We start from the raw sequence: 115343 nt of genomic DNA on the forward strand, positions 1-115343 counted from the left end.
ACACTGGCGAGGCCACCACCCTGCGAGTGGCCGGTGATCGCCAGGTTGGTGGATTCGCCACCCGGGTTGTCGCCGAACACCTGCGCGAACTCCCTGGCGGTGTTGACCGCGGTGACGCTGAACTTGTCGCCATCACGGGTCTCGTAGCCCAGGCCCTGGCGGAAGTTGTTGTCCCAGTCGTCTGCGCCCTCGGCGGTGCCGCGGTAGGACAGCACGTAGTTGCCCTCGCCGTCGCTGTAGACCTCGGCGCGGAATTCCTGGTCGTTGCCGGGCACGCTGTCGTTGGCGCCGAGGTACTGCAGGCGCCAGGCCTGCACCTGTTCCGGCGAGGCGGGCCGTTCCGGCGTGCCGATGCGCTGGGCGAGGTCGGCATCCGACACCGCGCTCCAGCTTTCCGGCGGATCGCCGCGGGTGCCGTAGACCGCGGTGGCCAGCTGCGACAGGGTGACGTCGAACGGCTGCGCGCGGGTGCCGCTGGCGGTGGCGCCGAGCGTGCTGCCGTTGGGGATGCCGTATTGGCCGCCGGCGGCCGAAGGCGCCTGGGCGGTGTTCGCACCGGGTGCCTGGATCTGCGGGTGGAACGCCGGCTCCGGACGGTAACCGCCCTGTCGCGGCGCCAGGCACTGCGGCGGCTGCGCGGGCGGCGCTGGCGGCTCCTGCCGCAGCAGGGGGCGATGGATGGCACCACTGTCGGAGATGGTCATGACCATCGGTCTGTCCTGTACGCAGAGTCCTGCGCCCGTTATCCCCAGCCCGGCACCGCGTGGCAATCCGGGGCTGACCCTAGGCGCCCGCGCTTCGGCGCCGGCCACCGACGCCGTACCATCGGGGTTCCCGCCGTTGCCCGTGACGCCCATGCCTGCCCACCGCCTGCCCGCGTTCGCCGCACTGCTGTGCTGCCTGCCGCTCACGCTTGCCGCTGCCGACCGCATCACCGGGCAGCCGTTCGCCACCCGCAGCGAGGTGCATGCGCCGCATGCGATGGCCGCCACCTCGCACCCGCTGGCGACCCAGATCGCGCTCGACATCATGAAGGCCGGTGGCTCGGCGGTGGATGCGGCGATCGCCGCCAACGCCGCGCTCGGCCTGATGGAGCCGACCGGCAACGGCATCGGTGGCGACCTGTTCGCGATCGTCTGGGATCCGGCCACCCGCAAGCTGCACGGCTACGACGGCTCCGGGCGCTCGCCGCGCACGCTGACCATGGAGGAGTTCCGCCGCCGCGGGCTCACCGAGATCCCCTCGCACGGCCCGCTGCCGGTGACGGTGCCCGGCACCGTGGATGGCTGGTTCGCCCTGCACGAACGCTTCGGCCGGCTGCCGATGGCCGACAACCTCGCGCCGACCATCCGCTACGCACGCAACGGCCACCCGGTGCACGAGGTGGTCGCGTACTACTGGGACCGCTCGGTGCCGCGGCTGTCGAAGTGGCCGGGCTTCAGCGCGCAGTTCACCATCGACGGCCGCGCCCCGCGCAACGGCGAGACCTGGAAGAATCCCCACCTCGCCGACACCCTGCAGAAGATCGCCGACGGCGGCCGCGACGCGTTCTACAAGGGCGACATCGCCCGCACCATCGGCGACTACTTCGCCGCCAACGATGGATTCCTGGGCTACGACGACCTCGCCGCGCACACCGGCAACTGGGTCGAGCCGGTGTCCACCAACTACCGCGGCGTCGACGTGTGGGAACTGCCGCCAAGCGGGCAGGGCATCGCCGCGCTGCAGATCCTCAACCTGCTCGAGCCCCATGACCTCAAGGCCTACGGCTTCGGCAGCCCCGAGCACGTGCACCTGTTCGTCGAGGCGAAGAAGCTGGCGTTCGCCGACCGCGCGCGCTGGTATGCGGACCCCGAGTTCCATCCGGCACCGGTGGCGCGGCTGATCTCCAAGGACTATGCGCGCGAGCGCGGCCGGCTGATCTCGATGGACACCGCGTTGCGCGAGGTGCAGCCGGGCACGCCGACGCAGCTCGACGAGGGGGACACCATCTACATGACCACCGCCGATGCCAGCGGGATGATGGTCTCGCTGATCCAGTCCAACTACCGCGGCATGGGCAGCGGCATGGCGCCGCCGGGGCTGGGCTTCATCCTGCAGGACCGCGGCGAGCAGTTCGTGCTCAAGGACGGGCATCCCAACAGCTACGCGCCGGGCAAGCGGCCGTTCCACACCATCATCCCCGCGTTCGCGACGAAGGACGGCGAGCCGTGGCTGTCGTTCGGGGTGATGGGTGGCGCGATGCAGCCGCAGGGGCATGCGCAGATCATCATCAACATGGTCGACTTCGGCATGAACCTGCAGGAAGCCGGCGACGCGCCGCGCATCCACCATGACGGTTCCACCGAGCCCGCCGGCCAGAACGTGGCGATGACCGACGGCGGGCGCATCGAACTGGAATCCGGGTTCCCCTACGAAACCGTGCGCGGGCTGATGCGCCGCGGCCACCGCGTGCAGTTCGCCGACGGCCCCTACGGCGGCTACCAGGCGATCATGAAGAACCCGCACGGCGGCTGGACCGGCGCCAGCGAATCGCGCAAGGACGGCCAGGCGGCGGGGTATTGAGACGCCGCCGCGGCGCAGATGCCCCGCCACGGGACACACATCAAGGAACGCATGACATGCAGATGGATCGCACAACCCCTGTGACCCCGAACCCCCGCCGGCGTGCCATGTCACTGCTGGCAGCGGTGTTGCTCACGCTGGCGGCGCCGCTGGCGCATGCGCAGCGCGTCGCGGACACGGAGGCGACGGCGGTGGACCGGGCCGCTGCCGCGGCGCAGCGCGACTACATCGGACGCCTCGCGGAGACGCTGGCGGCCGAAGGGAGCGCGCGCGGGCTGGCCCACGCCGCGTGGCTCAGGGACTGGCAGCAGGGTCTGGACGGCACCGCGGCGACGGCCGCGATAAGTCATCCGCAGGCACAGGCGTGGCGCGAGCTCGCATTGCAGCGTGCCGGCACCGACACCGTGGTACTGGCGATGCTCGCCGGCGCCGATGATCCGTCGTCCGCGCAGGCGGTCACGCGTTGGCGGCAGCTGGCGCCCGGCAACCTAGTGCCGGTGCTGTTCGCCGGACTGGAGCCGGAGGCGCTGCTCGCCGCCGCGGCACGGACCAGCCATGCGCAGGGACACACGATCGAGCAGCTGCGCTGGATCGTGGATGCCGTGCGGCGCTCCCCGCCCGTTCCGGACACGCTCGCGCAGCTCGTCCCCGACGGGGTCGGCATCGACGGTTTCGCGGTGATGCACGGCTGGGCCTACCTCGCCACCTTCGCCACACCGGACTTCGCGACACTGGTCGAGGCCTGTCGCGCCGCCGGGCAGCGCGGCGCCGATGCCGCGGAGGCCTGTGGCAACGCTGCACGCGTGCTGCAGGGCGGCGATACCCGCCTGCTGCAGATGGTCGGCACCGGCCTGGCGGGCGAAGTCGCCACGAATGCCGGCGACCGCCAACGGGCCGACGCGGCGCGCCGCCGCCTTGATTGGCAGATGTACGAACTCGGCCGCCTGAGCAGCAGCCAACCTGACCAGGGCCTTGCCGAACACGCGGCGCTGCTCGCCGATCCCGCACTCGACAGCGAGGCCGCACTCAACGAGGCGCAGCTGCGCCGTGCGGGCATCCCGCTGGATCCGCCGGCGGGCTGGCAACCGCCGCCGTATCGATGACGGGCGTACGCGTCGCGGCAGGCCTGTTCCTGTTGTTGGCGACGGGCTGTGCCACCCAGGTCGGCCGCGTCGATCGCGAGATGGTCCTGCCGCCGGGTGCCGTGCGCCATGTGCTCGACGACCGGCAGCGCTTCCTGATGGCGGTGCCGGTGTCGGATCCGATGCCGGTGTTTCCTGAAGACCTCCGGTTGCGGACACAGGCCGTGGTCTGCGCGAGCTTTGTGGTCGACGCCGACGGCAACACCGTCGATGTCAGCACGGCGGAGGCAGGGCCCGCTTGCGTGGGCTCCGCAGGCATCGATGCCGCACAACACGCACGGCTGCGCGAGGCGGTGGCACACGCTCTGTCGCAGTGGACCTGGTTCGGCGCGGCTGTGTGCACGTTCCCGGGTGATGTCGAGCCAGACGACGCCTGTCGCACCGAACGTGTCGCCATCCAGCCGGTGCCGCTGCGGCTGGACTACCGGTTCGTGTTCGCGCCGGGAGGGCGGGTGAGCGCGGACCGGAGCCCGGGCCGGAATTGATCGCGTAGCTGCGGCGGATGCGCTCAACCGTGTGCGCTTCGCTCGAAAAGCCGGCCAGCGGACACCGTCAATCCGCCGGCACCGTCCGCGTCGCCGCCCATTCGCGCAATCCATCCACCTGCTCGCGCATCACCACCGACAGCGGCCGCGTCTGCCTGAGTTCGGCGCGCAGGCCGAAGTCGGTCAGCGGTGCGTCGGCCGCATGCGCGGCGTACAGCGCGGACACGACCGCCTGCTCGATCTCCGCCCCTGAAAACCCGTCGGACGCCGCCGCCAGCGCGTCGAGATCGAAGCTGCCCGGATCGAACCCGCGCGAGGCGAGATGCAGCACGAACACCTCGCGGCGCACCTCGGCCACCGGCAGGTCGACGAAGAAGATCTCGTCGAAGCGGCCCTTGCGCAGCAGCTCCGCCGGCAGCTCCTGCACCTGGTTGGCGGTGGCGACCAGGAACACCCTGGACCTGCGCTCGGCCATCCACGTCAGCAGGTAGCCGAGCACCCGCCGCGACACGCCACCGTCCTCGCCGCTGGCCGATGCCGCTAGGCCCTTCTCGATCTCGTCGATCCACAGCACGCACGGCGCCAGCTGTTCGGTGGAGGCGAGTGCCGATCGCAGGTTGGCCTCGGTCTCGCCGTGGTACTTGTTGTAGAGGGTGCCGAAATCCAGCCGCACCAGCGGCACGCCGAAGCCGCCGGCGATCGCCTTGGCCAGCATCGACTTGCCGCAACCCTGCACGCCCAGCAGCAGCACGCCCTTGGGCGGATCGAGGCCGGGCGGCGCGTCGCCGTCGACGAACACGCGCCGGCGCTGCTCGATCCAGCGCTTGAGCCGGCGCGCACCGGCCACCTCGTCGAAGCGCGCGGTGTCGTATTCGAAATGCAGATGCCCACTGCGGTTGAGCAGCTCGAAGCGCAGCTTCTGCAGCTTCGGCAGGTCGTCCTCGCACAGCACGCCGTCGTCGAACACCAGATGCCGCGCGATGCGCTGGGCGTCGGGCAGGCTCAGGCCCTGCAGGTTGCGCACGATGCGCTGGACGATCCGCTCATCCATCTCCACCCGCCGCCTGCCGTGCTCAGTGGCATACGCGTTCGCGACTTCGCGCACCACCCGCAGCAGGGCGGCCTGGTCGGGCAGCCGCGGCACGTGGCGCACGGCGATCGCCTCGAGTTCGTCGGGCAATTCCACCCGGTGGCCGACCAGCACGACCACATGCGGCAGGCAATCGCGCCGCTGCAGCAGGTCGCGCAGCTGGCGGCGGGTGCCGGCCACGTCCAGGTAGGGGTGCATGTCGAGCAGCAGGTAGACACCGCGCTGCTCGGCGCTGCGGATCGCGCGCAGCAGCGTGCCGACATCGGCCGAACCCTCGGCCGCGTCCTCGCGGTCGAGATCGATGCGGCGCAGCCCCTCGGTGATCGACCAGCGGTACATCGCCCGCCAGACATGCCGCAGCGTCTGCCGGAACAGCGCCACCGCGCCCGGCTCGTCCTGGGTTTCGACGACGATCAACGGCGTGTCGGCGCGGATCAGCGCCACCAGGTCCTGCAGTTCGCTCATGCGTGCTCCCCCGAAGCCGCGTGAAGATATCAGTTCGGCGGGCGCCATCGGCGCGGTGTACGCTCCGGCTTCCACTCGGCGGAGGGCGCGATGAAGACGATCCTGGTGGCGAGTTCCAAGGGCGGGGTGGGCAAGACCACCATCGCCACCCACCTCGCGGCACGTTCCGCCCTCGACGGCCAGCGCACGGTGCTGGTGGATGCGGATCCGCAGGGGTCGTCGATGCGCTGGGCCGAACGCCGCGCCGGGCTTGAAAGCGCGGTGCTGCCCGTCGACGGCAGCCGGCGCCGCAAGCAGGCCTGGAATTCGATTCCCGGCGATGCCGAGACCGTGGTGATCGACGCCGGTGCCGGTGCGATGCGCGAGGACCTCGATGCCTGGCTCGAACATGCGTCGGCGCTGGTGGTGCCGGTGCTGCCATCGGCGCTCGACATCGATGCGACCGTGGCCTTCCTCAACGGCATCGCCGAGCATCCGCGGGTGCGCGCGCGCGAACTGCGCGTCGGCCTGGTCGGCAACCGCCTGCGGCCGTGGACCAACGCCTCGCAGCAGGCGATGGACCTGCTCGCGCAGTGGCCGTACCCGGTGGTGGCCCAGTTGCGCGACAGCCAGGCCTATGTGGTGATGGTCGCGCTCGGCCGCAGCCTGTTCGACTACAACTCGCAGCAGGTGCGCGAGCACCAGGCCGACTGGCAGCCGCTGCTGAAGTGGGTCCGCCGCAAGCCATGACCCCGTTTCCCGTGCGCCGTGTTGGCGCGATGCCGAGTCCCCGATGCGCGAACTGATCCTGCTCCGCCACGCCCACGCCGAATCGGCGCTGCCCGACCAGCCCGATCTCGACCGGCCGCTGTCCGCCGATGGCCTCGCCGAGGCCGAAGCCGCGGCACGCTGGCTGCTCGAACAACGGCTGATCCCCGACCAGGTGCTGTGCTCGCCGGCGCGGCGCACGCGCGAGACGCTGGAGGCCGCGCTCGCGGTCCTGGGCTATGTCGACCAGCGCCTGGAACCGTCGATCTACGAGGCCACGCCGGGCGCGCTGGCAACGCTGCTCGATCGCTACCGCGACACCGAGCGCGTGCTGCTGGTCGGCCACAACCCCGGGCTCGAACGGCTGGTGGCACTGCTGCACAGCGGCCAGTCCGGCGACTACCGGGGCATGCCGCCGGCCGCCGTGGCGGTGCTGGAGTTCGACGAGGGAGTCCCGGTCGAGCCGGGCGCGGCGCGGCTGTCCGCGTTCTGGTGGCCGTGACGCGCACCATCGCGGAACGCTGGTGCTGTGCCTGGCTGTTGCTGTTACTCGCCTGCCTGCCGCGGCCGTCGGCTGCCGCGGAGGTCACCCGGGTCGATCCACGCACATCGGACGTCGGCTTCGTGCTGCGCACGCGCTGGGGCCAGCGCCTGGAAGGTCGCATCCCGGTGCTGGCCGGCGATGTCCGCCCGGTCGGCGCGGGCCTGCGCCAGGTCCGGTTGCGGCTGTCGGCGCGCGATGTCGAGATCGTCGGCTATCCGCGCTACACCCAGTTGACCCGCGACGAGGCGTTCTTCGATGCCGACCGGCATCCGGAGGTGACCTTCGTGTCCGACCCCTTCGGTCCCGACCTCGTGCGCACCGGCGGCGCGCTGGTGGGCGTGCTGCAGCTGCGCGGGGTGGAGCGGCGCGAGACCTTCCGGGTCGAACCCGCGCCCTGCGACCGGCCGCTGCTCGACTGCGCGGTGGTGGCCGCAGGCGTCGTGAACCGTGGCGACTACGCGATGGACCGCTGGAGCTTCGCACTCGGCGAGCGCGTGCAGTTCCGCCTGTCGCTGCGTGGCGAGGAGGCGGCCGCGCCGTGAACGTCGTGATGCGAGCGGCATTGGCCGCGCTGCTGGCGCTGGCCGCGGGCGGCTGCGCCGGGCTGGGTGCCGTGCAGCGTGCGGAAGCGCAACGCATCGCCGAGGCCGCGCGCGACACCGCGCTGGAATGCGATGACCCGGTCGGGCGCTGCGCGCGCGAGTCGCCGTTGCGTGCGCTCGCCAGCCGCGCCTATGCCGCCAGCACGCCGGATGCGCCGCGGCACTACGCGCTGATGCTCGACTACGGCCAGGACGCGCTGCTGGCGCGGCTGGACATGATCCGCAGCGCGCGCGAATCGATCGACCTGCAGACCTACATCTTCGACGAGGACGATTCCGGTCATCTGATCCTCGACGAGCTGCTGGCCGCGGCGCGGCGCGGCGTGCGCGTGCGCATGCTCGTCGACCAGCTCTCCGCGTTGCGCAATGTCGACACGCTGGCGGCGCTGGTATCGACCCACGCCAACTTCGAACTCAAGGTCTACAACCCGGTGCTGGGCCGCGCACGCATCAGCTACCCGATGTACGTCGCCGCGGCCGCCTGCTGCTGGCGCCAGCTCAACCGCCGCATGCACAACAAGATGCTGCTGGTCGACGGCATCGTCGGGCTGACCGGCGGCCGCAACTACCAGGACAAGTATTTCGACTGGGACTCGAGCTACAACTTCCGCGACCGCGACATCCTCATCGGCGGCCCGGTCACCCGCGAGATGCAGGCCAACTTCAATGCGTTCTGGGTCGCGCCACTGAGCATCCCCGCCGCGCAGCTGGCCGACGTCGGGCGCCGCCTGCTGCGCACCGGCGCACCGGAGATGCCGCACGAGCCGTTCGAGGCACCGGACCGCGTGGCGGCGGTATCGCGCCAGGCCGACGACCCGTTGCTGCTCGGACACCGGCTGGCGGATGCGGTGCTCGCGGTGGGCGAGGTCGAGTTCATCGCCGACACGCCGGCCAAGCACCGTCCGGGCCAGCGTGCGCTGGCGCCCTCGACCGGGCGGCTGCGCGCGCTGATCGAATCGGCCGACGCGGAAGTGCTGCTGCAGACGCCCTACCTGGTGCTGTCGCGGCCGGCGCAGGACATGTTCCGCGCACTGCACGCACGCGAGGACGGCCCGCGCGTGGTGGTGTCGACCAACAGCCTGGCGGCCACCGACTCCTTCATCACCTACGCGCTGTCGTACAAGTACAAGCGCCGCTACCTGCGCGAGTTCGGCTTCAACATCTACGAGTACAAGCCGTTCCCGCAGAACGCGCCGATCGACCTCGACGCCACCCGTGGGCTCGATCCCGGCTGGGACCTGGCGATGGCGGGCGAGGCCGACGCCGGGACGCGCGCACTGGCAGGGATCGACGCCGAGCATCGCGACGACGCCCGCCGCAGCGGTCCGCCACGTGTGGCGACGCGCTCGGGCGACAGCCGCCCGCCGCCGGGCCAGCGCACCCAGCAGCAGCGCCTGCCGCTCGATCGCGAGTATTCCGCGCTGCGCTATGCCGGCGTCGGCGTCAACCGTCCCGTGCCACTGCGTCGCGCCGGCCTGCGCTTCGGCCTGCATTCGAAGTCGCTGGTCATCGACGAACGCGTCGGCGTGGTCGGCACCCACAACTTCGATCCGCGTGGCGACAACCTCAATACCGAAAGCGCGGTGGTGATCGACGATCCCGCATTCGCGCGTGCGCTGGCGGCCAGCATCCGCAACGACATGCTGCCGCAGAACTCGTGGGCGATCGGCCCGCGCGACAAGGCGCCGGTGTTCCCGGGGCTGGACTACTCGCTGGGCAAGGCGTCGGAACGGCTGCCGCTGTTCGACCTGTGGCCGATGCGCTACGCCACCAGTTACGAGTTCGTGCCCGGGCCCGCGTGCCCGCTGCCACCGCCGCCCGACCACCCGGATTTCCGCGCCTGCCATCGCCCGGTCGGTGATTTCCCCGAGGTCAGCATCGGGCTGAAACCACTGCTGACGCGGATCGTGACCGCATTCGGGGCGGGGCTCGCGCCGATCCTCTAGCGCCGGCATCGCGGCAGCGTCGCCGTGAGGCCCACGAAGATGAATAGGCTCGTGGGTCCTGTTCAGAAAACCGCCTGATCCGTGGAAAACCGACCGTTCGTCGGCACGGGTTCAGTTGCCTGTCCCTATAATCGCTTTCAAATCAACAGCTTGGATCGGATCCGCAGACGGCGTGACTTCCGGCACATGGTTTTGCGGCTAGGTGTTGTAGTCTACCAGCACACCGCAGCACTACTTGCCCACAACGGAGTCCCCCATGAACGTCCAGATCCTCACCACCGCCTCCCGTCGCGAGCCCTCGACCCAGGCGTTTTACGCCGCCCGCCAGGCCCCCAGCGCGTCAGCGCATCGCTATCGCGAATTCGGCATCGGCTACGGCAGCAGCAGCGGTTACGGCCGCCCGGTCCGTTACGTCGACCCGAGCCCCGCGCTGCGCTTCCGCCTCGGCTGAGCATCCACCCACCCAACAGGAGTGTCATCGATGAAACATACCGCCCCCCAGTCCGTCCCCGCGCCACGTCCGGCCGACGAGCGTCCCCGCAGCGAACGCAGCACGCGCAGCCACGAGTTCGGCAACTACGCGCGCAGCACCTACCTCAACCATCGCCGCTATGCGTACACCCCGATGACATCGCGCTTCCGCATCGCGTGATCGATGCACCACGCCGCACCTGCAAGGAACGCCTGCATGATCCGGTCGCACCGACGGCCAGCCCGGTAACCCGCGCGCTGGCCGTCCCGACGGCGCCTCGGCTATCGTGCCGCGGATGAACGACTCCGCCACCAGCACCACTGCCCGTCCGTTGTTCCGCGGTAGCCCCGACCTCGACGCGCTCAATGCGATGTCACGCGGGACCGCGATGGAAACCCTGGGCATCGTTTTCACCGAGATCGGCCCCGACTACCTGCGCGCGACCATGCCGGTCGATGCGCGCACCCACCAGCCCTACGGCCTGCTGCATGGCGGCGCGTCGGCGTTGCTGGCCGAAACCGTCGGCAGCAGTGCCGGGATGCTCGCCGTCGACGAAGGCAAGGGCTGCGTCGGCATCGAGATCAACGCCAACCACCTGCGCGCGGTGCGCAGCGGCATCGTGACCGCGACCGCGCGAGCGCTGCATGCCGGCCGCCAGACCCAGGTGTGGGAGATCCGCATCGAGGATGCGCACGCGCGCCTGGTGTGCGTGTCGCGACTGACGCTGGCGGTCATCCCGCTGCCTCCGCCGCACCAGCCGCCTGCAGGCTGAGCCGGCAGGGCCCGTCGCCGGCTGACGCATAATCGACGTCGTTCGCGCGCCCGCGCCGCCTTTCGCACAATGACCACCACCGCACCCATCCCGCCCTCCGGCACGTTCGCCCGCGCGCTGCGCTACCTGCTGCGCACGCCGCTGCTGGTGTGGCATCTCCTCGTGCACCTGACGGTGGTGATGGTCGTGGTGGTGTCGCCGCTGGGCCGCCTGCGCCTGCGCAGCGGCGAATCCCTCGGCCACCGCATCATCCGCGCGTGGCAGGCCGGCCTGATGCGGCTGTTCGGCTTCCGCCTGCGTCGCAGCGGCACGCCGTTGCCGGGCGCGGTGCTGTTCGTGGCCAACCACGTGAGCTGGATCGACATCGTCGCCCTGCACAGCCAGCACATGATGGGCTTCGTGGCGAAGAAGGAAATCGCCGGCTGGCCGGTGGTCGGCTGGCTTGCCGGGCACGGTGAAACGATCTTCCACCAGCGCGGCAGCCAGGAGTCGCTGGGCGGCGTGCTGGTGGAGATGCAGGCACGCCTGCGCGAGGGTCGCGCGGTGGGCGTGTTCCCGGAGGGGCGCACCCGCGAGGGTGGCGAGCTCGGGCCGTTCCATGCACGGATCTTCCTTGCCGCGGTGGAAACCGGGGTGCCGGTGCAACCGGTCGCGCTGCGGTATGGCGCGCAGGGCGAGGCCCAGCGCGTGGTCGCGTTCCGTGGCCGTGAGAGCTTCGTCGCCAACTTCTTTCGCCTGCTGGGGGAGCCGCCGCGCGAGGCCGAAGTCGCCTTCCTCGAGCCGATCCTGCCCGGCGATGCCGATGGCCGCCGGCGCATCGCCGAGGTGTCGCGCGAACGCATCATGGCCGCGCTCGGCCAGGCATCGCGCCGGCGCGAGCGTCGCGACGCCGGCGAGGTCGCCACCGATGCAGGCTAGGCGGACCGACCCCGTCGTCGCCTATGCCCCGCCGTCCTGGTTGCGCAACGCGCATCTGCAGTCGGTGCTGGGCAGCAGCGGGTGGCGACGCCTGCGCGGCGCACGCGCGCTTGCCGCCACCGGGGCGGTGACCACCGCGCACCTGCTCGACGGCGGCGACGGCGTGCGCCTGCTCGGCCTGCACAGCAGCATCGGCGGCCGCGCCCCGCGCGGGCTGGCGCTGCTGCTGCATGGCTGGGAAGGCAGTGCCGAATCCGGCTACATGCGCCTGACCGCCGCGCATTTCCTGCGCCGTGGCTTCGACGTGTTCCGGCTCAATTTCCGCGACCACGGTCCCACCCACCACCTCAACGAGGAACTGTTCCACTCCAATCGCATCGACGAGGTGGTGCACGCCGCACGCGACCTGTGTGCGCGCTTCCCGAGCCGGCCACTGGTGGCGGCGGGGTTCTCGCTGGGCGGCAACTTCGCATTGCGGGTGGCACAGCGCGCACCCGCGGCCGGACTGCCGCTGGCGGCGGTGGCCGCGGTGTGCCCGGTGCTCGATCCCGCGCTGACCCTGCAGCAGATGGAACGCGGCATGCCGCTGTACCTGCGCCATTTCGAGCGCAAGTGGCGCGAATCGCTGCTGCGCAAGCGCGCGCTGTTCCCCCAGCTCAGGACCATGGACGACCGCGTGCTGCGCATGGGCATGCGCGACCTCACCGAGTGGCTGGTGCTGCGGCACACCACGTTCGGCTCGCTCGACGAATACTTCGCCGGCTATTCGATCGCCGGCGAGCGCCTCGCGGGCCTTGCGGTCTCCGCGCATGTGCTGACCAGCGAGGACGATCCGGTGATCCCCGCCGACGGTTTCCGCGCGCTGCCCGACAACCCCTGCCTGCAGGTGGAGATCGCGCGCTGGGGCGGGCACTGCGGGTTCATCGAGAACGCGCGGCTCGACGGCTATGCCGAGCGCTGGGCGGTCGAGCGCCTGCTCGCCGATCCCCGGGTCGCCAGCCACTGACGCCCCGCGGGCGCCTTGGCCACGGCCGCTACAATGGCCGGCCCGGCCGTGTGGCCGAAGTCTGCGGATCCGCGCCCCATGTACGACAGCATTCTCGATGCCCTGCGCCGCGGCGCGCCCGGCGAGGCCCTGGCCGCCGCGCGCGACCTCACCACCACCCGCCCCGACGATGGCCGGGCCTGGGAGCTGATGGCGCAGGCGCAGCGGATGGGTGGCGACGCCGACGGCGCGCTCGCCAGCCTCGACCACGCGATCGCGCTGCAGCCCGACGAAGCCGCGCTGCAGTTCCAGCGCGCCGCCATCCTGCTGGCCCGGCGCGACATCGACGCCGCGACCACCGCGCTGACGCGCACGCTCGAACTCGACCCCAACCGCTACCAGGCCTACATCGTGCAGGCCGAACTCGCGATCGGCCGCGGCGACCTCGACGAGGCCGAGCGGCTGGAGAAGATGGCCGCGCGGCTCGGCGAGGGCGATCCGGGCCTGTCCGCGGTGCGCGGCATGATCGCGCTGCGCCGCGGCGACCGCGACCGCGCGCTGTCGATCCTGTCCAGTGCCGTCGAGCGCCACGCCGACGACCCGCAGCTGCTCAACGCGCTCGCCTTCGCCTACATCGCCAAGGACCACCTCGCCTTCGCCGAGCAGACCCTCCTGCGCCTGGTGCAGCTGGTGCCGGGCAACACCCCGGCGCGTCGCCTGCTGGCCGACGTGGTGCTGCGCCAGGGCCGCCCGGCCGAGGCGGCCACCCATATCGAGCAGGTGCTGGCCGCCGGCCCGGCGTCGACCGAGCACCTGCGCTTTGCCGGCGCGCTCGACCTCCAGCTCGGCCAGCTGCCGCAGGCGGTGGCGCGGCTCAAGCAGGTGCTGGCACGCACGCCCGACGACCGCACCGCGCTCGACCTGCTGATGCGCGCCTGGGAGCTGCAGGACGATCGCGACGACGCCCGCGCCACCCTCGAGGCCGCGCTCGCCACCAGCCCGCGCAACCCGGCGCTGTGGGATGCGCGGCTCGGCGTGGACGGCAGCGATCCCGCCGCCGCCCTGGCGGTGGTCGAGCGCTGGAACGCGGCGATGCCGGATTCGGTACCCGCGGTGCAGGCACGCGTGAGCGTGGCCCAGGCCGCCGGCGACCAGCCCGCAGCGGAAGCCGCCGCGCGCGAGCTCACGCGCCGCCTGCCCGGCGATGCGCGTGCGCAGACGCTGCTGCTGGACCTGCTGACCGAACGCGACCCGCAGGCCGCGGTCGCGCATCTGCAGGAACTCCATGCCGCCGCCGGCGACGATGCCGCGCGCCGCAGCCAGGTCGAAGGCTGGCTGGCGCTGGCCCATGACCAGGCCGGCAACGTGGCCGAGGCCGCGAAGGTGTGGATCGATACCCACGCCAGCTGGGCCGAGCGCCTGATGCCGCTGCCGACGTGGTCGCAGGCGGACGCCGCGCATGCGCCGGCCGCGCAGCCCGATCCGGACGCGGCGCGGCTGGTGTTCATGGCCGGCCTGCCCGGTGCCGGCCACGAGCAGGTCGGCCGGCTGCTCACCGGCGTGGTGTCGGCGTTCCGTGCCGACCGCCTGGGCACCAGTCCGCCGCGCGACGCGCTGCAGAACGTGCACACCGTGGGGCGGCTGGAGCGCGGCGAAACCACGCCCGCCGACGTGCATGCCGAATGGCGCGCGCAGCTGCCGGCGCGCGGCATCGCGCAGGGCGCGCTGATCGACTGGCTGCTGTGGTGGGACAACGCCTACCTCGCCGTCACCCGCGCGCACCTGCCGCACGCCGAACTGCTGATGATCGTGCGCGACCCGCGCGACATGCTGCTCAACTGGCTGGCCTTCGGCTCGCCGGTGCCGTTCCGCATGGGCACGCCGGATGCAGGCGCGGCGTGGCTGGCGCAGGGCCTCGAGCACCTGGTGGTGCTGGCCGAACAGGAGCCGCAACCGCTGCGGCTGCTGCGCACCGACGAAGGCATCAACGATGCCGCGTTGCTGGGGCAGGCACTGGGGCAGGCGCTGGAGGTGGAACTGCCGGCACCGCCGCGCACCCTGTTCCAGGACCAGTTCCGCTTCCCGGGCGGGCACTGGCGCCGCTACACGGGCGTGCTGGCCGCGCCGTTCGCGGCGCTCACCCCGGTCGCGGTACGGTTGGGCTATTCCGAAACCTGATTCCGGAGCCTTCCATGCACATCCGCAGCGACAGTTTCGAACGCGGCCAGGCGATCCCCTCGGAGTTCGCGCTGGGCGCGCCGCAGGGCTTCGGTGGCAACCGCAATCCACACCTGGCCTGGGGCGACGCCCCCGCCGGCACGCGCTCGTTCGTGCTGGTGTGCATCGACGCCGACGCGCCCACCGTGCCGGAGATGGCCGGCCAGGACGGTGTCGAGATTCCGTCCGACCAGCCCCGCGCGGACTTCGTGCACTGGGTGATGGTGGACATCCCGGCGTCGATCACCTCGATCCAGGCCGGCAGCTGCAGCGAGGGCCTCAGCAAGGGCGGCAAGCGCGAGCTGCAGGGGCCGGCCGGTGCCCGCCAGGGCCGCAACGACTACACCGGCTGGTTCGCCGGCGACGCCGACATGGGCGGCACGTACCGCGGCTACGACGGCCCGTATCCGCCGCCCAACGACCTCCGCCTGCACCGCTATTTCTTCCGCGTGTTCGCGCTCGACGTCGACCGCCTCGAGGTCGGCGACGACTTCACCGCCGCCGACGCCTTCGCCGCCATGCACGGCCACGTGCTCGCCGAGGCCTCGATCCACGGCACCTATTCGCTCAACCGCAACGCGGGGGCATAGGGGCGCAGCGCCTCCCTCGCCTCGCCATCTCTAAGCAGGGCCGGGGGGCGTGACGCACTGCGGGTGTCCTGCGTTCGTGATCCCGGCGACGGCGACGGCGGGGCCCGCGCCAACGTGGGCGGCGCGCCCCATTTCGTGCACCCGGCTCGTCATCCCCGCGCAGGTGGGCCGTCGCGACCTGGCCGTGCACCCGGCTCGTCATCCCCGCGCAGGTGGGCCGTCGCGACCCTGGCCGTGCACCCGGTTCGTCATCCCCGCGCAGGCGGGGATCCATGGACGTCGTCCTGACCGCAGCGCGCGGTGGAAGCCGCGCGCGCTACGGGTCTCCGGCTTTCAAAGCAAAGTCCCTGGATCCCCGCCTGCGCGGGGATGACGGCGGGGGTGTCCCATCCGACACGCACGGGTCGGTACCTGCAGCCACGCGATCCGCGCCGCCTCAGCTCCCCGCCGGCATCCACACCAGCAGCGCGATGCCGAGCACGATGCGGTAGATCGCGAAGCCGGTGAAGCGGTGCCGCTTGATGTAGTCCATCAGCCAGCGCACCACCACGAAGCCGGTGGCGGTGGCCGCGGCGAACGCGAGCGCGACGTCGCCCCAGGCTTCGCCGCCCAGGCCCTCGTCGAGCCAGAGTTCCAGGAAGGCATAGCCGCTGGCGGCGAACATGGTGGGGATGCCGACCAGGAAGGCGAATTCGGCCGCCGCCGGGCGCCTGCTCAGGCCCAGCAGCATCGCCACGAAGATCGTCGTCGCCGAACGCGAGGTGCCGGGGAACACGCCGGCCACCACCTGCGCCAGCCCCACCGCGATCGCCACCGTCCAGGTGACGTACGCGCCGTCACCGCCGCGGCGTTCGGCGAAGTATTCCGCCACCAGCATCCAGATGCCGCCCAGCACGAGTGCCCAGGCCACCGGCGCCACCGTTTCCGGCAGTTCCCAGCCGGCAAGCCGCACCGGCAGCCCGACCAGTGCGGTCACGAGGAACGCCGCCGCCAGCTTGAACACGTAGTCGCGGTTGTCGCGATCGCCCAGGTTCGTCGCCAGCCCCCACAGCCGTTGCCGGAACACCAGCGTGATGGCGAGGATCGCGCCGGCCTGGATGACGATGTTGAAGAAGTCCGAGCGCGCGCCCAGCCAGTGCTGGGCGATGAGCAGGTGCCCGGTGCTGGAAACCGGCAGGAATTCGGTCAGGCCTTCGATGATGCCCAGCAGCAGGGCGGAAAACGGATCGGACACGTACGGGGCCGGCAGCGGGGACGTGCGAAAGGATACGGGAGCGCGTGGTATTCCCGCCCCGTCCACCTGCACCGTCATGGTGCGTCGGACGGGATCGACTGCACCATCAACATGCAACGAGACGCCTGCGCGCGCACGGCCTTCAAGCAGATCAATGACTTGGCGTTGGCACGGCACCTGCTATGACTGTGGCATCCCATCCACCACAGGTACCGCATGATGTCGTTCGAACAGGTCGAAAAGCTGGTCAAGGATCACAAGGTCGAGTTCATCGACCTGCGTTTCACCGACATGCGCGGCGTGCAGCACCACGTCACCTATCCGGCCTCGATCCTCGAGCCGGGCCTGTTCGAGGACGGCGTGATGTTCGACGGTTCCTCGATGCCGGGCTGGAAGGGCATCGCCGAGTCCGACATGGTGCTGCTGCCGGATCCGTCCAGCGCCTATATCGACCCGTTCACCGCCGACCCGACCATCATCCTGGTCTGCGACGTGCTCGACCCGGCCACCATGCAGTCCTACACCCGCGACCCCCGCGGCATCGCGCGCCGCGCGGAAGCATTCCTGAAGTCGTCGGGCATCGCCGAACAGGCGTTCTTCGGTCCCGAGCCCGAGTTCTTCATCTTCGACTCGGTGCGCTACGCCAACGAGATGGGCCACACCTTCTTCCATATCGATTCCGAGGAAGCGGCGTGGAACACGGGGCGCGACTATCCCGGCGGCAACCACGGCTACCGCCCCGGGGTGAAGGGCGGCTACTTCCCGGTCGCGCCGCTGGACTCGCTGCACGACCTGCGCGCGGAGATGTGCAAGACGCTCGGCCAGATCGGCATCGAGGTCGAGGTGCACCACCATGAAGTGGCCAACGCCGGCCAGTGCGAGATCGGCACCCGCTTCAACTCGCTGGTGAAGAAGGCCGACGAGCTGCTGGCGATGAAGTACGTGATCAAGAACGTCGCCTTCCGCAACGGCAAGACCGCGACCTTCATGCCGAAGCCGATCGTCGGCGACAACGGCAGCGGCATGCACGTGCACCAGTCGCTGGCCAAGGGCGGCAACAACCTGTTCTCCGGCGACGGCTACGGCGGCCTGAGTCAGATGGCACTGTGGTACATCGGCGGCGTGTTCAAGCACGCGCGCGCGTTGAACGCGTTCACCAACGCCGGCACCAACAGCTACAAGCGCCTGGTGCCGGGCTTCGAGGCGCCGGTGATGCTCGCCTACTCGGCACGCAACCGCTCGGCCAGCTGCCGCATCCCGTACGTGGCGAATCCGAAGGCGCGCCGCATCGAGTTCCGCTTCCCCGATCCGATCCAGTCCGGCTACCTCACCTTCGCCGCGCTCTTGATGGCTGGGCTCGACGGCATCAAGAACCAGATCGATCCGGGCGGCCCCAGCGACAAGGACCTCTACGACCTGCCGCCGGAAGAGGAAAAGAACATCCCCAAGGTCGCGCACTCGCTCGACCAGGCCCTGGAAGCGCTCGACGCCGACCGCGGCTTCCTCACCGCCGGCGGCGTGTTCACCGACGACTTCATCGATGCCTACATCGAGCTGAAGATGAAGGAGGTCACCGCGTTCCGCTCGGCCACCCATCCGCTCGAGTACCAGATGTACTACACGATCTGATCTACGTTGCATGCACCTTCTCCCGCACGCGGGAGAAGGTGATGCGAAGCCCCGCCGTCGAGATGTTCCGGTCGGGACGGATCAGAACCCTTCTCCCGCATGCGGGAGAAGGTGCCCGAAGGGCGGATGAGGGTGCCGCGCCTGGCCCGCGCCAACCACCTGCGCTATACCGGTGCCTCCGCTTCCCGGACTGCGTCGCACCATGATCCGCACGTTTCTGCTGCTTGCCTGCATCTTCGTCCTCGCCGCCTGCACCCACGCGCCGCCGCGCAATCCGATGGCGCAGTGGGTGGAGTCGCCCAACCACGACGCACGCCGGCCGACGCTGATCGTCGTGCACTACACCGAGCAGGACTCCGCCGCGCAGAGCCTGCACACGCTGCGCACCGCCAACGCGCATGGCCCGGTCAGTGCGCACTATCTCGTCGGTGGCGACGGCACGCTGTACCAGCTGGTCGCCGACGAACGCCGTGCCTGGCATGCCGGTGCCGGCAACTGGGGCACCATCAGCGACGTCAACTCGGCATCGATCGGCATCGAGCTCGACAACGACGGCCGCAGCCCGTTCGCCGATGCCCAGGTCGAGACGCTTATCGCCCTGCTGGAAGACCTCACCACGCGCCTGCGTATCCCGCGCACCCATGTGATCGGCCATTCCGACCTCGCTCCCGGGCGCAAGGTCGATCCGGGTCCGCTGTTTCCCTGGCAGCGCCTCGCCGAAGCCGGCTTCGGCGTGTGGCCGGATGCCGACGCACCGCCCGCACCGGTAGGCTTCGACCCCATCACCGCACTGCGGCTGCTCGGTTACCCGCTCGACAACCCGGTCGCGACGATCCGCAGCTACCGCATGCGCTTCCGTGGCGACAGCGCCGACACCCTCGACGCCGAGGACCTGCGCATCCTGCATGCGCTGACGCGGTACGCGCCCGTGCCCGCGCGGTAGCGGCGCGGGTGTAGATGCTGGCTCCGGCGCTGCCCGTTCGGGACATGCTCGATATGGGCCTCGGCCGGAGCCGAAGCCGGGAATTCCGCGCAGCCCGCTGCGGCCACAGGGGGATGCCCAGCCGGATATCTCCGCGTCCTGCTCCCACATCCGGCCGCCGGCCATCCATGGCCGGCTCTGGACATCCCCCTGCGTCCGCAGCGTGCCCCGACCCATCGTCGCGACGGGACGAAGGTCAGAAGCAACAAAGAGCGAGCATGTGGTGATTACAGGCGGTCAGGCCGGGAACCGCTCCTAATCCGTGCCGGGCCTGCGAATGCCGGAGCCCGTCGCGTGCACTGGGGGGTGTGCGGACAGCCGGCCATGGATGGCCGGCGGCCGGCCGTGGTAGCTGGACGCGGACTTCGGCCGGGGGAGCACACCGCCCGGTGCGCGCGACGGGCGGCGCGGACCACAACGGAGCAGCTCACGCACGATCGGACACGAACAACCCGCCATCCCCCGTAATTCCGGAGGCGCATCCTCCTGGATGCCAGCGCTACGGTTGAGCGTCGGTGCTGGGGCGGTGAGCGCGACATGCGACACCGCGGAAGCCATTCATGGCGAAAAAAGCGCCAGCGGCCGCACTCGAACCGCCAGCGCCGGCGTTGCGAGCGCCATGCGCCGCGCTCCAGGCGCCGTTGATGGCGAAAAAAGCACCATCGATGGCGGTGAGGGACGCTCCGCGAACGTCGCGCAGTGCCATGCGTGGCGAAAAAAGCGTCATCCACGCCGCTTCGAGCGCGACGCATGGCGAAATATTCGCCAGGGCCGGCGCTCCGGATGCCGGCGGCAGCGTCGCCGACCGCCATCGATGGTGCTTTTTTCGCCAACGCCGCCGCTCGCCGGCACCCATCGCGGCCACGGCCGTGCCGTACTGGCTCCGACGCTGGCTCCCGCCAGGCCGCGGCAAGATCACTGATCGCACAGCCCGACGGCTGCACTACGATGGTGCAATGTCCGCCGCCGCATCGCCGCCCGTGCCCGAGTTCGACGCCCTGACCACGCCGCTGGCCTGGACCGGCGCGGACGGCTGGGTGGCCGGCTGCAACCAGGCGTTCGCACGTTGGCTGGGGGTGGGGGCGCGGCGCGTGGTGGGCGGCCCGCTGGTGGGGCTCGACACCGAGCAGCCGTCGCGCCTCGCGGAAGCGCTGGCGCGCGGTGGAGGCGACGGTGCGCCGTTGCGCCTGCGGCGGCTCGCGCTGGCATATCCGGGGGCCGCGGTGCGTTTTGCCGATGGCTGGCTGAGCCGCCACGCCGATGGCGGCTGGCTGCTGGAGGCGCATCCGGTCGATGAATTTCCCGGCGAGGATCCGCTGCATGCGCTGCCCGGTGCGCTGTCGGCATCGCTGCGCGGGCTCGCCCACGAACTGCGCAACCCGCTGGCGGGGATCAAGGGGGCCGGCCAGCTGCTGGCGCGGCGCGTGCAGGACGACGACAGCCGCGAACTGGTGGCGCTGGTGCAGGCCGAAGTCGATCGCCTCACGCGGCTGGTGGACGACCTGCTGGCGCCGGTGCCGCCGCAGCCGCACGCGCCGCTCAACATCCACGCCGTGCTCGAGCGGGTGCTGCGGCTGGCCGAGGCCGATGCCGGCTGGGGCGTGCGCCTGGTGCGCGATTACGACCCCAGCCTGCCCGAACTCGAGGGCGACCCTGCACGCCTGACCCAGGCCGTCTGGAACCTGGTGCGCAATGCGATCCAGGCCGGCGCCGACACCGTCACCCTGCGCACGCGCATCGAACATGCCGTGCGCATTGCCGATGCGCCGCACGCCCGCGCGCTGAGGCTGGAGATCGTCGACGACGGCCGCGGCGTGCCGGAAGAACTTGCCGGGCAGGTATTCCTGCCCTTGGTATCCGGCCGCGCCGACGGCACCGGGCTCGGCCTGGCGGTCGCGCAGCAGGTGGCGCGCGAGCATCGCGGTTCGCTCGCCTACCGCTCGCGCGCCGGGCATACGGTGTTCACCCTGCTGCTGCCACTGGACACGCTGCACGACGACGCGCAGGAGCCCGGCGATGGTTGAAACCGGTGCGCAGGTGTGGGTGGTCGACGACGACCGCAGCGTGCGCTTCGTGCTGGCGGCGGCGCTGGCCGAGGCCGGCTACGAGGTGTCGGGTTTCGAGTCATCGGCCGCCGCGCTCGAGGCGCTGGGGCAACGGCCGCCGCCGCAGTTGCTGTTCACCGACGTGCGCATGCCCGGCGAGGATGGCCTGGTGCTGCTCGAGCGGCTGAAGGCCGCGCAGCCGCAGCTGCCGGTGATCGTGATGTCGGCCTATACCGATGTCGCCAGCACCGCCGGGGCATTCCGCGGCGGCGCCCACGAATTCCTGTCCAAGCCGTTCGATCTCGACGATGCGGTGGCGCTGGCCGCGCGCACGCTGCGCCCGTCCGCGGTGCCGGCAGCGGCCACACCCGTCGTCGACAGCGGCGCAGACGCGCTGATCGGCGACACCCCGGCAATGCGCGAGCTGTTCCGCGCAATCGGCCGCCTCGCGCAGGCGCCGCTCAACGTGCTGATCACCGGCGAGACCGGCACCGGCAAGGAACTGGTCGCGCGCGCGCTGCACCGTGAATCACCGCGCGCGCGGCGGCCCTTCATCGCCATGAACACCGCCGCGGTGCCGTCGGAACTGCTGGAAAGCGAGCTGTTCGGCCATGAGGCCGGCGCGTTCACCGGTGCCCACAAGCGCCATGTCGGCCGCTTCGAACAGGCCGATGGCGGCACCCTGTTCCTCGACGAGATCGGCGACATGCCGCTGCCGCTGCAGACGCGCCTGCTGCGGGTGCTGGCCGAAGCCGAGTTCTTCCGCGTCGGCGGGCGCGAGCTGATCCGCGTCGACGTGCGCGTCGTCGCCGCCACCCACCAGGACCTGGATGCGCTGGTCGCGGGGGGGCGTTTCCGCGCCGACCTGCTGCACCGGCTCGACGTGGTGCGCCTGCACCTGCCGCCGCTGCGCGAGCGCCGCGACGACGTGCCGACGCTCGCAGACGCTTTCCTCGCGGCCGCGGCGAAACGCTTCGATGCTCCAGTCAAGCGACTCGACGCCGGCGCCCGCGAACGCCTGCGCACGCACCACTGGCCGGGCAACGTGCGCGAGCTGGAGAACCTGTGCTGGCGGCTGGCCGCGCTCGCGCCCGGCGAGGTGATCGGTGCCGGCGACGTGCGCGCCGCGCTGTCGCCGGGACGCGTTGCGGGAGGCGGCGGCGCTGCGGCCTGGGACGACGCGCTGGCCGCGTGGGCGCGCGAGCGCCTGGCCGCCGGCGAGCCCGACCTGCATGCGCGGGCGCGCGAGCGCCTCGACCAGGTGCTGCTCGATGCCGCACTCGAACACACCGGCGGGCGGCGCAGCGAGGCCGCCGCGCGGCTGGGGCTCGGCCGCAACACCCTGACCCGCAAGCTCGGCCCGCGTGGTGGCTCGCGGTCGCGCCCGGGCACGCGCTGACGGCATAGCGCGCAGACAGCGCAGACACCGCAGCATCCGCGGTCCCAGCGTCGTTTCATTCGCGCTCCGCTCCACGGCGGTATCTTCTCCGGCTCCCCGCACCCCCAGAACCGTCCCCATGAAGATCCGCTCGCTGGCTCCACTCGCGGTATTGCTGCTGTCGGCCTGCGCCAGCGCGCCGCGGACACCGCAGGCGCCGACGCCAGCGGCCACGCCGGCGCCGCCGGTGCATGCGGCGTCGGGCACTGCACAGGAAGCGTTCGTGCCGCTGGCCTCGGCGTCCGGCAGCCTGGTCAGCGGACGCGCGACGCTGGTTGCGGTCGCAGGTGGCGTGCGTGTCAGTGGCGAGGTCGGCGGACTGGTGCGCAATGGCGCGCACGGGCTGCAGGTACACGAGCGTGGCGATTGCAGTGCGGCGGATGCCAGCAGTGCCGGTGCCTATTTCGATCCCGCCGCCGGTGCCGACCAGCGTGGCGTGGTGGCCGGCGCCAGTACCATCCGCATCGTCGCCGATGCCGAAGGCGTGGCGCGCTTCGACCTGCAGGTGCCGGGCGCGGTGCTCGGTGGCGGCGCGGCCAACGACATCGCCGGACGCGCGCTGGTGGTGTCGGGCGCAACGCCGGGATCGTTCAGTGCGCGCGTCGCCTGCGGGGTGATCCGCGTGGTGCGCTGACTGCACGGCAACACCGGTTGCGGTATACCGGGCGCCCAGACCCGAACCGGAGTTCCCCATGCGCAGGATCCTGCTGCTCACCCCGCTGTTCGCCGCCCTGGCGGCCTGCTCGCCCGCCGACCGCGGCGACGGCGAGATGGTCGCCGACCAGCCCTCGGCCTCCCCGCAGACCGCACCGCTGGCCTCCTCGCCCACCGATCCGGCGGCCAATGCGGACGCGCAGATGATGGGCGGCGTCAACGACCTGATGGCCGCCACCGTCGTCCTCGCGCCCACCGCCGGCAACGACGTCAGCGGCAACCTGCGCTTCACCCGCTCGGGTGACGGCATCCGCGTCAGCGGCGACGTGCGCGGCCTGCCCGCCGGTGGCGAGCACGGCTTCCACGTGCACGAGAACGGCGATTGCAGCGCGCCCGATGCCACCAGCGCCGGCGGCCACTTCAACCCGACCTCGCAGCCGCATGGCCGCGTCGGCCAGGGCGACCACCACGCCGGCGACAGCGACAACCTCACCGCCGACGACGGTGGCGTCGCCCGCGTCGACAACGCGCTGGCCGGGGTGACCCTGGGAGATGGCGCGGCTACCGACATCATCGGCAAGGCCGTCATCGTGCATGCCAACCCCGACGACTACGCCACCCAGCCCACCGGCAATGCCGGCGACCGCCTCGCCTGTGGCGTGATCGAGGCCAGCGCGGGGCGTTGATGCCGCACGCGGCCTTCTTCGTTACGGAGAGGGCCGTCGTGGCGGCGTCGTACACGAAGCTCAACTGCAATGTCCATGGATGCCCGCCTGCGCGGGCATGACGGGGCTGGAGTCGGAAGTGGGCCCCGCGAGGCACCTGAGTGCCCGGGGTCGGGCCGGGAAGTCGCTGGATGCCCGCCTGCGCGGGCATGACGACGTCGGGCGTGGTTGTCGCGAAATCGCTCTTCGCTGGCGTGGAGACGACCGAGGTAACGCGGTGAAGCGATCGCCCGTACGGTGGGACGTCGAAGCGGGACTCAGCCGATGACGCTGCGCGGATCGGCGTCATCCGGGCAGTGGTCGAAACGCACCGGGATGCCGTGCGCGCGCAGCACCGCGTCGAACTGGCGCTGGCGCGCCTCGAAGTGCATCCATCCGTGCTGCAGCCGCGCCTCGTCGGCTTCGCCGGCGGCATAACGCGCGCGCCAGGCGGCGGGCGAGAACAGCGCGATGCGTGCCTCGCCACCGGTGTAGTGCACCAGCGGCTCCGGCGCGGCATCCAGCCAGGCCTCGTCCGTGGGCGACAGCAGCGCGGTCTCCAGCACCGCCCACAACGGCGCGATGCCGGCGTGTTCGTACTGCAGCGCGGTCATCGCCAGCAGGTCGTGCGCGGTGAGGTAGCGCGCGTGCTCGATGACCAGGCCGAACGCCTCCTGCGCATGCAGCGCGGTCTCCGCACCGGCCATGCCGGTTTCCATCAGGTCGCGTTCGAACACATCCGCGACCGCCGCGGTGGTCGCGGCATCGCCGCGCAGCAGCAACGGCACCAGCCGCAACGGTCCGCCTGCGTGTTCGTGCGCGGGCGCCAGCGCGCCCGGCAGGCGGCCTTCGTGCGCGCCGAAGGCGATGACACGGCCCCCCGCTTCGCCGGGCGCGCGCGCGGCGAGCTGGTCGATCTCGCGATGCAGCGGCCAGCCCGGGCGCAGCAGTTCCACCGGGTCGTAATGGGCGCCGACGGTGATCAGGTCGAGCGTGGCGGCTGCGGGTGCGAAGCCGGCCAGGTCGCGCGCGATGCGCTCGCCGAGTGCACCCGCGTCGGCCTGCGCAAGCGCGTCGGGACCGCGCACGCGCACATCGCCGAGTTCGAGCGCGAGCGCTGCACGCACGACGGGGCCGGGGTTCAGCGCGGAGTCTGGCATGGTGATTGGACGTCCCGGGTGGCGGCGGTAAACTCGATTCCATTATGCCCGTCAAGGTCGACAGGCACTTTCCCTTGAGGAGCTCCCGATGCCGTCAGGTCGTCCCGTCGCCGTACTGGGTGGCGTTCGCATTCCCTTTTGCCGGCAGAACAGCGCCTACGCGGACGTCGGCAACCTCGGCATGTCGGTCAGGACCCTCGGCGCGCTGGTGGAGAAGTTCGGCCTGCACGGCCAGCAGCTCGGCGAAGTGGCGATGGGTGCGGTGATCAAGCATTCCAGCGACTGGAACCTGGGCCGCGAGGCGGCGCTGTCGTCCGGGCTTTCGCCGCTGACCCCTGGCATCACCCTGCAGCGTGCCTGCGGCACCTCGCTGGATTCGCTGATCACCATCGGCAACAGGATCGCGGTGGGGCAGATCGAGGCCGGCATCGGCGGCGGTGCCGACACCACCTCCGATGTGCCGATCGTCTATGGCCGCGCGCTGCGCCGGCGCCTGCTTGCCGCCAATGCGGCGAAGACGCCGAAGGACAAGCTGGCCGCATTCCGCGGCTTCCGCCTGCGTGAGCTCAAGCCGGATTTCCCCGGCGTCGCCGAGCCGCGCACCGGCAAGTCGATGGGCGAGCACTGCGAGGACATGGCCAAGCAGTGGAGCATCTCGCGCGATTCGCAGGACGAACTCGCCGCCGCCTCGCACCACAAGCTGGCCGCCGCCTACGACCGCGGGTTCTTCGACGACCTGGTGGTCAGCTTCCGCGGCGTCGCCCGCGACAACATCCTGCGTGCGGATACCTCGATCGAGAAACTCGCCACGCTCAAACCCGCCTTCGACCGTGCCTCCGGGCGCGGCACGCTGACCGCCGGCAACTCGACCCCGCTTACCGACGGCGCCGCCGCCTGCCTGCTCGCCAGCGACGACTGGGCGCGCGCGCATGGCCACGAGCCGCTGTGTTACCTGCGCGACGCGCATGTGGCCGCGGTCGATTTCGTCCATGGCGAAGGCCTGCTGATGGCGCCCACCGTGGCGGTGGCCGAGATGCTCCGTCGCAACGGCCTGACCCTGCAGGATTTCGACGTCTACGAAATCCACGAGGCGTTTGCCGCGCAGGTGCTGTGCACGCTGCGTGCGTGGGAGAGCGAGGACTACTGCCGCGGCCGGCTGGGCCTGGACGCACCGCTGGGCCGCATCGAGCCGGCGAAGATCAATCCGCTGGGTTCGTCGCTGGCCACCGGGCATCCGTTCGCCGCCACTGGCGCGCGCATCGTCGCCACCGCCGCCAAGCACCTCGCCGAACGCGGTGGCGGCCGTTGCCTGGTGTCGATCTGCACCGCCGGCGGCATGGGCGTGGTGGCGATCCTGGAGCGCTAGGAGGTCCGAACAACTGCCGTCATTCCCGCGAAGGCGGGAATCCAGGGAATTGTTGTTCAACGGCTACGTCCATGGATTCCCGCCTTCGCGGGAATGACGAAGCGAGGATGCAGCCTTGGCCCTATCCGGGCACGGGTAGTAGCGCTGCGTGGTCAGCGCAGCGGCGGATCCAGGTCGCGGTCACGCATCGCATCGCCATCCAGCGGCATCACGGTGCCGGTGCCGGCACCGATGTCGCGTGGCGGCAGCGCGGTCACCGGCTGGCCGCGGCCGGCGCGCAACGCATTGGCGTAGGCGTAACGGGCGCGGGCCTCGTCGCCCTGCGCAAACCAGGCGTCGCCCAGCACTTCCCACGCGCCGGTGCCGGCGCCCTGGTCGATCGCGCGGTGCGCATAGTCTTCCGCGCGCGGCCACTGCGACTGTTCGGCCGACAACCTGGCGAGCGCCAGCAGCAGGGCCGGGCTGCGCGGATGCTTGCCCAGCCAGCGCTCGCAGGTGGCGACGCGGTGTTCGGTGCGGCCCAGCGGCAGGGCGCCGTAGCGGATGGCGAGCTTCTCGTCCCAGCGCGTGTCCAGTGCATGCTCGAGGCTGCGCGTGGCAGCTTCCTCCCAGCCCAGCGCCGCCGCCTGCTCGGCATAGGCCGCGGTCACCGGCGGATCGGCACGCAACGACTTGGGCAGTGCTTCCCAACGCGAGGCGAGCAGGTTGCCGTCCTCGGCCTCGCGCAACGATGCGGCCGCCCAGCGGGCTTCGAGGTCATCGAGCCGTTCCTTCGGCAGCGCATGCTGCTGGCGCAGGGCGCCGAGCAGTTCGTAGGCCTGCATCGCCTGGCCGGATGCGGCGAGCGCTTCGGCGCGCAGGGCCAGCCCGCGCGGCGGCAGCGGCTGCGCGGCCGGCGTGTCCAGCGCCACCAGGGCGTCGGTCGGGCGCTCCTCGGCGAGCGCGAGTTCGGCGGCGGCGATCGCGCGCGCGGCGGGGTGGCGTTCGCCGAAACCCTCGAGGCCGCGACGTGCGGCGGCGCTGTCGCCACGCGCCCATGCCGCCTGCACCGCGGCGATGCGTGCGGCGGCTTCGGTGTCGGGGTCCTCGCCGGCTTCGGCGAGCAGCTTCTCGGCGCGGCTGTAGTGGCCCTCGTGCAGGGCGACCATGCCCTCGGGCAGGCGCAGCCGCGCATGGCGGTCGCGGCGCCGGTTCCAGGTGCGGAACGGGAAGCTCAGCAGTGCCCACACCACCCACAGCACCAGCAGCACCAGCAGCGAGATGCCGATCGCCTCGACGAGGTTGGCGGTGTAGTCCATGCCGCCGTAGCGGACCAGGACGTGGCCGGTGTCGCCGGACAGCAGCATGTGGGCGACGAACGCGCCCAGCGCCGCGAGTACCAGCAGGAACAGCACGTTGCGAAGGACAGTCATGGGAACCGCTCCCCGGATCAGGACATTGGCGTGGTCACGCTAGAGCCCCGCCTGTCTGGGTGGCGTGCAGAGAATGAATGCGTGCCGGGACGGCGCGGGGCCGATCAGGAGTCCGCCAGCGCCGCCATCAGCAGCGCCTCGGGCCGCGGGCTGTGCGCCGCCCGGGCCTGGGCGAAGCCGGCGTCGCGCGCGAGTTCGGCCAGCCGCTCGCTGGCCGCCACCACCCGCGCCGTGCGCAGGCGCTGGGCGGCGGCCGCCGGCAGGGCGTCGAGCACGCGTTGCAGGGCTTCGCCGCTGGTCAGCGGCAGCAGCAGGGGGGCATCGCCGGTGGCGAGCAGGCGCGCGACCTGCTCCGCGTCGAGCGGCAGCGGTTCACGCACGTAGACGTCGGCACGCACCACCCGGGCGCCGCGCGTGGCGAGCTCGGCAGCAATCCGGCCGCGTCCACCCGGTGCGGTCACCAGCCCCACGGTGCGACCGCGGACCTCACCCGTCGCCAGCTGCGGCATGGCGAGCAGGCCTTCGCTGTCCTCGCGCTCGGGGGCGACGGCATCGGCGACCCCGGCGGCGCGCAGCGCGGCACAGCTGCCGGCACCCACCGCCAGCCGCAGGCCTGCAGCGGTCAACGGCATCAATGCCGACGCGGCGGCGACCGCCGGCGGGCTGGTGAAGATCGCCAGCGGCGCAGCGAGTGCGGTGGCCAGGGCGGCACGCGTCGCGTCGTCGTCACGGTGGACGATCCGCCACGGCGACAGCGCGATCAGCTCGAGGCCATGCGCGGCCGCGGCACGTGCGAGCGTCGCGTGTTCGCCCGCCGGGCGCAGCGAGATCACGTAGGATGCCGGCCGGTCGGGCACGGCGGGAGTACTGGCATGCGGCATGGCCGCAGCTTGGTCCCTGGGCCCACATGCCGCAACCGCGACGAGGAGTTTTCGATGACGTCACCGATGCAGGCCGACAGCGCCGCATTGCAGCGCCTGCAGGCCCACTTCGACGGCATGCCGCCGGTCGCGGCGATGCGGGTCGGCATCACCGGCTGGGATGGCGCGTGCCTGCGCCTGTCGGCGCCGCTGGCCGCACACGTCAATGACAAGGGCTGCGCCTTCGGTGGCAGCCTGGTATCGCTGGCGACGCTTGCGGCGTGGGGCCTGGTGACCCTGCAGGTGGAGGCGGCCGGGCTCGATGTTGACGTCTTCGTCGCCGCCACCGAGGTGCGCTATCGCGCGCCGCTGTTCGCCGACCTGCATGTCGAGGCAAGGCTGGAGGAGGGCGCGGGCTGGCAGGACTTCATCGACACCCTGCGCGCGCGCGGCCGCGCCAGCACCTGGCTGGTCGCTTCGCTGCCGCTGCCCGAGGGCGGCATCGCCACCGAAGCACGGCTGCGCTACGCCGCGATCCTGCGCACGCCCGTTCCTGCGCCGGGGCAGGCCGACTAACATGCCGGCGGGGACCAACAACGGGATGCAGGCGATGGGCTGGATGCGATGGGGCACGGTAGTGACGCTGGCGCTGGCCACGCTGCTGCTCACGGGCTGCGCGACGGGGGGCAAGAAGACCAGCGAACTCGAGCGCATGCAGTACATGTACTCGGCGGCGATCCGCTGGGGCGATTTCGAGGGCGCCTGGAACCTGGTCGACCCCGAAATCCGCGAAGCGCGGCCGATGAGCGCGCTCGAATTCCAGCGCTACGAGCAGATCCAGGTCTCGGGCTACCGCGAGCTCGCGTCGCAGCCGGGTGAGGCCACCGCCGCGCGCGAGATCCAGATCGGCGTGATCAACCGCCACACCATGGCCGAGCGCACGGTGCGCTACACCGAGCAGTGGCGTTACGACGCCGAGGCCGCCCGCTGGTGGCTGACCGGCGGGCTGCCGGACTTCTGGGCCGGCGAGTAACGGCGCGCCTGCCGACGCGGGCGCGGCGTTTTGCGCCCCGCCGCGCACTGGGCGACAATCGCCGCCCGCCGTCTGCCGTAGCGATCACGTGACTTTCGAAGAACTGCTGGCCTTTGCCGGCCGCAACCACCTGCTGTCGATGGCGCTCGCCGGCATCACGCTGGCCCTGATCTGGACCGAGATCAGCCGCCTCACCCGCGGTTTCAAGGGCCTGCGCCCGGCCGAACTCACCGCGCTGGTCAACCGCGACAATGCGCTGGTGGTCGACCTGCGGCCCAGCGGCGACTTCGAGAAGGGCCACATCCCCGGCTCGAAGAACGTGCAGATGAGCCAGTTCGATCCCGAGAACAAGCAGCTCGCGGCCGCCAGGGCGCTGCCGGTGGTGCTGGTGTGCAAGACCGGCCAGACCGCCAACACGGCCGCCAAGCGACTGAAGAAGGCCGGCTTCGAACACGTCTACGTGCTCGAGGGCGGCATCGGCGCCTGGCAGCAGGCCGACCTGCCGCTCAAGCGCGGCCGCTGACAGACCCGGGGCGCCGCCGGTCGCGGTGCCATAATCGATCCTTTCCGATCCCACTACCCGAATTCCGCTGGAGTCCACCATGTCCGAGCAAGACAACGTCGCCGCCAATGGCGCCGCCGCCCCCGCGCAGCCTGCCGGCGCGCAGTTCACCGTCGAGAAGATCTACGTCAAGGACGTGTCGTTCGAGTCGCCGAAGGCGCCGCAGATCTTCAACGAGCAGGCGCAGCCGCAGCTCAACATGAGCCTCAACCAGAGCGTGCAGCGCGTTGGCGACAACGGCTACGAGGTGGTGCTCAAAATCACCCTGACCTGCTCGCTGGCCGAGGACAACACCGTCTACGTGGCCGAAGTTGCGCAGGCCGGCGTGTTCGGGCTGGCCGGTTTCGAGGCCAACGTGCTCGACGCCATGCTCGGCACCCATTGCCCGAACGTGCTGTACCCGTACGCGCGCCAGCTGCTCGGCGAGCTGATCCAGGCCGGTGGCTTCCCGCCGTTCCTGCTGCAGCCGATCAACTTCGACGCCCTGTACGCCGAAGGGCTGCGCCAGCGTGCCGGCCAGCAGGCCGGTGACGGCACCGAGATCGTCGGCAACGCCTGACCGATGGTGTCGCGACCCCATGTCGCGGTGCTGGGCGCGGGCTCCTGGGGCACCGCGCTCGCCGCCCTGATCGCCCGCCATGACGTCCCCACCGTGCTGTGGGGGCGCGATGCGCAGGCAGTCGAGGCGATCGACCGCGACCACGTCAACGCCCGCTACCTGCCCGGCATCGCGCTGCCGGACTCGCTGCGCGCCACCGCCGACCTCGGCCGCGCCCTCGACGGCGCCGGCCTGGTGCTGGTCGTGGTGCCGTCGCACGCCTTCGCCGAAACGCTGCGTGCGATCGCGCCGCTGCGCCCGGCAACAGCCGGCGTGGCGTGGGCGACCAAGGGCTTCGAGCCCGGCTCCGGACGCTTCCTGCACGAGGTGGCCGCCGACGTGCTCGGCGATGACGTGCCGCTGGCGGTGGTGACCGGCCCGTCGTTCGCCAAGGAAGTCGCGCTGGGGCTGCCGACCGCGCTCACCGTGCATGCGCACGACGAGGCGTTCGCCGAGCAGGTGGCCGAGGTGCTGCACGGCCCGGCGTTCCGCGCCTACACCGGCACCGACATGAGCGGCGCCGAGCTCGGCGGCGCGATGAAGAACGTGCTGGCGGTGGCCACCGGCGTCGCCGACGGCATGGGCCTGGGCCTCAACGCCCGCGCCGGCCTGGTCACCCGCGGCCTCAACGAGATGCTGCGCCTCAACATGGCGATGGGCGGCCGCCCGGAAACCCTGATGGGCCTCGCCGGCCTCGGTGACCTGGTGCTGACCGCCACCGGCGATCTCTCGCGCAACCGCCGCCTCGGCCTCGCGCTCGGCCGCGGGCAGCCGCTGGAAGAAGCGGTGCGCGAAATCGGCCAGGTGGTGGAGTCGGTGCAGACCGCCGATGAAGTCATGCGGCTGGCCGATCGCCATGGCGTCGACCTGCCGATCGCTGCCAACGTGCGTGACGTCCTGCATGGCGACATCACCCCCGCCGAAGGCGTGGCCCGCCTGATGGCCCGCGAGCGCAAGTCCGAGTACCCGGCGAAGCTGTTCGGCTGAGTCAGTGCCGCATTTCCCCGGAGCCCGTGGGCAGGCGCCACGGAGCGGGCTTCTGTCCGCTTGGACGAACGCTGGTTCGCGTCCCCGTTGGCCCACCGCGGCCACAGGGGGATGCCCAGCCGGATATCTCCGCGTCCTGCTCCCACATCCGGCCGCCGGCCATCCATGGCCGACTCTGGACATCCCCCTGCGTCCGCGGCGGGCGCCGACCTGTCGTCGCGTCGGGAAGAAGATCAACGGCGAAGAAGCGTCAGGCCGTCGTGGCAATCGACGACGTCGGCTGAGCCGCTGTTGGTCTGCCGGACCGGACGAACGCCTGAGTGTGGTTGGTTGCAGCGGCTCCTGCGGCAACCGTTCCTGCTCTCCGTGCCGAAGCCGACGAAGGTCCGAGCCCGTCGCGTGCACTGGGGGGTGTGCGGACAGCCGGCCATGGATGGCCGGCGGCCGGCCGTGGTAGCTGGACGCGGACTCCGGCCGGGGGAGCACACCCCCCGGTGTGCGCGGCGGGCAGCGCGGACCACAACGGAGCCGCTCGGGCGCGCTCGAGCAGTCCAGCCGTCTGTCGATCGCCCCGGACGCCGGACCTGGGGACAGGAACAAAAAAAGACCCGGCCGTTGCCGGCCGGGTCGAACGTCGCATATCGGGGGAGAGAGAGATCTTGCGACGTGTCCCGCGGGTCGGGGAGGGAGCTCCCGCGGGGTATTGCTCCTGACGGGGCTTACCAGGTGAAGCGCGGGCCGACGAACCACTGGGTATCGCCGCCGGCGAACTTGACGTCGCCGGACACGCCCCAGTTCGGGGTGAACTTCCACTGCGCACCGAGGCGGCCGTAGAAGTCGTCGCCGTAGAAGTTGCCGAAGTCCTCGTAACCGGCCATCGCATAGCCTTCGAGCTGCGGCGCCAGCGCGCCGCGCAGGCCGACTTCGACGCTGTAGCCGTCCGGCGCGTAATCGTTGCCGAAGATGTCGCGGCCGGCGTCGAACTTCTCGTAGGCCACCCGGGTCACCAGGTCGGCATTGGGCGAAATGGCGTGGTTGTAGCCGATGCCGATGCGCCACTCGTCGAAGTCGACCGGGGTGTTGTCGACGTCCTGCCGCTGGAAGCCGCCGAACACATGGAAGTTCGGGTGGAACGCGACCGAGCCCCGCGCGGCGGCGCCGTCGGCATCGAGGTCCGCATTGGTGGCGATGTAGCCGCCTTCGACGTAGTTGTAGGACAGCGCGGATGCCGACTGCGCCGAGGCGGCGAACGGCAGGGCGGCGGTCAGGCCGAGGGCGAGCAGGGAAGCCTTGGTTCGGGACATTCGGAGCGCCTTCTGGTTTGGGTTGTCGGCTGTATAGGGCCGGCCCGGGAGGGCGGGAGGGAGGGAGCGCGAATCCAGACGAACGAACTTGCGCACCGCCTCCCGGGCCGGTGGACGTCATTTTGCTGACCAGGGGCCAACACACCCTGAATTGTGAACGGGGGAGTACAGGAACTTTTCCCGGATCGTTCAGTCGCGGCCGCGCGTTTACTCACGGACGCCCGACAGCACGAAGGCAAGACTGACGTCCGGGCCGCGATGGTGGCCCATCGGAGCGTCCACCCCCGGAGTTACCCATGCATCGTCTCTGCTGCCCCGCGCTCCTTGCCCTTGCCCTGTCCGCGTGCGGCGGCGGCGACACCGAATCGGCGGTGGACACGCCCGGCGCGCAGGAGTCGCCCAAGACGCGGGTGCTGGAGGCCGGCGCCGCGCTGCTGCAGGACAAGCCACCGATCGATGCGATCAACGCCTACCTCGACGGCTTCCACTTCTACAGTGGCCGCATGCAGGCGCAGATGGAAGCCCATCACTACTGTTCGCACCTCAACGAGGACGTGATCCAGTGCGTGATCTACGACGGCAACGTCGGCGACGCCAAGCTGATGGGCGTGGAGTACATCGTCAGCGAGCGGTTGTTCGCCGGCCTGCCGGAGAGCGAGAAGCCGCTCTGGCACAGCCACTCGTACGAGGTGAAGTCGGGCACCCTGGTCGCGCCGGGCATTCCGGAAATGGCCGAGGACGAGTTGATGGAGAAGCTGGTCGGCACCTACGGCAAGACCTGGCACACCTGGCATACCGACCTCGACAAGGAGCTGCCGTACGGGGTGCCGCAGCTGATGATGGGCTTCACCGCCGACGGCCAGGCCGATCCCGCCATGATCGTCGCGCGGGACGAGCGCATCGGCGTCGACAGCCAAGCCAAGCGCGAGCGCCGCGCCGAGATCGCCGCCCCGCCGGTGCTGCCGGGGGCGAATGCGTGGGAGCAGGGCGAGGTGATCCAGCTCGACGATCCCACCGGGCACGAGCACGGGCGCGGTGACGTGGCCGCGCCTGCCGGGACTGATGCCGCGGAGCGCAATGCGAGTTCGCAGACGGGTGGCGAGGACGCTACGCCTGTGGAGTGATGCGATCCGTTCGCGATGTTTGGCGCGTCACTTCAGTGGCGTTCGCCGCTTCGACGGATGCGGCCGCCACGCCGGCACATGCGGATGACCGGGCACGTGCCAGCGCCAGTGGAAGTCGATGGCCTGGCTGATGCCGATGCGCGGACCCACTGCAGGCGTGTCGGGCGGTGACGTGCCGTCATCGACGATGGCGAGGCCGCGGTCCGGGGCCACCAGATCGGCGCCGTCGAACTCGCCGGTGATGCCCATCGCCTGCGAAAGCTTGCCGGGGCCGTTGGCGAGGTCGCGGTCGCGGCGCGCGCCCGGACGCGCGCTGCGGATCAGGTCGAGGCCCTGGAGAGGCTCGATCGCGCGCAGCAGCACGCCGGCGCCCTGGCCGACGTCGCCGCAGACTGCATTGCTGCCCCAGTGCATGCCATAGGTGAAGTAGACATACAGGTGCCCGGGCTCGCCGAACATGGTGGCGTTGCGGCGCGTCGGGCCGCGGTGCGAATGCGCGGCAGGATCCTCGCTGCCGGCATAGGCCTCGACCTCGACGATGCGACCGGCGCGGCCGTCGTCGCGCACGAGGATCTTGTTGAGCAGCTGCGGTGCCACTTCGGTGGGATGACGGCGGTAGAAGTCGCGTGGCAGCAGTGTCCAGTGCGCGGGCAGCGGGATGGGCATGTCGGTCCTGTACGGGTGTTGCGGGCAGCTTGCGCAGAGGCGGGTGGCTGCGAGGTCAACGTGGCAATGGCGGTAGAGCGGATAGGTGCATTGCGCATGCGGGTAGGACGGCCCGGGTTTGGGGGGATGGGCGATCCGACGTGATCCGGCGCCCGGGGGCTTCGTTGTAATGCGCGCTGCCCGCCTCGTGCACCGGGGGGTGTGCTCCCCCGGCCGGAGTCCGCGTCCAGCTACCACGGCCGGCCGCCGGCCATCCATGGCCGGCTGGGACCACACCCCCCGGTGCACGCGACGGGCTCATGTGTCCGCGGGCTTCGGCACGGGGAGCAGGGGCGATTCGCCGAATTGCGGTAACGGCTACGCCTGGCGTGTTCGTCTGCGTCGGCGTGCAATCAACAGCGGCCGCAGCTGAAGTCGTCGAGGTTCTAACGACTCGAGGTTCTTTGCCGTTGCTCTTCATCCCGACGCGACGACAGCTCGGAGCCCGCCGCGGACGCAGGGGGGTGTCCAGAGCCGGCCATGGATGGCCGGCGGCCGGATGTGGCAGCAGAACGCGGAGATATCCGGCTGGGCATCCCCCTGTGGCCGTGGTGGTCGGCGCGGCTCCCCGAAGGACGTCTGTCCCAACGGGATTCGCCCATGCCATGCGTCGAGCGGATTCGTGCTGCCGGTCGTGTCCGGCGAACCGACGGACACTGCGATGATGGTGTCCGCTGTCCGCTTACAACATCGCCATGCCCGACTTCGAACTGCGACCGATCCTCCATCTGCTGCTGCACGTGCTGGTGCCGCTGGCGGTGGCGCGCATCGTGTGGCCGGCGCATTGGCGGCGCGCGGCGGCGTGGATGCTGGCCGGCTGGCTGATCGACATCGACCATCTGCTGGCGGAGCCGATCTATGCGCCCGGGCGCTGCAGCATCGGCTTCCATCCGTTGCACACCTGGCCTGCGGTGGGTGTCTACACCGCGTTGCTGGTGCCGCGACGCACGCGCTGGTTCGGCACCGGCCTGCTGATCCACATCGCGCTCGACGCGATCGACTGCGTGCTGATGTGACGCTCAGCCGGCGCCGGCGAAGCCGTGCTGGCGCCAGGCTTCGAACACCAGCACCGCCACCGCGTTCGACAGGTTGAGGCTGCGATTGTCCGGTCGCATCGGCAGCCGCAGCCGTTGCGCGTCGGGAAGGCCGGCCAGCACGCCGTCGGGCAGGCCGCGGGTCTCCGGACCGAACAGGAAGGCATCGTCGGCTTCGAAGCGCACCTGGTCGTGGCGCGTGCTGTTGCGGGTGGACAGCGCGAACAGCCGCGGCGGTGCGATCGCCGCGAGCGCGGCGTCGAGCGAATCGTGGACCCTGAGCGTCGCGTACTCGTGGTAATCCAGCCCCGCACGACGCAGCTGGCGGTCGTCGAGGTCGAAGCCCAGCGGGCGGATCAGGTGCAATCGCGCGCCGGTGTTGGCGCACAGGCGGATCACGTTGCCGGTGTTGGGCGGGATCTCGGGCTGGTAGAGCAGGACGTCGAACATGCGTGGGATCGCCGGCGGGGGCGCAAGTGTCGCACCCCGTCGGTGGCCGGAGTCACCAGGGAATCGGCGCGCCCTGCCAGTCGAAGAAGCTGCCGGAGTCGGTCATCGCCAACCGTTCGATCTGCGCCAGCAGGCCGGCAACCGCGTCTGCGGTGGCGACTTCGGCGTCGGCACCGCCCATTTCGGTGCGCACCCAGCCCGGGCTCACCGCGACCACCACGATGTCGTGCGGCGAAAGTGCCTGCGCCAGCAGCACCGTGACCATGTTGAGCGCGGCCTTGCTGATCGCATAGCTGGGAGTGCCGAAGCGCCGGGTCAGTGCGATCGCACCGATGCGCGAGGACATGTTCACCACGCGCGCGCCGTCGGCAAGCTGCGGCGCCAGCGTCTGCGTCAGCAGCAACGGGCCGGCCGCATTGGTGCGGAAGCTGTGTTCGAGGGTGTCGAGCCCGAGCTCGCCGAAACGTTCGCCGGAATGCAGCACGCCGGCGTTGTTGATCAGCAGGTCGATACGCACGTCGTCGCCGACGGCAAGCGGCAGTTCGCGGGCGAGTTCGGCATGCGTGCGCGGCTGGGTGATGTCGAGCGGCAGCACATGCAGGCGGCCCGGGTATTCGCCGGCCAGCGTGTTGAGCGCGGTGGCCTTGCCGGGCTGGCGTGCAGTGGCGACGACGCGGTCGCCGCGCGCGAGCAGCTGGCGGGTGAATTCCAGGCCGATGCCGCGGTTGGCGCCGGTGACGAGACAGATGCGGGTGCGGGTGCTCATGCCGCCAGCATGCACCACGCGCGGCCGCGATGGCTTGCAGCGAGCCGATCCACAACGGCCCCGGGACGTCGTAACAAAAAACGAATCTCCCGTTCAACAGGGCGCCATCTCTGCCGTCCAGGCTGTGCGCGTCCGTCAGGGGTGCGCCATACGCGCCAGGTCAGGCCGTCCAGGGAAGGGAGGCGTGCAGTTCCGTCGCCCCTGGACCCGCCACCACCACGTTCGCCCGACACCCGGCGTTGCCGGCGGCGTGCGTCCCTCCCAGGAAGCCCGATGTACAAGACCACGACTCTCGCCACGGCCCTTGCCCTGGCCATGGCCATGCATGCCCAGGCGCACGCCCGGACCACGTCCACTCCGGCCGTTGCCGTCGCCAGCCTGCAGGGCTCACATGCCGATACCGGTTCGATCAACGGCGTAGTCACGGACGCCGGCCGCGGCGGGTATCTCGCCGGCGCCGAAGTCCGCATCTCCGGCCTTGACGTGGTCGCAGTGACCGGTTCGGATGGCCGCTTCGCCCTGCACCGTGTGCCGGCCGGTCGCCACGAACTGCGGGTGAGCTACGTCGGTCGCCCCGACCGGACCCACGTCGTCGACGTGGTGGCGGGGCAGGCCAGCAACGCGCGGATCGATGTCTCCGCCGCCCGCGACGCCACCGACCTCGATGCGGTCGTGGTGCGCGCCCAGCCGATCGCGGAATCCGAGTACGCGGCGCTGCAGGCGCAGCGTGCGTCGACCTCGCTGGTCAACGTGGTGGCTGCCGACTCGATCGGCCGCTTCCCCGACCAGAACGTCGCCGCCGCGCTCAGCCGCCTGCCGGGCATCGCGGTGGAGCGCGACCAGGGCCAGGAGCGCTACGTCAACCTGCGCGGCGCGCCCGCGCGCTGGACCACCATCGCCTTCGACGGCGTCAACGTGATCAGCCCCGCCGGCCGCACCGCGCGCCTGGACACCATCCCGTCGTCGATCGCCAGCCAGGTCGTCGCCCGCAAGGCGATCACCGCGGCCATGCCCAGTGAGACGCTGGCCGGCAACATCGACATCATCACCCGCAGCCCGTTCGACTACGAAGGCCTGAAGGTCGGCGCCGACGTCGGCATCGGCTACAACGACCTCGGCGGCGGCAGGCAGTACAACTGGGGCGGCTTCCTCTCCAGCAAGTTCGCCGACGACCGCTTCGGCGTGCTGGTCTCGGCCTCGAAGTATTCGCGCGACATGGTCACCGACAACTTCGAGTCGGATCCGGAAGTGGCCGCCGAGGACCAGGAGCCGGGCGGCGACGAACGCGTGTGGTTCGACGCCCACCAGAACAAGCTCTACCGCCTGACCCGCGAGAACGAGTCGGTCAGCGGCCGCCTTGAGTTCCGGCCCAGCGACGATCACCACTTCTTCCTGAGCTCGATCCATACCGAGTTCAGCGACCACGAGCTGCGCAACGCCATCGAGTTCGACTTCGATGCCAACGCCGTGCGCACCTCCGACACGCGCCCGCAGGCCGTGGCCCAGCGCACGGGATATGCGGATGTCCGCACCGGCAACACGCCGTGGCAGGGCACCGTGTACGGCGTGGAGATGGACAGCACGCAGAACATCAACGACAGCGTGCAGAGCATCTTCACCACCACCCTCGGTGGCGACCAGAACCTCGGCGACTGGCGTGCCCGCTGGCGCCTGAACTACACCGAGGCGGAACAGAAGTCCGGCCCGTCTTTCAACTCCACCTGGGTCAGCCCGTCGGAGCGCACCCTGCGCCCGACCGTGGACTACGACTTCAGCAACCGCAGCCTGCACCGGGTCACGCTGTACGACACCATCCGCAATCCGGACGGTTCGTTCTCCAAGGGCAACCTCAAGCGCTCGCTGGATTCGCACGACTACAACTTCGTCAGCGTCGTCACCAACAGCGGCAAGGCGGTCACCGACTCCTACAGCACGCGCCTGGACCTGTTCCGCGAGACCGAGCTGTTCGGCCGCCCCACCGAGCTGCAGTTCGGCGTGCAGTACGACGACCGCACCAAGGAGAACAACCAGACCCGCTACGCGATCACCGCGGCGCAGCTGACGGCGATGGGCATCGCGCATCCGGCGATGGCCGACTTCGCTTCCGACAAGCCCTACCAGGGAGCGCTGCCGCTGGGTTACAGCTTCCGCTACCACGACGAAGACCGCGCGCGTGCGCTGCTCGACGGCCTGCGTTCGCAGGGTGCCGGCGGCTTCGACGACGGCGTGGTGATGGACAACTGGTACAACGTGCAGGAGCGGATCGGCGCGGTCTACGGCATGGCCACCAGCCACTTCGACTGGGGCAACGTCGTCGCCGGCGTGCGTGGCGAGTACACCCGCAACCAGTCGTCCGCCAATGCCGAGGACGACAGCGGCTACCGGCGGATCACCGTCAGGGAAAGCGGCGTCGATTTCTTCCCCAGCGTGCACGTCAACTGGGACCTCAACGACGAAATGAAGCTGCGCTTCTCCGCCAACACCGGTGCCGCGCGCCCCGACTACACCGACCTGCGGCCCAACTTCTCGATCAGCGACGACGAGCAGGAGATCGACGGCGGCAACCCCTACGCGGAGACCGAGAAGTCGATGGGGCTGGATGCCTACTTCGAGTGGTACATGCGGCCACAGGGTTTCTTCTCCGCCGGCGTGTACTACAAGAAGCTGCGCGACGTGCTGTTCGACGTCGAGCTGCCGCGCTTCGGCAACGACGACCTCGACGTGCCCGGCTTCGACCGCTCGCAGTACACCTACTTCACCCTCGCCAACGGTGGCGATGGCCACATCCGCGGCCTGGAGCTGGCGTACTCGCAGGGCTTCTCGCCGCTCGCCGACCGCCTGGACCTGCCGCTGTGGGTCGGCGACTTCGGCGTCACCGCCAACGTGACCTTCAACGACAGCGAGGCGACCACGCCGGACGGCCGCAAGGTGTCCCTGCCGGGCGCTTCCGATCTGATCTACAACACCTCGCTCTACTACGAGGCGCACGGACTGTCGGCACGGCTGAGCTGGCAGTACCGCACCGAGTGGATCGACGGCATCGGCGACGGCGACGTCATGGGCGATGCGTACTGGGATGATGTCGGCCGCCTCGACTTCTCGATGCGCTATGCCTTCAACGACAACGTCGAGATGTACCTCGACGCCAACAACCTGCTCAACGAGCCCGGCATCCGCTACCAGGGCAACCGCCAGCGCACCACCGAGTACGAGCGCTTCGGCAAGCGCTTCATGATCGGCGTGCGGATGAACTTCTGACCGCGGGCAGACCACGAGGCCGGCCTGCAGCGATGCGGGCCGGCCTTCCTGTGTCGGTTATTCCGCGTTCCAGCCCCAGGCGTCGAGCATGACCCGGAACAGGTGCGTGTTCGGGAAGTAACCGCGCACGCGATGGGCGCCGGCGCCGGTGGCCAGCGTCACCACTTCCTCGGCGGTGTGGGTGCGGTTGACCAGCACGTTGGGCAGCCGCACCAGGTCCTCATCGGCACCGGGTTCCGCATCCGCCTGCGCCTGCTTCCATGCATCGAAGCCTTCCAGCAGTGGCTGGCCACGCTCGCCGCCGTCGATCTGCAGGCCGAACGAATGGTCGGCGGTGAACAGCAGCAGGGTGTCGTCGAGATCGACGCGCTGCTCGACCTCGGCAATCAGGCGGTCGAAGTCGACCAGGTTCTGCAGGCCCTTGCGCACGTCGTCGGTGTGCGCGTCCCACTCCACCACCAGCAGGTAGCCTTCGGGTGCGTCCTGCAGGATGTCGAGCGCGGTCAGCGTCGCCTGGCGCACGTCGATGCTGTCGGCGACCACCAGCGGGCGGACGTCGCCGGCCTGCATGGCCTCCGCCAGCGATGCACGCACCGGACGTCCATGCGTCGCGCCGAGCGTGTCGAAACCGGTGCCGACCTCGGCCAGCTGCTCGCCGATCTTCGCGCGCCCGGCACCGATCATCACGTCCACGCCATCACCGTAGCGCGGCGCGAACACCTGGGTGAAGATCTCCGCCCACTTTTTGCGGTCGTTGGAATGCGCATAGGTGGCGGCGGGGGTCGCATCGGCGATCGACTGCGAGCTGACCACGCCGGTGCGCAGGCCGCGCGCCTCGGCATGCTCGAGGATGGTCCGGGTCGGAGTACCGTCGCGCTGGCCGCGCACCGCATCCGGGCCCTGGCTGATGACGCCGTTGCGGGTCTTGACGCCGGTCACCACTGACGACATGCCGTTGGCGGAATCCGACACCCACTTGTCCACCGGCGAGGTTTCGCTGAGGCCGAGGTGCGGCCAGCCCTGGATATGGAGCTTCAGCGGCTCGCCGTAGCCGTGCACGCTGGCGCCATGCAGGGCGGAAACGCCGGCGGCGTCGGCGACGAAGAGGATGACGTTCTTCGCCCGTGGCGCGGAGGCATCGTCGGCCAGCGCGAACTGGGGCATGGCGAGGGCGGCCAGGAGCGCGCCTGCAAGCAGGCTGCGCAGCGGCTTGTTGTTGTGCATCGAGGGATCCTTCTGGGTCGTTGGCATGCGGGGCTGGAGTCACCCGCGAGGTGATCGCCCATGCTCGCGGCAGGCCATGACGTGGCAATGACATCGCCCGGCCGTGCGCGGCGGCTCGGCGGCGCTGCACGACGCAACGAATCGCGCTGCGCCCATACAGCGTCGGCCGGCGGCCGCGGCTTACCATGCGTGCCCGACCCAACAAGGAAGAGTCCATGTCGACGCCCCAGACCCTGCCGCGCCGCGGCGCCATCCTCGCCATCGCGCTTGCCGCCGCACTCGGCGTCGCCGCCCCGCTGGCCTGGGCCGAGTCGCCGCCGCGGGCGCCGCAGGCCGCCGTCGACATCGCCTACGAACAGTTCACCCTGCCCAATGGCCTGCGCGTAGTGGTGCACACCGATCGCAAGGCGCCGATCGTCGCGGTGAACCTCTGGTACCACGTCGGCTCCAAGGACGAGCCGGCCGGGCGCACCGGCTTCGCGCACCTGTTCGAACACCTGATGTTCCAGAAGACCGAACACCACGACGGCGAGTTCTTCGCCCCGTTCGAACTGGTCGGCGCCACCGACATGAACGGCACCACCAACAACGACCGCACCAACTACTTCCAGAACGTGCCGACCACCGCGCTCGACATGGCGCTGTGGATGGAGTCCGACCGCATGGGCCATCTGCTCGGCGCGGTGGACCAGGCCGCGCTCGACGAGCAGCGCGGGGTGGTGCAGAACGAGAAGCGCCAGGGCCAGAACCAGCCCTACGGCCAGGTCTGGGAGGTGCTGGGCAAGTCGCTGTATCCGAAGGGCCACCCGTACCACCACAGCGTGATCGGCTCGATGAACGATCTCGATGCCGCCACGCTCGCGGACGTGCAGCAGTGGTTCCGCGCCTGGTACGGCCCGAACAACGCCGTGCTGGTGCTGGCCGGCGACATCGACGTGGCCACCGCGAAGGACAAGGTGGCGCGCTACTTCGGCCATATCCCGGCCGGGCCGACGATGGCGCAGCCGGCGGTCGACGTCGCACGCCGCACCGCCACCACCCGCGACACGCTCGAGGACAAGGTGCCGCAGACGCGTATCTACCGGGTGTGGAACGTGGCCGAGACCGGATCCGAGGATCTCGAGCGGCTGCAGGTGCTCGCCCATGTGCTGGGCGGTGCGCGTACCTCGCGGCTCGATCGCCGCCTGCTGCACACGGACCGCCTGGTCGACAGCATCAGCGCGATGGCCTGGGGCGGCCAGCTCGGTTCGCGCTTCATGATCATGGCCAACGTGCGCGACGGCGTGGAGGCGGCGCAGGTGGAGGCCGCGATCGACGAGGAGCTCATGCGACTGATCGCCGAGGGCCCCGATGCCGGCGAGGTCGAGCGCGCCAAGACCGCGGTACGCGCCGGCTTCATCCGCGGCATCGAGCGCATCGGCGGCTTCGGCGGCAAGGCCGATGCGCTGGCCGAATGCACCGTGTACGAGCAGGACCCGGGCTGCTTCCGCCGCTCGCTCGACACCATCGCCGCGACCACCCCGGAGCAGGTGGCCGCAGTGGGCCGCACCTGGCTGGCCGCGGGCGACCACGTGCTGACGGTGGTGCCCGGCGAGCGTCGCGAGATTCCCGAAGAGCCGGCGGTGACGCCGGCCCCGTTCGAGCTGCCGGCGGTGGACGCGAAGTTCACGCATGCGCAGCCGCAGGTCGATCGCAGCCAGGGCGTGCCGGTGCCGGAGAGCTTCCCGGAACTCGCGTTCCCGGCACTGGAGCGCGCGCGACTGGGCAACGGCACCCAGGTGATCCTCGCCCGTCGCAGCGACATCCCGGTGGTGCAGATGAGCTACGAGTTCCCGGGCGGCTATGCCGCCGACCAGGGCCGCAAGCTCGGCACCTCCGGTTTCACCATGGGCATGCTCGACGAGGGCGCCGGCGAGCTGCGCGCGCTGGAATTCGCCGAGCGGGCAGAGGCACTGGGCGCGGTGCTGTCGTCGGGGGCGAGCCTGGACGGCGGCAACGCCTACCTGTCGTCGCTGAAGGAGAACCTCGATCCGTCGCTGGCGCTGTATGCGCAGATGATCCGCGCACCGCGCTTCGACCAGTCCGAGATCGACCGCGTCAAGGCGACCTGGATCGCCGGCATCCGCCAGGAGAAGGCACGCCCGAACGGCGCCGCGTTGCGCGTGCTGCCGCCGCTGCTGTACGGCGAAGGCCATCCGTATGCGATCCCGCTCAGTGGCAGCGGCACCGAGGCATCCGTCGCCGCGTTGAGCCGTGACGACCTCGTCGCCTTCCATCGCGACTGGGTACGTCCGGACAATGCGACGCTGGTGGTCGTGGGCGACACCACGCTGGCCGAGATCGTGCCCGCGCTGGAACGTCATTTCGGCGACTGGCGCGGCACCGGCCCGGCGCCGGAGCTGCCGGCGGTCGACGCGGTGGCGCGCCCGGCCAGCCCGCGCGTGTTCCTGATCGACCAGCCCGGTGCGGTGCAGGCCAACATCTTCGTCGGCCAGCTGGTGCCGTCGAGCAAGGACGACGGCGCCACCCGTTTCGGCATCGCCAACTCGGTGCTCGGCGGCACCTTCACCTCGCGGCTCAACATGAACCTGCGCGAGGACAAGCACTGGTCGTACGGCGCGTTCACCACCACCGTCGGCGCGGTCGGCCCGCGGCCGTGGATCGCGCTGGCGCCGGTGCAGATCGACCGCACCGCCGATGCGTTGGCGGAGCTCCGCCGCGAGATCAGCGAATACGCCAGCGGCGAAACCCCGGCCACCGACGACGAGGTCGCCAAGATCCAGGCCACCGAGATCCGCGGCCTGCCGGGTTCCTACGAGACCGCCAGCAGCGTGCTGTCGGAGATCGCCGCGATGGTGCGCTACGGCCGCCCGGACGATTACGTCGAGCAGCGGCGCGCCGAGATCGAGGCGCTGACCCCGGCGCAGGTGCGCGAGTCCGCGGCGACGATCGATCCCGAGCGGCTGACCTGGGTGATCGTCGGCGACCTGTCGAAGATCGAGGCCCCGGTGCGCGCGCTGGAGCTGGGCGAGGTGTCGGTGGTGGATGCCGACGGCAACCCGGTGACGGGCAGATAACCGCTGCCGGCAGACAGCACTCTTCTCCCGCGGCGAGGCTCGGAGGCACGCTTGGCCCGATCACCGTAACCGCCTGAACTGGCACCCTTCTCCCGCCTGCGGGAGAAGGTGGCCCGAAGGGCCGGATGAGGGCAGGCAGGGCATCCGTGCGACCCGGGATGGTCACCGGCAGCGGTCATCGCCGCCCGGCAACGCATCCCCGCGCACCGCCGATGTCAGAATCCCCGCTCATCACGCCTTTTCCGGAGTTGTCCCATGCGCGCCCCGATCCTTGCGGTCCTGTTCCTTGCCACGTCCGGCTGCACCTGGGTGCATATGGCGCCCGGCGCCAGCGCGGTGCGGGTCGCCGCCACCGCGCCGTCGGGCTGCGAAAAGCGCGGCGAGGTCGAGGTCTCGGTGAAGCACAACGTGGCCTTCATCGAGCGCAACCAGCTGCGCGTGCGCGAGGAGCTGGAAACCCTCGCCCGCAACGAGGCCCCCGGCATGGGCGCGGACACCGTGCACCCGCTGGCACCGCCGACGGCCGGCAGCCAGCGCTTCGCCGCCTGGCGCTGCGGCGGCTGAGCCGCCTGCCGCTTCGGAACCCGCCTCCCACCCGCGGGGTGAGCCGGTACGCTTGCGAGACACCGGCTCGGGTGCCGGCGAACGCCCGAGCGGCGACGCGAAGGCGGGGGGCGCGGAGCGAGGGGCCGGGGTGACAGCGGAGACGCGCTGACGCGTGCAATCGCACGGCCGGGATTCAGCTTGAAACCCCATTCAAAATGCGTCGGGGAACGGAAGCCGGTACCCTATGTCACCTTTTTTGTCGCGGTGCCACGTCCATGCTGTTCCAACACGTCGCCATTGCCGGTCTGGCCCATATCGACGCCCCGCGGCGACTGTCGTCGGACGAAATCAACGCACGCCTGAAGCCCACGCTCGACCGCCTCAACATCAAGACCGACGTGCTGCAGGACATCGCCGGCATCCACGCACGGCGGCTGTGGGATGACGACGTGCAGGCCTCCGACGCGGCCACGCTGGCGGCGGTCAAGGCACTGGCGGACGCCGGCATCGACCCCGCCAAGATCGGCCTGCTGGTCAACACCTCGGTCAGCCGCGACTACCTCGAGCCGTCCACCGCGTCGATCGTCAGCGGCAACCTCGGCATGTCCGACACCTGCCAGAACTTCGACCTCGCCAACGCCTGCCTGGCCTTCCTCAATGGCATGGATGTCGCCAGCCGCATGATCGAGCGCGGCGAGATCGACTACGCGCTGGTCGTCGACGGCGAAACCGCCAACCTCGCCTACGAGAAGACCATCGAGCGCCTGCTGCGCCCGGAGGCCACCGAGGAGGACTTCCGCAACGAACTCGCCACGCTGACGCTGGGCTGCGGTGCCGCCGCGATGGTGCTCGCACGCGCCGAGCTCGCCCCGGGCGCACCGCGCTACAAGGGCGGCGTGACCCGCGCGGCCACCGAGTGGAACACCCTGTGCCGCGGCAACCTCGATCGCATGGTCACCGACACCCGGATGCTGCTGATCGAGGGCATCAAGCTGGCGCAGAAGACCTTCATCGCCGCCAAGGCGAAACTGGGCTGGGTGGTCGAGGAGCTCGACGAGTTCGTGATCCACCAGGTCAGCAAGGCCCACACCGCCGCCTTCATCAAGGCCTTCAACATCGACCCGAAGAAGGTCATGACCATCTTCGGCGAGCACGGCAACATCGGCCCGGCGTCGGTGCCGATCGTGCTGTCGAAGCTGCGCGAGGACGGCCGCCTGAAGAAGGGCGACCGGGTCGCGCTTCTCGGCATCGGCTCGGGCCTGAACTGCTCGATGGCCGAGGTGGTCTGGTAACCCCGGCCACCATCGCCGCAACGCACGGGGCCGGCTTGTCCGGCCCCTGTCATATCCGCAGGTGACCGCGCGACCGCGTCACCGGCACCACCACACAGCGGACCCCATGGAATTCGGACTCGACATACTGGCGCTGCTGGCGCTGGCGGCCTTCGTCGCCGGCACCATCGACGCGATGGCCGGCGGCGGTGGCCTGATCACCATCCCCGCGCTGATGGCCGCGGGCGTGCCGCCGGTGCAGGCGCTGGCCACCAACAAGCTGCAGTCGAGCTTCGGCACCAGCAGCGCGGTGTATGCGTTCGCGCGCCGCGGCTGGATCGATTTCCGCCGCATCGCCTGGCCGGCCGGTGGCGCCTTCGTCGGCTCGGTCGGTGGCGCGCTGGCGGTGCAGGCGGTCGACCCGTCGTTCCTGGCCGGGCTGGTGCCGCTGCTGCTGATCGCGATGGCCGGCTACTTCCTGTTCGGGCCCAAGGCCAGCGAGACCGAAACCCATGCGCGGCTGGGCGAAGGCGCGCTGGTGGTGGTGATGGTCGGGCTCGGCTTCTACGACGGCTTCTTCGGGCCGGGTGCCGGCTCGTTCATGACCACCACGCTGGTGGCGCTGTTCGGCATGGGCCTGGTCTCGGCCACCGCGCACACCAAGTGCCTCAACCTCGCCAGCAACATCGCCGCGCTGATCACCCTGATGATCGGCGGCCAGGTGCTGTGGCTGCTCGGCCTGGTGATGGCCGTGGCCAGCATCGCCGGCGCCCGGCTCGGCGCGCACCTGGCGCTGACCGTCGGGAGCCGCCTGATTCGTCCGCTGCTGGTCGCGATGTCGCTGGCACTGACGGTGAAGCTCCTGGCCGACGCGGACAATCCGCTCACCGCGTGGCTGAAAACTTTCCTTGTTTGAACACATCTGGCCAGCTAAGAAAATAAGTGTTATCTAATTTTCCTTGAGCCCATCACGGGCGCGTGCAAGGAAAGCCACATGGCCAAGAGGACCACAGGCCACTACGTCGCCGGATCGCTGGCAGGCAGCCGCTACCAGGCCTTTATTCCCGATCCGCTGCCTCCGGACCCGCCGCTGGACTTCGCGGCAATGGATCTGGTGGCGCGCAAGGAACGCGCCGACCAGGCGCTCGGGCGCCTGGACGGCATCACCCTGATCCTGCCGGACCCGGAATTGTTCCTGTACCAGTACGTGCGCAAGGAAGCGTTGCTGTCCTCGCAGATCGAGGGCACCCAGTCGTCGCTGTCCGACCTGCTGCTGTTCGAGGCCGACGCTGCACCGGGAGTGCCCATCGACGACGTGGAGGAAGTCTCCAACTACGTGGCCGCGCTCAAGCACGGCCTGCGCCGCCTCCGCGAGGACGACTTCCCGCTCTCGCTCCGTCTGATCCGCGAGATGCATGCCCTGCTGCTGCGCGGCGGCCGTGGTGCGACCAAGCACCCGGGCGAGTTCCGCAAGGGGCAGGTGTGGGTCGGTGGCCCCTCGCCGGCACTGGCCCACTTCGTACCGCCGCCGCCGGAAGCGCTGCCGGATGCGCTGGCCGCCCTCGAGCGCTTCCTGCACGAGCCGCCGGGCCGCGTGCCGCCGCTGGTGAAGGCCGCGCTGGCGCACGTGCAGTTCGAAACCATCCATCCCTTCGGTGATGGCAACGGCCGCCTTGGCCGACTGCTCATCGCGCTGATCCTTTGCAATGAAGGCGTGCTGCGTGATCCCAGCCTGTACCTCAGCCTGTACTTCAAGCACCACCGCGCCGACTACTACCACCGGCTCAATGGCGTGCGCGTGCACGGCGATTGGGAAGGCTGGCTGGGCTTCTTCCTCGACGGCGTGGCCGAAACCGCGCAGCAGGCGGTCGATACCGCGCAGCGCCTGCTCGCGCTGCTGGCAAGCGATCGCGCCCGCATCGCAGCGCTGGGAAAGCGTGCCGGCAACATCGGCCTGGTGTTCGACCAGTTCGCCCGCCGCGTGGTGCTGACCGTGCCCCGCGTGGCCCCGGAACTCCCGCTCAGCCCGCCCACCATCCGCGCAGCGGTGCGTGCGCTGCAGGAACTCGACATCGTCAACGAAGTGACCGGCCAACAGCGCCATCGCGTGTTCGCCTACAGCCGGTACCTCGACATCCTCAGCGAAGGAGCGCAGCCGCTGTGAGCACACGATCACCGAACACGAGAGCCGACCGGAGGAGTCGCTTCGAATGCCGCTGAGCCTCAACGAAATCCGTGACCGCGCGCGCGCCTTTGCCCGTGAGTGGCAGGGCGAAACCTCCGAGCGCGCCGAGGCGCAGAGCTTCTGGAACGACTTCTTCCACGTGTTCGGCAAGAAGCGCCGCAGCGTGGCCGTGTACGAGCAGAAGGCGAAGCGCTTCACCGGCACCGCCACCGGGCGCATCGACCTGTTCTGGCCCGGCGTGATGCTGGCCGAGCACAAGAGCGCGGGCGTCGACCTGGACGCCGCCTTCGACCAGGCCACCGACTACTTCGCCGGCCTGAAGGAATCCGAGAAGCCGCAGTACATCCTGGTCAGCGACTTCCAGCGCTTTCGCCTGTACGACCTCGACGGCCACGCGCCGCACGTGGAATTCCCGCTGGCCGACCTGCACCGCGAGATCGGCCGCTTCGGCTTCATCAGCGGCTACCAGACCCGCACCTACAAGGAGGAAGACCCCGTCAACGTGCAGGCCGCCGAGCGTATGGGGCGGCTGTACGACACGCTCAAGGCCGCCGGCTACGGCGGCCACGCGCTGGAAGTGCTGCTGGTGCGGCTGCTGTTCTGCCTGTTCGCCGACGACACCGGCATCTTCCCGCGCCATGCCTTCCATGACCTGGTTGACCAGCGCACCAGCGAGGACGGCGGCGACCTCGGCGGCTGGCTGGCGCGGCTGTTCCAGGTGCTCAACACGCCCGAAGACCGGCGCCAGACCACGCTCGACGAGCAGCTGGCCGAGCTGCCCTACGTCAACGGCCGCCTGTTCGAGGAAATGCTGCCGCTGGCCGATTTCAACGCCGCCATGCGCCAGCAGCTGCTGGATGCCAGCGCGCTGGACTGGAGCCGCATCAGCCCCGCGATCTTTGGCTCGATGTTCCAGTCAGTGATGGATGCCAGGGCCCGCCGCAACCTGGGCGCGCACTACACCAGCGAGAAGAACATCCTCAAGCTGATCGGCCCGCTGTTCCTGGACGGGCTGAAGGACGAACTCGACCGGGCGCGCAGCGACCAGAAGAAGCTGGCGCAGCTGCACCGCAGGCTGGCCACGCTGAAATTCCTCGACCCGGCCTGCGGCTGCGGCAACTTCCTGGTGATCGCCTACCGCGAACTGCGGCTGCTGGAGCTGGAGATCATCAAGCGCCAGTTCGCCACCCAGCAGTCGGTGCTGGCGCACGTGCAGGACCACGTGCTGGTGGACGTGGACCAGTTCTTCGGCATCGAGATCGAGGAGTTCCCGGCGCAGATCGCCCAGGTGGCGATGTGGCTGATGGACCACCAGATGAACCTGCGCGTGGCCGAGCAGTTCGGCGAGACGTGGTGCGGCTGCCGCTGACGAAGTCGGCGGCGATCGTGCATGGGAATGCGTTGCGGATCGACTGGAACGAGGTGGTCCCAGCCGCGGAACTGGATTACATCCTCGGGAATCCGCCATTCATCGGCTCGAAGATGATGACGGAGCAACAGCGTGCCGATCTACTTGCCGTTGCCGGCTCGCTGAAGGGTGCAGGCATCCTCGACTTCGTTAGCGCGTGGTACCTCAAGGCCGCTGAGTACCTCCAGCTCCGTCATCCCCGCGAAGGCGGGGATTCAGTGTCTTCGGTCCGGAAGGCCATCCGTTGCGCCTTCGTGTCGACCAATTCGATCACCCAGGGCGAACAGGTCGGCGTGCTGTGGGGGCAGATGCTCGCACGTGGCATGAAAATTTTCTTCGCCCACCGCACGTTCCAGTGGAACAACGAAGCGCGCGGTGTGGCGGCCGTGCACTGCGTGATCGTTGGCTTCTCAAGCGGAGATGCCGGGCCCAAGCGGCTCTTCGATTATGACGACATCCGTGGTGAGCCCCACCAGCTTTCGGCGACAAACATCAACCCTTACTTGGTGGATGCAGCAGATGTACTGCTATCCAATCGAAAGAGTCCGATCAGCAGTGTTCCCGCCATCTCATTTGGCTCAATGCCGAACGATGACGGGAATCTGTTGCTAACAGACCACGAGCGTTCAGAGCTTCTGGCCCGCGAGCCGGACGCCGAGCCGTACATCCGCCGAATGGTGGGCTCCGTGGAGTTCTTGAACGGAATCCTTCGTTGGTGCTTATGGCTCGACGGTGTGCCGCCGGACGTAGTTCGTTCGATGCCGGCGGTTGTAGAAAGGGTTCGGAGAGTCAGGAATGCCCGATTGGCAAGCGGCCGCGAGGCCACGCGGAAGCTAGGCAGCGTTCCGTATCGCTTCGGCGAAGTTCGGCAGCCGGTTGGAACATATATCGGCATACCGAAGACTTCGTCAGAGCGCCGCAACTTCATTCCAATCGGGTTGATGGATGCTTCCGTCGTAGCCGGGTCAGAGCTATTCACGGTTTTCCCTGCGACGCTGCTTGCTCTGGGGATAATCAGCTCGACCATGCACATGGCCTGGGTCCGCACTGTATGCGGTCGCCTCAAAAGCGATTACCGCTACTCCGCCGGCATCGTCTACAACAACTTCCCATGGCCGGATATCACGGAAGAGAAGCACCACGCAGCCATCGAATCCGCCGCGCAGGGTGTGCTCGACGCCCGCGCGCAATTCGCCGACAGCACACTCGCCGACCTCTACGACCCGCTGACCATGCCGCCCGCGCTGGTCAAGGCGCACCAGCAGCTCGACAGGGCCGTGGATGCGGCCTACCTCGCCGCCGAAAAGGTCGCTGGCCGCAAGGCGCCGAAGCTGGACACCGATGCCGAACGCGTTGCCTTCCTGTTCGAGCGCTACCAGCAGCTGGTCTCGATCCTTCCGGCGGACAAGCCCGGGAAGGCGGCACGCAGGCCACGCCGGTCGTCCTGAACCGGTTCCGCTTCTACTGATCGCCTCGCATCGTCACGAGGCATGGTCCCGCCTCAGCCCGCGTGCTTCTCGCGATGGTTGCCGCCGTTCTGCATCAGCCGGTCGGTCCAGGCGATGCCGATCGCCGACAGGATGAAGATGGCATGGATGATCGCCTGCCACATGATCCCGGCCGAGGTGTAGGTGGTGCAGGTGCGTGCGTTGGCGGGACCGCCCAGTTCCAGCCACAGCTTCGCCGCCTGCAGGGCCTCGACGGTGCCGCAGGTGGGCAGGCCGCCGGCCATGCCGGCCTCGATGAAGGTCTTGAGCAGGTGGATCGAGCTGATGCCGATGATCGCCATCGCCAGCTTGACCTTGAGCACGCTGGCGTTGACGTGGGAGAGCCATTCCGGCTGGTCGGGGTGGCCTTCCAGCCGCAGCCGCGACACGAAGGTCTCGTAGCCGCCGACGATCACCATCACCAGCAGGTTGGAGATCATCACCACGTCGATGAGGCCGAGCACGATCAGCATGATCGCCTGCTCGCCGAAGCTGGCGGCGCCATGGATGAGGTGCCACAGCTCCTTGACGAAGAGGACGACGTACACGCCCTGCGCCGCGATCAGGCCGAGGTAGAGCGGCAGCTGCAGCCAGCGGGAACTGAAGATCAGCGCGGACAGCGGGCCGGGCGGGGTCGCGGTGGATGGGGTCGACATGGTCGGGCCGGAGGGAAGGGCGGCGCAATGTAGCGGCGGCGCCGGCGCCTTGCCAAGCGCCGCGTGCAGCGAGTGCCGTCAGCGACCGCCGGTCTCGCTGGCGATCAGCAACTGCAGCTCGGTCTCCAGCACCGAGATCCGCGCCGCCAGCCGCGCGGCCTCGTCGGGGCCCACGTGCACCAGGCCGTCCAGCAGCTCCGACAGCCGCAGCAGGCGCTCGCGCTGGTCGCGCACTTCCACCCGCGTGCGCCGCGCGCGCAGGTCGCTGACCTCCACGTGCAGCTGGCTGCGGCGGTAACGCTCGCGCAGCAGCATGCTCAGGCGGTCGGCAGTGCGGAAATCCGCATCGCTCCACGGCACGCTGCGACCGCGCACGATCTCGTGCCAGGCAGCGAAGGAGCGGCGCGGACCGAGCCGGTTGCCGCTTGCGTCGAGCTGCATCGGCTCGTCCGGACGCCCGGCCCAGCGGACTTCGTCGACCTCCTCGCAGCGGAAGAAGAACAGCCAGTCCTCGGTGGCCGGATCCAGCGGCACGGCCAGCACACCGGCCAGGCCATCGCCATCGAGGTCATCGAGCCAGTCACCGGCGGTGGCGGTGGCCAGCACGCCCGGTGCCGTCGCACGGTCCACCCAGCGTGCCAGTTGCGGCTTGGCCACTGCATCCGGCGCACGCCCCGCGGTGTGCCACTGCCCGTGCTGGAACAGCGCCACGCCATCGCTGTCGACCGCGCGGCACAGCAGGTCGAGGTTGTCGGGCAGGGCGAGGCGCGGGTCAGGTGCCGCATCCAGGCGCATGGCGAGGGTGTCGCGCACCAGCCGTGACTCGTCCTCGTAGATCAACGCCAGTTGCTGTTCGCGCGCGGCAATGCGCATCGACACGAACAGGCCGAACAGGTCCGCCGACGCGCGCACGCCCGGCGACAGCCGGCGCGGGGTGCGGTGGTGGCAGGCGATCAGGCCCCACAGCCGCCCGCCGACGACGATCGAGATCGAGGTCGACGCCGCCACGTCCATGTTGCGCAGGTATTCCATGTGCACCGGCGAGACGCTGCGCAGCGCGTGCTGGCCGAGGTCGAGCGGTTCGCCGCTGACATGGCGGTCGGGCACGATCGGCACCGGCACGTATGACACGTCGGGGATCACCCGCACGCGGTTGCGCAGGTAAAGCGCGCGCGCCTGCGCGGGGATGTCGGATGCCGGATAGCGCAGGCCCATGTAGGAGGGCATCGCGGGGTCACGGCACTCGGCCACCACCTCGCCGGCGTTGTCGTGGCGGAAGCGGTAGATCATCACCCGGTCGTAGCCGGTCAGCTGGCGCACCTGTTCGGCGACCTGCTGGTTGAAGCCGTCGGCATCGTCGTGGCCGGCGAGGCGCGAGATCATCGCCTGCGCCGTCATCGTCGGCGAGCGCTCGGCGGACGCATTCTGCGGCTGCACTTCGATTTCAATGTGCACCAGGCCATCGGCCACGTGCACGCCGATGTCGCACAGTTGCGCCATCGGGCCGATATTGCCGATCGCGGCGCGCTGCGGCGGCGCACCGGCTTCGGCAAAGGCGATCGTCTCCGCGATCGGTTCGATGAGGTCACCGGTGAAGAACTCGCGCAGTGACTGCCGCAGCATGTCTTCCGGCGCGAAGCCGGTCACCGCTTCGATGTTTGCGGAGACGTGGCGGATGGTCCAGTCCGGCAGCGCGCAGCTGATCAGGTAACCGTGCGGCTGGATCGCGCCGGACTGGTGGATCGGTTCGCCGGCGCACGCGGACAGGGCGCGGTCGAGGGGATTGCTCATGGCAGTTCGTCCATAAAGAGCGCGCGGCGCAGGCAGGCTTCGGCGGCGGCAAACGCGTCGTGCGCGCCCCTGGCGAGCAGCGCTTCGCGCGTGCCGGTGGGGTCGAGCGCCTGCAGTTGCCGCACTACGCCGGGCCACTCGCCATCGATGGCATGGCGGTCGAGGAAGGTCGCGCCACGTCCGGCAGTGAGGCCCAGACGACGCGCGTCGCGGACCAGCACGCGCGCACCCATGCTGCTGCCGGCAATCACGTACTGCCATCCCAGCCGCTCGTCGGCATCGGTGACGCGACGCAGGACGCCACGCGGCGGCAACGGCGCCTGCTCGAGCGCGACCAGGTCGCGGGCCAGCCACAGCGACCGCAGCGGCGGCTCATCGAGCAGCGTTTCGGCATCGCCGATAAAGCGGTGCATGCCGCGTACGTAGCCGTGGTAGGTCCGGATGTCCGCGAGGCCGCTGGCAAGCAGCCCGTCGAGTCGCTGATGGGCGGACAGGGTCGCGTCACGCAGCCGGTCGCGGACATCCGCAACGGGCTTCAGGGCGGTAAGGGGCATGGACCGAGGATACAGAGCCGGCGCTCGCCGGTATTCACTTTTGTAGCGCGCGCGTGAACGGGTCAGTTTCGCGGGTTCCATCTTCGGGTGGACGCGCGTGGCACCAACCACCTGGCGTGCCAGGGAGCGTCAAAGCCTGCGCGATAGAATGGACGCGTCGCCGGTATCGGCGTTCCAGGCGTTGCCGTGCAATTTCCCGATTACCCGTTCCAGGGCCGGCGGATCGAGGTCCGGCCGGGTGTGTTCCAGCATGTGCTCGACGAAGGTCCGCGCGACGGCGAAGTCGTGCTGATGCTCCACGGCAACCCGTCCTGGAGCTATTACTGGCGGCACCTGGTGCTCGGGCTGCGTGACCGTTACCGCTGCATCGTGCCCGACCACGTCGGCATGGGGCTGTCGGACAAGCCGGACGACGCGCATTACACCTACACGCTGCAGTCGCGCATCGAGGATCTCGACACCGTGCTCGACGGCCTCGGTATCACCGGCCCGGTGACGCTGGCGGTGCACGACTGGGGCGGCATGGTCGGCTTCGGCTGGGCGCTGCGCGATCCCTCGCGCGTGCGTCGGCTGGTGATCCTCAACACAGCGTCGTTCCCGCTGCCGGCAGCCAAGCCGATGCCATGGCAGATCGCACTGGGTCGCGACTGGAAACTCGGCGAGCTGGTGATCCGCGGCTTCAACGCCTTCTCCGCCGGCGCGTCGTGGATCGGCGTCGAACGGCGCATGCCGCGGGCGGTGCGTCGCGCCTACGTCGCGCCCTACGACAGCTGGGCCAACCGCATTTCCACCGTGCGCTTCATGCAGGACATCCCGCTCGGCCCCGACGATGCGGCCTGGCCGCTGCTGGAAGCCGCCGGCCGCGCGCTGCCCGGCTATGCCGACCGCCCGGCCTTTATCGGCTGGGGGCTGAAGGATTTCGTCTTCGACCACCATTTCCTCGACGGCTTCCGCAGCGCGCTGCCGCAGGCCGAGGTGACCGCGTTCGACGATGCCGGGCATTACGTGCTGGAAGACCGCCACGAGGTGCTGGTGCCGCGCATCCGCGCGTTCCTGGATGCGCATCCGCTGCAGGCGGGATAAGGCGGGGATCGGCCACGAAGGACGAGCATTGCCCGTCATCCCCGCGAAGGCGGGGCTCTTAACAGCCACCGGCTGGTCATCCAGGGACGTTGATGCCTAGGCACCCACGTCCGTGGGTAGGCCGCCACCTGAGTGTTGGGAGCCCCGCTGTTCGGGAATGAGAGCGGGCGCCGAAGCGCGTTGGCGCGCGGGCAGCCCGCCGCGGCCGCAGGGGGATGCCCAGCCGGCCGAAGTCCGCATCCAGCTCCCACGGCCGTCGCCGGCCATCCATGGCCGGCTCTGGGCATCCCCCTGCGCCCGCGGCGGGCCCCGAACCGTCGTCGCGTCGGCAAGAACGTCAACGGCAGGAACGTCAGGACGTCGTGGCCGTCGTGGCCGTCGACGACTTTGGTCTGCCGCCGCTGTGACCTCCAAGCCGGCACTGCCGAACGCACAAGTGCATTGCAGGCGGCGCCGGTAGCGCCTGCTGTTGATTTTCGTGCCAAAGCCGACGAATGCCTGGGCCCGTCGCGTGCACCGGGGGGTGTGCGGACAGCCGGCCATGGATGGCCGGCGGCCGGCCGTGGTAGCTGGACGCGGACTCCGGCCGGGGGAGCGCACCCCCCGGTGGACGCGACGGGCAGCGCGGATGACAACGAAGCCACTTACCGGCGCCCGACACTCCAGCTTGCGCCACCGCCGCCACGTGTAGAGGAGCGAGGACGACGCCCCCGTGTGCGCGATGGGCAGCGCGAAGTGCAACGGAGCCACGCACACGTACAGAGACACTTCAACCGTACGACATCGCCCGGGCGTATGGATGAGAGCCCATCGCAACGCGGTACCCGCGAAACCTCACGCTGCCAGCGGCGGTGCCGGTGTCGGCGGGTCGCGGTCGTGATCGCCGTCGTCCGGCCAGCCCTCGTTGGCGGCCTCGCGCCAGGCCCAGTCACCGGGCTGCAGCGGCGCCAGGCCGTGGGCGGACCGGGCGCGGTCGCACTGCGGGCTCGGCCGGCCGTGCTCCCAGGACGCTTCCACCTCGCGGCACACCGACGGTCGCGACGGATAGATCGTGCAGCCGGCGCGCACCCCGATCTCGGCATCCAGCGCGTTGCAGCGCGACGGCAGCGAGCGGGTGCCGCGCATCACCAGCCGGTGCGGATCGAGCGGTTCGGTGAGCGCGACCGGCACCGGGCCGCCCAGCGCGGGGTCGGCCTCCGACCAGTGGAACGCGACGCGGAAGGTGGCGCAGCAGGCGCCGCAACTCAGACACGGGTGGGTCATGTGCGCGGCCGTGTCCGGGAGTGGGGCGGAAGGTGCGCGATTTTCCGCCCTCGCCGCTGCGCCGGCAATCACCGGCGATTGTTCCAGCGATCGGGTCAATGACCTCATGCGTGACGTCATTGACGTCATCGTTCATGTCGCGGAGCTCATCGATGAGGTCGGCGATATCACGCGTGAGGTCCGCGACGTCATGCGTGAGGTCCGCGATATCAACGATGAGGTCGTGGACGTCACGGATGAGGTTCCGGACGTCATGCATGACGTCGGCGATATGAACGATGAGGTCTTGGACCTCATGCACGAGGTCGGCGATATCACGCGTGAGGTCGTGGACCTCAGGCACCAGGTCGATGATTTCTGCTGGAATCCCTCTCCCGCCTGCGGGAGAGGGGCAGGGGTGAGGGCGCGCGTGGTGCGGTGCCTGCCCTCATCCGCCCCTTCGGGGCACCCCGCTCCGCGCCCCGGCCCTCGCGTCACCGCTCGGGCGTTCGCCGGCACGCGAGCCGGTGGCTCGCAGGCGTGCCGCCTCACCCCGCAGGCGGGAGAGGGGTACAGCGCATGCCGGTCCTGCGGCCGGGCGGATTCGCCCCGCCTGTATCCTGCGCCCCATGACTGTCCAACCCGATTCCATGCACGCCGCAGGCGACACGGCCTGCAATATCGCCGCCGTGCTGCCGGAACTTGCCGCCCGCGCCGGCGAACGCGTCGCCATGCACTGCCCCGGCCGCAGCGGCGCCTACGAGGTCCAGCTGACCTACCGCGAGCTCGACGCGCGCAGCGACGCGATCGCCGCCGGGCTGGCCACGCACGGCATCGTGCGCGGCACCCGCACCGTGGTGATGGTGCGGCCGACGCCGGAGTTCTTCCTGCTGATGTTCGCGCTGTTCAAGGCCGGCGCGGTGCCGGTGCTGGTCGATCCCGGCATCGACAAGCGCGCGCTCAGGCAGTGCCTGGACGAAGCGCAGCCGGAGGCCTTTGTCGGCATTCCGCTGGCGCACGTCGCCCGCGTGGTGCTGGGCTGGGCGCGCGCCGCGCGGGTGCGCATCACCACCGGCTCGCGCCGCCTGTTCGCCGATGCGACGCTGGCCGGGGTCGAGCGCACCGGTGCCGGTGCCGGGCCGCAGCTGGCCGACACCGCGCCGGATGACATCGCCGCGATCCTGTTCACCAGCGGCTCGACCGGCGTGCCCAAGGGCGTGGTGTACCGGCATCGCCATTTCGTCGCCCAGGCGCGGATGCTGCGCGATGCGTTCGGCATCGAGCCCGGCGGCGTCGACCTGCCGACCTTCCCGCCGTTCGCACTGTTCGACCCCGCGCTGGGGCTGACCTCGATCATCCCCGACATGGATCCGACCCGGCCCGCGTCGGCCGACCCGCTGAAGCTGCACCGCGCGATCGAGCGTTTCGGCGTCGACCAGCTGTTCGGCTCGCCGGCGTTGATGCGGGTGCTGGCCGAGCACGGCCGGCCGCTGCCGACGCTGCGGCGGGTGACCTCCGCCGGTGCGCCGGTGCCCGGCGACGTGGTCGCGCGCATGCGCGAACTGCTGCCGGACGATGCCAACTTCTGGACGCCATACGGCGCCACCGAGTGCCTGCCGGTCGCGGTGATCGAGGGCCGCGAGCTGATTGCCCTGCGCACGCGCACCGAGGCCGGGGCCGGTACCTGCGTCGGCCGCGCGGTGGCGCCCAACGAGGTCCGCATCATCCGCACCCGTGACGACGCGATCGCGGACTGGGCGCAGGCCGAGGTGCTGACGTCCGGCGAGGTCGGCGAGATCACCGTGGCCGGGCCCACCGTCACCGACACCTACTGGAACCGCGACGCGCAGACCCGGTTGGCGAAGATCGCCGAGACGCTGGCCGACGGCACGGCCCGCATCGTCCACCGCATGGGCGACCTCGGCTGGGTCGATGAGGACGGGCGGCTGTGGTTCTGCGGGCGCAAGTCGCACCGCGTCGAGACCGCCGACGGCCCGCTGTACACCGAACAGGTCGAGCCGGTGTTCAACATCCATCCGCAGGTCGCGCGCACTGCGCTGGTGGGCGTGGGCGAACCCGGCGCGCAGCTGCCGGTGGTGTGCGTGGAGCTGCGTGGCAGCGCCGATGCGGCCGCGCGCAACCGCATCGCCGCCGAGCTGCGCGCGATCGGCCAGCGCCAGCCGCATACCGCGGGCATCGGCCTGTTCCTGTTCCATCCGGGGTTCCCGGTCGACATCCGCCACAACGCCAAGATCGGCCGCGAGAAGCTTGCCGCCTGGGCCACCCAGCGGCTGCAGCGTCGCGCCGGGCTGGGAGTACCGCGATGAAGGTGCTGGTGACCGGCGGCGGTGGCTTCCTCGGCCAGGCGCTGTGCCGCGGGCTGGTCGCGCAGGGCCACGAGGTCACGAGCTTCAACCGCGGCCACTACCCGCAGCTCGATGCGATCGGCGTGCGCCAGGTGCGCGGCGACCTCGCCGAGGCGGCGGCCGTGCGTGGGGCGCTCGCCGGCGCCGACGCCGTGTTCCACAACGCGGCCAAGGCCGGCGCCTGGGGCAGCTACGACAGCTACCACCTGGCCAACGTGGTCGGTACCCGCAACGTGCTCGCTGCCTGCCGCGCGCACGGCATCGCGCGGCTGGTCTACACCTCCTCCCCGAGCGTGACCCACCGCGCGACCCATCCGGTCGAAGGCGGCACCGCCGATACCGTGCCCTATGGCGAGGACCTCAAGGCGCCGTACGCGGCGACCAAGCGCATCGCCGAGGAAGAAGTGCTGGCCGCGAACGATGCGACGCTCGCCACCATCGCGCTGCGTCCGCGGCTGATCTGGGGGCCGGGCGACAACCAGCTGCTGCCGCGGCTGGTCGAGCGCGCGCATGCCGGCCGCCTGCGTTTCGTCGGTGACGGCAGCAACCGCATCGACACCACGTTCATCGACAACGCCGCGCAGGCGCACTTCGACGCACTCGCGCACCTGGCACCTGGTGCCGCGTGTGCGGGCCGTGCCTACTTCATCAGCAACGGCGAGCCGATGGCGGTGCGCGACATCGTCAATGCTCTGCTCGAAGCCGCCGAGGCGCCGCGGGTGCACAAGACCATCCCGTTCCGCGTCGCCTATGCCGTCGGGGCCGCCTGCGAAACGCTGTGGCCGCTGCTGCGCCGCAGCGACGAACCGCCGATGACGCGCTTCCTTGCCGAGCAGCTCGCCACCACCCACTGGTACGACATGGCGCCAGCGACATGGGATTTCGGCTACGTGCCGCGGGTCTCGATTCACGAGGGCCTCATCCGGCTGAAGGCGAGCTGGGAGGGCGTTTCCGCCCTCACCCGATGATGACTGGGGGGTGGCCACGATTGGCCCACGCCACTTCCGGCACACCAAGGGAGACCCCGATGCTCAGCTATGCCGTCATCTTCTTCGTCATCGCCATCATCGCCGCCGTGCTGGGCTTCAGCGGAATCGCAGGCGCCGCCAGCAACATCGCCTGGATCCTCTTCGTCGTGTTCCTGGTGCTGGCCGTGATCTCGATGATCCGCGGCCGCAGGGTCTGACACCCACGCATTGCAGACGCCGGAAGCCCGCCGCAAGGCGGGCTTCTTCGTATCCGGGGTGATGCCGATGGCCTCTCCGCGCCGACGTGGTCGCCACCGTGGCGCCGCTACAATGCCGCCATGGCCGCCTCCCTGTTCTCCCGTGCCCCACTTCCCTGGAAGCCGCTCGCCGGCCGCGCGCTCGAGCTGGCGCTGAACCAGCTGCTGGCGCTCGATCCCGATACCCGTGACGCCATCCGCCGCCTCGACGGCCGCCACGTGGTGGTGCGGCTGGCCGCGCCGGAGCTTGCGCTGCGGCTGGATGTCGATGGCGACCGGCTGCGCGTGGGTCCGGTCATCACCGGCGACGACGATGCCGACCTTTCCGTGCGCGGCACGCTCGCCGGCCTGCTCGCACAGCTGCCGTTGCTGCAGCGGTCCGGCGCCGGCGGTACCGGGCGCGTGCGCATCGAGGGCGATGCCGACCTGGCGCGACAGCTGCAGCGGCTTGCGCGCGGCTTCGACCCGGACTGGCAGGCACCGTTCGTGCGCCTGTTCGGCGAGGTCGCCGGCGTGCAGATTGCCGGGCTGTTTGCCGGCGCGCTGCGGCAGGCCGAAGTGGTCGGCCGCAATCTCGCCGAAAGCACGGCGGAGTTCCTGACCGAGGAGTCGCGCGACCTGGTCGGCCGCAACGAACTCGATGCCTTCCTCGACGATGTCGACGCCGTGCGCGATGGCGTCGAACGCATGGACGCACGGGTGCGCCGCCTGCGCACGCTCGCCGCGGAACGCGGCATCGCGATGCCCGAGGCCGGCCGATGAGTGCGACCCGGCGTGCACTGCGCATCGGCCGCGTCCTGCTCCGTTACCGCCTCGACGACCTCCTCGCCGGTACGCCGGCCGAGCGCTGGCTGCGCTTGATGCATCCGTTCGTGCCGCGGGCCTCGCCGGCGGTGGCGGCGCTGCCACCGGGTGCGCGGCTGCGCATGGCGCTCGACGAACTCGGCCCGATCTTCGTCAAGTTCGGGCAGATCCTGTCGACGCGGCGCGACCTCATCCCGCCGGCGATCGCCGAGGAGCTGGCGCTGCTGCAGGACAGCGTCGCGCCGTTCGATGGCGACCACGCACGCGCGCTGGTGGAAGCCGCGCTCGGCCAGCCCATCGACGTGGCGTTCGCGCGCTTCGACACGGTGCCGCTGGCGTCGGCGTCGATCGCCCAGGTGCACGCGGCCACGCTGCATGGCGTCGGCGACGCGCCCGGCCGCGAGGTCGTGGTCAAGGTGCTGCGCCCCGGCGTGGAAGCCCGCATCGCCGCCGACATCGCCCTGCTGCGGCGCATCGCCGCGCTGGTCGAGCGCACCCATCCGCGCGCCGACAAGCTGCGCCCGCGCGAGATCGTGGCCGAGATCGAGAGCACGCTGGCCGCCGAGCTCGACCTGCAGCGCGAGGGCGCCAACGCCTCGGTGCTGCGCCGCAACTGGCTGGGCTCGGATGCGCTGTACGTGCCCGACGTGGTGTGGTCGCACACGGCGGAACGCGTGCTGACGCTGGAACGCGTGCACGGCATCCCCAGCGACGACATCGCCGCGCTCGATGCCGCCGGCATCGACCGCCGCGCGCTGGCCGCCACCGGCGTGCGTGTGTTCTACGAACAGGTGTTCCGCGACAACTTCTTCCACGCCGATGCGCACGCCGGCAACATCTGGGTCGATCCGGATCCGGCGCGTGCGCGTCACCCGCGCTTCATCGCGCTGGACTTCGGCATCGTCGGCCAGCTCTCGCGCGAGGACCAGTACTACCTCGCCGAGAACTTCATGGCGATCTTCAACCGCGACTACCGCCGCATCGCCGAGCTGCACCTCGAGGCCGGCTGGATGCCCCCGCACATGCGCCTGGATGAGCTGGAGGCCGCGGTGCGTGGCGTGTGCGAGCCGTACTTCACCCGCCCGCTGGCGGAGATCTCGCTGGCCGAGGTGCTGGGCAAGCTGTTCCGTACCGCGCAGCGTTTCCAGCTGACCCTGCAGCCGCAGCTGATCCTGCTGCAGAAGACCCTGCTGTCGATCGAGGGCCTCGGCCGCCTGCTGGACCCCAGGATCGACATCTGGGCCGAGGCGCGGCCGGTGCTGGAGCGGATCCTGCGCGAGCGCTACAGCCCGCGGCGGCTGGCGCGCGAGTTCCGTCGCCGCCTGCCGGAACTGGTGACCCATGCACCCGACATGCCGGTGCTGGTGCACGCCTGGCTGCGGCAGCAGGTCGAGGGCCGCCACGAGCTGCGCATGCGGTCGACCGACCTCGCTGCGCTCACCGCCAGCGTGCACGGGCTGCAGCGACGCGTGGTCGGCGCGATCGTCGGCGTCGGCCTGCTGATCGCGGCCTCGGTGCTGTACGCGCTGGAAGCGGGTGGCCCGTCGCTTGCCGGCATCCCGCTCGCCGCCTGGGCGGCCGGGCTGGGCGGGCTGTGGGCACTGCTCGCCGCCTGGCCGCGGCGCAGCGGTTGAGCACGCGCGCCCACCACGCCCGCGGCCGCGGGGACGCATGACGGATCCCATCCCCGTCCTCCACGCCGATGACCTGCTGGCCGTGGTCGACAAGCCGGCCGGGCTTGCGATGCACGACAGCAGGCTCGCCCACGGCGAGCCGGACTTCCTCGTCGATCGCCTGCGTGCGCAGTTCGATCGCCCGGTGTTCCTCGCCCATCGCCTCGACCGCGCCACCAGCGGCTGCGTGCTGGTCGCGTTCGACCGCGACACCGCCGGCCTGCTCGGCGAACAGCTGATGTCGCGCGCGGTCGACAAGGAATACCTCGCCGTATGCCGCGGCTGGCCGGCGGAGGACGGGTTCACCGTCGACCACGCGCTCGACGGCGGCCCCGGCAAGCCGCTCAAGAAGCCGGCGGTGACCGTGTTCGAACGCCTCGCCACCGTCGAGCTGCCGATGCCGACCGGCCAGTTCGACAGCGCCCGCTATGCGCTGCTGCGCGCGCGCCCGCTGACTGGCCGGTTCCGGCAGATCCGCCGCCATCTCAAGCATCTGTCGCATCACCTGATCGGCGACACCAGCCACGGCGACGGCCGCCACAACCGCAATTTCCGCATGCTCGGCATCCACCGCATGCTGCTGCACGCGTCGGCGCTGTCGTTCCGGCATCCGGAGGACGGCCGCACGATGCGGGTGGACTGCGCGCCGTCCGGCGAGTTCACCCGCGCGCTGGCGCTGTTCGACCGCCCGCCCGTCGGCTGATCGGCTCGGCGGTCGCGACCGCTGAAATCGCTCGCCGAACGGGCGGCAATGAACCGGATCCGGGTTGCGGATCAGACCCCCATGTAGCGCCCGGGGCGGTGGTTGAACATGATCACCAGGCTCAGCACCGCCGCGCCGATCGCCGAATACAGCACCTGGCCGGGTTCGAACAGCAGCAGCGCCAGCGTCATCAGCGCCGCGTCGAAGCCCATCTGGATGCGCCCGGCGCTCCAGCCGCGGCTGCGTTGCAGGTACACCGCGAGGATGCCCACCCCGCCGAGGCTGGCGCGGTGGCGGATGAAGAACAGGATGCCCAGGCCGGTCAGCGCACCGCCGACGATCGCGGCGTACAGCGGCGACATCTCCGCCGGCGACACCCAGCGCGGCAGGGCGTCGGCGACCCAGCCCACCGCGGCCACCGCGCAGAAGGTCTTGAGGGTGAACTCCCAGCCCATCCGCCGCGCCGCCAGCCAGTAGAACGGCAGGTTGACCAGCACGAAGGTCAGGCCGAACGCCCAGCCCAGCGCGTGGTGGAGCATTAACGCGATGCCGGCCATGCCGCCGATCACCAGCCCGCCGTCGGCGAACACCGCCAGTCCCAGCGACGCGGTCAGCGTGGCGAGCAGCAGGCCCTGCACGTCCTCGGCCACGGTGTGGCGCGCGGTGGCGGCGGCGGCGGGCGTGCCGGCGGAATCGGGCGGAGGCGTCAGCGGGCCGGAGGTCACCGGCGGCGGGGAGCCGGCGTCGCCGGCGCCATCGGGTAGTGGAGTGGGGTCGGACAGGGGGGACACGGCGGCGTTCATCGGCATGGATGTTGCGGCGCAGCATGATCGCAGCCACGCACTGCCGCGACAATCCCGCCTGCAGTGCCTCGTTCATCGTCCCCACGCGCCCCCTGTGCCGTCCTCGCCAGCCCTGGACGCGCGCTCGCGTGCGCGGTCGCGGACGTAGCGGCGTGAGCGGCTACGAGGTCCCGGAAGACGAGATCGTGGAGCGCTTCGTGCGCGCCAGCGGCCCCGGCGGCCAGAACGTCAACAAGGTGTCCACCGCGGTCGAACTGCGTTTCGACATCGCCGGCTCGCCGTCGCTGGACGAGGCGCTGCGCGCACGGCTGCTCGCACGGCGCGACCGCCGCGTCACCGCCGACGGCGTACTGGTGATCAGCGCCCAGCGCTTCCGCACCCAGGAGCGGAACCGCGAGGACGCCCGCGTGCGGCTGCAGGCGTTCATCGATGCCGGCCTGCATGTGGATGCACCGCGCATCGCCACCCGGCCCACCCGGGCCTCGAAGAAGCGCCGCCTCGATGGCAAGCGCGCACGCAGTGACATCAAGCGCGGCCGCGGCCGCCCTGACTGGAGCGATTGAGTTGGACCCGACCCCCGCACAGCAGGACGACCTCCTGATCCCGGTTCCCCCTAACGTGCCGCGGGTGAAGCCGAACCGCTTCACCCGCTGGCTGGCGCGGACCATCCTGCGCATCGGCGGCTGGCGGGTGGTCGGCGAGCTGCCGGACGTGTCGCGGCTGGTGCTGATCGGCGCGCCGCATTCGTCCAACTGGGACGGGCTGTGGGCGTTCAGCGCCAAGGTCGCGCTGGGGCTGGACGTGCGCGTGCTGGGCAAGGATTCGCTGTTCCGGGTGCCCGGGCTGGGCTGGCTTCTGCACCGGCTCGGGGTGATCCCGGTCGACCGCTCGGCGGCCAGCGGCGTGGTGCTGCAGGCCGCCCAGCTGCTGCGCACCCGCGAACGGCTCTGGTACGGACTGGCCCCCGAGGGCACGCGCAAGCGGGTGGAACGCTGGAAGCCCGGCTTCTGGAAGATCGCCAAGGCCGCCAACGTGCCGATCCTGCGCATGTACCTGCACTACCCCGACCGGGTGGTCGGCTTCGGCCCGCTGTTCCATCCCGGGACCGACCTCGCCACCGACATGGCCGAACTGCGCGAGTGGTACCGCCCGTGGATCGGCAAGAACCGCGGCACGGTGTGAGCACCCCGCGCGCAGCCCTCGCAGCCAGCCTGACGCTGTTGCTCTGCGTTGCAGGCGTGTGGCTATGGCTATCCCGCGAGGGTGCCGACGGAACCGCACCGGCTGTTGACACCCCGGCAGCCGCGGCAGAAGCCGCGACGGTCCAGCACGTGCCTGCGCCGTGGGCGCCCTTGCCGCCGCAGGGGCAGCCGCTGCGACTGGTGGCGGCCGACCTGCGCGCGCGCGCCGACCGCGGTGATGCCCGCGCCGCCTGCAGGCTGGCTGCGGAAGCCATGCACTGCGAGGGAGCCTGGCTTGCGACGCGCGAGGCGGAGCGCAGTGCCCAGCGTGTGCTGGCCCATGTCGCGAAGATGCCGGTCGATGCCGGCACCCGCGAGCGCGTCCACGAACAGCAGGCAGCGGCGAAGGCGACTCTTGCCGCGACCGAGGCGCGTTGTGGCGGTGTCGATCCGCTGGACCCCGCCGAGCGCGTGCATTACTGGCGGCAGGCGGCGCTGGCCGGCCACCCCGCGGCCATGCGCCACTACGCGGTCGGCAATGCGTTCCGCTGGCGCGACGTGGTGGAGGTTGCGCCACAGCTCGATATCTACCGGCGCGAAGCGGAATCGGTTGCCACCCGGGCCGCGCGGGCGGGCGATCTGGACCTCGCCATCGCCCTGGGGCTGGGTTATCTCGGGACCCGGGACGGCCCTTCCTGGCGCCCGTTCCTTGCCCAGGTGCTGCAACCCGATCCCGTGCGCGCATTGGCGTGGTTGCAGGCGGCACGTGCACACCCGGCGGTCGCCGCGCTTCCGGCCGGCCATCCACTGCGGGAGCGCCTGGATGCGGGGCTCGAGACAGCGGCCGAGCAGCTGCCGCTCGACATGCCGGTGCCAGCCCCTGAAACCCTGCCAGTGCTCGCCGGGGTGGTGCCACGGGCGGATCCTCGCAATGGCGGCATCGGCGATATCGATCCGACGGCCTGCGATGCGGAGGTCCTTCGCCGGCGCTGACTTTCAGCGGTCAGAGTGCGCCCCGCGCCTGGCGCCATCGGCGTCGAACAGGTCCGGCTTGATCAGCTCGATGAAGGCACGCGCCTGCGGGGAGGGCTGCTTGCCCTTGCGCATCACCACTCCGTAACTGCGACGCGGGAACCAGCGGGCCAGCGGCCGTGCCGTCAGGTGGGCGAGGTCGGCGCCGTCCAGGCACATCGCGGTGACGATGCTGATCCCCAGGCCCATCGCCACGTAGCGCTTGATCACCTCCCAGCCGCCGACCTCCATCGCCACCGTGTACGGCACGCGGTGCTGGTGGAACACCATGTCGACCAGCCGGTAGGTGGTGAGCCGGCGCGGCGGCAGGATCAGCCCGTACGGCGACAGGTCCTCCAGCGCCAGCTCCGCCTTCTGCGCCAGCGGGTGCCCGTGCGGCATGATCAGCATCGGGTCGAAGCGGTAGAGCGGGGCGTATTCGAGATCTCCGGGCACGTCGAGCATCGACCCCACGGCAAGGTCGACCGCATCGCGCCGCAGCAGGTCGAGGCCGCTTTCACCGGTGACGTTGTGCAGGCTCAGGCGCACCTCGGGCTGTGCCATGCGGTAGGCGGCGATGATCGGCGGCAGCAGGTGCAGGATCGTCGCCGTACCGGCCGCGATCTGCAGCTCGCCGGCATCCATGCCGCGCAGCTGGTTGCGGAACGCGGTGGTGAGCCCGTCGAACTGTTCGACCAGTGGCCGTGCCAGTTCGTACAGCGCCTCGCCTTCGCGGGTCGGCACCAGCCGCCGGCCGCTGCGCTCGAGCAGGCGCACGCCCAGGTCGCGTTCCAGTGCCTGTAGCTGCAGGGTCACCGCCGGCTGGCTGAGGAACAGGGCCTCGGCGGCACGCGACACCGAGCCCAGCCGCGCCACCTGGCAGAACGCCCGCAACGGCTTGAGCCGGTCGCCCTTGTAGGCGAAAAGCGCGCCGGATCGCGGTTCTCTGGTGTGCTTTCCCGGCATATCAGGAAACCTTATAGGCAGGATTGATAAAACTGCTTTGCCAAATACAGTACGCGAAAGGATGGTGGGGCTCGACCCAGTGCACGGAGCCCCGCATGTCCGCAGTCCTCAAGCCCACGACCGAACGCTTCGAGTGCCCGACCGATGCCGGCGACCTGCTTCCCGCGGCCGCACAGGCATTGCTGGTCGACCTGCACCGGCGCTTCGAGCCACGCCGGCAGGCCCTGCTGGCCGCCCGGGCTGACCGGCAGGCGCGCTTCGATGCGGGTGCGCTGCCGGAGTTCCGCGCCGACACGCGGGCGATCCGCGAAGCCTCGTGGCAGGTGGCACCGCTGCCCGCGGCGCTGCTGGACCGCCGGGTCGAGATCACCGGGCCGGTCGATCCGAAGATGGTCATCAATGCGCTGAACTCCGGCGCGAGCTGCTACATGGCTGACTTCGAGGATTCCACGGCGCCGGTCTGGCGCCACCTCGTCGCCGGCCAGCGCGCGTTGCGCGAGGCGGTTGCCGGCACGCTCGGCTTCACCAGCAGCGAAGGCCGCGCCTATGCACTGCGGCCCGAGGACGGGCAGGCGGTGCTGATCGTGCGCCCGCGCGGCTGGCACCTCGACGAGAAGCACGTGCGCATCGATGGCGAGCGGCTCTCGGCGGCACTGTTCGATGCCGCGGTGTTCGCCTTCCACAACGCCGCGGCGCTGGCGGCGCGCGATCGCGGGCCGTACCTCTACCTGCCGAAGCTGCAGACGATGGAAGAAGCGCAGCTGTGGGACGAGGTGCTGGCGCACCTGGAGGGCACGCTCGGCCTGCCGTCCGGACAGATCCGCGTCACCGTGCTGATCGAGACGCTGCCCGCGGTGTTCGAGATGGACGAGATTCTGCACGCGCTGCGCTCGCGCGCGGCCGGCCTCAACTGCGGGCGCTGGGACTACATCTTTTCCTATATCAAGACCTTCCGTCGCCACCGCGACCGCGTGCTGCCCGAGCGCGCGCAGGTCACGATGACCCAGCCGTTCCTGAAGGCCTATTCGGAACTGCTCATCCAGACCTGCCACCGCCGCGGCGCGCATGCGATGGGCGGCATGGCGGCGCAGATCCCGATCGCCAACGACGCCGAAGCCAATGACGCGGCGATGGCGCGCGTGCGTGCCGACAAGCTGCGCGAGGTGACCGCCGGCCACGATGGCACCTGGGTGGCGCATCCGGGGCTGATCGCGCTGGCGCGCGGCATCTTCGACGAACGCATGCCGACGCCGCACCAGCACCACTTCGCCCGCGAGGACGTGCTGGTCGGCCGCGATGAACTCATCGCGCCGCCGCTGGGCTCGATCACCCGCAGGGGCTTCGAGAACAACGTCGAGGTGTGCGTGCGCTACCTCGCCGCGTGGCTGTCGGGCAACGGCTGCGTGCCGATCCACGGGATGATGGAGGACGCCGCCACAGCGGAAATCGCCCGGGCGCAGCTGTGGCAATGGCTGCATCACGCCGACGACGGCCACCCGCCGCTGTGCCTCGATGACGGCACTCCCGTCGATTACCTGCTGTTCGAGGCGGTGCTGCTGAACCTGCCCTCGCGGCTGCAGCGCGACGGCGTGCCGGGCCTGGACCGCGTGCCCGAGGCGCTCGGCCTGCTCGAGCGGCTGACGCGTGCCGACACCCTCGCCGAATTCCTGACCCTGCCGGCCTACGAGCGGCTGGACGGCTGATCCCTTTCCCGACGGAGCATTGCCATGAGCCAACACACGCTGCCTGATGCCGACGCCCTTGCCCGCGACTGGGCCAGCAATCCCCGCTGGAACGGCATCACCCGCCATTACGGTCCCGAGGACGTGGTCCGCCTGCGCGGTACCGTCCATGTCGAGCATTCACTGGCGCGTCTCGGCGCCGACAAGCTGTGGCGCTCGCTGCAGTCCGAACCCTTCGTCAACGCGCTGGGCGCGCTCACCGGCAACCAGGCGATGCAGCAGGTCAAGGCCGGGCTGAAGGCGATCTATCTCTCCGGCTGGCAGGTGGCCGCCGACGCCAACCTCGCCGGGCAGATGTATCCGGACCAGTCGCTGTACCCGGCCGATTCGGTGCCGGCGGTGGTCAAGCGCATCAACAACACCCTGCTGCGCGCCGACCAGCTGCACCACGCCGAGGGCGACGGCTCCATCGATTTCCTGCAGCCCATCGTCGCCGATGCCGAGGCCGGCTTCGGAGGCGTGCTCAACGCCTTCGAGCTGATGAAGGCGATGATCGAGGCCGGCGCGGCCGGCGTGCACTTCGAGGACCAGCTCGCCTCGGTGAAGAAGTGCGGCCACATGGGCGGCAAGGTGCTGGTGCCGACGCGCGAAGCGATCGAGAAGCTTAACGCCGCGCGCCTGGCGGCCGACGTTATGGGGGTGGGGGTGCCGACACTGATCATCGCGCGCACCGACGCCGAGGCCGCCGACCTGCTGACCAGCGACGTCGACGACAACGACCGTCCGTTCTGCACCGGCGAGCGCACCGTGGAAGGCTTCTACAAGACCCGCAACGGACTGGACCAGGCGATCAGCCGCGGCCTGGCGTACGCGCCGTACGCGGACCTGGTCTGGTGCGAGACCGGCAAGCCGGACCTGGACTTCGCACATCGCTTCACATCGCTTCGCCGAGGCGATCCACGCGAAGTACCCGGGCAAGCTGCTCGCCTACAACTGCTCGCCGAGCTTCAACTGGAAGAAGAACCTCGACGACGCCACGATCGCGAAGTTCCAGCGTGAGCTGGCGAGTTACGGCTATCGCTTCCAGTTCATCACCCTGGCGGGCTTCCATGCACTCAACTATTCGATGTTCCACCTCGCCCACGGCTATGCGCGCGCGCAGATGACCGCCTTTGTCGAACTGCAGGAAGCGGAGTTCGCCGCCGCCGAGCGTGGCTTCACCGCGGTGCGCCACCAGCGCGAGGTCGGCACCGGCTACTTCGACGCGGTGACCCAGGTGATCCAGCGCGGGCAGTCGTCGACCACCGCGCTGACCGGTTCGACCGAGGAGGAACAGTTCACCCGCGCGGCGTGAGGGGAGGTGTTGGACGCGGACAGCGCGGATCAGGCGAAGGCGCAGTGGCAGAGGAGCGTGCCCGCGGAGCTGCGGGCATGCACATACTCCACGCCCGGTCGTGGACAGCGATGTGCGCCGGTCACGCTGCCGGCTACGTTGTACGTGCAGCAACCTGGTTCCATCCGCGTTTCTATCCGCGTCGATCCGCGTCAATCCGTTATCCGCGGCCCACGCCCCATGCGTGCGCCGTCAGGCCACCGCGGTCATCGGCTCTGCCGTGAAGCCGCGGTAGGTCAGTGCTTCCGCCAGGTGTTGGGCGAGGATGTCCTGGCTGCCGTCGAGATCGGCAATGGTGCGCGCGACGCGCAGGATGCGGTGCATGGCGCGCGCCGACAGCTGCAACGACTCGATCGCGCGTTCCAGCAGCTGCTGTTCGGGCGGGCGCAAGCGGCAATGCGCGGTCGTGGCGGCCTGGTCGAGGTGGGCATTGCAACGGCCACTGCGCGCCTGCTGCACATCGCGCGCCGCTTCCACCCGTACCCGGATCGTTGCGCTGGCTTCGCCTTCGGGGGCGTCGGGACGCAAGGCTTGCGCAGGCAGCCGCGGCACCTCGACGTGGAGGTCGATGCGATCCAGCAACGGGCCGGAAATGCGCGAGCGGTAGCGGCGCACCGCGTCCGGTGCGCAGCGGCAGCGTCCGGATACGTCTCCGGCCCAGCCGCACGGGCAGGGATTCATCGCCGCAACCAGCTGGAACCGTGCCGGGAATTCAGCTTGCCGTGCGGCGCGCGAGATCGTCACCACGCCCGACTCCAGCGGCTCGCGCAGCACTTCCAGCGCCGAGCGGTTCCATTCGGGGAGTTCGTCCAGGAACAGCACGCCGCGATGTGCGAGCGAGATCTCGCCGGGCCGCGGTTCGCTGCCGCCACCGGCCAGTGCCACCGCGCTCGCAGTGTGGTGAGGAGCGCGGAACGGCCGTTGCCGCCAGCGCGCCGGATCAAGCCCGCCGTTCACCGACGCCACCGCCGCGGCCTCGAGGGCCTCGTCGTCGCCCGGTTCGGGCAGCAGGCCCGGTAGCCGTGAAGCCAGCAGGGTCTTGCCACAGCCCGGCGGACCGACCAGCAACAGGTGATGGCCTCCGGCCGCGGCGATCTCCAGTGCACGCCGTGCACGACCCTGGCCGCGCACATCGCGCATGTCGGCGGTGCTCGGCGGTAGCGGCTCCGGCGCCACGCCGGCCGGCAGCGTGGTGCGGCCATGCAGCATCGCGCAGACCTCGAGCAGGGTGCGCGCGGAACGCACGTCCACCCGGTTGGCCAGCGCGGCTTCCGCGGCATTCCCCGCCGGGACCACCAGCCGGCGCCCGGCCTGTGCCACCGCAAGCGCGGCGGGAAGCGCGCCGTCCACCGGCCGCAGTTCGCCGGTCAGGCCGAGTTCGCCGATGAATTCGGTATCGCGCAGGGCATCCAGCGGAATCTGCCCGCTGGCGGCAAGGATGCCCAGCGCGATCGGCAGGTCGAAGCGGCCGCCGTGCTTCGGAAGGTCCGCCGGCGCCAGGTTGACGGTGATGCGGCGCGCGGGGAACTCGAACTGCGCGCACTGGATCGCGGCCCGCACCCGATCCTTGGCCTCGCGAACCGCCGCTTCGGGCAGGCCGACGATGGACATCGACGGCAGGCCACCGCCGAGATGCACTTCCACCTGGACCGGTGGTGCTGCAACCCCGACACGCGCGCGTCCATGCACGAGTGCGAGTCCCATGGTGCTTGCCGGCGTTCCGTCAGTGGGCGGAGCTGTCGCGCGGAGGATTGCGGGCGAGTTCGGACTCGAGCCACTGCACGGCCTGCTCCAGTGCCTCGAGCTTCTCGCGCGTACGCAGCAGGACCGCGCGCTGCACGTCGAACTCCTCGCGGGTCACCAGGTCGAGCTTGCCCAGTCCCGATTGCAGCACCGCGCGGAAGTTCTCCTGCATCTCCTCGCGGCTGTCGCGCAGGCCCGGCGGCACCAGGCCGCTGAGGCGGCGCGCCAGTTCGTCGATGTTGCTGAGGTCGATCATGGGGGAGCCTCCGGGTACGCAATCAGCATGCATGCGTGCCGCTGCCAGCGCAGTCGGCGCGGATCGCGAAACGCGGTAGGAATAGTCCGAACAGGACGGATCGATGGGTGGGCGCATTGTAGCCGCTGGTCGCCCGCAGGCAGTGCGCTATGCTGCCGCTCGATCCGATGGAGGCTGCGTGAATGAAGATGATCATGGCGATCATCAAGCCCTTCAAACTCGATGACGTACGCGAAGCACTCGCCGACGCCGGCGTGGCCGGCATCACCGTCACCGAGGTCAAGGGCTTCGGCCGCCAGAAGGGCCACACCGAGCTCTACCGCGGTGCCGAGTACGTGGTCGACTTCCTGCCCAAGCTCAAGCTCGAGGTGGCGGTAACCGACGACCAGGCTGATACGGTCGTCGAAGCCATCCTCAAGGCCGCCAACACCGGCAAGATCGGCGACGGCAAGGTGTTCGTGTATTCGCTCGAACGCGCGGTCCGCATCCGCACGGGTGAGCTCGACGGAGATGCGCTATAACGGCTGTTCGGGGGGCTTGCCGGCCACGGGGGTACGGCACCTGAACCGTCAGGAGAAGCGTATGAAGGGCAGGATTACCGCGGCGGCATTGATGTTGACGATGTGGTGGACAACCTCTGCATCGGCCGAGTCACAGGCACCGGTGCTGGTTGAAACCGATGCAGCCGCCATCGTGGCCCAGCAGCACGAGATCCGGCAGGCCGCCCAGCAGCGGAGCGGGCGATACAAGGACATGGCGGGTGCCGACCGCGAGCGTCTGCTGCAGGCCCAGGAGCGGGTGCTCGGACGGCTCGATGGCCGCTCCAGTACCACCGAGCTTCCGCGGAACGACCAGGTGGCGCTCTTCAACGATCTCGAAGAAATCAGCGCGCTGGTCAACAAGGCGGAGGACGACCGCATGGTCTGCGAGCGCAGCCGACCGATCGGCAGCAACCGACCGGTGAGCGTGTGCAAGACCGTGGCGCAGCGTCGCGAGGAACGCGAGCGCGCGCTTGAATCCCGGGGTTCCCGCGATGCCCGATGTGTGGGCGGGTGCCGTGAGAACTCCACACCTGGTTGGAACTGATCCGCTGCCGACCGCTCCGGCGGTCGGCAGATCCAGTTCCAGTACCGATCAGTCGGCGTCCAGCGCCTTCGCCACGAACGGCGGCAGCACCTGTGCCGCCTTGTGGATGTCGGCGCTGTAGTACTGCGTTTCGAATGTCTTTGCGGCCGCATCCACTTCCCGGAACTCGAAGCCGCGACCGCCCTTGCGCGCCAGCGTGCAACTCCACCAGCCGGTCGGGTAGCAGGGCTGCGGGAAGGGCAGGGTCTGGAAGCTGTCGAAACCGGCCTTGCCCATCTCGGCGCGCATGGCCTGGATCAGTTCCAGCAGCACCAGCGGGGATTCCGACTGCTGGACGAGGATGCCGTCGTCCTTCAGTGCGCGGAAGCAGCTTTCGAAGAAGCTCCGGTTGAACAGCCCCTCGGCCGGGCCGACCGGATCCGTGGAATCGACGATCACGATGTCGAGCGAGCCCGGCGCGGCGTTCTTCATCCAGGCGATGCCGTCGTCGAACAGGATCTCCGCGCGCGGGTCGTTGTTGGATTCGCACAGCTCCGGGAAATACTTCTCGGCCATCCGGGTGACCTGCTCGTCGATGTCGCACTGCACCGCGCGCTCCACGCCGGAGTGGCGCAGCACTTCGCGCAGCGTGCCGCAGTCGCCGCCACCGATGATGACCACCTGCTTCGGATCCGGATGGGTGAACAGCGCTGGATGCGACATCATCTCGTGGTAGAGGAAGTTGTCGCGGGTGGTCACCATCATCGCGCCGTCGATGAGCATCACGTTGCCCCAGTCGGTCGACTCGTAGATCTCGATCTTCTGGAACGGCGACTGCACCTCGTCGAGCTTGCGGGTGACGCGATAGCCGATCGCGGAGCCTGCGGGGTCGAAGTTCTCGTACAGCCAGTCGGTCGTGGTCATGGGATGCTCTCGCAGGGACGCTGCCCGCGTGGGCGTTGTCGTGGGGCGCGCGCGGATGGCGTCGCAGCGGGCCGCGCATTGTAGCGGAGCGCACGTGACCACCCCTGCGCGCCGGGCTCCGTAGAATAGGCGCTCCCACGCTTTCCGGATGTCCGCCATGGCAGCCTGGTCCATCGACCACGCCCGCAAGACCTATTCGATTCCGCACTGGTCGGAAGGCTTCTTCGACGTCGACGAGCAGGGTCGCGTGGTAGTGCGCCCGGGCGACCGCGACGCGACCGCACTGCCGCTGCCGGCGATCGTCGACGAAGCGCGGGCACAGGGTGCGAGCCTGCCGCTGCTGGTGCGTTTCCCGGAAATCCTTGCCCACCGGCTGGGCCAGTTGCAGACGGCATTTGCCGAGGCGCAGGCCGACTGGGACTACCGCGGCGGCTACACCGCGGTGTATCCGATCAAGGTCAACCAGCACGCAGGTGTTGCCGGCACGCTGGCCTCGCACCATGGCGAGGGCTTCGGCCTGGAAGCCGGCAGCAAGCCCGAACTGATGGCGGTGCTGGCGCTGAGCCGCCCCGGCGGGACGATCATCTGCAACGGCTACAAGGACCGCGAGTACATCCGCCTGGCGCTGATCGGCCGCAGGCTGGGGCTGGAGACCTACATCGTCATCGAAAAGCCGACCGAGCTGCGGCTGGTGATGGAGGAAGCCGCCGCCCTCGGCGTCGAACCGGTGCTCGGCGTGCGCATGCGGCTGGCGTCGCTGGGCGCCGGCAAGTGGCAGAACTCCGGCGGTGACAAGTCCAAGTTCGGCCTGTCGCCGCGGCAGCTGCTGGATCTGTGGAAGAGCCTGCGCGACAGCGGGCGCGGCGACTGCCTCAAGCTGCTGCATTTCCACATGGGGTCGCAGATCTCCAACGTGCGCGACATCGCCAACGGCATGCGCGAGGCGACCCGCTATTTCGTCGAGCTGTCGCAGCTCGGCGCGAAGATCGACCACGTGGATGTCGGCGGTGGCCTCGGCATCGACTACGAAGGCACGCGCTCGCGCAGCTACAACTCGGTCAACTACGGCATGCGCCAGTACGCCAGCAACATCGTGCAGCCGCTGGCGCAGGCCTGTACCGAGCACGGCCTGGCGCAGCCGCGCATCCTCACCGAGTGCGGCCGCGCGATGACCGCGCACCACGCGGTGCTGGTGGCCAACGTGTCCGAGGTCGAGCGTGCGCCGGAAGGCCGCGTGCCCGACACCCACGACGACGAGCCGTCGGTGGTCAGCCAGCTGCGCGAGATCCACGGCGAGCTCGACGAGCGCCCCGCGGTGGAGCTGTATCAGGAGGCGCAGCACTTCCACGCCGAAGGCCTGGCGATGTACGCGCTCGGCCAGCTCGACCTTGTGCACCGCGCGCGCATCGACGATCTCTTCTACGCGATCGCGCATGCCGTGCGCGCGCGCCTGACCTACGATGAGAAGAGCCACCGTCCGCTGCTCGACGAGCTCAACGAGCGCCTGGTCGACAAGTACTTCGTCAATTTCAGCATCTTCGAATCGATGCCCGACGTGTGGGCGATCGACCAGGTGTTTCCGATCGTGCCGATCGAACGCCTCGACGAGGCCCCGGAGCGGCGCGGCATCATCGCCGACCTCACCTGCGATTCCGATGGCCAGATCGACATCTATGTCGAGAACGAGGATCTCGACAGCTCACTCCCCTTGCACGCGATGCGGCCGGGCGAAAGCTACCGGCTCGGCTTCTTCCTGGTGGGCGCCTACCAGGAGATCCTCGGCGACATCCACAACCTGTTCGGCGACACCGATGCGATCGAGGTGCGCCGCAGCGGCGACGGCTTCGCGATCCAGCAGCAGCGCCGCGGCGATACCACCGACGTGATGCTCGACTACGTCGGCTACCGCATCGACGACCTGCGCCAGCGTTACGAGGACAAGCTCGTGGCGGCGGGCCTCGGCGACGGGGAACTCGTGCGCCTGCGCGAGGCGCTGGAAGCCGGACTCACCGGCTACACCTACCTGGACGACGCGCCGCTGGATTGAGGCGCCACGTGGTACGCGCGCCGGCTCAACCGGCGCGGTGCACCTGGAAGCCGGCGAACGACTGGCTGACCGGCATCACTTCCAGCCGGTTTATGTTGAGGTGCGGCGGCAGGTTGGCCACCCACCACAGGGTCTCGGCGATGTCGTCGGCGGTGATCGGCGCAGCGTCGCGGTACAGCGCATCCGATGCCGCCTGGTCGCCGCCAGTGCGTACCAGGGTGAACTCGGTCTCGGCCAGCCCCGGCTCGATCGAGGTGACGCGCACGCCGGTGCCGTGCAGGTCCGCGCGCAGGCCCAGCGAGAACTGGGTGACGAAGGCCTTGGTGCCGCCGTAGACGTTGCCGCCGGGATAGGGATAGCTGCCGGCGATCGAGCTGACGTTGAGGATCGCGCCGCGGCGCGCGATCAGCGTCGGCAGCAGCACATGCGTCAGCGTCGCCAGTGCGGTGACGTTGGTGTCGATCATCTGCCGCCACTGCGCGAGGCTGGCCTGCTGTGCGGGTGCGGTGCCCAACGCCAGGCCGGCATTGTTGACCAGCACGTCGATGTCGCGGAACGCGTCTGGCAACGCGTCGAGCGCGGCCTGCATCGCGTCGGCATCGCGGATGTCGAAGGCGCAGGCATGCACCCGCTCGCCCAGTGCCGCGGCCAGCGCGTGCAGGCGTTCGGCGCGACGGCCGCAGGCGACCACCTGCCAGCCGGCGGTGGCGAAGCGTTCCGCGGCGGCGCGGCCGAAGCCGGCGGTCGCGCCGGTGATGAGGATGGTCCGGGTCATCGATGCACTCCGTTCGCAGGCGGGACGCGGGCGGCCGGCAGCGGCTGGCGAAAGGTGCTGGCCCTGCAGTCCGCCTGTCGCGGCATCCGCAGCGCCGGCGGCAGCTTTATTGCACCTTGATCGGCAACGCCTGCAGTCCGCCGCCCTGCAGCTTGGCCTTGGCGTCGGCGAGTTCGGTGGCGGTGCCGTACGGGCCCATGCGCACGCGGTAGACGGTGCGGCCGTTGGCGTTGCCGGATTCGACCCGTGCCGACAGGCCGAGCAGGGCGATGCGCGCCTTCAGCGCCTCGGCATCGCCGGAGGCGCTGAACGAGCCGGCCTGCAACAGATAGCGCGCGGTGGTGTCCTGCGCCGGCGTGGTGGCCGCAGTGGCCGGCGTCGTCGTCGTCGTGGTGGCGGGCGTGGTGGTCGCCGCGGTCGATGCCGGCGACGGGGCCGCTGCAGGGGTCTGCGGCGGAGCCAGGTCGGCCGCATCCTGGCGGCGCTGTGCATCCTCGCGCTGGCGGCGGGCCTCTTCGGCACGCGTGCTGGCAGCGAGTTCCGCGTCGGTCATCGGCACTTCCTGGCCGGGCAGCACGGTGTAGAAGTCGTAGTCGGGTTCGGTCGCCGGCAGCGGTGCGGTGTCGGCCGGTGCCGGTCGACGCCGTGCGGGGGCAGGTGCCGCCACGTCCTCGTCGATGCTCGACGGCAGGGCCGGCTGCGCATCGGGGTTGGCGCGCGGACGGTAGAAGCCGTCGCTGCCGTCGGACTTCAGAACGCGCGGCGCCAGCATCACCACGATGATGGTCAGCACGATGCCGATGATCATCCACGCCCAGCCGGGCAGCCCGCCGGAGTTTCCGCCGTTGCGCCGTGCCTGCGATCTACCGCGTCGTGCTGCCACTGCCTTGCCTTCCTCGTGTCATTGCCGCACTGCGGCCGTTTCGAACCAGAAACATGCGATCCAGTGTATGCCGAAGCCATGTGCGGCGTTCGTCATGCACCGCGTGCGCGGGCTACATCCGCTGCGGCGCGGCCACCCCGAGCAGGGCCAGGCCATTCGCCAGCACCTGGCGGGTGGCCAGCGCCAGTGCCAGGCGCGAGTCGCGCAGCCCGGCATCGTCCACCAGGAACTGGTGGTCGTTGTAGTAGGACTGGAACGCCTGCGCCAGCTCGACCAGGTAGGCCGCGACCAGGTGCGGCTCCAGCGACTGCCCGGCCGCTTCCACGACCTCGGGGAAGCGCGACAGGTCGGTGAGCAGGTCGCGGGTCGCGCCGCTGTCGAGGTCCGGCAGCCGGTCCAGACCGCTCTGGGCGTCGAAGGCCAGCCCACGCTCTTCGAGCTGCCGCAGCAGGCCGCAGATGCGCGCGTGCGAGAGCTGCACGTAGTACACCGGGTTGTCGAGCGACTGGCTGCGCGCGAAATCGATGTCGAACACCAGCTGCGAATCCGGTCGGCGTGCGACCAGGAACCAGCGCGTGGCGTCGCGACCGACCTCGTCGATCAGGTCGCGCAGGGTGACGTAGCTGCCGGCGCGCTTGGACAGCTTCACCTCCTCGCCGCCGCGCATGACCGTGACCATCTGGTGCAGCACGTATTCCGGCCAGCCCTGCGGAATGCCGGTGTCGAGTGCCTGCAGGCCAGCGCGCACGCGTGCCAGCGAGCCGTGGTGGTCGGCGCCGAGTTCGGTGATCGCGCGCTCGTAGCCGCGCTGCCACTTCGAGAGGTGATAGGCGACGTCGGGCACGAAGTAGGTGTAGGTGCCGTCGGACTTGCGCATCACGCGGTCCTTGTCGTCACCGAAATCGGTGCTGCGCAGCCACAGCGCGCCGCCCTCTTCGTAGGTGTGGCCGTGGGCGACCAGCTCGCGCACGGTTTCCTCGACCTTGCCGTCGGCATACAGCGACGACTCGAGGAAATACACGTCGAACGAGACCCCGAACGCGGCGAGGTCGGCGTTCTGTTCGCGACGCAGCCACGCCACGGCGAAGCGGCGGATGGCGTCGAGGTCGTCGGCATCGCCGGCACCGGTCACCACGTGCCCGTCGACCTCGACGCTGTCGCCGCGCAGGTAGGCGGCCGCGACGTCGGCGATGTAGTCGCCGTTGTAGGCATCGGCTGGCCAGTCGGCACCGCCCGGTGCGTGACCGTGGGCGCGGGCCTGCGTGGAGCGGGCCAGGTTCTCGATCTGCACGCCGGCGTCGTTGTAGTAGAACTCGCGCGCCACGTCCCAGCCGTTGGCCTCGAGCACGCGCGCGATGCAGTCGCCGATCGCCGCCGCGCGGCCGTGGCCGACATGCAGCGGGCCGGTCGGGTTGGCCGACACGTATTCCACGCCGGCGCGGCGGCCGGCACCGGAGTTGTTGTGGCCGTACGATTCGCCCTGGTCATGGACCTCGCGCAGCTGTGCCTGCCAGGCCGGGGGCGCCAGGCGGAAGTTGATGAAGCCCGGCCCGGCGATGTCCACCGAGGCCACCAGTCCGGTCTGCGGCAATGCCGTGGTCAGCGCCTGGGCGAGTGCCCGTGGATTGCTGCGGGCGGGTTTGGCCAGCAGCATCGCCACGTTGGTGGAGAAATCGCCATGGCTGCGATCCTTCGGTCGCTCGACGATGAAGTCGGGGCTGGCGAGGTCGGCGGGCAGGTCGCCCCGGGTACGCAGGGCGTCGAGGCCCTGTTCGATCAGGGCGCGGAGCTGGGATTTCACAGGCGGTATGCGGTGGCGCAGGGGGCCGATAGTGTAGACGGCCGCCGGCCCGCGCGTTCCGCCCTTCGCGACCGTCAGACCCAGCCGCGCGCGGCCAGCGAGACCGGCGGGCCGTCGCCGACGACGAAATGATCGAGCAGACGCACGTCCACCAGCCCCAGCGCCTGCTTCAGCTGCGCGGTCACCGTGCGATCCGCGGCGCTGGGTTCGGCGCTGCCGCTGGGGTGGTTGTGGCCGACGATCAGCGCCGCGGCGTTATGGGCCAGCGCGCGGCGCACCACCTCGCGTGGATGCACCTCGGCGCCGTCGATGGTGCCGCGGAACAGTTCCTCGAAGGCCAGTGCTCGGTGGCGGGTATCGAGGAACAGCGCCGCGAACACCTCGTGCGGGTAGCCGCGCAGGCGCTGGGCGAAATAGCGTCCGGCCGACTGGGGATCGCTCAATGCCTCGCCGCGTTCGAGGCCCGCGGCCAGGTAACGAGCGCACAGTTCGAGTGCGGCGGCGAGCAGCGCCGCGCGGGCCGGGCCGAGCCCGGGCAGGGCGGCCAGCTGCGCCGGTGTGCGCTCGAGCAGTTTGCGCAACGGGCCATGGCCTGCGAGCAGCTCGCGCGCGGTGGCCACCGCGTCGCGTCCGCGCAGGCCGGAGCCGAGGAAGATCGCCAGCAATTCGGCATCCGACAGCACCGCCGCGCCGCGTGCGAGCAGCTTCTCCCTCGGCCGTTCGCTGCTGGGCCAGTCGCGGATGTGCATGGCGAGCCTCCATCAGGGAGCGTCGCGGCGGGCGGCCTGCACGACAGGGGAGGCCGTGGCTTCGGGGCGACCGCCCGCACGACGACGCCTGCAGCCATTGCACCGTGCCGGGACACGCGGCGCAGCCGGGCGCGGCCCTGCCTTCGGGTAAGCTGTGCGCCCGTGTCCGTGTCGGATTTTTCCCACCGATGAGCCAGCCACCTCCGCCGCTCGACGGCCTGCTTGCCGGCCAGCGCGTGCTGGTGTGCGTGGGTGGCGGAATCGCCGCCTACAAGGCCGCCGAGCTGGTGCGCCGCCTGCGCGATGCCGGGGCCGAGGTGCGGGTGGCGATGACCGAACACGCGCAGCAGTTCGTCGGCACCGCGACCTTCCAGGCGGTGTCGGGCCAGCCGGTACGGACCTCGCTGTGGGATGCCGCCGCGGAAGCCGCGATGGGGCATCTGGAACTGGCCGCCTGGGCGCAGCGGGTGGTGGTGGCACCGGCCACCGCGGACCTGATCGCGCGCCTTGCGCACGGCTTCGCCAACGACCTGGTCAGCACGCTGTATCTGGCCACCGAGGCACGGGTGGCGATCGCGCCGGCGATGAATCACCGCATGTGGCGGCACCCGGCCACGCAGGCCAACGTCGAGACGTTGCGCACGCGCGGCGTGCAGGTGATCGGCCCGGACGACGGCCCGCTGGCCGAGGGCGAATCCGGCCCCGGGCGCCTGCGCGAACCGGAATGGATCGTGCGCGAGCTCGCCGGATGAGCGCAGCGCTTGCCGGCCTGCGCATCGTGGTGAGCGCAGGCCCGACCTACGAGGACATCGATCCGGTGCGGTTCCTCGGCAACCGCAGCAGCGGCCGGATGGGCTTCGCGGTGGCCGCCGCGGCCGCGCGCCGCGGCGCCGACGTGGTGCTGGTCGCGGGCCCCGTCCATCTTGAGACCCCGCCGGGCGTGCAGCGCATCGACGTGCGCTCCGCCGCGCAGATGCACGCGGCGGTGTTCGCCGCACTGCCGGCCGATGCCTATATCGCCGCCGCCGCGGTGGCCGACTACACCCCGCGCGCGGTGGCGGCCGACAAGCTGAAGAAGCACGGCGACACCCTGGTGGTCGAATGCGTGCGCACCGCCGACATCCTCGCCGACCTCGGCGTGCACCCGTTGCGCCCGCTGCGGCTGGTCGGGTTCGCCGCCGAGACCGGCGATCTTGCCGGCTATGCGCGCGACAAGCTGGTGCGCAAGCGGCTGGATTTCATCGCCGCCAACCGCGTCGGCCAGCCGGGCAGCGGCTTCGAGAGCGAAGACAATGCGCTGACCGTGTACTGGCCCGACGGCGAACAGGCGCTCGGCCCCACAGCGAAGACCGCGCTCGCCGAACAACTGCTCGATCTGGTGTTCGCGACCTGATCCCACCGCCGCCCCGGTCCGGGAGCGGCCTGCCACGGAGTCCACCGGTGTCCGCAGTCCATGTCCTGCAGGTCCAGCGCCTCGATCCGCGCTACGGCAATGTATGGCCGTTGCCGGCCTATGCCACCGCCGGCAGTGCCGGGCTCGACCTGCGCGCCGCGCTCGATGCGCCGCTGGTGCTCGGGCCGGGCGATGCGGCGCTGGTGCCCAGCGGGCTGGCGATCCACATCGCCGATCCCGGCCTGTGCGCGGTGGTGCTGCCACGTTCGGGCCTCGGCCATCGCCACGGCATCGTGCTGGGCAACGGCACCGGGCTGATCGATGCCGATTACCAGGGTCCGCTGATGATCAGCGTCTTCAACCGCGGCCGCGAGGCCTACACCATCGCCGTCGGCGATCGCATCGCACAGCTGGTGCTGCTGCCGGTGGTGCGTGCGGAGCTCGAGCTGGTTGACGGCTTCACCGCGAGCACGCGCGGCAGCGGCGGCTTCGGCCATACCGGCGTGCGTTGACGCTGCACGCGTCGCGGTATCGCGTGCGGCGCGAATCGGCGGTACGTTATGCGCCGTGCGACAGTGCATGGCACGCATGTTGCGTAGATGTCTGGACGCGGTGGCGACGCAGGGGGCGTCGACGCGACGCGTCCCGATCCGGCTGTTCTGGGGAATCAAAGGATGAGCGACACCCAACCGCACAAGGCCCGCATGTTGCTGGCACGCGCGCGACCGTTCCTGCCGCTGCTGGCGATCGCGCTGGCGCTGCTGGCGTTGTGGATCGCCTGGGGCGGATGGCGCCATGTCCAGGACACCGGCCGGCGCGCGGCGCTGGAGCAGGCGCGTGATCTGGTCTCGCAGTCGGTGGCGCAGGCCCTGCGCGCCGAGCAGGAGCGGCTGACCGGGCGCCTGGACTCGCCGCAGGTGCGTGGACCGCTGTTGCGCGGCGAGGTCGAGGCCGCCGCCGCGGCACTCGCCCGCGACTGGCCATTGCTGGAAGAGGCGGCGGTGTATCCGCCTGCGCTGGAAAGCGTGTACGCCGACCTGTCCGCTACCGGCTTCGGCCGCGCCGCGGTGCTGGAAGCGGCGATGAGCGATGACCGTGCACTGGCGCTGGTCATCCGCGAAGACGGCAGCGAACGGCTCGCCGTCGCGGCACCGATCAAGGATGCCGACGGCGCGCTGGCCGGGGTGGCGGTGGCGCGCCTGCCGCTGGCACGGATCCGCGCCGGTTTCGACAGCGCCGCCATCGACGAGGACCGGATGTATCTCGCCGTGCGGCAGGGCAGCGTCACCCTGTTTGAACGCGGCAGTGCCGACCATGCCGGCGCGGCGGAGCGGCTGGGCACGCCGGTTGCCGACAGCGGCCTGCGGGTGGCGGCCGGTCTTCCATATGGTGCCGCCGCGCCGTTCGGCCTGGCCGGCATGCCGGCCTTCGTCGTCGCACTGGTGCTGTTGCTGCTGGCGTACATCGCCTGGCGCGTCCTGCCCGGGTTCGCACGCGACGCGGTGGCGGGCGAGGACGGTGCGCCCACCCTGCTCGAAGCTGTGGCGCAGGCACCGGTCGATAATGATGTCCCCCAGAGATCCGAGGTCAAGGACGTGTCCAAACCCCAACCTGCGCGCATCGACCGCAGCATCTTCCGCGCCTACGACATCCGTGGCGTGGTCGGCGAAACGCTCGATGCCGGCATCGCCGAACTGATCGGCCAGGCCATCGGTTCGTTGATGCGCGAGCAGGACCTCGCCGACATCGTGATCGGCCGCGACGGCCGCCTGTCCGGCCCCGACCTGCTGGCGGGTCTCACCGAAGGCCTGCGCCGCGCCGGTCGCAATGTCATCGACATCGGCATGGTGCCGACGCCGGTGGCCTATTTCGGCGCCTATCACCTGCGCACCGGCTGCTGCATCTCGCTGACCGGCAGCCACAACCCGCCGGATTACAACGGCTTCAAGATCGTGGTCGGCGGCGAGACGCTGTCGGGCGACGCCATCGTCGACCTCTACGCGCGCATCGCCGAAGACCGCCTGTATACCGCGCCCGCGCCCGGCGGGCTGTCGCAACAGGACATCGCCGAGGCCTACGTCGAGCGCATCGCGTCCGACGTGCAGGTCGAACGCCCGCTCAAGGTCGTCGTGGATGCCGGCAACGGCGTCGCCGGCGAGATCGGTCCGCGCGTGCTGGAGGCGATCGGCGCCGAGGTCGTGCCGCTGTACTGCGAGATCGACGGCACCTTCCCCAACCACCATCCGGACCCGAGCGAGCCGCACAACCTCGAGGACCTGGTGAGCATGGTCAAGCGCCTCGACGCGGACCTCGGCATCGCCTTCGACGGCGATGGCGACCGCCTGGGCGTGGTCACCCGCGACGGTGAGAACATCTTCCCGGATCGCCTGCTGATGCTGTTCGCCGCCGACGTGCTCGAGCGCAACCCCGGCGCGGTGATCATCTTCGACGTCAAGTCGACCGGGAAACTACCGGGCCACATCCTGCGCCACGGCGGCAGCCCGCTGATGTGGAAGACCGGCCATTCGCTGATCAAGGCGAAGATGCGCGAGACCGAAGCGGAACTGGCCGGCGAGATGAGCGGCCACTTCTTCTTCGCCGAGCGCTGGTACGGCTTCGACGACGGCATCTATGCGGCCGCGCGCCTGCTGGAGATCCTCGCTGCGCAGGCGGAGACGCCGACCCAGGTGCTGCACGCACTGCCGGCCGGGGTGTCGACGCCGGAGATCAAGGTGCAGGCGCCGGGGGGCGACCCGCATGCCTTCGTCGAGCGTTTCCAGGCCGCGGCCACGCTGGAAGGCGCGCGGCTGTCGACCATCGACGGCGTACGCGCCGACTGGGCCGATGGCTGGGGCCTGGTGCGCGCATCCAACACCACGCCGGTGCTGGTGCTGCGCTTCGACGCCGACAGCGAGGCTGCGCTCAAGCGCATCCAGCAGACCTTCCGCGAGCAGCTGCTGGCGGTGGATCCGGAACTGCCGCTGGCGTTCTGATCCGCGCTCAGGTCTTCCAGCCACTGGCGTGTCGAATCCCGACGCGCCAACGCAGGGTTTTCCGATGGCGTTTCCCGGCGCCTGGCGCGAAGCTCGAGCTGTCGCCCAGGGACGGGCCAGCGGATGCCGCGACATGGACGGGACGTTCAACCACTGGCTGCGGATCGCACTGCTGTGCAGTGCGACGGCATGTAGCTTCACCGCGCTCGCGGTACCACCCGGCGCGCCACCGCCGATGCTTGCCGGCACCTACGCGCAGGATGTCGACGACATCGGCGCGTACTGGGTCAGCGAGAAACTCGACGGCGTGCGCGCGCGCTGGGATGGCACTGCCCTGTGGACGCGCGGTGGCATGCGCGTGCGGCCGCCGGCCTGGTTCATCGAGAACTGGCCTTCGCAGGTGATGGACGGGGAGCTGTGGATTGGGCGCGGGCGCTTCGATGCGGTCAGCGCGCTGGTCCGCGGAAGCGACGGCGGCGAGGACACCGCCTGGCGCGAGGTGCGGTTCCTGGTGTTCGACCTGCCCGACGAGGATGCCGGCTTCGAAGCGCGCATCGCACGCATGCGGCGCCTGCTCGATGCGGCCGGCATCGCCTGGTTGCGGCCGGTGCCTCAGCGCCGCTTTGCCGACCGGATGGCGCTCGACGCCCATTTCCGCGCGGTGGTTGCCGCCGGTGGCGAAGGGTTGATGCTCCACCATCGCGACTCGCGCTACCGCAGCGGGCGCAGCGAGCTGCTGCTCAAATACAAGCCGCATGACGACGCCGAGGCTCGCGTGGTCGCCCACCTGCCCGGGCAGGGGCGCCATGCTGGCAGGCTCGGTGCTTTGCTGGTGGAGTTGCCGGATGGTCGGCATCTGCGGCTGGGCAGCGGCTTCACCGATGCGCAACGCGACGCGCCGCCGCCGCCCGGCAGCTGGGTCACCTATCGCTATTCCGGCCTGACCGCGCGGGGCCTGCCGCGCTTCGCGCGCTTCGTGCGCGTACGCGACGAAATGCCGCCGACAGGCCCCTGACCGGCGGAGTCGCCGGCCGGCTCAGTCCGCCTGCAGCTGCTTGAGTTCGCGATAGCGGGCGAGCGCGTCCTGCAGGTCGCGGTCCAGCGTGCTGCGCTCGGCCAGCTGCTGCTGCAGGATCGCCTGCTGCCGCAGCAGGTCGGCGTGCTGGGCGAGGATGTTGTCGGCCAACGGCTTGCGCACCGGCTGCTGCTGCAGTTCCAGGTCGGCGGCCTGTCGCAGCAGGCTCAGCAGGCTGGCGCGCAGGTTGGCCACGCCCATCTGCGAGGTCTTCACCGACTCGTCGACCAGGGTGATGCGCTCGCCATAGGCGCGCTCCAGGTCGGACTCGGCCGCGTAGGACTCCACCATGGCGAGGTCGCGGCGCTGGCGTGCGGTATCGGCCTCGGCGGCGAGTGCAGCCTGGCGTGCGGCCTCTGCCGCGACCGCGCGTTCCGCCGAGGACAGCGCGCGCCCCAGCTGCTCGCGCGCCAGGCCGGTGCGGGCATTGAACTCGGTGCGCGGTGCATCCACCGCCGAGGCCGGCAGCGCGTCACCGCAGATCTTGCGGCCGCTCTCCTCCCAGCAGTACACCCGGCGCGTGTCGCCGCCGGCCTTCTGTGCCGTTGCCGGCGCGCAGGCGAGCAGGGCCGTTGCCCAGACCGCCGCGGTGATGATCGTCTTCGTGTCCATCGTGGTCGCTCCCGTCCCCCGGCCGGTTCGAACGTCCGTCGGTATGCTCAGCCCTGGCTGCCGTAACGCGCGCGATAGTCCAGCAACCGCGCGTGCTCCGACGAGAGTGACGCGCTTTGGGTGGCGAACGCAAGCAGGTCGTCCAGCGTTGCCACGGCGATCACCGGCACCGCGTGTGCGGTGGCCACCGCCTGGGCCGCGGACTGCCGCGGCGTTGCGTGTTCGTCGACGACCTCCTGGCGGTCGAGCGCGATGACGATGCCGGCGACCGTGCCGCCGGCGGCCGCGATCAGCCCCAGCGCCTCGCGGATCGCGGTGCCTGCAGTGATCACGTCGTCGACGATCAGCACCCGGCGTCCGTCCAGCGGTGCACCGATCAGGGTGCCGCCCTCGCCATGCGCCTTGGCTTCCTTCCGGTTGAAGGCCACCGGCAGGTCGCGACCGCGCGTGGCGTACTCGCAGGCCAGCGCGGTGGCCAGCGGGATGCCCTTGTAGGCGGGGCCGAACAGCAGGTCGAAGCCAACGCCGGCGGCGTCGATCGCGTCGGCGTAGCAGTCGGCGAGCCCGGCCAGCGCGGTGCCGGAATCGAATCGTCCGGCATTGAAGAAGTACGGGCTGTTGCGGCCGGACTTCAGCACGAAGTCGCCGAAGCGCAGCGCCTGGACATCGAGCGCCAGGCGGAGGAAGCGGGTGCGGTGGTCGGTCATGGCGCGCATTCTCCCACGGCGCGCTGGCCGGTCGATGCGCCGGGCAATCCGGTAGGCTAGCCGGCGACGTCCGTGGGGCCGCCAACACCGCATGAGAATCATCAGTTTCAACGCAAACGGCATCCGTTCCGCTGCCAGCAAGGGTTTCTTCGACTGGTTCGCGCTGCAGGACGCCGACATCCTCTGCGTGCAGGAAACCAAGGCGCAGGAGCACCAGCTCGCCGGCGAACAGTTCCGGCCACCCGGCTACCACGTGGCGTTCCGCGATGCGCAGACGAAGAAGGGCTACAGCGGGGTGGCGATCTACAGCCGCCGCGAACCCGACGAGCTGCGCGCGTCGCTGGGCTGGGCGCCCTTCGACGACGAGGGCCGCTATCTCGAGGCGCGCTTCGGCAACCTCAGCGTGGTGTCGCTCTACATCCCGTCGGGCTCGTCGGGCGAACTGCGCCAGGGCTTCAAGTTCGAGGTGATGGAGTGGCTGAAACCCATCCTCGACGAATGGCTGGCCAGCGGGCGCGACTACGTGCTGTGCGGTGACTGGAACATCGTGCGCGCGAAAAACGACATCAGGAACTGGACCGGCAACCAGAAGAATTCCGGCTGCACGCCGCCCGAGCGCGCGTGGCTCAATGGCCTGGTCGCCGATGCGTGCGGCGATGGTTCGCCGCAGCCTGCGCAGGGCTGGGTCGACACCTTCCGCGCGCTCAAGCCCGACGAGGTGGAATACACCTGGTGGAGCAACCGCGGCGCCGCGCGCGCCAACAACGTCGGCTGGCGGATCGACTACCAGTTCTGCACGCCGTCGCTGCGCGAACGGCTGTCGGGTTGCTCGATCCTGCGTGAGCCGCGCTTCTCCGACCACGCGCCCTATACCGTGGACTACCGCGCATGAGCCAGGCCGGCGACGCCGCAGCGCCGGTGTCCTACAAGGGCTGGGCCGGCATCCGCCGCGCGTTCGGCACGCCGTCGGCGTTCACCATGCTGGTGCTGGGCTTCGGCTCCGGCCTGCCGTTCCTGCTGATCGCGTCGATGACGCTGTCCACCCGCCTGCGCGATGTCGGCCTCGACCTCGGCAGCATCGGCCTGATCAGCCTGGCGAGCTTCTTCTACCTGCTGAAGTTCCTGTGGGCGCCGCTGATCGACCGCTACGCGTTTCCGCTGACCGCGTTCCTTGGCCGGCGCCGTTCGTGGCTGCTGTTCTCGCAGCTGCTGGTCGCCGCCAGCCTTGGCGCGCTGGCGCTGTCGCGGCCGGAGATGGGCGTGACCACGCTGGTGATCTGGGTGCTGGTGGGCTCCTTCGCCGGCGCGACCCAGGACTCGGTGGTCGACGCCTACCGCATCGAGATCGCGCCCGCGACCGCGCAGGGCGCGCTGGCCGCGACCTACACGCTGGGCTATCGCATCGGCCTGATCGTTGGCGGTGCGGGTGCGCTGTACCTGGCCGAATTCCAGGGCTGGACCGGCGCCTACCTGTGGATGGCGGCGCTGATGCTGGTGCCGGTGGTCACCACACTGGTCGCGCGCGAGCCGGCGATTCCGGAGGCCACGGTGGTGCGCCGGATCGATTTCTTCGGTGCGTTCTGGCAGCCGTTCACCAGTTTCTTCTCGACCAATGGCCTGCTGCTTGGGCTGGCACTGCTGGCCTTCGTCGGCCTTTTCAAGTTCCCCGACCAGGTGATCGGGGTGATGGCGGGGCCGTTCTACCTCGACTCCGGCTACAGCAAGGCCGACATCGCCACCGTGTCCAAGCTCTACGGCATCTGGACCGGCATCGTCGGTGCGTTTCTTGGCGGCATCTGCGTGGCCGCGTTCGGCTTCCGGCGGATGCTGTTCGTGGCCGCGATTGGCGTGGCGCTGTCCAACCTCGCGTTCCTGCTGATGGCCTACAACCCCGGGCAGATCTGGGCGTTCTATCTCGCCATCAGCGCCGACAACCTGTTCCAGGGCTTCGCCGGCACCGTGCTGGTGGCCTTCATGTCGTCACTGACCGATCGCAACTTCACCGCCACCCAGTACGCGCTGCTGGTGTCGCTGGCCAACCTGCCCGGCAAGTTCGCCGGCGGCGTGTCCGGCTTCCTGGTCGAGGCGACGTCCTACGCGACGTTCTTCGTGCTCAGCGCGCTGACCGTGGTGCCGACCTTGCTGCTGCTGGCGTGGCTGTGGCAGCGTATCCGCGATCCGGTCAGGGAGCCCGGGGTCATGGGAGGAGGGGGATGAACGTGGCTGGCATGGACATCGTGCTGCGGGATGTCGACGAGTTCCTCGCCCGGCGCATCCGTCGCCTGGCGGAAGCACGCGGCTGGGCGCTGTCCGATGCGCTGCTGTACCTGCTGGAGCAGGGCCTGCATGTCTACGAAGGCGAGACCCCGGGCTTCGACAACCAGGAGGTCGACGTGCTGCAGGAAGCGCTGGCCGCCCTGCAGTCGGTGCCGGACGATCCGGGCTACGCGATGATCGGGCGGATTGATGACACCGCACAGGTGGCACAGGACTGATCACGCACGACAGTGGCGCCGATCGGCCGCATGGCCGCCACCACGCTACGCCGGATAGATGCCGCCCAGCACGCGCGGGCCGGCCGCACCGGTCACCGATGGCAGGTTGCCGGGCAGGCCGCGCAGGGTCTGGCGGGCCAGCCAGGCAAAGCCCATCGCCTCGACGAAATCCGGATCCAGCCCGTGCGCGGTGCTCGATTCGAGCTCGCACGGCAACGCCGCGGCAAGCGCCTGCATCAGCACCGGGTTGTGCACGCCGCCGCCGCAGGCGATGACCCGGGCGGTCTCCGCACCGCTGGCACGCAATGCATCGGCCACCGTGGTGACGGTCAGCGCCAGCAGGGTGGCCTGGACGTCCGCCGGTGACTCACGGCCGGCCAGCCGGCTCTCGACCCAGCCGAGGTGGAACTGGTCGCGGCCCGATGACTTCGGCGGCGGCAGCGCGAACCACGGCTCGGCGCGCAGCCGCGCCAGCAGCGCGTGGTCGACCTGCCCGCTGGCGGCGAACAGCCCGCCGCGGTCGTACGGCTGCCCGCGGTGGCGTTGGCACCAGGCGTCGAGCAGGCCGTTGGCCGGGCCGGTGTCGAAGCCGCGCACGCCTTCGGGCGTATCGGCGGCCGGCAGCAAAGTCAGGTTGGCGATGCCGCCCAGGTTGAGCACTGCGCGCGGCTCTTGCGGGTGCTGCAGCAGCGCCGCATGCAGCGCCGGCAGCAGGGGCGCGCCCTGGCCGCCGGCGGCGACATCGCGGCGGCGGAAATCGGCGACCGTGGTGATGCCGGTGCGTTCGGCGATCAGGCCTGGATCACCCAGTTGCAGGGTGAAGCGATCGCGACTGTCCAGCGCACGGCCGTGCGGCCGGTGGCGCAGGGTCTGGCCGTGCGAGCCGATGGCGGCAACCTCGGCCGCGCGCAGGCCGCTGTCGGCCAGCGCCTGCGAGGCGGCATCTGCAAGCGCGGTGGCGATGCGGGTGTCGAGCTCGCCGACGTCGTCGAGGCCGAGCGGCAGGTCGTGCTGGCCGAGTTCGACCAGGCGCGCACGCAGCGCGGGGTCCCAGGCATAGGTGCGGCCGAACAGCAGTTCGGCCTGCAATCGCGGATGGCGACCGTCGATATCGGCGAAGCGCACCAGTGCCGCGTCGATGCCATCGGCGCTGGTGCCGGACATCAGGCCGAGGAACACGTCGGGCACGGGAGACGGCATCTGTATGGACACGCGCCGCGCGCAGCCCGGCGACGGACGCGGCCGGCAGCGCCGGCGCGTCTGATCAGCCGGCGTCGCGGCCGGCTGGGGTGGTGGTCGTGGACGCGACGCGCGCCTCGTTGCCACCCGCAGCCTGCGCGTAGTGCAGCGCCTCGACCTGCTCGATGCGTGCCAGTGCCGGCCCCACGTGGGCGCGGAAGGCGGCCAGGTCGGCACCCTTGAGCGGTTCCGGCGGCGGCATGGTCTGGGTCAGCGGATTGCGGTGCGCGCCGTTGACGCGGAATTCGTAATGCAGGTGCGGACCGGTGGCCAGGCCGGTGGCACCGATGTAGCCGATCACCCGGCCCTGCGGCACGCGCTCGCCCTGGCGGAGGTTGGCGAACTTCGACATGTGCGCGTACAGCGTGGTGTAGCCGCGGCCGTGGTCGAGGATCACCACGTTGCCGTAGCCGCGCTGCCAGCCCTTGAACTGCACGCGGGCATCGCCGGCGGCCATGATCGGGGTGCCGGTGCGCGCGGCGTAGTCGACGCCCTTGTGCATGCGCATCGTGCCCAGCACCGGATGGCGGCGGGCGCCGAAGTTGGAACTCAGGCGCGAGAACTCCACCGGGGTGCGCAGGAAGCTCTTCTTCAGCGGGCGACCGTCGGCGGTGAAGTACTCGGCCTTGCCATTGCGCTCGTAGCGGAAGCCGGAATAGGTCTTGCCGCCGGTGGTGAAGGTCGCGGCGATGACGTCGCCGCTGCCGATCTTCTCGCCCTCGCGCCACAACTCCTCGATGACCACGCTGTAGCGGTCGCCGGGCTGGATCTCGCGCGAGAAGTCGATGTCGTACTGGAAGATGCTGTCGGTCATCGTGTGGATGACCTTCGGCGACAGCCCGGCCTGGCGCGCCGAGCCGTACAGGGAATTGGTGATCTCGCCGGTGACCACGGTGGCGTGGCGCTCGACCGGGCGCTCGATGACGCTGGCCTTGACCTCGTCGCCGGCCAGCGACAGCTGCACGCGCTCGGTGGTGCCGCGGTCGAAGCGGAAACCGCGCAGCCGGCCGTTGTCGTCGATGTCGAAGCCGAGCTCGGTGCCGGGGCGCAGGCGGGTCAGCGCGCCGCGCACGGCATCGGTCTCGAGGATCCGGTGCAGGGTGGTGGCAGGAATGCCCTGGGCCTCGAAGATCGCGCCGAGGGTTTCGCCGGGCTGCACCGCCACCGTCTGCCAGCTGCGCTGCACCGCGGCGCGCGCGGGCGCCTGCAGCGGCGGCAGCGCCAGTGCCATGGTGGTCAGCGCGGGCTGCGCGCCGTCGCCGGCCTGCAGGGCGTTGGAGAAGCCGGGCACCATCGCGATGACCAGCGCGCCGAGACTGGCGAAGATGCTGGCCTGTCCCCAGTGACGGCGGGTCCAGCGCCCGTTGAAGCCGTCACGATCGAGCAGCTGGGGAAGCTGGTCGGAGAGCTGGCTCGCCCGCAGCGCGAGGGCGCGGCGGTTGGCGAGACGAACGAGTCGGTTGCGTTCGGGGTCGAACGCCGGGTCGTTGGTCGTCATCTGCGTTCCAGTGTCTGCGTGAATTCCGCGTCAGCGCGGTAAAGTAAAGACCTCAACTCGGTGCGTCAAATGCCTGACACCGCTGGGAATTTCCTGAAATGCCCGCGCTAACAGGCTCTTAACACCGTTTTCAGAACTCCATCACATTCAGCCACGGGCGCGTCGCACCGGGCTTTCCAGGAATCGCCGTGACCGCGCCAGACCCCGCCATCCAGGCCGCCTACGACCAGATCGCACGCGGCACCGAGGAACTGCTCAAGCCCGACGAACTGCTCACGCGGCTGCAGGCCGGGCGGCCGCTGCGGGTGAAGGCCGGCTTCGATCCCACCGCGCCGGACCTGCACCTGGGCCATACGGTGCTGCTCAACAAGCTGCGCCAGTTCCAGGACCTCGGCCATACGGCGATCTTCCTGATCGGCGACTTCACCGGGATGATCGGCGACCCCTCGGGCAAGAACGCCACCCGCAAGCCGCTGTCGCGCGAGGACGTGCTGGCCAATGCGCGCACCTACGAGTCGCAGGTGTTCAGGGTGCTCGACCGCGAGCGCACCGAGGTGCGTTTCAACAGCGAGTGGTTCGGGACGATGTCGGCGGCGGACATGATCCGCCTGGCCGGCCAGCTGACGGTGGCACGCATGCTCGAGCGCGACGACTTCGCCAAACGCCATGCCGCGCAGCAGCCGATCGCGATCCACGAATTCCTGTATCCGCTGGTGCAGGGCTACGACTCGGTCGCGCTGGAAGCCGACGTCGAGCTCGGCGGCACCGACCAGACCTTCAACCTGCTGATGGGCCGCGGCCTGCAGGAGCACCACGGGCAGAAGCCGCAGGTGGTGCTGACGCTGCCGTTGCTGGAAGGCCTCGACGGCATCAACAAGATGTCGAAGTCGCTGGGCAACTACATCGGCATCACCGAGCCGGCGATCGACATCGTCAACAAGACGATGAGGATCGGCGACGATTTGATGTGGAAGTGGATCGAACTGCTGAGCTTCGAGATCCCGATCGACGAAGCAGCACGGCTGAAGGCCGAGGTGGCTGCCGGCCTCAATCCGCGCGACGTCAAGCTGCGGCTGGCGCGCGAGTTCGCCACCCGCTTCCACGATGCGGGCGCCGCGGAAACCGCGATCGCGGGCTGGCATGCCGCGGTGACCGGGCAGGGCGACACCTCGCTGCTGCCGTTGCAGGACGTCCACGTCCCCGTCGAAGGCCTGCGCATCGCGGCGCTGCTGACCGCGGCCGGCATCACGCCATCGAATTCGGAGGCCAACCGCAAGCTCAAGGAGCGAGCGGTGAAAGTGGATGGTGTGGTGATCGAGGATGCGGGGCTGGTGTTCGCGCCCGGCTTCGAGGGCGTGCTGCAGGTCGGCAAGCGCAACTTCGCGCGGGTGCGGCTGGTCGGCTGAGGCGGGTCGCGGCGCCGCGAAGCGCTGTGGCGGCACAGGCGATGGACGGTCGCCCACGAAGCTACGGATAGACGTGCGGACATCCGAGACGCAAGGGCTTGCGTAGATCTGCGCCAAAAAACGGTGCCTACGGCAGGTCCGGGGCGATGGGGAAGCCGGACTTACCGTGATTCGGTAAGTGGCTCCGTTGTGTGTCGCGCTGCCCGTCGCGTGCACCGGGGGGCGTGCTCCCCTGGCCGGAGTCCGCGTCCAGCTACCACGGCCGGCCGCCGGCCATCCATGGCCGGCTGGGAGCACACCCCCCGGCGCACGCAACGGGCCCGGGCGTGCGCCGCCCCCGGCATGGAGAGCAGGAGCGGCAGGCTTCGCCTGCGACCGCCGCCGTCGTTCTTCGCCGTTGATTCTGATCTTCGTTCCGATCCGGCGACAGGTTGGAGCCCGCCGCGGACGCAGGGGGATGTCCAGAGCCGGCCATGGATGGCCGGCGACGGCCGTGGTAGCTGGACGCGGACTTCGGCCGGCTGGGCATCCCCCTGTGGCCGTGGTGGGCCACGAGACTGCTGTGGGGGTCCCGCGATCGGGGGAAGCATCAAAAAAAAACGGCGCCCGAAGGCGCCGTCCTTTGTACCGCGGTGTCGACCGCTTACTGCGCCGACATCATCGCGTCGCGGTTGGCCTTGAAGGGATTGCCCTCGTACCAGTTCGGCCACAGCGTGGTGTCGTCGGCCAGCGCGCGGCCGACGCCGTAGAGGGCCTCCAGGTCCTGCACCACGCCTTCGAGATTCCACTCGTCGCGGAACACGTCGCCCGGCTGGTGGTAGCGGGTGGCGTAATCCTTGGCTGCCGCCTCGCCGCCGGCGGTGCCACCATCGACCAGGTCGCCGCCGCCCTTGGCGTACAGCGCCGGCACGCCGGCCTTGGCGAAGTTGAAATGGTCGGAGCGGAAGTAGAAGCCGCCGGCCGGATTGCCTTCCTCGGCGAGTACGCGGCCCTGGCGTTCGGCCTCGACCTTGAGCAGGTCCTCCAGCTCGGAGTTGCCCATGCCGGTGACCACGAAGTCGCGCGACGGACCGGCCACGCTCATCGCGTCGAGGTTGATCACCGCGGCGATCTTCGACAGTTCGAAGCTCGGATGGGCGACGTAGTACTTCGAGCCGAGCAGGCCGGACTCCTCCAGCGTGACCGCCAGGAACGCGACCGAGCGCTTCGGCGCCGGCTGCGCGGTGGCGAAGCGCTCGGCGATCTCGATGATGCCGGCGATGCCGGTAGCGTTGTCGACCGCACCGTTGTAGATCACCTTCTCGCCGTTCTCCTCGTGCGCGCCGAGGTGGTCCCAGTGGCCCATGTAGATCACCGCCTCGTCGGGACGCTCGCTGCCCGGCAGCACGCCGATCACGTTGCGCGACGACTTCTCGGCGATGGTGCTGGCGAGGTCGAACGACACCGTCGCCTTCAGCGGCACCGGGCGGAAGCCGCGGCGGCTGGCGGCCGCGATCTGCGCGTCGAGGTCGAGGCCCGCGGCGCTGAACAGTTCGCGTGCGACGTCGCCGGTGATCCAGCCCTGCGCCGGCAGGCGCGGCTCCGGATCGTCCTCGGCACGCAGGTCGAACTGCGCGCCCGACCAGGAGTTCTTCACCACGTCCCAGCCGTACGAGGCACCGGGGGTGTCGTGGATGATCAGCGCGGCGCTGGCGCCCTTGCGCGCGGCTTCCTCGAACTTGTAGGTCCAGCGGCCGTAATAGGTCATGCGGTCGCCTTCGAACAGCTGCGCGTCCTTGGCGTGGAAGCCCGGGTCGTTGACCAGCATGACCACGGTCTTGCCCTTGACGTCGAGGCCGGCGTAGTCGTTCCAGTTCTGCTCCGGCGCATCGACGCCATAGCCGACGAACACCAGTTCGCTGTCGGCCACGCTCACCTGCGCCTGGCCGGTGCGGGTGCCGATCACCATCTGGTCGCCGAAGGCCAGCGTGCGTTCGCCCTGCGGCCCGACGATGCGCAGCGTGGTGGCGGTATCGGCGGTGGTCTCGATCATCGGCACGGTCTGGTACCAGCTGCCGTCGGCGCCGCCGGGCTTGAGCCCGATGCGCTCGTACTGCGCGCGGATGTATTCGACGGTCTTCTCTTCACCGGCCGAGCCGGGCGCGCGGCCCTCGAAGTCGTCGGAGGCCAGCGTGCGGGTGAGTTCGGCGAAGTCGGCGGCGGTGATCTCCGGCGTGAACGCATGGGTGGCATCGGCGGTGCTGCCCGGCGCCGGTGCGGCCTGTCCGTTCGCATCCGGGGACGCTGCGTCGCGGTTGCAGCCGGCCAGCGCAAGCGCTGCGGCCAGCGTGCCGATCAGGAGGGGTCTGTGCATGCGGTGTCTCCGGTACGGGGACACCGATTCTAGGCCACCCGGCGCCCGCGGCCACTGCCGGCGGGCGCCCGCATGCCGCCGGTCAGTCGCGCGGCGGGCGGTCGTCGCTGTAGGGCTGCGCTTCGGCACCGGTGATCGCGCCGGTGCGCGCGGTCTCGTGCACGTACAGGGTGACCGCACGTTCGAACACCAGTTCGCCGTCGACCACCGCGCCGGGGCCGATGACGATGCGTGGCTTGCGCTGGTTGATGTTGATCGGGAACCACGACGACGACGGCTTGCGTACGTAGACACCACCGCGCACATGCGAATTGGCGCCGATGGTGACATCGCCGTTGATGGTCTCGACATCGCCGCCGACGCGGGTGCCGACCAGGCCGATGCCGCCGTTGACGGTCTCGACGTCCTCCCCGACCTCGCTGCCGCGGTCGAGGAAGATGCTGCCGCTGACGGTTTCCACCTTGCCGGCGACGCGGGTGTCGTGGCCGCCGCGGATGCCGCCATTGACCGTGGTCAGGCTGTCGACGCCGACGTTGTCGCCGAACCGGATGCCGCCGTTGACCGTCTCCAGCGCACCGGCGGTGACGCGGCTGCCGAGGGTGATGCCGCCATTGACGGTTTCCACGTCGCCGGCGCGTGCGCCGTCGCCAAGGCGGATGCCGCCGTTGACGGTGTCGATGTCGCCGACATGGCGATCGGCTTCGACGGAGATGCCGCCGTTGACCTTGCTGATGCTCTCCTGCGCCATGGCCACGGGCGCGCACAGCGCGACCGCGACGGCCAGGGCGAAGACGGAACGACTGGGAATGCGGTTGCGATTCATGCGTGGGTTCCCGGGACGTAGGGTGGTCGCGGTGGCGCAGGGCACCGCCACGCCGTCAGCATGCGCGTGCGCGGCTACAATCGCACCTGTCCGAAGTCACAGGGCCGAACGTCGTGTCCATCGCCTCCCGCCGTCCCAAACCCGCGGTCCTGCTGATCCTCGATGGCTGGGGCTACCGCGAGGACCCGCGCGACAACGCCATTGCCCTGGCCGATATTCCGCACTGGCGCCGCCTGTGGGAGGCGGGCCCGCGCACGCTGGTGCATACCGAAGGACGCCATGTCGGCCTGCCGGATGGGCAGATGGGCAACTCCGAAGTCGGCCACATGAACATCGGTGCCGGCCGCGTGGTGTACCAGGAACTCACGCGCATCGATGCCGCGATCGAGGACGGCAGTTTCTTCGGCAATGCCGAACTGGTTGCCGCCTGCGACGCGGTGCGCGCCTCCGGCGGCACCCTGCACCTGATGGGCCTGGTCTCGCCGGGCGGCGTGCATGCGCACGAGCGCCATCTGTACGCGATGCTGGATCTCGCCGCGCGTCGTGGCGTCGCCAGGGTTGCCGTGCATGCGTTCCTCGATGGCCGCGACATGCCGCCGCGCTCGGCGCTGCCGAGCCTCGAGCGCCTGCAGGCCGCATGCGCACGGGTGGGCAATGCGCGCATCTACAGCCTCTGCGGCCGTTATTTCGCCATGGATCGCGACCATCGCTGGGAGCGCGTGCGCCGCGCGTGGGATGTCGTCGTCGACGCGCAGGGCCAGCATGCGACCGATGCACAGGCGGCACTGGCCGCAGCCTATGCGCGCGACGAGAACGACGAGTTCGTGCAGCCGGTGGTGCTCGACGGCGCGCTGCCGATGGCCGATGGCGATGCGGTGGTGTTCATGAACTTCCGCGCCGACCGCGCACGCCAGTTGAGCGCCGCATTCGTGCAGCCCGGCTTCGATGGTTTCCAGGCACGCCGGCCGGCGTTGGCGCGCTTCGTCTGCCTGACCAATTACGACGCGACCCTGCCGGCGCCGGTTGCATTCGCGCCCGATGACCTGCGCAACACCCTCGGCGAGGTGCTGGCCGGCCACGGCCTGACCCAGCTGCGCATCGCCGAGACCGAGAAGTACGCCCACGTGACGTTCTTCATGAGTGGTGGCCGCGAGGTGCCGTTTGCCGGCGAGGAACGCATCCTGGTGCCGAGCCCGCAGGTCGCCACCTACGACCTGCAGCCGGAAATGAGCGCGCCCGAGGTCACCCGGCGCCTGGTCGAGGCGATCGAGGCCGACCGTTTCGACGCGATCATCTGCAACTACGCCAACCCCGACATGGTCGGCCACAGCGGCGACCTGCAGGCGGCGATCAAGGCGGTGGAAGCGGTGGACCGCGCGGTCGGCGAGGTGGTGGCGGCCGTGGTCGCGCGCGGCGGCGAGCTGCTGGTCACCGCCGACCACGGCAACGTCGAGATGATGCGCGACCCGGACACCGGCGAACCGCACACCGCGCATACGGTGGGCCCGGTCGGGCTGGTGTACGTCGGCCGGCCCGGGGTGCGCCTGCGCGCCGACGGCGCGCTGCGCGATCTCGCACCGACCCTGCTCGACATGCTTGGCGTCACGCCCCCGGCCGAGATGACCGGCACCTCGCTGCTGCTGCACGGCTGATGCGACCGGCCGGGCGCTGCGCGATCGCACTGGCCGTCGCCCTGCTGCTGGCGCTGCCCGCCGCCGGGCAGAACCAGCGCGAGACCGAGCGGCGCCTGCAGCAGGTCAAGCGCGAACTCGATGCGGTCGCCAGCGAGCGCCGCAAGCTCGAGGGCGAACGCGGCGAGGCCACCCGTTCGCTGCGCACCGCCGATGAACGCGTCGCCGCCGCCACCCGCGCGCTGCAGCAGACCGAAGCCCAGCTGGCGCGCGAGCAGGCCGAGCTGGCCGCACTCGCCGGACGCCGCGACGGCCTGCGCGAGCGCCTCGGTGCGCAGCGCGACGAACTGGCCGCGTTGCTGCGCGCGGCCTACACCGTTGGCGACCACGCCGCGCTGAAGCTGCTGCTGTCGCAGGACAGCGCCGGCGGCTCCGGGCGCCTGCTGGCCTACCACCGCCACCTGCAGCGCGACCGGGGCGAGCGCATCCGCGCACTGGGCCGCGAGCTGGCCGAACTCGACACGCTGGAACGCGAGATCGGCGAACGTACCGCGGCGCTGGAAGCCATCCGTGCCACCCAGCGCGAGCAACGCGCCGGACTCGAGGCCGACCGCAAGGCGCGCGCCGCGACGGTGGCCGGCCTGGAAGAGCGTTACGGCGATCGTCGGCAGCGCGAGCAGGCGCTCGGCCGCGACGCGCGCGGGCTCGAACAGGTGCTGACGCAGCTGCGCGCGGCGGCGCGGCGTGCCGCCGCCGAACGTCGCCGCGCCGAGCAGGCGGCCGCGCGCGAATCCAGTACGACCCCGGGCCGCGCCAACGCGCCGCGCCGCGCGCCGGCGCAGGTCGCGCGCACCGCGCCGGTGCAGGTCGGCGGGCTGGGCTGGCCGGTGGCTGGCACGCTGCTGGCGCGCTTCGGCGCGCGCATGCCCGATGGCCGCGCCAGCTCCGGCGTGCTGATCGGGGCCGCCGCCGGTACCCCGGTCAAGGCAGTGGCCGAGGGCACCGTGGTGTTCGCGGAATGGATGACCGGCTACGGCAACATCGTCATCGTCGACCACGGCAACGGCCACATGAGCCTGTACGCCCACAACGATGCGGTGCTGCGCCAGGTCGGCGATCGCGTCGGCCGTGGCGACACCGTCGCCAGCGTCGGCAATTCCGGGGGCCAGGGGCAGCCCGCGCTGTACTTCGAGCTGCGTCGCGACGGCAAGCCGATCGATCCGTCGACCTGGCTGCAGAGGCGCTGAACGCGCGGCCGCGCCGCCACGGCGCGTGCGGGCGGCCGTGCATAATCGGGCGACCCTGCTGGAGAACCCGGATGCGTGTGCGCCTGTTGCCGTTGTTGATCGCCGGCCTGCTGTCGGCCCCGTTGCTGGCACAGACGCCGCCGGTCGAGCCGCCGGCCACACCGGTGCCTGCGGCACAGCCGGCGACCGGGGTTCCGCCCACGCACGATGCGCCCGCGGAGACACTGCCAGCGGCCGAAGGCGGTGCCGCGCCGGCCGATCATGGCCAGGACCAGGGCCCGCCGGCCGCCGACCCCGCCGCAGCACCCGCGGACGAGCGCGAAATGGCGCGTGCAGTGCCGGCGGCGGATGATCCCGACGCCGGCACCCAGCCGTCGCGGCGCGTGCCACTCGACGAGATCAAGCGCTACGTCGCCGTCTACAACGCCGTGCGCGAGGCCTATGTCGATCCGGTCGACGATGCCGAGCTGATGCAGTCGGCGATCCGCGGCCTGCTGTTCGACCTCGACCCGCACAGCGCCTACCTCGATGCCGAGGACGCCGACGCCTTCGATGAGAGCACCACCGGCGCCTACAGCGGGATCGGCGTGGAGGTCATCCAGTTGCCGGATGGCGGGCTGCGTGTGGTCGCGCCCATCGACGGTACTCCGGCGGCGCGTGCGGGGCTGCGGTCGGGAGATGCGATCGTCGCCGTCGACGGGGTCCCGCTGACGCCCGCCAACCACGAAGGCCAGGGTCCCCTGCGCGGCACGCCCGGTACTTCGATCACCCTGACCGTGATGCGCGAAGGCGAGGCGGCGCCGCTGGAGATCCCGGTCGAGCGTGAGACCATCCGCGTGGTCAGCGTGCGCTCGCGCATGCTCGAACCCGGCTACGGCTATATCCGTGTCGGCGCGTTCCAGGTCGATACCGCGGCCGAGTTCCAGCGCCATTTGAAGGAGCTGCAGGCCGGTGGCGCGCTGCGTGGGCTGGTGCTCGACCTGCGCAGCAATCCGGGTGGCCTGCTGACCGGCGCGGTGCAGATCGCCGACGACCTGCTCGACAGCGGCCAGATCGTCAGCACGCGCGGGCGCATCCCGATCAGCGATGCGGTGTTCAATGCCACCCCCGGTGACCTGCTGGCCGGCGCGCCGATTGTGGTGATCGTCGATGCCGGTTCGGCCAGCGCATCCGAAGTGCTCGCCGGTGCGCTGCGCGACAACGACCGCGCACGCATCGTCGGCAGCCGCACGTTCGGCAAGGGCTCGGTGCAGACCCTGCTGCCGCTCGACAACGGCGACTCGGTCAAGCTCACCACCGCGCGCTACTACACGCCGAGCGGGCGCTCGATCCAGGCCCGCGGCATTGATCCCGACCGCGAACTGCAGCCCGACGGCGGCGACGCGCCGGTGCGCAATGGCTGGTCCGAGGCGGCGTTGCCCGGCCACCTGCGCGGCGACGAGGAGGAAGGCCTGGCCGGCGACAGTGCCGGCGCGGTGCTGGAGGGCGATGGGCCGATTGCGGCGGCGCTGGCTGAACTCAAGCAGCCGGGCGCGGCGGCGACGTCGGCTGCTGCCCCGGGCGTGACCGACGATGGCGCAACGCCTGCGCCGGCGTTGGATGACGGCGCCACGCCGGTGCCCCCGGCATCGGAGCCTGCGCCTGCCCCGGATGACGGCGAACCCGGAGCGGCTGCGCCGGCTCCTTCCGAACCTGCCATCGAGCCCGCGGCCGCCGAACAGGACGACGACTGAGCGCGGCACGCAGCACGCAAGACTGGTCGCCGTAACGCGCCCGCGGGCGCCGCCACCGCAGCGCGGCGGCGGGCGTTTGCCTATTCGGCGGCCAGCCGGCAGTCGATGCCGACACCGTCGCGTTCGGCGCTCGCAAGCTCGCCCTGGAAGGCACCGCAGTCGAGCAACGCGTCGTGGACGCTGCCATCGCCGTCATGCACTTCGATGCGCAGCTGCGGGCGGCCGCGCTCGATCAGCGCCAGGTCGGCCGGGTCGAACACCGGCGAACGGAAATGCACCTCGCCGGCGCCGCCGGTTTCGCGGGTCTCTCGATGCAGGCTGAGCCACGCCTGCTCGGTACCGGGCAGCTGGCGTTGTTGCGCGGCCACGGTGGGATAGCCGAACCACTCCGCGCTCACGGTGATGGTCGCGTGTTCCACCGCGACGATACGCGAGGCGGCTTCCGACAGCGCCAGGGTGACGGTGAACCCGTTGCCACGCGCCGCATCGACCCCGGGCGCCGCGGCGGGCGCCGGCGCCGGCGTGCGCGTGCACGCGGCGAGCGCGAACAGGACAGTCGCGGCTGCGGTGGTCAGGCCGGTGATGCGGGCGACGTGCGCGGGCATGCGGTTTTCAGCGCGGCTTGGCCGGGAACGGAAACGGGGTGACCACGCGTTCGCCGGATTCGGCATCGCGGATCGCCGACTGCCCCTTGCGCTCGACCTCCTCCACCCGCAGCACGCTCTGCATCGGCAGGTGCAGGACGCGGGTTTCGCCGAACTCGCTGCGCAGGCGCTCTTCGGTGGGGTCGACCACCAGCGTGTCGTGGACATCGAACACCAGCTCGGCGACCTCGACGAAGCCCCACAGGCTGCCACTGGCCACGCGGCGCGCGTACAGCTCGTAGACGCGGCCGTGGTTGAGGAAACTGATCTTGTACAGCGGCTTGGACATGCCGCCGATTATAGAAGCCCGTGGTGACGGTGGTGATCGTCGCGGACGCGGTGCGCAGCGACGTCGTCAGTAGCCGTTGCGACGGCGCAGCCTGCGGGCGATCGCCCCGCGCGAGGCGACCGCGAACACGGCGCCGAACAGGAAGCCGCCGACGTGCGCGGCCCAGGCCACGGTGCCGAATGCCGGGCCGATGTAGGCGAACACCACCTGCAGCAGCGCCCAGATGCCGATCAGCAGCGAGGCCGGTGCGCGCACGAACTCGAGGAACAGCCCCAGCGGCACCACCACGCCCAGGCGTGCGCTGGGAAACAGCGCGAGGTAGGCGCCGATGATGGCCGACACCGCGCCGCTGGCGCCGATGATCAGGCGGTCGGGCGCGCCGATCGCCAGTGCGGCGATGAAGTTGGCGAACGCACCACCGACCAGGAACAGCAGCAACAGCCGCCAGGAGCCCATCGCCCGCTCGGCCGGCAGGCCGAAGATCATCAGGAACACCAGGTTGCCGAGCAGGTGGGTCCAGTCCGCATGCAGGAACAGTGCGGTCAGCAGCCGCAGCCAGCGCTCGGATTCCGCCCAGGTGCGCCACAGGTCGGGCGGGGCCAGGCCGCCGCTGAGCGCACCCCACTCCAGCACCAGGTCGTGGCGCACCGCGTCGGGGCGCATCGCGGCGGCCACATAGGCCAGCCACAGCAGCCCCGCCAGCAGGGGCGTGGCCCAGCGGAACAGGGTGCGGGCGCGGGTGGGGACGGCAACGAACATGCAGTGGGTGCGGACGTGGATAGCACCACGATAGCAGCCGAAAAATGCGGCAGCGCGTCGAGTAACCGCACCAGACCGTACGGTATAGTGCGCCGCGCACCGCGGTCGGGAGGGAGCTTCCGATGGACGGGACCAGGCCGGCACAAGGCCCGGGCCGCGGCGGTGCGATTCCCCACACCGTCATCGGAGTTCCTAACCCCATGCTCAGTCATTCCCGTCTCCTGACCCTGTCCGCCCTCGCGCTCGGCGTGGCCGGCGCGCTTGCCTCCGGCAACGCCGCCGCCGCCGGCTTCCAGCTCAAGGAAAACAGCGTCAAGTCCCAGGGCACCTCGTTCGCGGGCACCGCGGCCAAGACCGGCGACAGCTCGGTGGTGGTCAACAACCCCGCCGCGATGACCCAGTTCGAAGGCACCACCATGCAGGCCGATGTCACCGTCATCGACCTCAACTACGAATTCCAGGGCACCGGCACGGACGCTCTCGGCCAGCCGCTGACCGGCAGCAACGGCGGCAACGCCGGTGGCGTGACCCCGGTTCCGGCGCTGTCGGTCGTGCACAAGCTCGACAACGGCGTGGCGGTGGGCGCGATGATCAGCGCGCCGTTCGGCCTGGCCACCGAATACGAGGATGGCTGGATGGGCCGCTACGCCGCCCACACCTCCGACGTGCGGGTGGTCGACCTGACCCTCTCCGCCGCGCTCGACATCACCGACCGCTTCTCGGTCGGCGCCGGCCTGATCGCCTCGCGTGCCGACGTGACGCTGTCGAAGTCGGTCGACTTCGGCACGCTGCTGTTCTCCAACCCGGCCACGCGTCCGCTGCCGTTCGCCCGCCCGCAGCAGGTCGACGGCTTTGCCGAGATCGAGGGTGACGACGTCGGCTTCGGCTACATCATCGGCATGCACCTGCGCCCGACCGACAACGTGGCGATCGGCGTGAGCTACCGCTCCGAGGTCGACTACGAGCTCACCGGCACCGCCGACTGGACCGTGCCGGACAACGTGCGCACCGTGTTCAACGCCAACCCGATGACCGCACCGCTGTTCGCCGATGGCACCGTGTCCGCCGACCTCACCACGCCGTCGATCCTCAACGTCGGCGTGAGCTGGAAGGCGACCGATCGCCTGGCCCTGATGGGTACCTACGCCCACACCGGCTGGTCGTCGCTGCGTGAAGTGCGCATCCGTTTCGACAACCCGGATCCGGATTCGGTCGAGCCGTTCGAGTGGAGCGACGTGTCGTACTACGCGCTGGGCGCCGAGTACCTGCTCAACGACGCATGGACGCTGCGTGGCGGCGTTGCGTATGACGAGACCCCGACCAGCATCGAGCACCGCACCCCGCGCCTGCCCGACGCGAACCGCATGTTCTACTCGATCGGTGCCACCTGGCGCCTGTCCGATGCGTTCGACGTCAACTTCGCCTACACCCGCATCGAGCCGGACAGCCCGCGCATCGACATGACGGAGGCGGGCTACCGCCTGTCGGGTCCGTTCGATGGCGACGCCAACCTGTTCGGTATCTCGGCGCAGTACCGCTTCTGAGTCTGCTGTAGCTCAAGCGTCATCCCGAAAAGCCCCGCTTCGGCGGGGCTTTTTCTTGGCTCTCTCCAAACTCCGGGCAATGGACCACAGCTGGAGTGTTCATGCGGCCGCGAGCTGCTCCGTGGTGATCCGCGCTGCCCGTCGCGCGCACCGGGGGATGTGCTCCCCCGGCCGGAGTCCGCGTCCAGCTACCACGGCCGGCCGCCGGCCATCCATGGCCGGCTGGGAGCACACCCCCCGGTGCACGCGACGGGCTCGGGCATTCGTCGGGTCCGGCACGAAAAACAACAGCGGTTACTGCAGGTGTCGCCTGCAACCCACCACGCTCGTTCGTTCGGCAGCGTAGGCATGGAGGTCAACAGCGGCGGCAGCCGAAAGTTGTCGACTACCACGACTACCGCGACTACCACGACGGCCACGACGGCCTGACGTTTCTGCCGTTGACCGTCTCCCGACGCAACGCCGGTTCGGAGCCCGCCGCGGACGCAGGGGGATGTCCAGAGTCGGCCATGGATGGCCGGCGGCCGGATTTGGTAGCAGGACGCGGAGATATCCGGCCGGGCATCCCCCTGTGGCCGTGGCGGGCTGCCGGGACTCACACTGGCACCATCGGTCGTCCTGCGGCGGTGGTGGCCGACCGGATTCACAGGCAATCTCGTCCCCCTGCGGCCGCGGTGGGCCGCGACACTGCCGCTCAAGCGCGAGAGCCGAATCCCTCCCCTGGTCCCTCCCGATCGGGCGGACGCTCACCAGGCGTCCCGCGCTGCCACTTACAGGATCAGCCCGACAGCCGCTCCAGCAGCCAGGCCCATGCCGGCAGCGTGGCGAGCGACAGCACGATGCCGTAGCCAACCAGCGCGGCAACGAGGCGCGGGGCAAGACCATGCGAGATCGCCAGCGCGGCGGCGGTGATCATGCTGGGCATCGCCGACTCGAGCACGTTGGCTTCGAACATCGGCGACGGCATCCGGAACGCCAGTGACAGCAGCAAGGCGCAGGCCGGCATCACCACCAGCTTGATCACCAGCCCGGCGGCGAGCGGACGCAACTCGTCACGCGGCAGGCGCAGGCGGATGGACAGCCCCACCGCCAGCATCACCAGCGGCAGCAGCGCGTCCGCAAGCTTCTGCAACCCGCCGGCGATCCACGTCGGGGGCTGCTCCGGCATCACCGTCAGGCCGACCACCAGCGCCCACAGCGGCGGGAAGCGCACGATGCGCGCCACGATCTCGCGCATCCCCGGCGGCGCATCGCCGGAGTAGCGCGCCAGCACGTACAGGCCGAACGTCGACAGCAGCACGAAGGTGCCGAACTGGTCGTACACCACCGCATACGGCAGCGCCTCGTCGCCAAGCAGCGCGCGCACCATCGGGAAGCCGATGAAACTGCTGTTTCCCAGCACGGTGAGCAGAAGCAACGCCCCGGTCTCGTCGCGGCGCAGGCGCAACACGCGGGTGAGCGCCAGCACCAGCGCCGTGCTGGCCACGGCGAGCAGCCACGGCGTCACCGCCACCCCGACCAGCGAGGGATCGAAGCGCAGCCGCGGCACGTAGATCAGCACCGCGGCCGGCAGGCAGACGTACAGCACCACGCGGTTGAGCGTCTCGGCCGCGCTTTCGGGCAGGACCTCGAGGCGCGCGAACAGCATCCCCAGCGCGAGCATCGCCAGGATCAGGGCGAAGGCGTCAACGGCCATGGCGGGTGCGGGCAGGTGGCATGTGGGCAGGGTCGTGAGACGACGACGCCACGGCGGACCGTGGCGTCGGCTCGATGCGCGCGTGCGTGTGCTCGCGCGCGGTCAGTCTTCCAGCGTCAGCAGCGATGCGTTGCCGCCGGCCGCGGTGGTGTTGATGGTCACCGCCTTCTCGGTGGCGAAGCGCGGCAGGTAGTGCGGGCCGCCGGCCTTCGGTCCGGTGCCCGACAGGCCCTGGCCACCGAACGGCTGCACGCCGACCACCGCGCCGATCTGGTTGCGGTTGACGTAGACGTTGCCCACCCGCACCCGCGAGGCGATCTTCTCGATCGTCTCGTCGATGCGCGAATGGATGCCCAGGGTCAGCCCGTAGCCGGTGGTGTTGATGTGGTCGATCACCTGGTCGAGCTCGCTGGCCTTCCAGCGGATCACGTGCAGCGCCGGACCGAACTTCTCGTGGTCGAGCTGCGACAGCGACTTCAGCTCCCACGCGTGCGGCAGGAAGAAGGTGCCGTGTTCCATTGCCGGGGTGGCCGGCGCGGTCGCGATCAGGCGCGCCTCCGAACCCATGCGCTCGGCATGCTGCTCGAGCATGCGCACCGCCTCGTCGTCGATCACCGGGCCGACATCGGTCGACAGCAGCGCCGGGTCGCCCACGCGCAGCCGCGCCATCGCGCCGGCCAGCATTTCGATCACCCTGTCGGCGATGTCGTCCTGCACGAACAGCACCCGTGCCGCCGAGCAGCGCTGGCCGGCCGAAGTAAAGGCCGAGCCCAGCACGTCCTTGACCAGTTGCTCGGGCAGCGAGGACGAATCGGCGATCAGTGCGTTCTGCCCGCCGGTCTCCGCGATCAGCACCGCGATCGCGGCATCGCGCGCGGCCAGCGCGCGGTTGATCGCCCGCGCGGTGAAGGTCGAACCGGTGAACGCCACCCCGGCCACGCGATCGTCGCGGGTCAGCGCACTGCCGACCGTGGCGCCGTCGCCGGGCAGGAACTGCAGCACGTCGGCAGGCACGCCGGCCTCGTGCAGCAGTTCGACCGCGTAATAGCCGGTGAGCGTGGTCTGTTCGGCCGGCTTGGCGATCACGCTGTTGCCGGCGGCCAGCGCCGCGGCGATCTGGCCGGCGAAGATCGCCAGCGGGAAGTTCCACGGGCTGATGCACACGAACACGCCGCGGCCGGCGAGCTGCAGGGTGTTGCTCTCGCCGGTCGGGCCGGGCATCGCCTCGGGCTGGAACAGCGTGCGTGCCTGGCCGGCGTAGTAGCGCAGGAAGTCGACCGCCTCGCGCACCTCGGCCACGCCGTCGGCGATGCTCTTGCCGGCCTCGCGCGTGCATAGCGCGATGAACTGCGGCATGCGCGCTTCCAGCAGGTCGGCGGCATGTTCCAGGATCGCCGCGCGCGAGGTCGCGGGGGTCGCGTCCCAGCCCGGCTGCGCGGCCACCGCATTGGCCAGCGCACGCTCCACCGTGGCCTCGTCGGCCGGCAGCCAGTGGCCGACGGTCTGGCGGCGATCGGCGGGGTTGGTCACCGCGATCTGCATGCCGCCCGGCTGCGCGCCCGGCACCAGCGGCGCCGCGCGCCAGCCCATGCCGTGTGCGTTGACCTGTTCGGCAAGCTGGCGCAGCTGGTCGTCATTGGCGAGGTTGACGCCCATCGAATTGCTCCTGTCGTGGCCCTGGCTGCGGTAGAGGTCGACCGGCAGCGGAATGCGGGGGTGGGGAATGCTGGCGTAGCCGGCGATGGTCTCGACCGGGTCCTGCACCAGCGCCTCGACCGGCACGGTCTCGTCGCTGATGCGGTTGACGAAGCTGGAGTTGGCGCCGTTCTCGAGCAGGCGCCGCACCAGGTACGGCAGCAGGTCCTCGTGGCTGCCGACCGGCGCGTACACGCGGCAGGGCACGCCGAGGCGGTCGGCCGGGATCACCTCGGCATACAGGTCGTCGCCCATGCCGTGCAGCTTCTGGAACTCGTACGGCGTGGTCTTCGCGCGTGCCAGCGCCGGCAGGTACAGCCCGGCCATGCGGTGCACCGCGGCGATGGTGTGCGCGTTGTGGGTGGCGAACATCGGATACACCGTGTCCGCGGCTTCCAGCAGCTTGCGCGCGTTGGCCAGGTAGCTGACGTCGGTGTTCGGCTTGCGGGTGAACACCGGATAGTCCGGATGGCCGTCGACCTGCGCGCGCTTGATCTCGCTGTCCCAGTACGCGCCCTTGACCAGGCGCACCGGGATGCGCCGGCCGCCCTGGCGGGCGAGGTCGATGATCCAGTCGAGCACGTAGGGTGCGCGCTTCTGGTAGGCCTGCACGACGATGCCGAACCCTTCCCAGCCGGTCAGCGAGGGATCGCGCCAGGCGTGTTCGATCACGTCGAGCGACAGCTCCAGGCGATCGGCCTCCTCGGCGTCGATGGTCAGGCCGATGCCATGGTCCTTGGCCTGCTGTGCCAGCGACAGCAGCGCCGGCACCAGTTCCGCCAGCACGTTGGCGCGATTGGCGTGTTCATAGCGCGGATGCAGCGCCGACAGCTTCACCGAGATCGACGGCGCGGCGAACACCGCTTCCGGGCCGTCACCGCGCGGGCGGTCGCGGTGCTGGCCGATGGCGTCGATCGCCAGGCGATAGGCCTTCAGGTAGCGCGCGGCATCGGTATCGGTCAGCGCGGCCTCGCCAAGCATGTCGAACGAATAACGATAGGTGGCGTTCGCGCCCTTGCGGCTGCGCGCCAGCGCTTCGTCGATGGTGCGGCCCATGACGAACTGGTGGCCCATGATCTTCATCGCCTGGCGCGTGGCCAGGCGGATCACCGGCTCGCCGACGCGGCCGACCATGCGCTTGAAGGCACTGTGCGCATCGCGGCGGGTGTCGTCGGCAAGGTCGACCAGCCGGCCGGTCAGCATCAGCCCCCAGGTCGACGCGTTGACCAGCAACGAATCGGACTGGCCCATGTGCTTCTTCCAGTCGGCCTCGCCCAGCTTGTCGCGGATCAGGCGGTCGGCGGTGTCCTGGTCCGGAATCCGCAGCAGCGCCTCGGCCACGCACATCAGCAGCACGCCTTCCTCGCTGCCGAGGTCGTACTGCTGCATGAAGGCCTCGATCGCCCCCTGGTGACGCGCGCGCTCGCGCACCCGGTGCACGAGGTCGGCGGCGGTGGCCTGCACGGCGGCACGGTCGGCTGCCGGCAGGCGTGCGGCGTCGAGCAGCTTGCGCACATGGGTTGCCTCGTCGCGGATCCATGCGGAGGTGATGGCTGCCCGCGGCGCGGCCGGCGGCGCGGGAAGCTCTGGGAACAGGATCTCGGACACGGCGGACGACGCTGCGGGGGAGGGCCCGCGATTCTAGGCCCTGCACCCTGACTGGGACAGCGCATCACGAGGCGGTCCGCGGTCCCGTGCGGCCGCGTTCGCAGGCGACGCCGGATTGACCGCAGCCCGCGCGGGCGGCGCAACGGCGCCGGCGACGCCGGGCCACGCATCGGGCCGCCTGGCGACGTGGCGGCAAATCGGCGCCACCATGCGTTTTTCCACTGCACCGGCGCCGCAATGACACGCGGCTTGCCCCTCGCAAGCAGCGGCCGCTACCATGCAGCGATTATCCGCAGTACGCCGCCGCTTCTGCGCACGTCTCCGGCCCCGCCGGAACAGTAGATGGTCGCGTCAGCTGCCAGCCATCCGCCATCAGGCATTCGGGGTCCCATCGTGATGCAAGCCGGTCGTTCCAACCCCTGGGGCATGCGCTGCGCGCTCGTCGCGCTCGCCATGTCCGCGCCCGTCACGGCGCTCGCGCAGTCCGCAGATCCGCACCGGTGGCAGCTCAACATGGGCCGCGGCGTCACGTCCACCGCCCAGCATGCCTACGACGCGCACATGTTCGCGCTGTGGGTGTGCGTGGCGATCGGCCTGATCGTGTTCGGCGCGATGGCGTACGCGATGTTCGCGTTCCGCAAGTCGAAGGGCGCGGTCGCGGCGCAGTTCAGCCACAACACCATGGCCGAAGTCATCTGGACGGTGATCCCGGTGATCCTGCTGGTGATCATGGCGATCCCGGCCACCCAGAAGCTGATCGCGATGTACGACACCCGCGATTCGGCGATGACCGTCAAGGTCACCGGCTACCAGTGGATGTGGACCTACGAGTACATGGGCGAGGACGTCACCATCGTCAGCCGCCTCGACCGCGAGAGCGACCGCCTGCGCCAGGACCCTTCGGTCACCCGCGCCCAGCTCGAAGCGCATGGCAACTACCTGCTCGAGGTCGACAACGAGCTGGTGCTGCCGGTCGACACCAAGGTCCGCTTCGTGATCACCGCCGACGACGTCATCCATTCCTGGTGGGTGCCGGCGCTGGGCTGGAAGCAGGACGCCATCCCCGGAATCATCAACGAGGCCTGGACCGAGATCACCGTGCCCGGCGTCTACCGCGGCCAGTGCGCGGAGCTGTGCGGCAAGGACCACGCGTTCATGCCGATCGTGGTGCGCGCCGTGCCGCGTGAGGAGTTCGACGGCTGGCTTGCCGCGGAGAAGGCCGCCAACGCGCCGCAGCCGGCCGCGCCCGCGGTCCCCGCCGCACCGGCGGACGAACCCGCCGCCGACACCGACGCCGACGCCACCGCGCGCATCCCTGCCGAGACGATCGCCGCGCCTGTCGCCGGCTGATCGACCCCTCCAGACTTCCAGGCCACGCCATGTCCACCCATACCGCCCACGCCGACCACACCACCGACGAGCACGGCCACAAGCAGGGCTTCGTCGAGCGCTGGTTCTTCTCCACGAACCACAAGGACATCGGCACGCTGTACCTGCTGTTCGCGTTCGTGATGTTCATCATCGGCGCCGCGATGAGCGTGATCATCCGCGCCGAGCTCACCGTGCCCGGCCTGCAGCTGGTCGAGCCGATGTTCTTCAACCAGATGACCACCATGCACGCGCTGGTGATGATCTTCGGCGGCGTGATGCCGGCCTTCGTCGGCCTGGCCAACTGGATGATCCCGCTGCAGATCGGCGCGCCGGACATGGCGCTGCCGCGCATGAACAACTGGTCGTTCTGGATCCTGCCGTTCGCGTTCGCGATGCTGCTGATGACGCTGTTCCTGCCCGACGGCGCCCCCGCCAGCGGCTGGACGCTGTACCCGCCGCTGTCGCTGCAGGGCGGCAACAACGTCGCGTTCACCATCTTCGCCATCCACATGATGGGCATCAGCTCGATCATGGGCGCGATCAACGTCATCGCCACCGTGCTCAACATGCGCGCGCCGGGCATCGACCTGCTGAAGATGCCGATCTTCTGCTGGACCTGGCTGATCACCGCGTTCCTGCTGATCGCGGTGATGCCGGTGCTGGCCGGCGCGGTGACGATGCTGCTCACCGACAAGTTCTTCAGCACCAGCTTCTTCTATGCCGCCGGTGGCGGCGACCCGGTGATGTACCAGCACATCTTCTGGTTCTTCGGCCATCCCGAGGTCTACATCATGATCCTGCCCGCCTTCGGCGTGGTCAGCGAGATCATCCCGACCTTCAGCCGCAAGCCGTTGTTCGGCTACCAGGCGATGGTGTACGCCACCGCGGCGATCGCGTTCCTGTCGTTCATCGTCTGGGCCCACCACATGTTCACCGTGGGCATGCCGCTGGGCGGCGAGATCTACTTCATGTTCGCGACCATGCTGATCGCCATCCCCACCGGGGTGAAGGTGTTCAACTGGGTGTCCACAATGTGGAAGGGCTCGCTGACCTTCGAAAGCCCGATGCTGTGGTCGATCGCGTTCGTCATCCTGTTCTCGATCGGCGGCTTCTCCGGACTGATGCTCGCCATCGTGCCGGCCGACTTCCAGTACCACGACACCTACTTCGTGGTCGCCCACTTCCACTACGTGCTGGTGACCGGCGCGCTGTTCGGCATCATCGCCGCGGTGTACTACTGGTGGCCGAAGTGGACCGGGCGCATGTACCACGAGGGCTGGGCCAAGGTGCACTTCTGGTGGACGGTGGTGTTCGTCAACCTGCTGTTCTTCCCCCAGCACTTCCTCGGCCTGGCCGGCATGCCGCGCCGCATCCCGGACTACAACGTGGTGTTCGCCGACTGGAACCTGGTCAGCTCGATCGGCGCGTTCGGCATGTTCCTCACCCCGTTCCTGATGTTCGGCATCCTGTTCCATTCGCTGAGGAAGGGTGCACCGGCGCCGGCACGTCCGTGGGAGGCCGCGCGCGGGCTGGAGTGGACGGTGCCGTCGCCGGCGCCGCACCACACCTTCACCACGCCGCCGGTGATCCGTCCGGGCGACCTCGCCCACGGCGATGTCGAGCACCTCGACTATGACGACACCAGCTCGCACGTCGAGACCGCGGGCCACAGCAATGCAAGAAAGGCCTGATCCCGGTCAGGATTCCGCCCGCATCGCCGACAACCGGCGGCGGGCACGACGCACCGCGCTGGTGATCGGCGCGGTGGCGGTCACGATCTACGTGGTCTTCATACTTTCGGGAGTGCTGGGGCGGTGAGCGGTGCGCGCAAGTCGGATGTGGTCAAGCTGGTGTGCGTGGCGGTGGCGGCGTTCGCCTTCACCTTCTCGCTGGTGCCGCTGTACCGGATCGCCTGCGAAAAGGTGTTCGGCATCCGCCTCGATGGTTCCGCGGTAAGCGAATCCGCCGTGGTTCCGGCCACGCCAGTGGCGGAGCGCTGGGTCACGGTGGAGTTCGACGGCAGCGTCAACTCCAAGCTGCCGTGGTCGTTCCGCCCCAACGAGAGCACCAAGCGCGTGCGCGTGGGCGAGGTCTACGAGACCACCTATTACGCGCACAACAACAGCGCGGTGCCGGTGGTCGGCAGCGCGACGCCATCGGTGGCACCGGCGCGCGCCTCGGGCTATTTCCAGAAGACCGAATGCTTCTGCTTCACCCTGCAGACCCTGCAGGCCGGCGAAACCCGTGACATGCCGGTGCGTTTCATCATCGACCCGGCCCTGCCCGCCGACGTGAACACGGTTACCCTGTCCTACATGTTCTACAAGAACGACCTCGCCACCGAACGCCTGTCGCAGGCGCCGCGGGCCGGGGCGCTCACCACCGCGCGCGCCACGCGCTGAACCCCACCGCCCGCAGCATCCGACGGAACTCCGCCATGGCCCAAGCTCCTGCTACCCACGACAGCGACGCCTACTTCGTGCCGCATCACAGCAAGTGGCCGCTGTTCGCGTCGATGGCCCTGTTCGTGACCATGTTCGGCCTGGCCGGCTGGTTCAACGATTCGGCGTGGGGACGCACCACGTTCTTCATCGGCATCGCCGGCCTGTGCCTGATCCTGTTCAAGTGGTTCGCCGACGTGATCCTGGAGTCGGTGTCGGGCTACTACAACAAGCGCGTCGACGGTTCGTTCCGGATGGGGATGGTGTGGTTCATCTTCTCCGAGATCATGTTCTTCGGCGCGTTCTTCGGGGCGCTGTTCTACGCGCGCGCGCTGGCGCTGCCGTGGCTGGGCGGCGAAGGCTCGGGCGTGGCCACCAACGAGGTGCTGTGGGGCGGTTTCAGCGCCGCCTGGCCGAGCGCGGGCCCGGGTGATGTCGGTGGTGGCTTCCAGACCATCCCGGCCTGGGGCCTGCCGCTGCTCAACACGCTGCTGCTGCTGACCTCGGGCGTGACCATCACCATCGCCCACCACGCGCTCAAGGCCGGCCGTCGCGTGCAGCTGCTGTGGTTCCTCGGCCTCACCGTGCTGCTGGGCTGCGTGTTCCTGTTCTTCCAGGTCGAGGAATACATCCACGCCTACCGCGACCTCAACCTGACGCTGGGTTCGGGGA

General features: G+C 70.2%; 100 protein-coding genes and 3 pseudogenes (2 of these 103 only partly in view). 68 read left to right on the plus strand and 35 right to left on the minus strand.

The window, feature by feature from the left end; all coding sequences use genetic code 11:
* Positions 1-704, minus strand: the beginning of a protein-coding gene (locus tag E5843_RS00535) for a Tle-like phospholipase domain-containing protein (protein WP_166815803.1). It extends 898 nt beyond the left edge of the window; the window shows 704 of its 1602 coding nt (coding positions 1-704); the start codon lies at positions 702-704; the stop codon falls past the left edge of the window.
* A 151-nt stretch (positions 705-855) separates the two neighbouring features.
* Between E5843_RS00535 and ggt the strand changes: the two genes are divergently transcribed.
* The 3 genes from ggt to E5843_RS00550 all read left to right on the plus strand — a co-directional run bounded on the left by ggt (position 856) and on the right by E5843_RS00550 (position 4192).
* On the plus strand, positions 856-2565 hold the full coding sequence (gene ggt / locus E5843_RS00540) for a gamma-glutamyltransferase (protein WP_136411504.1): 1710 nt from the start codon (positions 856-858) through the stop codon (positions 2563-2565).
* 107 nt (positions 2566-2672) lie between these two features.
* On the plus strand, positions 2673-3668 hold the full coding sequence (locus E5843_RS00545) for a hypothetical protein (protein ID WP_136411505.1): 996 nt from the start codon (positions 2673-2675) through the stop codon (positions 3666-3668).
* Complete coding sequence (locus E5843_RS00550) at positions 3665-4192, plus strand: energy transducer TonB (RefSeq protein WP_136411506.1); 528 nt, start codon at positions 3665-3667, stop codon at positions 4190-4192. Before E5843_RS00545 ends, E5843_RS00550 begins: the two co-directional genes overlap by 4 nt.
* A 67-nt stretch (positions 4193-4259) precedes the next feature.
* Here the strand turns inward: E5843_RS00550 and E5843_RS00555 are convergent, their stop codons facing one another.
* Positions 4260-5747 carry an AAA family ATPase gene (locus E5843_RS00555; protein WP_136411507.1) on the minus strand — a complete coding sequence of 496 codons (1488 nt, stop codon included), beginning with the start codon at positions 5745-5747 and terminating at the stop codon, positions 4260-4262.
* Positions 5748-5837: 90 nt separating this feature from the next.
* Between E5843_RS00555 and E5843_RS00560 the strand changes: the two genes are divergently transcribed.
* From E5843_RS00560 to E5843_RS00610, 11 genes are all read left to right on the plus strand, one after another.
* The gene (locus E5843_RS00560; RefSeq protein ID WP_141065541.1) at positions 5838-6476 is read left to right on the plus strand and encodes a ParA family protein; all 639 of its coding nucleotides are present in this window, start codon (positions 5838-5840) and stop codon (positions 6474-6476) included.
* Between the two features lie 43 nt (positions 6477-6519).
* Complete coding sequence (locus E5843_RS00565) at positions 6520-6996, plus strand: SixA phosphatase family protein (protein WP_134675313.1); 477 nt, start codon at positions 6520-6522, stop codon at positions 6994-6996.
* A complete protein-coding gene (locus tag E5843_RS00570) occupies positions 6993-7580 on the plus strand; it encodes a YceI family protein (protein WP_244240804.1) in 588 nt (195 codons plus the stop codon). The genes E5843_RS00565 and E5843_RS00570 overlap by 4 nt, the downstream gene beginning before the upstream one ends.
* A complete protein-coding gene (locus E5843_RS00575) occupies positions 7577-9586 on the plus strand; it encodes a phospholipase D family protein (protein WP_141065542.1) in 2010 nt (669 codons plus the stop codon). The genes E5843_RS00570 and E5843_RS00575 overlap by 4 nt, the downstream gene beginning before the upstream one ends.
* Positions 9587-9842: 256 nt before the next feature.
* Positions 9843-10037 carry a hypothetical protein gene (locus E5843_RS00580; protein ID WP_136411510.1) on the plus strand — a complete coding sequence of 65 codons (195 nt, stop codon included), beginning with the start codon at positions 9843-9845 and terminating at the stop codon, positions 10035-10037.
* Positions 10038-10067: 30 nt separating this feature from the next.
* A complete protein-coding gene (locus tag E5843_RS14080; protein WP_166432828.1) occupies positions 10068-10238 on the plus strand; it encodes a hypothetical protein in 171 nt (56 codons plus the stop codon).
* 190 nt (positions 10239-10428) lie between these two features.
* Positions 10429-10830 carry a hotdog fold thioesterase gene (locus E5843_RS00590; protein WP_243733183.1) on the plus strand — a complete coding sequence of 134 codons (402 nt, stop codon included), beginning with the start codon at positions 10429-10431 and terminating at the stop codon, positions 10828-10830.
* A gap of 69 nt (positions 10831-10899) precedes the next feature.
* Positions 10900-11748: a lysophospholipid acyltransferase family protein gene (locus tag E5843_RS00595; protein WP_136411511.1), complete on the plus strand. Its 849-nt coding sequence runs from the start codon at positions 10900-10902 to the stop codon at positions 11746-11748.
* Complete coding sequence (locus E5843_RS00600; RefSeq protein WP_141065543.1) at positions 11738-12754, plus strand: YheT family hydrolase; 1017 nt, start codon at positions 11738-11740, stop codon at positions 12752-12754. The genes E5843_RS00595 and E5843_RS00600 overlap by 11 nt, the downstream gene beginning before the upstream one ends.
* Before the next feature lie 78 nt (positions 12755-12832).
* Positions 12833-14911, plus strand: coding sequence for a tetratricopeptide repeat protein (locus E5843_RS00605; RefSeq protein ID WP_166815805.1), 2079 nt, complete (start codon positions 12833-12835; stop codon positions 14909-14911).
* 14 nt (positions 14912-14925) lie between these two features.
* The gene (locus E5843_RS00610) at positions 14926-15540 is read left to right on the plus strand and encodes a YbhB/YbcL family Raf kinase inhibitor-like protein (RefSeq protein ID WP_134675306.1); all 615 of its coding nucleotides are present in this window, start codon (positions 14926-14928) and stop codon (positions 15538-15540) included.
* A 436-nt stretch (positions 15541-15976) separates the two neighbouring features.
* On the opposite strand, the gene E5843_RS00615 is transcribed toward E5843_RS00610, so the two are convergent.
* Positions 15977-16774: an undecaprenyl-diphosphate phosphatase gene (locus tag E5843_RS00615; protein ID WP_136411515.1), complete on the minus strand. Its 798-nt coding sequence runs from the start codon at positions 16772-16774 to the stop codon at positions 15977-15979.
* A gap of 219 nt (positions 16775-16993) precedes the next feature.
* On the opposite strand from E5843_RS00615, the gene glnA reads away from it, so the two are divergent.
* From glnA to E5843_RS00645, 6 genes are all read left to right on the plus strand, one after another.
* Positions 16994-18403 carry a type I glutamate--ammonia ligase gene (gene glnA, locus E5843_RS00620; RefSeq protein WP_134675304.1) on the plus strand — a complete coding sequence of 470 codons (1410 nt, stop codon included), beginning with the start codon at positions 16994-16996 and terminating at the stop codon, positions 18401-18403.
* A 202-nt stretch (positions 18404-18605) separates the two neighbouring features.
* Positions 18606-19346 (plus strand): N-acetylmuramoyl-L-alanine amidase, encoded by a 741-nt coding sequence (locus E5843_RS00625; protein WP_141065545.1) that lies wholly within the window; start codon positions 18606-18608, stop codon positions 19344-19346.
* Positions 19347-20341: 995 nt separating this feature from the next.
* On the plus strand, positions 20342-21409 hold the full coding sequence (locus tag E5843_RS00630; protein WP_136411517.1) for a two-component system sensor histidine kinase NtrB: 1068 nt from the start codon (positions 20342-20344) through the stop codon (positions 21407-21409).
* Complete coding sequence (gene ntrC / locus E5843_RS00635; RefSeq protein ID WP_136411518.1) at positions 21402-22829, plus strand: nitrogen regulation protein NR(I); 1428 nt, start codon at positions 21402-21404, stop codon at positions 22827-22829. Before E5843_RS00630 ends, ntrC begins: the two co-directional genes overlap by 8 nt.
* Before the next feature lie 118 nt (positions 22830-22947).
* Entirely contained in the window at positions 22948-23502 is a 555-nt protein-coding gene (locus E5843_RS00640; RefSeq protein WP_141065546.1) for a superoxide dismutase family protein, read from the plus strand.
* A gap of 58 nt (positions 23503-23560) precedes the next feature.
* Entirely contained in the window at positions 23561-24208 is a 648-nt protein-coding gene (locus E5843_RS00645) for a superoxide dismutase family protein (RefSeq protein ID WP_136411520.1), read from the plus strand.
* Positions 24209-24504: 296 nt separating this feature from the next.
* On the opposite strand, the gene E5843_RS00650 is transcribed toward E5843_RS00645, so the two are convergent.
* Positions 24505-25386 (minus strand): hypothetical protein, encoded by an 882-nt coding sequence (locus tag E5843_RS00650; RefSeq protein ID WP_141065547.1) that lies wholly within the window; start codon positions 25384-25386, stop codon positions 24505-24507.
* Between the two features lie 88 nt (positions 25387-25474).
* Between E5843_RS00650 and E5843_RS00655 the strand changes: the two genes are divergently transcribed.
* A complete protein-coding gene (locus E5843_RS00655; protein WP_134675296.1) occupies positions 25475-26752 on the plus strand; it encodes an acetyl-CoA C-acetyltransferase in 1278 nt (425 codons plus the stop codon).
* Between the two features lie 152 nt (positions 26753-26904).
* Here E5843_RS00655 and E5843_RS00660 read toward each other — a convergent pair whose 3' ends face one another.
* Together E5843_RS00660 and E5843_RS00665 are read right to left on the minus strand one after the other, a co-directional pair.
* The gene (locus E5843_RS00660) at positions 26905-28164 is read right to left on the minus strand and encodes a heme biosynthesis protein HemY (protein WP_134675295.1); all 1260 of its coding nucleotides are present in this window, start codon (positions 28162-28164) and stop codon (positions 26905-26907) included.
* A gap of 104 nt (positions 28165-28268) precedes the next feature.
* Positions 28269-29045 carry a uroporphyrinogen-III synthase gene (locus tag E5843_RS00665; RefSeq protein ID WP_136411522.1) on the minus strand — a complete coding sequence of 259 codons (777 nt, stop codon included), beginning with the start codon at positions 29043-29045 and terminating at the stop codon, positions 28269-28271.
* Positions 29046-29099: 54 nt separating this feature from the next.
* Between E5843_RS00665 and E5843_RS00670 the strand changes: the two genes are divergently transcribed.
* The 5 genes from E5843_RS00670 (at position 29100) to E5843_RS00690 (ending at position 32204) form a co-directional block, all read left to right on the plus strand.
* Positions 29100-29600 carry a YiiD C-terminal domain-containing protein gene (locus E5843_RS00670; RefSeq protein ID WP_244240806.1) on the plus strand — a complete coding sequence of 167 codons (501 nt, stop codon included), beginning with the start codon at positions 29100-29102 and terminating at the stop codon, positions 29598-29600.
* 34 nt (positions 29601-29634) lie between these two features.
* Complete coding sequence (locus E5843_RS00675) at positions 29635-30057, plus strand: hypothetical protein (RefSeq protein ID WP_244240807.1); 423 nt, start codon at positions 29635-29637, stop codon at positions 30055-30057.
* An 88-nt stretch (positions 30058-30145) separates the two neighbouring features.
* Complete coding sequence (locus tag E5843_RS00680; protein ID WP_134675292.1) at positions 30146-30580, plus strand: rhodanese-like domain-containing protein; 435 nt, start codon at positions 30146-30148, stop codon at positions 30578-30580.
* A gap of 79 nt (positions 30581-30659) precedes the next feature.
* Positions 30660-31178 (plus strand): protein-export chaperone SecB, encoded by a 519-nt coding sequence (secB, locus tag E5843_RS00685; protein ID WP_134675291.1) that lies wholly within the window; start codon positions 30660-30662, stop codon positions 31176-31178.
* Between the two features lie 3 nt (positions 31179-31181).
* Entirely contained in the window at positions 31182-32204 is a 1023-nt protein-coding gene (locus E5843_RS00690; protein ID WP_136411523.1) for an NAD(P)H-dependent glycerol-3-phosphate dehydrogenase, read from the plus strand.
* A gap of 719 nt (positions 32205-32923) precedes the next feature.
* On the opposite strand, the gene E5843_RS00695 is transcribed toward E5843_RS00690, so the two are convergent.
* Positions 32924-33508: a porin family protein gene (locus E5843_RS00695; RefSeq protein WP_136411524.1), complete on the minus strand. Its 585-nt coding sequence runs from the start codon at positions 33506-33508 to the stop codon at positions 32924-32926.
* A 296-nt stretch (positions 33509-33804) separates the two neighbouring features.
* Here E5843_RS00695 and E5843_RS00700 point away from each other — a divergent pair, with 296 nt between their 5' ends.
* Entirely contained in the window at positions 33805-34632 is an 828-nt protein-coding gene (locus E5843_RS00700) for an OBAP family protein (protein ID WP_134675288.1), read from the plus strand.
* Between the two features lie 27 nt (positions 34633-34659).
* Here the strand turns inward: E5843_RS00700 and E5843_RS00705 are convergent, their stop codons facing one another.
* Complete coding sequence (locus tag E5843_RS00705) at positions 34660-35298, minus strand: DNA-3-methyladenine glycosylase (protein WP_136411525.1); 639 nt, start codon at positions 35296-35298, stop codon at positions 34660-34662.
* A 734-nt stretch (positions 35299-36032) separates the two neighbouring features.
* On the opposite strand from E5843_RS00705, the gene E5843_RS00710 reads away from it, so the two are divergent.
* Positions 36033-36353 (plus strand): DUF6122 family protein, encoded by a 321-nt coding sequence (locus E5843_RS00710; RefSeq protein ID WP_136411527.1) that lies wholly within the window; start codon positions 36033-36035, stop codon positions 36351-36353.
* A 3-nt stretch (positions 36354-36356) separates the two neighbouring features.
* On the opposite strand, the gene E5843_RS00715 is transcribed toward E5843_RS00710, so the two are convergent.
* Positions 36357-36821: a tRNA (cytidine(34)-2'-O)-methyltransferase gene (locus E5843_RS00715; protein WP_136411529.1), complete on the minus strand. Its 465-nt coding sequence runs from the start codon at positions 36819-36821 to the stop codon at positions 36357-36359.
* A gap of 52 nt (positions 36822-36873) precedes the next feature.
* Positions 36874-37587, minus strand: a complete 714-nt coding sequence (locus tag E5843_RS00720; protein WP_141065548.1) for an SDR family oxidoreductase — start codon at positions 37585-37587, stop codon at positions 36874-36876.
* A gap of 273 nt (positions 37588-37860) precedes the next feature.
* Between E5843_RS00720 and E5843_RS00725 the strand changes: the two genes are divergently transcribed.
* Positions 37861-40845: a TonB-dependent receptor gene (locus E5843_RS00725; RefSeq protein ID WP_166815807.1), complete on the plus strand. Its 2985-nt coding sequence runs from the start codon at positions 37861-37863 to the stop codon at positions 40843-40845.
* Positions 40846-40902: 57 nt separating this feature from the next.
* On the opposite strand, the gene E5843_RS00730 is transcribed toward E5843_RS00725, so the two are convergent.
* Positions 40903-42096, minus strand: coding sequence for an alkaline phosphatase (locus E5843_RS00730; RefSeq protein WP_136411535.1), 1194 nt, complete (start codon positions 42094-42096; stop codon positions 40903-40905).
* Positions 42097-42284: 188 nt separating this feature from the next.
* Between E5843_RS00730 and E5843_RS00735 the strand changes: the two genes are divergently transcribed.
* From E5843_RS00735 to E5843_RS14195, 7 genes are all read left to right on the plus strand, one after another.
* Positions 42285-45146 (plus strand): M16 family metallopeptidase, encoded by a 2862-nt coding sequence (locus tag E5843_RS00735; protein WP_141065550.1) that lies wholly within the window; start codon positions 42285-42287, stop codon positions 45144-45146.
* Between the two features lie 255 nt (positions 45147-45401).
* Positions 45402-45710 carry a DUF4156 domain-containing protein gene (locus E5843_RS00740; protein WP_134675280.1) on the plus strand — a complete coding sequence of 103 codons (309 nt, stop codon included), beginning with the start codon at positions 45402-45404 and terminating at the stop codon, positions 45708-45710.
* A 257-nt stretch (positions 45711-45967) separates the two neighbouring features.
* The gene (locus E5843_RS00745) at positions 45968-46984 is read left to right on the plus strand and encodes a 3-oxoacyl-ACP synthase III (RefSeq protein WP_141065551.1); all 1017 of its coding nucleotides are present in this window, start codon (positions 45968-45970) and stop codon (positions 46982-46984) included.
* 106 nt (positions 46985-47090) lie between these two features.
* Positions 47091-47879, plus strand: a complete 789-nt coding sequence (locus E5843_RS00750) for a TSUP family transporter (protein ID WP_141065552.1) — start codon at positions 47091-47093, stop codon at positions 47877-47879.
* A 78-nt stretch (positions 47880-47957) separates the two neighbouring features.
* Positions 47958-49127: a Fic family protein gene (locus E5843_RS00755; RefSeq protein ID WP_141065553.1), complete on the plus strand. Its 1170-nt coding sequence runs from the start codon at positions 47958-47960 to the stop codon at positions 49125-49127.
* A gap of 46 nt (positions 49128-49173) precedes the next feature.
* Positions 49174-50517, plus strand: coding sequence for a type IIL restriction-modification enzyme MmeI (locus E5843_RS14190; RefSeq protein ID WP_208542759.1), 1344 nt, complete (start codon positions 49174-49176; stop codon positions 50515-50517).
* Positions 50502-52004: a type IIL restriction-modification enzyme MmeI gene (locus E5843_RS14195; protein ID WP_208542760.1), complete on the plus strand. Its 1503-nt coding sequence runs from the start codon at positions 50502-50504 to the stop codon at positions 52002-52004. Before E5843_RS14190 ends, E5843_RS14195 begins: the two co-directional genes overlap by 16 nt.
* 53 nt (positions 52005-52057) lie before the next feature.
* Here E5843_RS14195 and E5843_RS00765 read toward each other — a convergent pair whose 3' ends face one another.
* The 3 genes from E5843_RS00765 to E5843_RS14085 form a co-directional block, all read right to left on the minus strand.
* Entirely contained in the window at positions 52058-52699 is a 642-nt protein-coding gene (locus E5843_RS00765; protein WP_136411537.1) for a TIGR00645 family protein, read from the minus strand.
* Positions 52700-52777: 78 nt separating this feature from the next.
* The gene (locus tag E5843_RS00770; RefSeq protein WP_166815809.1) at positions 52778-54490 is read right to left on the minus strand and encodes a GAF domain-containing protein; all 1713 of its coding nucleotides are present in this window, start codon (positions 54488-54490) and stop codon (positions 52778-52780) included.
* On the minus strand, positions 54487-55044 hold the full coding sequence (locus E5843_RS14085) for a biliverdin-producing heme oxygenase (RefSeq protein ID WP_166815811.1): 558 nt from the start codon (positions 55042-55044) through the stop codon (positions 54487-54489). The genes E5843_RS00770 and E5843_RS14085 overlap by 4 nt, the downstream gene beginning before the upstream one ends.
* A gap of 186 nt (positions 55045-55230) precedes the next feature.
* Here E5843_RS14085 and E5843_RS00775 point away from each other — a divergent pair, with 186 nt between their 5' ends.
* Positions 55231-56127 carry an alpha/beta fold hydrolase gene (locus E5843_RS00775; protein WP_136411539.1) on the plus strand — a complete coding sequence of 299 codons (897 nt, stop codon included), beginning with the start codon at positions 55231-55233 and terminating at the stop codon, positions 56125-56127.
* Between the two features lie 834 nt (positions 56128-56961).
* Here E5843_RS00775 and E5843_RS00780 read toward each other — a convergent pair.
* Positions 56962-57390: a YkgJ family cysteine cluster protein gene (locus E5843_RS00780; RefSeq protein ID WP_136411540.1), complete on the minus strand. Its 429-nt coding sequence runs from the start codon at positions 57388-57390 to the stop codon at positions 56962-56964.
* 608 nt (positions 57391-57998) lie between these two features.
* Between E5843_RS00780 and oleC the strand changes: the two genes are divergently transcribed.
* The 6 genes from oleC to E5843_RS00810 all read left to right on the plus strand — a co-directional run bounded on the left by oleC (position 57999) and on the right by E5843_RS00810 (position 64140).
* On the plus strand, positions 57999-59696 hold the full coding sequence (oleC, locus tag E5843_RS00785; protein WP_279631936.1) for an olefin beta-lactone synthetase: 1698 nt from the start codon (positions 57999-58001) through the stop codon (positions 59694-59696).
* Positions 59693-60703, plus strand: coding sequence for a 2-alkyl-3-oxoalkanoate reductase (oleD, locus tag E5843_RS00790; protein WP_136411541.1), 1011 nt, complete (start codon positions 59693-59695; stop codon positions 60701-60703). Before oleC ends, oleD begins: the two co-directional genes overlap by 4 nt.
* A 59-nt stretch (positions 60704-60762) precedes the next feature.
* Complete coding sequence (locus E5843_RS00795; RefSeq protein WP_100323834.1) at positions 60763-60921, plus strand: DUF1328 domain-containing protein; 159 nt, start codon at positions 60763-60765, stop codon at positions 60919-60921.
* A 120-nt stretch (positions 60922-61041) separates the two neighbouring features.
* A complete protein-coding gene (locus E5843_RS00800) occupies positions 61042-61722 on the plus strand; it encodes a ubiquinone biosynthesis accessory factor UbiJ (protein ID WP_136411542.1) in 681 nt (226 codons plus the stop codon).
* Positions 61719-63398, plus strand: coding sequence for a ubiquinone biosynthesis regulatory protein kinase UbiB (gene ubiB / locus E5843_RS00805; protein WP_136411543.1), 1680 nt, complete (start codon positions 61719-61721; stop codon positions 63396-63398). Before E5843_RS00800 ends, ubiB begins: the two co-directional genes overlap by 4 nt.
* Before the next feature lie 37 nt (positions 63399-63435).
* Positions 63436-64140 (plus strand): pseudouridine synthase, encoded by a 705-nt coding sequence (locus tag E5843_RS00810; RefSeq protein WP_136411544.1) that lies wholly within the window; start codon positions 63436-63438, stop codon positions 64138-64140.
* Positions 64141-64211: 71 nt separating this feature from the next.
* On the opposite strand, the gene E5843_RS00815 is transcribed toward E5843_RS00810, so the two are convergent.
* Positions 64212-64922: a YitT family protein gene (locus tag E5843_RS00815; protein WP_425480734.1), complete on the minus strand. Its 711-nt coding sequence runs from the start codon at positions 64920-64922 to the stop codon at positions 64212-64214.
* A gap of 149 nt (positions 64923-65071) precedes the next feature.
* Here E5843_RS00815 and arfB point away from each other — a divergent pair, with 149 nt between their 5' ends.
* The 3 genes from arfB (at position 65072) to E5843_RS00830 (ending at position 67117) form a co-directional block, all read left to right on the plus strand.
* Positions 65072-65506, plus strand: a complete 435-nt coding sequence (arfB, locus tag E5843_RS00820; RefSeq protein WP_244240808.1) for an alternative ribosome rescue aminoacyl-tRNA hydrolase ArfB — start codon at positions 65072-65074, stop codon at positions 65504-65506.
* Positions 65507-65570: 64 nt separating this feature from the next.
* Complete coding sequence (locus E5843_RS00825) at positions 65571-66125, plus strand: lysophospholipid acyltransferase family protein (protein WP_279631937.1); 555 nt, start codon at positions 65571-65573, stop codon at positions 66123-66125.
* Between the two features lie 149 nt (positions 66126-66274).
* Complete coding sequence (locus E5843_RS00830) at positions 66275-67117, plus strand: hypothetical protein (protein ID WP_136411548.1); 843 nt, start codon at positions 66275-66277, stop codon at positions 67115-67117.
* Between the two features lie 3 nt (positions 67118-67120).
* Here E5843_RS00830 and E5843_RS00835 read toward each other — a convergent pair whose 3' ends face one another.
* Positions 67121-68101, minus strand: a complete 981-nt coding sequence (locus tag E5843_RS00835; protein WP_136411549.1) for a LysR family transcriptional regulator — start codon at positions 68099-68101, stop codon at positions 67121-67123.
* 95 nt (positions 68102-68196) lie between these two features.
* Between E5843_RS00835 and aceB the strand changes: the two genes are divergently transcribed.
* Both aceB and aceA read left to right on the plus strand, forming a co-directional pair.
* Positions 68197-69804, plus strand: a complete 1608-nt coding sequence (gene aceB / locus E5843_RS00840) for a malate synthase A (RefSeq protein WP_136411550.1) — start codon at positions 68197-68199, stop codon at positions 69802-69804.
* Positions 69805-69828: 24 nt separating this feature from the next.
* A pseudogene (gene aceA, locus E5843_RS00845) lies at positions 69829-71137 on the plus strand (isocitrate lyase).
* 231 nt (positions 71138-71368) lie between these two features.
* Here aceA and E5843_RS00850 read toward each other — a convergent pair.
* Together E5843_RS00850 and ubiK are read right to left on the minus strand one after the other, a co-directional pair.
* On the minus strand, positions 71369-72880 hold the full coding sequence (locus tag E5843_RS00850) for a YifB family Mg chelatase-like AAA ATPase (protein WP_141065554.1): 1512 nt from the start codon (positions 72878-72880) through the stop codon (positions 71369-71371).
* 19 nt (positions 72881-72899) lie between these two features.
* A complete protein-coding gene (gene ubiK / locus E5843_RS00855) occupies positions 72900-73175 on the minus strand; it encodes a ubiquinone biosynthesis accessory factor UbiK (protein ID WP_136411551.1) in 276 nt (91 codons plus the stop codon).
* 182 nt (positions 73176-73357) lie between these two features.
* On the opposite strand from ubiK, the gene E5843_RS00860 reads away from it, so the two are divergent.
* On the plus strand, positions 73358-73696 hold the full coding sequence (locus E5843_RS00860; RefSeq protein ID WP_134675256.1) for a P-II family nitrogen regulator: 339 nt from the start codon (positions 73358-73360) through the stop codon (positions 73694-73696).
* Positions 73697-73787: 91 nt separating this feature from the next.
* On the plus strand, positions 73788-74261 hold the full coding sequence (locus E5843_RS00865) for a hypothetical protein (protein WP_166815813.1): 474 nt from the start codon (positions 73788-73790) through the stop codon (positions 74259-74261).
* A 48-nt stretch (positions 74262-74309) separates the two neighbouring features.
* Here the strand turns inward: E5843_RS00865 and speE are convergent, their stop codons facing one another.
* A complete protein-coding gene (gene speE, locus E5843_RS00870; RefSeq protein ID WP_136411552.1) occupies positions 74310-75164 on the minus strand; it encodes a polyamine aminopropyltransferase in 855 nt (284 codons plus the stop codon).
* A 157-nt stretch (positions 75165-75321) separates the two neighbouring features.
* Here speE and speA point away from each other — a divergent pair, with 157 nt between their 5' ends.
* Entirely contained in the window at positions 75322-77211 is a 1890-nt protein-coding gene (gene speA, locus E5843_RS00875; RefSeq protein ID WP_141065556.1) for an arginine decarboxylase, read from the plus strand.
* 25 nt (positions 77212-77236) lie between these two features.
* Here the strand turns inward: speA and E5843_RS00880 are convergent, their stop codons facing one another.
* The 4 genes from E5843_RS00880 to radC form a co-directional block, all read right to left on the minus strand.
* Positions 77237-77986 (minus strand): SDR family NAD(P)-dependent oxidoreductase, encoded by a 750-nt coding sequence (locus E5843_RS00880; RefSeq protein WP_141065557.1) that lies wholly within the window; start codon positions 77984-77986, stop codon positions 77237-77239.
* A gap of 106 nt (positions 77987-78092) precedes the next feature.
* A complete protein-coding gene (locus E5843_RS00885) occupies positions 78093-78869 on the minus strand; it encodes an SPOR domain-containing protein (RefSeq protein WP_141065558.1) in 777 nt (258 codons plus the stop codon).
* A 112-nt stretch (positions 78870-78981) separates the two neighbouring features.
* Positions 78982-80670, minus strand: a complete 1689-nt coding sequence (argS, locus tag E5843_RS00890) for an arginine--tRNA ligase (RefSeq protein WP_134675250.1) — start codon at positions 80668-80670, stop codon at positions 78982-78984.
* 74 nt (positions 80671-80744) lie between these two features.
* Positions 80745-81419: a RadC family protein gene (gene radC / locus E5843_RS00895; RefSeq protein WP_136411554.1), complete on the minus strand. Its 675-nt coding sequence runs from the start codon at positions 81417-81419 to the stop codon at positions 80745-80747.
* A gap of 188 nt (positions 81420-81607) precedes the next feature.
* Between radC and coaBC the strand changes: the two are divergent.
* From coaBC to E5843_RS00915, 4 genes and pseudogenes are all read left to right on the plus strand, one after another.
* Positions 81608-82812: pseudogene (gene coaBC, locus E5843_RS00900) on the plus strand (bifunctional phosphopantothenoylcysteine decarboxylase/phosphopantothenate--cysteine ligase CoaBC).
* A gap of 29 nt (positions 82813-82841) precedes the next feature.
* A complete protein-coding gene (gene dut / locus E5843_RS00905; RefSeq protein ID WP_425480735.1) occupies positions 82842-83324 on the plus strand; it encodes a dUTP diphosphatase in 483 nt (160 codons plus the stop codon).
* Positions 83325-83486: 162 nt separating this feature from the next.
* Complete coding sequence (locus E5843_RS00910) at positions 83487-85805, plus strand: phosphomannomutase/phosphoglucomutase (RefSeq protein WP_243733165.1); 2319 nt, start codon at positions 83487-83489, stop codon at positions 85803-85805.
* 133 nt (positions 85806-85938) lie between these two features.
* Positions 85939-86820, plus strand: a complete 882-nt coding sequence (locus E5843_RS00915; protein ID WP_136411555.1) for a DNA ligase — start codon at positions 85939-85941, stop codon at positions 86818-86820.
* A 21-nt stretch (positions 86821-86841) separates the two neighbouring features.
* Here the strand turns inward: E5843_RS00915 and E5843_RS00920 are convergent, their stop codons facing one another.
* A complete protein-coding gene (locus tag E5843_RS00920; RefSeq protein ID WP_134675246.1) occupies positions 86842-87492 on the minus strand; it encodes a hypothetical protein in 651 nt (216 codons plus the stop codon).
* A 47-nt stretch (positions 87493-87539) separates the two neighbouring features.
* Entirely contained in the window at positions 87540-88199 is a 660-nt protein-coding gene (gene pyrE, locus E5843_RS00925) for an orotate phosphoribosyltransferase (protein WP_136411556.1), read from the minus strand.
* 91 nt (positions 88200-88290) lie between these two features.
* Between pyrE and E5843_RS00930 the strand changes: the two genes are divergently transcribed.
* The 3 genes from E5843_RS00930 to E5843_RS00940 are packed head-to-tail and all read left to right on the plus strand — an operon-like array spanning position 88291 to position 90694.
* Positions 88291-89091: an exodeoxyribonuclease III gene (locus E5843_RS00930; RefSeq protein WP_136411557.1), complete on the plus strand. Its 801-nt coding sequence runs from the start codon at positions 88291-88293 to the stop codon at positions 89089-89091.
* Entirely contained in the window at positions 89088-90416 is a 1329-nt protein-coding gene (locus E5843_RS00935; RefSeq protein ID WP_136411558.1) for an AmpG family muropeptide MFS transporter, read from the plus strand. The genes E5843_RS00930 and E5843_RS00935 overlap by 4 nt, the downstream gene beginning before the upstream one ends.
* On the plus strand, positions 90413-90694 hold the full coding sequence (locus E5843_RS00940; protein WP_425478432.1) for a hypothetical protein: 282 nt from the start codon (positions 90413-90415) through the stop codon (positions 90692-90694). The genes E5843_RS00935 and E5843_RS00940 overlap by 4 nt, the downstream gene beginning before the upstream one ends.
* Before the next feature lie 45 nt (positions 90695-90739).
* Here E5843_RS00940 and E5843_RS00945 read toward each other — a convergent pair whose 3' ends face one another.
* Together E5843_RS00945 and E5843_RS00950 are read right to left on the minus strand one after the other, a co-directional pair.
* Positions 90740-91894 carry an anhydro-N-acetylmuramic acid kinase gene (locus E5843_RS00945; protein WP_136412986.1) on the minus strand — a complete coding sequence of 385 codons (1155 nt, stop codon included), beginning with the start codon at positions 91892-91894 and terminating at the stop codon, positions 90740-90742.
* A gap of 64 nt (positions 91895-91958) precedes the next feature.
* Entirely contained in the window at positions 91959-93431 is a 1473-nt protein-coding gene (locus E5843_RS00950) for a M23 family metallopeptidase (protein WP_141065559.1), read from the minus strand.
* A 188-nt stretch (positions 93432-93619) separates the two neighbouring features.
* Here E5843_RS00950 and tyrS point away from each other — a divergent pair, with 188 nt between their 5' ends.
* Positions 93620-94837 (plus strand): tyrosine--tRNA ligase, encoded by a 1218-nt coding sequence (gene tyrS, locus E5843_RS00955; protein ID WP_425480721.1) that lies wholly within the window; start codon positions 93620-93622, stop codon positions 94835-94837.
* 643 nt (positions 94838-95480) lie between these two features.
* Here tyrS and E5843_RS00960 read toward each other — a convergent pair.
* Positions 95481-97190: a M28 family metallopeptidase gene (locus E5843_RS00960; RefSeq protein ID WP_141065560.1), complete on the minus strand. Its 1710-nt coding sequence runs from the start codon at positions 97188-97190 to the stop codon at positions 95481-95483.
* Between the two features lie 82 nt (positions 97191-97272).
* Positions 97273-98013 carry a hypothetical protein gene (locus E5843_RS00965; protein ID WP_425478430.1) on the minus strand — a complete coding sequence of 247 codons (741 nt, stop codon included), beginning with the start codon at positions 98011-98013 and terminating at the stop codon, positions 97273-97275.
* Between the two features lie 113 nt (positions 98014-98126).
* Between E5843_RS00965 and gpmI the strand changes: the two genes are divergently transcribed.
* The 3 genes from gpmI to E5843_RS00980 all read left to right on the plus strand — a co-directional run bounded on the left by gpmI (position 98127) and on the right by E5843_RS00980 (position 102624).
* Entirely contained in the window at positions 98127-99665 is a 1539-nt protein-coding gene (gene gpmI, locus E5843_RS00970; RefSeq protein ID WP_136411559.1) for a 2,3-bisphosphoglycerate-independent phosphoglycerate mutase, read from the plus strand.
* The gene (locus E5843_RS00975) at positions 99665-100891 is read left to right on the plus strand and encodes a murein hydrolase activator EnvC family protein (protein ID WP_136411560.1); all 1227 of its coding nucleotides are present in this window, start codon (positions 99665-99667) and stop codon (positions 100889-100891) included. The genes gpmI and E5843_RS00975 overlap by 1 nt, the downstream gene beginning before the upstream one ends.
* Before the next feature lie 71 nt (positions 100892-100962).
* Entirely contained in the window at positions 100963-102624 is a 1662-nt protein-coding gene (locus tag E5843_RS00980) for a S41 family peptidase (RefSeq protein ID WP_141065561.1), read from the plus strand.
* A gap of 80 nt (positions 102625-102704) precedes the next feature.
* Here E5843_RS00980 and E5843_RS00985 read toward each other — a convergent pair whose 3' ends face one another.
* The 3 genes from E5843_RS00985 to E5843_RS00995 form a co-directional block, all read right to left on the minus strand.
* The gene (locus E5843_RS00985; RefSeq protein ID WP_136411561.1) at positions 102705-103229 is read right to left on the minus strand and encodes a hypothetical protein; all 525 of its coding nucleotides are present in this window, start codon (positions 103227-103229) and stop codon (positions 102705-102707) included.
* 7 nt (positions 103230-103236) lie between these two features.
* Entirely contained in the window at positions 103237-103557 is a 321-nt protein-coding gene (locus E5843_RS00990; protein ID WP_136411562.1) for a DUF1820 family protein, read from the minus strand.
* A gap of 66 nt (positions 103558-103623) precedes the next feature.
* On the minus strand, positions 103624-104316 hold the full coding sequence (locus E5843_RS00995) for a rhomboid family intramembrane serine protease (protein WP_134675235.1): 693 nt from the start codon (positions 104314-104316) through the stop codon (positions 103624-103626).
* A 200-nt stretch (positions 104317-104516) separates the two neighbouring features.
* Between E5843_RS00995 and E5843_RS01000 the strand changes: the two genes are divergently transcribed.
* A complete protein-coding gene (locus tag E5843_RS01000) occupies positions 104517-105860 on the plus strand; it encodes an OmpP1/FadL family transporter (protein WP_166432823.1) in 1344 nt (447 codons plus the stop codon).
* Positions 105861-106638: 778 nt separating this feature from the next.
* Here E5843_RS01000 and E5843_RS01005 read toward each other — a convergent pair.
* Positions 106639-107556 carry an AEC family transporter gene (locus E5843_RS01005; protein ID WP_136411563.1) on the minus strand — a complete coding sequence of 306 codons (918 nt, stop codon included), beginning with the start codon at positions 107554-107556 and terminating at the stop codon, positions 106639-106641.
* 102 nt (positions 107557-107658) lie between these two features.
* Complete coding sequence (putA, locus tag E5843_RS01010) at positions 107659-110850, minus strand: bifunctional proline dehydrogenase/L-glutamate gamma-semialdehyde dehydrogenase PutA (protein WP_136412988.1); 3192 nt, start codon at positions 110848-110850, stop codon at positions 107659-107661.
* A 435-nt stretch (positions 110851-111285) separates the two neighbouring features.
* On the opposite strand from putA, the gene coxB reads away from it, so the two are divergent.
* From coxB to E5843_RS01030, 5 genes and pseudogenes are all read left to right on the plus strand, one after another.
* Positions 111286-112209, plus strand: a complete 924-nt coding sequence (coxB, locus tag E5843_RS01015; protein ID WP_136411564.1) for a cytochrome c oxidase subunit II — start codon at positions 111286-111288, stop codon at positions 112207-112209.
* 29 nt (positions 112210-112238) lie between these two features.
* A pseudogene (ctaD, locus tag E5843_RS01020) lies at positions 112239-113855 on the plus strand (cytochrome c oxidase subunit I); the annotation flags it as partial.
* A gap of 49 nt (positions 113856-113904) precedes the next feature.
* Complete coding sequence (locus E5843_RS14090) at positions 113905-114048, plus strand: hypothetical protein (RefSeq protein ID WP_166432822.1); 144 nt, start codon at positions 113905-113907, stop codon at positions 114046-114048.
* The gene (locus tag E5843_RS01025) at positions 114045-114632 is read left to right on the plus strand and encodes a cytochrome c oxidase assembly protein (protein ID WP_134675231.1); all 588 of its coding nucleotides are present in this window, start codon (positions 114045-114047) and stop codon (positions 114630-114632) included. Before E5843_RS14090 ends, E5843_RS01025 begins: the two co-directional genes overlap by 4 nt.
* 35 nt (positions 114633-114667) lie before the next feature.
* Positions 114668-115343 carry the 5' portion of a cytochrome c oxidase subunit 3 gene (locus E5843_RS01030; RefSeq protein ID WP_134675230.1) on the plus strand. The gene runs 206 nt beyond the window's last position, so 676 of the gene's 882 nt are visible here — the first part of the coding sequence; the start codon lies at positions 114668-114670; its stop codon lies off the right edge, out of view.

Source organism: Luteimonas yindakuii, from assembly GCF_004803715.2.
In the GTDB taxonomy this organism is placed as follows: Bacteria; Pseudomonadota; Gammaproteobacteria; order Xanthomonadales; family Xanthomonadaceae; genus Luteimonas; species Luteimonas yindakuii.

What these genes read in the sequence shown, in the direction of transcription:
- ggt (WP_136411504.1), top strand. Translation starts at nt 856, where the DNA reads ATGCCTGCCCACCGCCTGCCCGCGTTCGCCGCACTGCTGTGCTGCCTG.
- E5843_RS00545 (WP_136411505.1), top strand. Translation starts at nt 2,673, where the DNA reads ATGTCACTGCTGGCAGCGGTGTTGCTCACGCTGGCGGCGCCGCTGGCG.
- E5843_RS00550 (WP_136411506.1), top strand. Translation starts at nt 3,665, where the DNA reads ATGACGGGCGTACGCGTCGCGGCAGGCCTGTTCCTGTTGTTGGCGACG.
- E5843_RS00555 (WP_136411507.1), bottom strand. Translation starts at nt 5,747, where the DNA reads ATGAGCGAACTGCAGGACCTGGTGGCGCTGATCCGCGCCGACACGCCG.
- E5843_RS00560 (WP_141065541.1), top strand. Translation starts at nt 5,838, where the DNA reads ATGAAGACGATCCTGGTGGCGAGTTCCAAGGGCGGGGTGGGCAAGACC.
- E5843_RS00565 (WP_134675313.1), top strand. Translation starts at nt 6,520, where the DNA reads ATGCGCGAACTGATCCTGCTCCGCCACGCCCACGCCGAATCGGCGCTG.
- E5843_RS00580 (WP_136411510.1), top strand. Translation starts at nt 9,843, where the DNA reads ATGAACGTCCAGATCCTCACCACCGCCTCCCGTCGCGAGCCCTCGACC.
- E5843_RS14080 (WP_166432828.1), top strand. Translation starts at nt 10,068, where the DNA reads ATGAAACATACCGCCCCCCAGTCCGTCCCCGCGCCACGTCCGGCCGAC.
- E5843_RS00590 (WP_243733183.1), top strand. Translation starts at nt 10,429, where the DNA reads ATGTCACGCGGGACCGCGATGGAAACCCTGGGCATCGTTTTCACCGAG.
- E5843_RS00595 (WP_136411511.1), top strand. Translation starts at nt 10,900, where the DNA reads ATGACCACCACCGCACCCATCCCGCCCTCCGGCACGTTCGCCCGCGCG.
- E5843_RS00600 (WP_141065543.1), top strand. Translation starts at nt 11,738, where the DNA reads ATGCAGGCTAGGCGGACCGACCCCGTCGTCGCCTATGCCCCGCCGTCC.
- E5843_RS00605 (WP_166815805.1), top strand. Translation starts at nt 12,833, where the DNA reads ATGTACGACAGCATTCTCGATGCCCTGCGCCGCGGCGCGCCCGGCGAG.
- E5843_RS00610 (WP_134675306.1), top strand. Translation starts at nt 14,926, where the DNA reads ATGCACATCCGCAGCGACAGTTTCGAACGCGGCCAGGCGATCCCCTCG.
- glnA (WP_134675304.1), top strand. Translation starts at nt 16,994, where the DNA reads ATGTCGTTCGAACAGGTCGAAAAGCTGGTCAAGGATCACAAGGTCGAG.
- E5843_RS00625 (WP_141065545.1), top strand. Translation starts at nt 18,606, where the DNA reads ATGATCCGCACGTTTCTGCTGCTTGCCTGCATCTTCGTCCTCGCCGCC.
- E5843_RS00630 (WP_136411517.1), top strand. Translation starts at nt 20,342, where the DNA reads ATGTCCGCCGCCGCATCGCCGCCCGTGCCCGAGTTCGACGCCCTGACC.
- ntrC (WP_136411518.1), top strand. Translation starts at nt 21,402, where the DNA reads ATGGTTGAAACCGGTGCGCAGGTGTGGGTGGTCGACGACGACCGCAGC.
- E5843_RS00640 (WP_141065546.1), top strand. Translation starts at nt 22,948, where the DNA reads ATGAAGATCCGCTCGCTGGCTCCACTCGCGGTATTGCTGCTGTCGGCC.
- E5843_RS00645 (WP_136411520.1), top strand. Translation starts at nt 23,561, where the DNA reads ATGCGCAGGATCCTGCTGCTCACCCCGCTGTTCGCCGCCCTGGCGGCC.
- E5843_RS00650 (WP_141065547.1), bottom strand. Translation starts at nt 25,386, where the DNA reads ATGCCAGACTCCGCGCTGAACCCCGGCCCCGTCGTGCGTGCAGCGCTC.
- E5843_RS00655 (WP_134675296.1), top strand. Translation starts at nt 25,475, where the DNA reads ATGCCGTCAGGTCGTCCCGTCGCCGTACTGGGTGGCGTTCGCATTCCC.
- E5843_RS00660 (WP_134675295.1), bottom strand. Translation starts at nt 28,164, where the DNA reads ATGACTGTCCTTCGCAACGTGCTGTTCCTGCTGGTACTCGCGGCGCTG.
- E5843_RS00665 (WP_136411522.1), bottom strand. Translation starts at nt 29,045, where the DNA reads ATGCCGCATGCCAGTACTCCCGCCGTGCCCGACCGGCCGGCATCCTAC.
- E5843_RS00670 (WP_244240806.1), top strand. Translation starts at nt 29,100, where the DNA reads ATGACGTCACCGATGCAGGCCGACAGCGCCGCATTGCAGCGCCTGCAG.
- E5843_RS00675 (WP_244240807.1), top strand. Translation starts at nt 29,635, where the DNA reads ATGGGCTGGATGCGATGGGGCACGGTAGTGACGCTGGCGCTGGCCACG.
- secB (WP_134675291.1), top strand. Translation starts at nt 30,660, where the DNA reads ATGTCCGAGCAAGACAACGTCGCCGCCAATGGCGCCGCCGCCCCCGCG.
- E5843_RS00690 (WP_136411523.1), top strand. Translation starts at nt 31,182, where the DNA reads ATGGTGTCGCGACCCCATGTCGCGGTGCTGGGCGCGGGCTCCTGGGGC.
- E5843_RS00695 (WP_136411524.1), bottom strand. Translation starts at nt 33,508, where the DNA reads ATGTCCCGAACCAAGGCTTCCCTGCTCGCCCTCGGCCTGACCGCCGCC.
- E5843_RS00700 (WP_134675288.1), top strand. Translation starts at nt 33,805, where the DNA reads ATGCATCGTCTCTGCTGCCCCGCGCTCCTTGCCCTTGCCCTGTCCGCG.
- E5843_RS00705 (WP_136411525.1), bottom strand. Translation starts at nt 35,298, where the DNA reads ATGCCCATCCCGCTGCCCGCGCACTGGACACTGCTGCCACGCGACTTC.
- E5843_RS00710 (WP_136411527.1), top strand. Translation starts at nt 36,033, where the DNA reads ATGCCCGACTTCGAACTGCGACCGATCCTCCATCTGCTGCTGCACGTG.
- E5843_RS00715 (WP_136411529.1), bottom strand. Translation starts at nt 36,821, where the DNA reads ATGTTCGACGTCCTGCTCTACCAGCCCGAGATCCCGCCCAACACCGGC.
- E5843_RS00720 (WP_141065548.1), bottom strand. Translation starts at nt 37,587, where the DNA reads ATGAGCACCCGCACCCGCATCTGTCTCGTCACCGGCGCCAACCGCGGC.
- E5843_RS00725 (WP_166815807.1), top strand. Translation starts at nt 37,861, where the DNA reads ATGTACAAGACCACGACTCTCGCCACGGCCCTTGCCCTGGCCATGGCC.
- E5843_RS00730 (WP_136411535.1), bottom strand. Translation starts at nt 42,096, where the DNA reads ATGCCAACGACCCAGAAGGATCCCTCGATGCACAACAACAAGCCGCTG.
- E5843_RS00735 (WP_141065550.1), top strand. Translation starts at nt 42,285, where the DNA reads ATGTCGACGCCCCAGACCCTGCCGCGCCGCGGCGCCATCCTCGCCATC.
- E5843_RS00740 (WP_134675280.1), top strand. Translation starts at nt 45,402, where the DNA reads ATGCGCGCCCCGATCCTTGCGGTCCTGTTCCTTGCCACGTCCGGCTGC.
- E5843_RS00745 (WP_141065551.1), top strand. Translation starts at nt 45,968, where the DNA reads ATGCTGTTCCAACACGTCGCCATTGCCGGTCTGGCCCATATCGACGCC.
- E5843_RS00750 (WP_141065552.1), top strand. Translation starts at nt 47,091, where the DNA reads ATGGAATTCGGACTCGACATACTGGCGCTGCTGGCGCTGGCGGCCTTC.
- E5843_RS00755 (WP_141065553.1), top strand. Translation starts at nt 47,958, where the DNA reads ATGGCCAAGAGGACCACAGGCCACTACGTCGCCGGATCGCTGGCAGGC.
- E5843_RS14190 (WP_208542759.1), top strand. Translation starts at nt 49,174, where the DNA reads ATGCCGCTGAGCCTCAACGAAATCCGTGACCGCGCGCGCGCCTTTGCC.
- E5843_RS00765 (WP_136411537.1), bottom strand. Translation starts at nt 52,699, where the DNA reads ATGTCGACCCCATCCACCGCGACCCCGCCCGGCCCGCTGTCCGCGCTG.
- E5843_RS00770 (WP_166815809.1), bottom strand. Translation starts at nt 54,490, where the DNA reads ATGAGCAATCCCCTCGACCGCGCCCTGTCCGCGTGCGCCGGCGAACCG.
- E5843_RS14085 (WP_166815811.1), bottom strand. Translation starts at nt 55,044, where the DNA reads ATGCCCCTTACCGCCCTGAAGCCCGTTGCGGATGTCCGCGACCGGCTG.
- E5843_RS00780 (WP_136411540.1), bottom strand. Translation starts at nt 57,390, where the DNA reads ATGACCCACCCGTGTCTGAGTTGCGGCGCCTGCTGCGCCACCTTCCGC.
- oleC (WP_279631936.1), top strand. Translation starts at nt 57,999, where the DNA reads ATGACTGTCCAACCCGATTCCATGCACGCCGCAGGCGACACGGCCTGC.
- oleD (WP_136411541.1), top strand. Translation starts at nt 59,693, where the DNA reads ATGAAGGTGCTGGTGACCGGCGGCGGTGGCTTCCTCGGCCAGGCGCTG.
- E5843_RS00795 (WP_100323834.1), top strand. Translation starts at nt 60,763, where the DNA reads ATGCTCAGCTATGCCGTCATCTTCTTCGTCATCGCCATCATCGCCGCC.
- E5843_RS00800 (WP_136411542.1), top strand. Translation starts at nt 61,042, where the DNA reads ATGGCCGCCTCCCTGTTCTCCCGTGCCCCACTTCCCTGGAAGCCGCTC.
- ubiB (WP_136411543.1), top strand. Translation starts at nt 61,719, where the DNA reads ATGAGTGCGACCCGGCGTGCACTGCGCATCGGCCGCGTCCTGCTCCGT.
- E5843_RS00810 (WP_136411544.1), top strand. Translation starts at nt 63,436, where the DNA reads ATGACGGATCCCATCCCCGTCCTCCACGCCGATGACCTGCTGGCCGTG.
- E5843_RS00835 (WP_136411549.1), bottom strand. Translation starts at nt 68,101, where the DNA reads ATGCCGGGAAAGCACACCAGAGAACCGCGATCCGGCGCGCTTTTCGCC.
- aceB (WP_136411550.1), top strand. Translation starts at nt 68,197, where the DNA reads ATGTCCGCAGTCCTCAAGCCCACGACCGAACGCTTCGAGTGCCCGACC.
- E5843_RS00850 (WP_141065554.1), bottom strand. Translation starts at nt 72,880, where the DNA reads ATGGGACTCGCACTCGTGCATGGACGCGCGCGTGTCGGGGTTGCAGCA.
- ubiK (WP_136411551.1), bottom strand. Translation starts at nt 73,175, where the DNA reads ATGATCGACCTCAGCAACATCGACGAACTGGCGCGCCGCCTCAGCGGC.
- E5843_RS00860 (WP_134675256.1), top strand. Translation starts at nt 73,358, where the DNA reads ATGAAGATGATCATGGCGATCATCAAGCCCTTCAAACTCGATGACGTA.
- E5843_RS00865 (WP_166815813.1), top strand. Translation starts at nt 73,788, where the DNA reads ATGTTGACGATGTGGTGGACAACCTCTGCATCGGCCGAGTCACAGGCA.
- speE (WP_136411552.1), bottom strand. Translation starts at nt 75,164, where the DNA reads ATGACCACGACCGACTGGCTGTACGAGAACTTCGACCCCGCAGGCTCC.
- speA (WP_141065556.1), top strand. Translation starts at nt 75,322, where the DNA reads ATGGCAGCCTGGTCCATCGACCACGCCCGCAAGACCTATTCGATTCCG.
- E5843_RS00880 (WP_141065557.1), bottom strand. Translation starts at nt 77,986, where the DNA reads ATGACCCGGACCATCCTCATCACCGGCGCGACCGCCGGCTTCGGCCGC.
- radC (WP_136411554.1), bottom strand. Translation starts at nt 81,419, where the DNA reads ATGCACATCCGCGACTGGCCCAGCAGCGAACGGCCGAGGGAGAAGCTG.
- E5843_RS00910 (WP_243733165.1), top strand. Translation starts at nt 83,487, where the DNA reads ATGAGCGACACCCAACCGCACAAGGCCCGCATGTTGCTGGCACGCGCG.
- E5843_RS00915 (WP_136411555.1), top strand. Translation starts at nt 85,939, where the DNA reads ATGGACGGGACGTTCAACCACTGGCTGCGGATCGCACTGCTGTGCAGT.
- E5843_RS00920 (WP_134675246.1), bottom strand. Translation starts at nt 87,492, where the DNA reads ATGGACACGAAGACGATCATCACCGCGGCGGTCTGGGCAACGGCCCTG.
- pyrE (WP_136411556.1), bottom strand. Translation starts at nt 88,199, where the DNA reads ATGACCGACCACCGCACCCGCTTCCTCCGCCTGGCGCTCGATGTCCAG.
- E5843_RS00930 (WP_136411557.1), top strand. Translation starts at nt 88,291, where the DNA reads ATGAGAATCATCAGTTTCAACGCAAACGGCATCCGTTCCGCTGCCAGC.
- E5843_RS00935 (WP_136411558.1), top strand. Translation starts at nt 89,088, where the DNA reads ATGAGCCAGGCCGGCGACGCCGCAGCGCCGGTGTCCTACAAGGGCTGG.
- E5843_RS00940 (WP_425478432.1), top strand. Translation starts at nt 90,413, where the DNA reads ATGAACGTGGCTGGCATGGACATCGTGCTGCGGGATGTCGACGAGTTC.
- E5843_RS00945 (WP_136412986.1), bottom strand. Translation starts at nt 91,894, where the DNA reads ATGCCGTCTCCCGTGCCCGACGTGTTCCTCGGCCTGATGTCCGGCACC.
- E5843_RS00950 (WP_141065559.1), bottom strand. Translation starts at nt 93,431, where the DNA reads ATGACGACCAACGACCCGGCGTTCGACCCCGAACGCAACCGACTCGTT.
- E5843_RS00960 (WP_141065560.1), bottom strand. Translation starts at nt 97,190, where the DNA reads ATGCACAGACCCCTCCTGATCGGCACGCTGGCCGCAGCGCTTGCGCTG.
- E5843_RS00965 (WP_425478430.1), bottom strand. Translation starts at nt 98,013, where the DNA reads ATGAATCGCAACCGCATTCCCAGTCGTTCCGTCTTCGCCCTGGCCGTC.
- E5843_RS00975 (WP_136411560.1), top strand. Translation starts at nt 99,665, where the DNA reads ATGCGACCGGCCGGGCGCTGCGCGATCGCACTGGCCGTCGCCCTGCTG.
- E5843_RS00980 (WP_141065561.1), top strand. Translation starts at nt 100,963, where the DNA reads ATGCGTGTGCGCCTGTTGCCGTTGTTGATCGCCGGCCTGCTGTCGGCC.
- E5843_RS00985 (WP_136411561.1), bottom strand. Translation starts at nt 103,229, where the DNA reads ATGCCCGCGCACGTCGCCCGCATCACCGGCCTGACCACCGCAGCCGCG.
- E5843_RS00990 (WP_136411562.1), bottom strand. Translation starts at nt 103,557, where the DNA reads ATGTCCAAGCCGCTGTACAAGATCAGTTTCCTCAACCACGGCCGCGTC.
- E5843_RS00995 (WP_134675235.1), bottom strand. Translation starts at nt 104,316, where the DNA reads ATGTTCGTTGCCGTCCCCACCCGCGCCCGCACCCTGTTCCGCTGGGCC.
- E5843_RS01000 (WP_166432823.1), top strand. Translation starts at nt 104,517, where the DNA reads ATGCTCAGTCATTCCCGTCTCCTGACCCTGTCCGCCCTCGCGCTCGGC.
- E5843_RS01005 (WP_136411563.1), bottom strand. Translation starts at nt 107,556, where the DNA reads ATGGCCGTTGACGCCTTCGCCCTGATCCTGGCGATGCTCGCGCTGGGG.
- coxB (WP_136411564.1), top strand. Translation starts at nt 111,286, where the DNA reads ATGCGCTGCGCGCTCGTCGCGCTCGCCATGTCCGCGCCCGTCACGGCG.
- E5843_RS14090 (WP_166432822.1), top strand. Translation starts at nt 113,905, where the DNA reads ATGCAAGAAAGGCCTGATCCCGGTCAGGATTCCGCCCGCATCGCCGAC.